88 protein-coding genes, 4 tRNA genes, 3 pseudogenes and 1 riboswitch are annotated in these 96,409 nt (G+C 40.0%); of the genes and pseudogenes, 57 read left to right on the forward strand and 38 right to left on the reverse strand.

The features are described from left to right. The first annotated feature begins 149 nt into the window (after positions 1–149). Positions 150–635, forward strand: a complete 486-nt coding sequence (locus tag IO68_RS27105) for a GNAT family N-acetyltransferase (protein WP_019385909.1) — start codon at positions 150–152, stop codon at positions 633–635. Positions 636–714: 79 nt separating this feature from the next. Here IO68_RS27105 and IO68_RS27110 read toward each other — a convergent pair whose 3' ends face one another. Then, positions 715–1,398, reverse strand: coding sequence for an IS1595-like element ISAcsp7 family transposase (locus IO68_RS27110; protein WP_019385908.1), 684 nt, complete (start codon positions 1,396–1,398; stop codon positions 715–717). Positions 1,399–1,469: 71 nt separating this feature from the next. Between IO68_RS27110 and IO68_RS27115 the strand changes: the two genes are divergently transcribed. From IO68_RS27115 to cysK, 3 genes are all read left to right on the forward strand, one after another. After that, positions 1,470–3,086 (forward strand): Na/Pi cotransporter family protein, encoded by a 1,617-nt coding sequence (locus IO68_RS27115; protein WP_019385907.1) that lies wholly within the window; start codon positions 1,470–1,472, stop codon positions 3,084–3,086. Positions 3,087–3,292: 206 nt separating this feature from the next. Further along, positions 3,293–3,550 (forward strand): hypothetical protein, encoded by a 258-nt coding sequence (locus IO68_RS27120; protein WP_023013605.1) that lies wholly within the window; start codon positions 3,293–3,295, stop codon positions 3,548–3,550. 109 nt (positions 3,551–3,659) lie between these two features. After that, positions 3,660–4,661, forward strand: a complete 1,002-nt coding sequence (gene cysK / locus IO68_RS27125; protein ID WP_023013606.1) for a cysteine synthase A — start codon at positions 3,660–3,662, stop codon at positions 4,659–4,661. Positions 4,662–4,712: 51 nt separating this feature from the next. Here the strand turns inward: cysK and IO68_RS27130 are convergent, their stop codons facing one another. The 5 genes and pseudogenes from IO68_RS27130 to IO68_RS27150 all read right to left on the reverse strand — a co-directional run bounded on the left by IO68_RS27130 (position 4,713) and on the right by IO68_RS27150 (position 7,757). Further along, positions 4,713–5,192, reverse strand: a complete 480-nt coding sequence (locus IO68_RS27130; RefSeq protein WP_240490427.1) for a lytic transglycosylase domain-containing protein — start codon at positions 5,190–5,192, stop codon at positions 4,713–4,715. Between the two features lie 383 nt (positions 5,193–5,575). Next, positions 5,576–6,139: a lytic transglycosylase domain-containing protein gene (locus IO68_RS27135; RefSeq protein WP_026094245.1), complete on the reverse strand. Its 564-nt coding sequence runs from the start codon at positions 6,137–6,139 to the stop codon at positions 5,576–5,578. A 336-nt stretch (positions 6,140–6,475) separates the two neighbouring features. Next, a pseudogene (locus IO68_RS27140) lies at positions 6,476–6,693 on the reverse strand (DUF2798 domain-containing protein). After that, positions 6,693–7,254, reverse strand: a pseudogene (locus IO68_RS33830) (flavodoxin family protein). The pseudogenes IO68_RS27140 and IO68_RS33830 overlap by 1 nt, the downstream one beginning before the upstream one ends. A gap of 11 nt (positions 7,255–7,265) precedes the next feature. Next, complete coding sequence (locus IO68_RS27150) at positions 7,266–7,757, reverse strand: DUF2938 domain-containing protein (protein ID WP_023013611.1); 492 nt, start codon at positions 7,755–7,757, stop codon at positions 7,266–7,268. Positions 7,758–7,837: 80 nt separating this feature from the next. Here IO68_RS27150 and IO68_RS27155 point away from each other — a divergent pair, with 80 nt between their 5' ends. The 5 genes from IO68_RS27155 (at position 7,838) to IO68_RS27175 (ending at position 14,331) form a co-directional block, all read left to right on the forward strand. Next, entirely contained in the window at positions 7,838–8,242 is a 405-nt protein-coding gene (locus IO68_RS27155; RefSeq protein WP_023013612.1) for a helix-turn-helix domain-containing protein, read from the forward strand. A 122-nt stretch (positions 8,243–8,364) separates the two neighbouring features. Then, the gene (locus tag IO68_RS27160; RefSeq protein ID WP_023013613.1) at positions 8,365–9,621 is read left to right on the forward strand and encodes an esterase-like activity of phytase family protein; all 1,257 of its coding nucleotides are present in this window, start codon (positions 8,365–8,367) and stop codon (positions 9,619–9,621) included. 79 nt (positions 9,622–9,700) lie between these two features. Further along, on the forward strand, positions 9,701–10,912 hold the full coding sequence (locus IO68_RS27165) for an MFS transporter (protein WP_023013614.1): 1,212 nt from the start codon (positions 9,701–9,703) through the stop codon (positions 10,910–10,912). A 180-nt stretch (positions 10,913–11,092) separates the two neighbouring features. Continuing rightward, on the forward strand, positions 11,093–13,480 hold the full coding sequence (locus IO68_RS27170; protein WP_023013616.1) for a YgiQ family radical SAM protein: 2,388 nt from the start codon (positions 11,093–11,095) through the stop codon (positions 13,478–13,480). A gap of 320 nt (positions 13,481–13,800) precedes the next feature. After that, positions 13,801–14,331 (forward strand): DUF2726 domain-containing protein, encoded by a 531-nt coding sequence (locus IO68_RS27175; protein WP_023013617.1) that lies wholly within the window; start codon positions 13,801–13,803, stop codon positions 14,329–14,331. On the opposite strand, the gene IO68_RS27180 is transcribed toward IO68_RS27175, so the two are convergent. From IO68_RS27180 to mdtD, 9 genes are all read right to left on the reverse strand, one after another. Then, positions 14,328–14,684, reverse strand: coding sequence for a RidA family protein (locus tag IO68_RS27180; RefSeq protein WP_004876275.1), 357 nt, complete (start codon positions 14,682–14,684; stop codon positions 14,328–14,330). The two genes, IO68_RS27175 and IO68_RS27180, sit on opposite strands and share 4 nt — an antisense overlap. Before the next feature lie 76 nt (positions 14,685–14,760). After that, the gene (locus IO68_RS27185; RefSeq protein WP_023013618.1) at positions 14,761–14,964 is read right to left on the reverse strand and encodes a hypothetical protein; all 204 of its coding nucleotides are present in this window, start codon (positions 14,962–14,964) and stop codon (positions 14,761–14,763) included. 58 nt (positions 14,965–15,022) lie between these two features. Further along, on the reverse strand, positions 15,023–16,411 hold the full coding sequence (gene creD, locus IO68_RS27190; RefSeq protein WP_023013619.1) for a cell envelope integrity protein CreD: 1,389 nt from the start codon (positions 16,409–16,411) through the stop codon (positions 15,023–15,025). A 75-nt stretch (positions 16,412–16,486) separates the two neighbouring features. Further along, a complete protein-coding gene (creC, locus tag IO68_RS27195) occupies positions 16,487–17,953 on the reverse strand; it encodes a two-component system sensor histidine kinase CreC (RefSeq protein WP_023013620.1) in 1,467 nt (488 codons plus the stop codon). Positions 17,954–17,956: 3 nt separating this feature from the next. Continuing rightward, positions 17,957–18,679 carry a two-component system response regulator CreB gene (gene creB / locus IO68_RS27200; RefSeq protein WP_161626786.1) on the reverse strand — a complete coding sequence of 241 codons (723 nt, stop codon included), beginning with the start codon at positions 18,677–18,679 and terminating at the stop codon, positions 17,957–17,959. A gap of 304 nt (positions 18,680–18,983) precedes the next feature. Next, complete coding sequence (gene dinB, locus IO68_RS27205) at positions 18,984–20,039, reverse strand: DNA polymerase IV (RefSeq protein ID WP_031234827.1); 1,056 nt, start codon at positions 20,037–20,039, stop codon at positions 18,984–18,986. Between the two features lies 1 nt (position 20,040). Beyond that, entirely contained in the window at positions 20,041–20,802 is a 762-nt protein-coding gene (locus IO68_RS27210; protein ID WP_007482631.1) for a GH25 family lysozyme, read from the reverse strand. A 10-nt stretch (positions 20,803–20,812) separates the two neighbouring features. Next, positions 20,813–21,781, reverse strand: coding sequence for a hypothetical protein (locus IO68_RS27215; protein WP_023013623.1), 969 nt, complete (start codon positions 21,779–21,781; stop codon positions 20,813–20,815). Positions 21,782–21,827: 46 nt separating this feature from the next. Beyond that, the gene (gene mdtD / locus IO68_RS27220) at positions 21,828–23,216 is read right to left on the reverse strand and encodes a multidrug transporter subunit MdtD (protein ID WP_023013624.1); all 1,389 of its coding nucleotides are present in this window, start codon (positions 23,214–23,216) and stop codon (positions 21,828–21,830) included. A 163-nt stretch (positions 23,217–23,379) separates the two neighbouring features. Between mdtD and IO68_RS27225 the strand changes: the two genes are divergently transcribed. Further along, a complete protein-coding gene (locus tag IO68_RS27225) occupies positions 23,380–25,161 on the forward strand; it encodes a choice-of-anchor I family protein (protein ID WP_023013625.1) in 1,782 nt (593 codons plus the stop codon). Positions 25,162–25,213: 52 nt separating this feature from the next. Here the strand turns inward: IO68_RS27225 and IO68_RS27230 are convergent, their stop codons facing one another. Next, entirely contained in the window at positions 25,214–25,834 is a 621-nt protein-coding gene (locus IO68_RS27230) for a TIGR00730 family Rossman fold protein (protein ID WP_031234828.1), read from the reverse strand. Between the two features lie 326 nt (positions 25,835–26,160). Between IO68_RS27230 and IO68_RS27235 the strand changes: the two genes are divergently transcribed. The 6 genes from IO68_RS27235 to IO68_RS27260 all read left to right on the forward strand — a co-directional run bounded on the left by IO68_RS27235 (position 26,161) and on the right by IO68_RS27260 (position 33,846). Next, positions 26,161–27,738 carry a TerC family protein gene (locus tag IO68_RS27235; RefSeq protein ID WP_007482636.1) on the forward strand — a complete coding sequence of 526 codons (1,578 nt, stop codon included), beginning with the start codon at positions 26,161–26,163 and terminating at the stop codon, positions 27,736–27,738. A gap of 141 nt (positions 27,739–27,879) precedes the next feature. Further along, positions 27,880–28,362 (forward strand): YchJ family protein, encoded by a 483-nt coding sequence (locus IO68_RS27240; RefSeq protein WP_023013627.1) that lies wholly within the window; start codon positions 27,880–27,882, stop codon positions 28,360–28,362. A 51-nt stretch (positions 28,363–28,413) separates the two neighbouring features. Then, a complete protein-coding gene (locus tag IO68_RS27245) occupies positions 28,414–29,058 on the forward strand; it encodes a trimeric intracellular cation channel family protein (protein ID WP_004876296.1) in 645 nt (214 codons plus the stop codon). A 7-nt stretch (positions 29,059–29,065) separates the two neighbouring features. Beyond that, positions 29,066–29,656 (forward strand): hypothetical protein, encoded by a 591-nt coding sequence (locus IO68_RS27250; RefSeq protein WP_023013628.1) that lies wholly within the window; start codon positions 29,066–29,068, stop codon positions 29,654–29,656. A gap of 134 nt (positions 29,657–29,790) precedes the next feature. After that, a complete protein-coding gene (gene parC, locus IO68_RS27255) occupies positions 29,791–32,010 on the forward strand; it encodes a DNA topoisomerase IV subunit A (RefSeq protein WP_004876299.1) in 2,220 nt (739 codons plus the stop codon). A 156-nt stretch (positions 32,011–32,166) separates the two neighbouring features. Beyond that, the gene (locus IO68_RS27260; protein ID WP_004876300.1) at positions 32,167–33,846 is read left to right on the forward strand and encodes an AMP-binding protein; all 1,680 of its coding nucleotides are present in this window, start codon (positions 32,167–32,169) and stop codon (positions 33,844–33,846) included. Positions 33,847–33,917: 71 nt separating this feature from the next. On the opposite strand, the gene IO68_RS27265 is transcribed toward IO68_RS27260, so the two are convergent. After that, positions 33,918–34,310 carry a hypothetical protein gene (locus IO68_RS27265; RefSeq protein WP_004876302.1) on the reverse strand — a complete coding sequence of 131 codons (393 nt, stop codon included), beginning with the start codon at positions 34,308–34,310 and terminating at the stop codon, positions 33,918–33,920. Between the two features lie 150 nt (positions 34,311–34,460). On the opposite strand from IO68_RS27265, the gene IO68_RS27270 reads away from it, so the two are divergent. Further along, the gene (locus IO68_RS27270; RefSeq protein WP_004876305.1) at positions 34,461–34,859 is read left to right on the forward strand and encodes an MAPEG family protein; all 399 of its coding nucleotides are present in this window, start codon (positions 34,461–34,463) and stop codon (positions 34,857–34,859) included. A 115-nt stretch (positions 34,860–34,974) separates the two neighbouring features. After that, the gene (ppa, locus tag IO68_RS27275) at positions 34,975–35,502 is read left to right on the forward strand and encodes an inorganic diphosphatase (RefSeq protein WP_004876306.1); all 528 of its coding nucleotides are present in this window, start codon (positions 34,975–34,977) and stop codon (positions 35,500–35,502) included. Positions 35,503–35,612: 110 nt separating this feature from the next. Here the strand turns inward: ppa and IO68_RS27280 are convergent, their stop codons facing one another. Continuing rightward, positions 35,613–36,941, reverse strand: a complete 1,329-nt coding sequence (locus IO68_RS27280) for an OprD family outer membrane porin (RefSeq protein WP_004876308.1) — start codon at positions 36,939–36,941, stop codon at positions 35,613–35,615. A gap of 742 nt (positions 36,942–37,683) precedes the next feature. On the opposite strand from IO68_RS27280, the gene IO68_RS27285 reads away from it, so the two are divergent. Both IO68_RS27285 and IO68_RS27290 read left to right on the forward strand, forming a co-directional pair. Beyond that, positions 37,684–38,454, forward strand: coding sequence for a TorF family putative porin (locus tag IO68_RS27285; protein ID WP_023013629.1), 771 nt, complete (start codon positions 37,684–37,686; stop codon positions 38,452–38,454). A gap of 393 nt (positions 38,455–38,847) precedes the next feature. Further along, positions 38,848–39,609 (forward strand): TorF family putative porin, encoded by a 762-nt coding sequence (locus IO68_RS27290; protein WP_023013631.1) that lies wholly within the window; start codon positions 38,848–38,850, stop codon positions 39,607–39,609. 40 nt (positions 39,610–39,649) lie between these two features. On the opposite strand, the gene IO68_RS27295 is transcribed toward IO68_RS27290, so the two are convergent. Beyond that, entirely contained in the window at positions 39,650–41,137 is a 1,488-nt protein-coding gene (locus tag IO68_RS27295) for a YifB family Mg chelatase-like AAA ATPase (protein WP_023013632.1), read from the reverse strand. A 69-nt stretch (positions 41,138–41,206) separates the two neighbouring features. Continuing rightward, positions 41,207–41,434, reverse strand: coding sequence for an accessory factor UbiK family protein (locus IO68_RS27300; RefSeq protein ID WP_023013633.1), 228 nt, complete (start codon positions 41,432–41,434; stop codon positions 41,207–41,209). Between the two features lie 275 nt (positions 41,435–41,709). Between IO68_RS27300 and glnK the strand changes: the two genes are divergently transcribed. The 7 genes from glnK (at position 41,710) to IO68_RS27335 (ending at position 48,572) form a co-directional block, all read left to right on the forward strand. Beyond that, positions 41,710–42,048, forward strand: coding sequence for a P-II family nitrogen regulator (gene glnK / locus IO68_RS27305; protein ID WP_000780326.1), 339 nt, complete (start codon positions 41,710–41,712; stop codon positions 42,046–42,048). A 68-nt stretch (positions 42,049–42,116) separates the two neighbouring features. Beyond that, positions 42,117–43,523 (forward strand): ammonium transporter, encoded by a 1,407-nt coding sequence (locus tag IO68_RS27310; RefSeq protein ID WP_004876320.1) that lies wholly within the window; start codon positions 42,117–42,119, stop codon positions 43,521–43,523. Between the two features lie 124 nt (positions 43,524–43,647). Next, positions 43,648–44,112 (forward strand): transcriptional regulator NrdR, encoded by a 465-nt coding sequence (gene nrdR, locus IO68_RS27315; protein ID WP_004876323.1) that lies wholly within the window; start codon positions 43,648–43,650, stop codon positions 44,110–44,112. Positions 44,113–44,124: 12 nt separating this feature from the next. Beyond that, positions 44,125–45,225 carry a bifunctional diaminohydroxyphosphoribosylaminopyrimidine deaminase/5-amino-6-(5-phosphoribosylamino)uracil reductase RibD gene (ribD, locus tag IO68_RS27320; protein WP_023013634.1) on the forward strand — a complete coding sequence of 367 codons (1,101 nt, stop codon included), beginning with the start codon at positions 44,125–44,127 and terminating at the stop codon, positions 45,223–45,225. Beyond that, positions 45,222–46,514, forward strand: a complete 1,293-nt coding sequence (locus tag IO68_RS27325) for a DNA adenine methylase (RefSeq protein ID WP_023013635.1) — start codon at positions 45,222–45,224, stop codon at positions 46,512–46,514. The genes ribD and IO68_RS27325 overlap by 4 nt, the downstream gene beginning before the upstream one ends. Positions 46,515–46,910: 396 nt before the next feature. Then, positions 46,911–47,753 (forward strand): MIP/aquaporin family protein, encoded by an 843-nt coding sequence (locus tag IO68_RS27330; RefSeq protein WP_023013636.1) that lies wholly within the window; start codon positions 46,911–46,913, stop codon positions 47,751–47,753. A gap of 159 nt (positions 47,754–47,912) precedes the next feature. Then, positions 47,913–48,572 (forward strand): riboflavin synthase, encoded by a 660-nt coding sequence (locus IO68_RS27335; protein ID WP_007479787.1) that lies wholly within the window; start codon positions 47,913–47,915, stop codon positions 48,570–48,572. A 40-nt stretch (positions 48,573–48,612) separates the two neighbouring features. On the opposite strand, the gene IO68_RS27340 is transcribed toward IO68_RS27335, so the two are convergent. From IO68_RS27340 to IO68_RS27350, 3 genes are read right to left on the reverse strand one after another with little or no spacing between them, the layout of a single operon-like run. After that, positions 48,613–49,239 carry a hypothetical protein gene (locus IO68_RS27340; protein ID WP_023013637.1) on the reverse strand — a complete coding sequence of 209 codons (627 nt, stop codon included), beginning with the start codon at positions 49,237–49,239 and terminating at the stop codon, positions 48,613–48,615. 35 nt (positions 49,240–49,274) lie between these two features. Then, a complete protein-coding gene (locus IO68_RS27345) occupies positions 49,275–49,691 on the reverse strand; it encodes a DNA polymerase III subunit chi (RefSeq protein ID WP_007479790.1) in 417 nt (138 codons plus the stop codon). A 6-nt stretch (positions 49,692–49,697) separates the two neighbouring features. Further along, positions 49,698–51,146: a leucyl aminopeptidase gene (locus IO68_RS27350; RefSeq protein ID WP_023013638.1), complete on the reverse strand. Its 1,449-nt coding sequence runs from the start codon at positions 51,144–51,146 to the stop codon at positions 49,698–49,700. A gap of 157 nt (positions 51,147–51,303) precedes the next feature. Here IO68_RS27350 and lptF point away from each other — a divergent pair, with 157 nt between their 5' ends. The 4 genes from lptF (at position 51,304) to IO68_RS27370 (ending at position 56,398) form a co-directional block, all read left to right on the forward strand. Next, entirely contained in the window at positions 51,304–52,404 is a 1,101-nt protein-coding gene (gene lptF / locus IO68_RS27355) for an LPS export ABC transporter permease LptF (RefSeq protein ID WP_007479792.1), read from the forward strand. Beyond that, the gene (gene lptG, locus IO68_RS27360) at positions 52,404–53,474 is read left to right on the forward strand and encodes an LPS export ABC transporter permease LptG (RefSeq protein WP_004876343.1); all 1,071 of its coding nucleotides are present in this window, start codon (positions 52,404–52,406) and stop codon (positions 53,472–53,474) included. The genes lptF and lptG overlap by 1 nt, the downstream gene beginning before the upstream one ends. A 117-nt stretch (positions 53,475–53,591) precedes the next feature. Next, positions 53,592–55,142, forward strand: a complete 1,551-nt coding sequence (gpmI, locus tag IO68_RS27365) for a 2,3-bisphosphoglycerate-independent phosphoglycerate mutase (protein ID WP_023013639.1) — start codon at positions 53,592–53,594, stop codon at positions 55,140–55,142. 80 nt (positions 55,143–55,222) lie between these two features. Continuing rightward, entirely contained in the window at positions 55,223–56,398 is a 1,176-nt protein-coding gene (locus IO68_RS27370) for a S41 family peptidase (RefSeq protein ID WP_023013640.1), read from the forward strand. A 35-nt stretch (positions 56,399–56,433) separates the two neighbouring features. Here the strand turns inward: IO68_RS27370 and IO68_RS27375 are convergent, their stop codons facing one another. From IO68_RS27375 to IO68_RS27385, 3 genes are read right to left on the reverse strand one after another with little or no spacing between them, the layout of a single operon-like run. Beyond that, positions 56,434–57,864, reverse strand: coding sequence for a sigma-54-dependent transcriptional regulator (locus IO68_RS27375; RefSeq protein WP_007480198.1), 1,431 nt, complete (start codon positions 57,862–57,864; stop codon positions 56,434–56,436). Between the two features lie 22 nt (positions 57,865–57,886). Next, positions 57,887–59,452 carry a sensor histidine kinase gene (locus IO68_RS27380; RefSeq protein WP_023013641.1) on the reverse strand — a complete coding sequence of 522 codons (1,566 nt, stop codon included), beginning with the start codon at positions 59,450–59,452 and terminating at the stop codon, positions 57,887–57,889. A 14-nt stretch (positions 59,453–59,466) separates the two neighbouring features. Further along, a complete protein-coding gene (locus tag IO68_RS27385; RefSeq protein ID WP_004876352.1) occupies positions 59,467–60,102 on the reverse strand; it encodes a response regulator in 636 nt (211 codons plus the stop codon). Between the two features lie 211 nt (positions 60,103–60,313). Here IO68_RS27385 and pbpG point away from each other — a divergent pair, with 211 nt between their 5' ends. Both pbpG and IO68_RS27395 read left to right on the forward strand, forming a co-directional pair. Beyond that, positions 60,314–61,378, forward strand: a complete 1,065-nt coding sequence (pbpG, locus tag IO68_RS27390) for a D-alanyl-D-alanine endopeptidase PBP7/8 (protein ID WP_136458766.1) — start codon at positions 60,314–60,316, stop codon at positions 61,376–61,378. Positions 61,379–61,626: 248 nt separating this feature from the next. Continuing rightward, positions 61,627–62,121, forward strand: a pseudogene (locus tag IO68_RS27395) (hypothetical protein); the annotation flags it as partial. 198 nt (positions 62,122–62,319) lie between these two features. On the opposite strand, the gene thrC reads toward IO68_RS27395, so the two are convergent. The 4 genes from thrC to xerD form a co-directional block, all read right to left on the reverse strand. Continuing rightward, positions 62,320–63,459: a threonine synthase gene (gene thrC, locus IO68_RS27400; RefSeq protein WP_004656353.1), complete on the reverse strand. Its 1,140-nt coding sequence runs from the start codon at positions 63,457–63,459 to the stop codon at positions 62,320–62,322. Positions 63,460–63,517: 58 nt separating this feature from the next. Further along, positions 63,518–64,819: a homoserine dehydrogenase gene (locus IO68_RS27405; RefSeq protein WP_004876356.1), complete on the reverse strand. Its 1,302-nt coding sequence runs from the start codon at positions 64,817–64,819 to the stop codon at positions 63,518–63,520. 128 nt (positions 64,820–64,947) lie between these two features. Then, entirely contained in the window at positions 64,948–65,763 is an 816-nt protein-coding gene (locus IO68_RS27410; protein ID WP_004876357.1) for a DsbC family protein, read from the reverse strand. A gap of 133 nt (positions 65,764–65,896) precedes the next feature. After that, on the reverse strand, positions 65,897–66,817 hold the full coding sequence (gene xerD / locus IO68_RS27415) for a site-specific tyrosine recombinase XerD (RefSeq protein WP_023013643.1): 921 nt from the start codon (positions 66,815–66,817) through the stop codon (positions 65,897–65,899). 145 nt (positions 66,818–66,962) lie between these two features. On the opposite strand from xerD, the gene IO68_RS27420 reads away from it, so the two are divergent. The 5 genes from IO68_RS27420 to ftsW all read left to right on the forward strand — a co-directional run bounded on the left by IO68_RS27420 (position 66,963) and on the right by ftsW (position 72,240). Then, entirely contained in the window at positions 66,963–67,223 is a 261-nt protein-coding gene (locus IO68_RS27420; protein ID WP_007480191.1) for a FeoA family protein, read from the forward strand. Then, positions 67,220–69,073, forward strand: a complete 1,854-nt coding sequence (gene feoB, locus IO68_RS27425) for a ferrous iron transporter B (protein ID WP_023013644.1) — start codon at positions 67,220–67,222, stop codon at positions 69,071–69,073. Before IO68_RS27420 ends, feoB begins: the two co-directional genes overlap by 4 nt. A 56-nt stretch (positions 69,074–69,129) precedes the next feature. Further along, complete coding sequence (locus IO68_RS27430; RefSeq protein WP_023013645.1) at positions 69,130–69,384, forward strand: DUF6587 family protein; 255 nt, start codon at positions 69,130–69,132, stop codon at positions 69,382–69,384. Positions 69,385–69,677: 293 nt separating this feature from the next. Further along, on the forward strand, positions 69,678–71,036 hold the full coding sequence (gene murD, locus IO68_RS27435; RefSeq protein ID WP_023013646.1) for a UDP-N-acetylmuramoyl-L-alanine--D-glutamate ligase: 1,359 nt from the start codon (positions 69,678–69,680) through the stop codon (positions 71,034–71,036). 10 nt (positions 71,037–71,046) lie between these two features. After that, on the forward strand, positions 71,047–72,240 hold the full coding sequence (gene ftsW / locus IO68_RS27440) for a putative lipid II flippase FtsW (RefSeq protein ID WP_004876364.1): 1,194 nt from the start codon (positions 71,047–71,049) through the stop codon (positions 72,238–72,240). 45 nt (positions 72,241–72,285) lie between these two features. On the opposite strand, the gene gluQRS is transcribed toward ftsW, so the two are convergent. The 6 genes from gluQRS to IO68_RS27470 form a co-directional block, all read right to left on the reverse strand. Then, entirely contained in the window at positions 72,286–73,149 is an 864-nt protein-coding gene (gluQRS, locus tag IO68_RS27445; RefSeq protein WP_023013647.1) for a tRNA glutamyl-Q(34) synthetase GluQRS, read from the reverse strand. Between the two features lie 123 nt (positions 73,150–73,272). Next, positions 73,273–73,806 carry an RNA polymerase-binding protein DksA gene (gene dksA / locus IO68_RS27450; protein WP_004876369.1) on the reverse strand — a complete coding sequence of 178 codons (534 nt, stop codon included), beginning with the start codon at positions 73,804–73,806 and terminating at the stop codon, positions 73,273–73,275. A 189-nt stretch (positions 73,807–73,995) separates the two neighbouring features. Further along, positions 73,996–74,811, reverse strand: a complete 816-nt coding sequence (gene cpdA, locus IO68_RS27455; protein ID WP_004876370.1) for a 3',5'-cyclic-AMP phosphodiesterase — start codon at positions 74,809–74,811, stop codon at positions 73,996–73,998. A gap of 21 nt (positions 74,812–74,832) precedes the next feature. Then, positions 74,833–75,444 (reverse strand): NUDIX domain-containing protein, encoded by a 612-nt coding sequence (locus IO68_RS27460; RefSeq protein WP_004876374.1) that lies wholly within the window; start codon positions 75,442–75,444, stop codon positions 74,833–74,835. 75 nt (positions 75,445–75,519) lie between these two features. Beyond that, on the reverse strand, positions 75,520–77,415 hold the full coding sequence (gene thiC, locus IO68_RS27465; RefSeq protein ID WP_023013648.1) for a phosphomethylpyrimidine synthase ThiC: 1,896 nt from the start codon (positions 77,413–77,415) through the stop codon (positions 75,520–75,522). A gap of 85 nt (positions 77,416–77,500) precedes the next feature. After that, a riboswitch (TPP riboswitch) is annotated at positions 77,501–77,634 on the reverse strand. Between the two features lie 45 nt (positions 77,635–77,679). Then, on the reverse strand, positions 77,680–78,639 hold the full coding sequence (locus IO68_RS27470; protein ID WP_227502891.1) for a hypothetical protein: 960 nt from the start codon (positions 78,637–78,639) through the stop codon (positions 77,680–77,682). Positions 78,640–78,936: 297 nt separating this feature from the next. On the opposite strand from IO68_RS27470, the gene phoU reads away from it, so the two are divergent. Continuing rightward, complete coding sequence (gene phoU / locus IO68_RS27475) at positions 78,937–79,659, forward strand: phosphate signaling complex protein PhoU (protein WP_004876380.1); 723 nt, start codon at positions 78,937–78,939, stop codon at positions 79,657–79,659. A 295-nt stretch (positions 79,660–79,954) separates the two neighbouring features. Here phoU and IO68_RS27480 read toward each other — a convergent pair whose 3' ends face one another. Next, positions 79,955–80,227, reverse strand: a complete 273-nt coding sequence (locus IO68_RS27480) for an oxidative damage protection protein (RefSeq protein WP_004876381.1) — start codon at positions 80,225–80,227, stop codon at positions 79,955–79,957. Positions 80,228–80,236: 9 nt separating this feature from the next. Further along, positions 80,237–81,670 (reverse strand): argininosuccinate lyase, encoded by a 1,434-nt coding sequence (gene argH / locus IO68_RS27485; RefSeq protein WP_007480183.1) that lies wholly within the window; start codon positions 81,668–81,670, stop codon positions 80,237–80,239. Between argH and IO68_RS27490 the strand changes: the two genes are divergently transcribed. The 18 genes from IO68_RS27490 (at position 81,661) to IO68_RS27575 (ending at position 96,194) form a co-directional block, all read left to right on the forward strand. After that, positions 81,661–82,803: a sensor histidine kinase gene (locus IO68_RS27490; protein WP_023013650.1), complete on the forward strand. Its 1,143-nt coding sequence runs from the start codon at positions 81,661–81,663 to the stop codon at positions 82,801–82,803. The two genes, argH and IO68_RS27490, sit on opposite strands and share 10 nt — an antisense overlap. Before the next feature lie 57 nt (positions 82,804–82,860). Further along, on the forward strand, positions 82,861–83,601 hold the full coding sequence (locus IO68_RS27495) for a LytR/AlgR family response regulator transcription factor (protein WP_007480181.1): 741 nt from the start codon (positions 82,861–82,863) through the stop codon (positions 83,599–83,601). A 110-nt stretch (positions 83,602–83,711) separates the two neighbouring features. Further along, positions 83,712–84,629 (forward strand): hydroxymethylbilane synthase, encoded by a 918-nt coding sequence (hemC, locus tag IO68_RS27500; RefSeq protein WP_023013651.1) that lies wholly within the window; start codon positions 83,712–83,714, stop codon positions 84,627–84,629. Further along, positions 84,629–85,405 (forward strand): uroporphyrinogen-III synthase, encoded by a 777-nt coding sequence (locus IO68_RS27505; RefSeq protein ID WP_023013652.1) that lies wholly within the window; start codon positions 84,629–84,631, stop codon positions 85,403–85,405. The genes hemC and IO68_RS27505 overlap by 1 nt, the downstream gene beginning before the upstream one ends. Next, on the forward strand, positions 85,402–86,232 hold the full coding sequence (locus IO68_RS27510; RefSeq protein ID WP_023013653.1) for a hypothetical protein: 831 nt from the start codon (positions 85,402–85,404) through the stop codon (positions 86,230–86,232). The genes IO68_RS27505 and IO68_RS27510 overlap by 4 nt, the downstream gene beginning before the upstream one ends. 6 nt (positions 86,233–86,238) lie before the next feature. Further along, positions 86,239–87,432 (forward strand): hypothetical protein, encoded by a 1,194-nt coding sequence (locus IO68_RS27515; protein ID WP_023013654.1) that lies wholly within the window; start codon positions 86,239–86,241, stop codon positions 87,430–87,432. 8 nt (positions 87,433–87,440) lie between these two features. Continuing rightward, positions 87,441–87,878 (forward strand): acyl-CoA thioesterase, encoded by a 438-nt coding sequence (locus tag IO68_RS27520; RefSeq protein WP_023013655.1) that lies wholly within the window; start codon positions 87,441–87,443, stop codon positions 87,876–87,878. Positions 87,879–88,266: 388 nt separating this feature from the next. Then, complete coding sequence (locus IO68_RS27525) at positions 88,267–88,593, forward strand: H-NS family nucleoid-associated regulatory protein (RefSeq protein ID WP_004876396.1); 327 nt, start codon at positions 88,267–88,269, stop codon at positions 88,591–88,593. Between the two features lie 178 nt (positions 88,594–88,771). After that, positions 88,772–89,515: a type II secretion system protein N gene (gene gspN, locus IO68_RS27530; RefSeq protein WP_007480176.1), complete on the forward strand. Its 744-nt coding sequence runs from the start codon at positions 88,772–88,774 to the stop codon at positions 89,513–89,515. Next, positions 89,515–90,363 carry a type II secretion system protein N gene (locus IO68_RS27535; RefSeq protein ID WP_007480175.1) on the forward strand — a complete coding sequence of 283 codons (849 nt, stop codon included), beginning with the start codon at positions 89,515–89,517 and terminating at the stop codon, positions 90,361–90,363. Before gspN ends, IO68_RS27535 begins: the two co-directional genes overlap by 1 nt. 41 nt (positions 90,364–90,404) lie before the next feature. Then, positions 90,405–92,669: a type II secretion system secretin GspD gene (gene gspD, locus IO68_RS27540; protein WP_023013656.1), complete on the forward strand. Its 2,265-nt coding sequence runs from the start codon at positions 90,405–90,407 to the stop codon at positions 92,667–92,669. A gap of 63 nt (positions 92,670–92,732) precedes the next feature. Beyond that, positions 92,733–93,350, forward strand: a complete 618-nt coding sequence (locus IO68_RS27545) for an FHA domain-containing protein (RefSeq protein WP_019385847.1) — start codon at positions 92,733–92,735, stop codon at positions 93,348–93,350. A gap of 65 nt (positions 93,351–93,415) precedes the next feature. Beyond that, positions 93,416–94,108, forward strand: coding sequence for a phosphoglycolate phosphatase (locus IO68_RS27550; RefSeq protein WP_023013657.1), 693 nt, complete (start codon positions 93,416–93,418; stop codon positions 94,106–94,108). A gap of 80 nt (positions 94,109–94,188) precedes the next feature. Beyond that, complete coding sequence (gene trpE, locus IO68_RS27555; RefSeq protein ID WP_023013658.1) at positions 94,189–95,682, forward strand: anthranilate synthase component I; 1,494 nt, start codon at positions 94,189–94,191, stop codon at positions 95,680–95,682. A gap of 99 nt (positions 95,683–95,781) precedes the next feature. Then, positions 95,782–95,857: transfer RNA gene (locus IO68_RS27560), tRNA-Thr, on the forward strand. 54 nt (positions 95,858–95,911) lie between these two features. Next, positions 95,912–95,995 (forward strand) — tRNA-Tyr (locus IO68_RS27565). A gap of 35 nt (positions 95,996–96,030) precedes the next feature. Further along, positions 96,031–96,106 (forward strand) — tRNA-Gly (locus tag IO68_RS27570). A 13-nt stretch (positions 96,107–96,119) separates the two neighbouring features. Further along, positions 96,120–96,194: transfer RNA gene (locus IO68_RS27575), tRNA-Thr, on the forward strand. Positions 96,195–96,409: the final 215 nt, after the last annotated feature.

Here is a 96,409-nt window from a genome sequence, read left to right on the forward strand (position 1 = left end):
AGTCATCGCCAGCTTTTAAATGAATACACCCTCAACCTAACGGTTGGGGGTGTTTCTTTATTGCATGATCGAAAGTAGTTGAATTAAATACAATATCGTTAGAAAAGTAGACTAAACTCGGTTAAAACATTATCAAAATTAACAATTCAATGAAAATTTCCTTGCTTATAGATTACCCAGAGGCAGTTGGAAAAATTGCGAAATGGCACTATCACGAGTGGGGTCATCTCTCTTTAGAGATGACCGAAGAGGTGATATACCAAAAGGTGTTGGAAAAAGCAGCTCATCGGGATGTTATTCCTTTAGCAATCGTAGTCCACCATGAAAAAGAGTTGATTGGTGTCTTAGAGCTTAAGCGACATGAGAATAAAAATTACCCAGAATATGAATATTGGATCGGAGGTTTATTTGTTGATCCTATATGGAGAGGACAAGGGGTCGCAGGTAGCATGATTGCAATGGCAAAAGAAAAAGCCAAGCAATTAGGTATCACTACGCTCTATTTACAATGCGAAAGTCACAATATCGATTTATATCAAAGGCATGGTTTTAAAATAATTCATCAAGCTTATTACCATAACATTGAAACGACTATTATGCAGTTTGACGTTTTATTGAATCATAAAACAACATAAATAAAATAGAAGTAGTTCTATGAAAACATGTAAGTTTGAATTTTAAATTCATAAATATTTTAGAAAGGGTCTTAGGAAGCTAAAGAGGATTATTTCGTAATAATTTGAGTAGTTCAAGGTACACATTCTCATGCCGGTGATTGAAACGATACTCGGTTTCTTTCAAATGCAAATAGAAAGTATGTTTGGCTACGCCATTGAATTTTGCTAATCGCCTTTTGGCATAGCTCCAGAAGGATTCAATGCCGTTAATATGTCGATCACCATTAGCAAATTCATTCACTCCATGATTGACTCGAAAGTGCTTATCATAACCAATATCGACTAAGCCATCGTAACCACGCCAACCATCAGAATGAATGATTGTTCCTAGATTGACATGCCCACGAATAATGGCTTGTAGTGTAGCTCTGGAGCAATCTGGGACAATTTCTGTATACACTTTACCGTTGCGTTTTAATAAGCCAAATACGATGGTTTTGCCATAGGCTCCTCGTCCTCGCTTACCTCTTACACGACGAGCACCAAAATAAGATTCATCAACTTCTACATCTACATCACCTTGCAAAGGTGAAATGAGTTCACAATGCTCAGCGATTCGATGGCGGATTTTAAGAAAAATAGAGTTAGTAGAACGGACTGAAATACCAATCAATTCTGCTGTGTTAGAAGCCGTTAAATCTAAGGCAAAACAACGAATAAGTTGTCTGAATTTAGCCTCTGTGATTTTAGAACGACAATAGTACCTATTTTTTATATTCATATTAGGAAGTTACCATACAATTGAGATATGTTTACTTCCTAAGACCCTTTAGAAAATATAAGGAAAACTTAGTGCTGAGTGTGATTGTTCAATTGATGGGCGGCATTGGATTATTTCTTTTAGGCATGTCTTTGATGACTGATAGCTTAAAAGCGATTGCAGGTGAAGCATTAAGGCAATGGTTGGTTCGATTTACCAACTCCCCAATAAAAGCTGTTCTATCAGGTATTGGCTTAACCGTAGTTGTACAATCTTCAACAGCAACAACTTTAGCAACAATTGGTTTTGTGAGTGCAGGCGTATTAAGTTTCAGTCATGCAATCGGTGTGATTATCGGAGCAAATATTGGGACAACGAGTACTGGCTGGATGGTGGCATTATTAGGTCTGAAATTTTCTATAGCCAGTTTTGCCTTACCATTGATGGGGGTGGGCGCTTTATTAAAACTATTAGGTAAAGAGAAAATCGCATTTATTGGCTTAACTTTAGCAGGCTTCGGTTTACTGTTTTTTGGCATTCAAATATTACAAGATGCCATGAGTGGTGTTGCTGAATTGATTGATTTGTCTCGTTGGGCTGAACCAACATTCATGATGAAATTGATTTTAGTTGCTATCGGTATTCTCATGACGATTTTGCTTCAATCATCAAGTGCAGCGATTACAACCACATTAGCAGCCTTATCGACTCAAACAATTAATTTAGAACAAACTTTAGCACTGGTGATTGGTCAAAATGTAGGAACGGTTGCCACAGCAATTTTAGCTGCGATTGGCGCGACTACAAGTGCTAAGCGTACAGCCGCAGTACATGTTATCTTTAATGTAGTAACAGCCGTTTTTGCATTTTTTCTATTGTCTCCCGCATTTATGTGGGCTTATCAGCATTTTCAATTGATTCACCAACTTGATTCTGTGTTATTAGTTGCTGCATTTCATACAGCATTTAGTTTATTAGGTGCATGTATTTTTATGCCACTTTTACCTAAGTTTGAACAACTTATTATTCGACTGCTTCCAGAACAAGAGCCAACGACAACACGTTATTTGGATGAGTCACTTTATAGTGTTCCTGCATTGGCGATTGCAGCAGCAGAGCGAGCATTGTTGAAGTCGATTGCTGAGATGTATAAGGTTTTGACTCGAAGCATTCGGGGAGAGATTATTGCTTCATTGGTTAATACAGATGAATATGATCGGACTCTTGCAAAAGTTGAACATTATTTAGAAGAAATGTCTGTTCCTCAATCAAGCAGCGACCAGCATCGATTTATTATCTTATTGAGGTTAGTAGTATATGTCCGAGTTCTCAAAAATGATCTAGCTGAGGTTGCAAATATTGAATCTATTCAGAAGCAAGATTCCATCTATGACTTAGCACAGCGTTTTGCCACGATTCTTGAGCAAAGTATTCCTTATTTATTGCAAGAACCTTTTGTAAATTTACCGAAAGGGCTAGTGAATGATCTCACCGCCATCGCTGAAGAAATGAAAGATAAACAGGAATTCGTGAGGCAGAAGCTTATAGAGGATTCTTCTCAAAAAAATGTATCTGCAACATATACACTAGAGCTTTTGGCTGCACAACGGTGGTTAGAGCATTTGGTGGTTCACTGTAGCCGTGTTGCAATCTTGTTGGGTGATACAGAGCAAGAGTTGGTGGATGAAGAGCTAAGTTTAGTGGAATAAATTTTAGTTTGAGATACGATTAATGATGATATTATGATTCTAAATATCTACTTTAAAATCATAATAATATGAGAAGAAAACTCTACTTGGATTATGTGCTCTATGCATTAATAAGCTGTTGCTTCGTGGTTGGGTATGCCTATATTCTTGGCGAATCATTTCAATGGTTGTACTTAGTAATATCTTTCATTTTTGGTATTCTTTTCATGACTTTTGTGATTGTAAGATTGCCAATTTTTAATCAGTATTATGCGCAAAGTGCTTATCCACACAATCTGATTATTCCGACAAAACCTATGAATAGAGCAAATCAGCGAGCAGCGCCTGTGATGTCAAGTTTATTAACAGGTGTCGTCTTAGGTGTGATCTTTTATACCTTTGGGGTTGAACAGTTTAAAGTTGAATGCTTTGTCGGAGCTATTGCTTCTGGTGTAATGAGTTTTTATTTTGAACCCAAAGTATAATTCGCCTAAACATCTAGTTTTTTCATAAAAGATAAAGTTTTCTACTTTTCTCCTCAGCTGACACGCCTATAATGATTGAGAATCATTCCAAATCTAATAAGGAAATAACATGTCTACCGATCAACAATTTCCAACACCTGCCAACTTAGGGATCGCAGTTTATTCAAATAATGCGGAAGCGATTGGTAATACACCTTTAGTTCGCATCAATCGTCTGATTAAAACTGGCGCAACTGTATTGGCAAAAGTTGAAAGCCGTAACCCTGCATTCTCAGTGAAATGCCGTATTGGTGCAGCGTTGATTGCGGATGCTGAAAAACGTGGCGTACTGAAAGCAGGGATGCATATTGTTGAGCCAACTAGTGGTAATACAGGGATTGCCTTGGCATTCGTTGCAGCAGCAAAAGGTTATCCAATTACCTTAACTATGCCTGCAAGTATGAGTCTAGAGCGTAGAAAAGTATTAAAAGCTCTAGGTGCAAATCTTGTACTGACTGAGCCTGCTAAAGGTATGAAAGGTGCAGTAGATGAAGCTGTTCGTTTAGCAACGGAAAATCCTGAGCTTTATTTCCTACCACAACAATTTGAAAACCCAGCCAATCCACAGATTCATGTCGATACCACAGGCCCAGAAATCTGGCAGGCAACCAATGGACAAGTTGATATTCTTGTCGCTGGTGTCGGTACTGGTGGTACGATTACAGGTATTTCACGCTATTTTGAGCAAGTTCAGAATAAGCCAATTTATTCTGTTGCCGTTGAACCTGCTGAGTCTCCAATCATTACCCAAACAAAAAATGGTGAAGGCATTACACCTGCACCTCATAAGATTCAAGGGATCGGAGCAAACTTCATTCCTAAGAACTTAGATTTAGATTTGGTCGATGAAGTTGTACCTGTAAACAGTGCTGATGCGATTGAATGGGCACGAAAATGTGCTACTCAAGAAGGTATCTTGGTCGGTATTTCTAGTGGTGCAGCTTTGGCCGCAGCCGCTCAGATTGCAGAACGTCCTGAAAATGCAGATAAAACCATTGTCGTGATCCTCCCAGATAGTGGCGAGCGTTATCTATCCTCAGTACTTTTTGAAGGTTTATTTGACGAAGCTTAATTGGTTAAGCTGCCAAAAAACCATGCTTTCAAGCATGGTTTTTTATTGAAGTTAGAGTGCTTTCTTTAATGTTTTTTCATGTCGTTTGACTGAGCGTGCGTATTTTTTTGCTTTGTGGCGTGTCCAAAAACTACGTTTATAACCTGTTGGTCCAACATTGTAATAAGCAACGGCTTTTGACCAACTTCCTGCGGATTTATAGTAGCTTGCCAATACATATGCACCACAATTAACATTGACTGTTTCATCGTACAGATTGCCTGGGCAAGATTGACGCCAATGGCTTGGAATAATTTGAGTTAAACCTACAGCACCCGTTGGTGAGCGTGCGGAACTGTTATAGTTTGACTCTTGGCGAATAAGCGCTGCGAGTAGCGTGGGCGATACGTCATAACGATCAGCACTTTGCACAATAATCGGTGAGATACGATTTGCAGTATTGGGTGATACAGAATAAGCAGTTTGTAACCCTGAAGATAGTTGAGTTGAGCGATGAGCAAATGATCCACTTAGACTGCTACATGCACTCATGCTGATGGCAATCACAACAAGACTGATTTTTAAAAACACTGAGCTTAGATTTTTAAAGCTAATATATTGATCAGACGTAGATAGAATTTGCAAAATATTGAACCGTCAAATGAAGCTCTATGGATGGTATTAATTCAATTTGAATGAGTCAAGGCTGTTATTTTATCATGTTGATAAACTTAAAATTCAGTTTGTAAAAAAGCCCCGACATCCTGTCGAGGCTTTTTCATATTTGGTTTCTTGCGGTTAACTCCTGTCAACGACCACGTCCTGTGCTTCTTGTTGTCCTGAATGAGACTTCCTATCTCTTTATGACTCTCATCATAGAACTATATACTTTAGTCGTATATTCGCCAATCACTGCAACCTGTGTACGTTTAAACTTACAGGGCTTCTTTTAAAGCTTGTTCATGGCGTTTTACTGAGCTGGCATATTTATGTGCCTGTTGCCGCATATAGAGGCTTCTTTTATAGCCTGTTGGTCCTACATTGTAGTAACCCAGTGCTTTGATCCAATCACCTGTAGATTCATAGTAACGAGAGAGAATATATGCACCGCAATTAATATTGATTTGCTCATCATAAAGATTACCCGGGCAGGTCTGTTGCCAAAACTTAGGGCGAACTTGAGTTAAACCAACCGCATCTGCGGATGATTTTGCGTTGCTAATATAGCTTGACTCTTGGCGGATGAGAGCTGCGAGTAAATGTGGTGAGATGTTATAGCGATCAGCAGTTTGTAAAATAATGGGTGCAACACGATTTGCAGTGGTGGGATGAACCGAATAAGCGTTTTGAATGCCCGTAGAAAACTGCTGAGAATGGTTGACTGTTGGTGCTTTAGTGGTGCTACAGGCAACGGTTAAATATGAGCTTAGGAAAAGGATACACAACTTAAGAAACGTATTTTGAAACCGAGAAAAAGAGAACTTGTTGTAAGTTATCATCGTTGAAAAAGTTTAACCATCATATAAAAAACAAGCGGATAGTATGGAGGTCAACTTATTGAGTCAATGGTAGCTGTTTAGCTAAATCGTTTGTTTTTATATATTCAGCTTGATCTAGTACACATAAAAAAAGCCCCGACATCCTGTCGAGGCTTTCTCGTATTTGTTTCTTGCCGTCAACTCCTGTCAACGACCACATCCTATGGATCTTGTTATTCTGAATGAGACATCCTATCTCTTTATGGTTTTATAGTAAGCGAAAAATATTTGGGAGCATATTCGTCAATTGCCACAGCTGGCTGTACGTTAAAACCTACAAAAGATCTTAAAAAGATTCTAAAGATCTTTAAGAATAAAATTCACGATTCTTTGAGCAATAGGTGCACAGATCAATACACTTGGAAAAGCAAACATCCAAGCAATAATCCATGCTGACATCCACATTGAAAAGAAATGCTCAATAAAACCAACTGCTTTAAGCGTGGTAATTCCTGAAATAAAAAAAACATCATACAAGACAAAATGAATGGAAATAAAAGCCTTGAAGCCTTCATCAGTTAACCCCTTGATATGCACTTAAGGTCAATGCAATGTTTTGCCCAAATAATTGAGCCGTTTTAATATCACCAACATCGAATGCATGAGCTGCACTGGCATGTTCGGCTTGAGCCATTAATCCAGACCATGAACCTAATCGATTGACTGCCTCAGTATAGGCAACGCCATGATGATGTTGACTGGCTCATATTGGATTGCCGATCCATATCATACCGTGTTGCATACAAAAGGTGAAAAGTGAAATAAGCGTTGACTGTTTATTTCCTGCAGGAAGAGATGAGACCGTAAATCCTGCCGATAATTTTCCTCTAAAGCTTTGTTTTTTCCATAAAGGGCCAGAGTTATTTGATAGGACTAGACACACCTCCAAGATAAGTAGGTCAACCCCAAATTAAAGCATCATATTGAATAAGTTGCTCAGGCTGATGTATTAATTGTTCGGTTGTAAATAAATCAATTTGAATATGATCGACCAGCGCAGCCCCGAGTTGAATTTGCTCGGCGATAAAGCGGGTATGACCTTGGTGACTACGATAAATAATTGCGATTGATTTCATGATTGAGGCCCTTAATTGAATAATTTTAAAAATTTGGCTGCGAGATATAAACCACATCCGAAGATACCGTGGTTGATGAGACTTTTAAGACGGTTGAGCCAAGGCTCTGGAGTATTTGCAGCAGCTATGCCAGCACCCATAGCAGGTTGCATAATCAAAAAGGGAGCTAGCACCGTGATCAGGCCGAAAGTGAAAGCGCTATAAAACTGTGGCTGAATGAGCCAAGTTTCCCCCACGAAAAGAATAAAAATAAAAGCAAACAAGACGCCGACACTGTAATGCGTACACCAACCCACTAGAGATTCATGTTGAATCTGAGAACTTTGGCTAATCGGGTGATGTCGAATTTTTCCTTTAAATATCCAACCGATCCAACGGCCCAATAAGGCGAAATTTAAAGTCGGAATATTCAGTTGCATTAGGATGAATAACCAAATATCCATGACAATCGTTGCACCAATACCTAAGACGAGTATCTGAAATAATTGCTCGAAAAAGTTCATGAATTCACCTCAATTCCATCTCTACAAATGTGATAAATTCATTGTGCAAGTTCAAGTAAACTTGAAGTCAAGAGGTATTTATGGATATTGGTGAAGTCGCAAAAAAAGCGAATGTTGCACCTTCAACTTTACGTTTTTACGAAGAGAAAGGATTAATCAAATCTATTGGGCGACAAGGTTTGCGTCGTCAATATGCCAAACAAGTTTTAGATCAGTTGGCATTGATTGCATTGGGGCGGGCAGCTGGTTTTTCTTTAGATGAGATTGCAACAATGTTTGGACAGGATGGTCAGCCAGAGCTAGATAGAGGTTTATTGAATGAAAAAGCCGAACAGCTCGAGAAGATGACACGACGACTACATTTCATTAGTGAAGGTTTAAGGCATGCAGCGGTTTGTCCAGCAGAGAATCACATGCAATGCCCAACGTTTCAAAATTTTTTAAAAGCCGCAATTGCAGGAGAATATCAGCCGACCAAGCTGTAGCAAAAGTATCCGAGTAAATAGGCATGTCATTGTATCGCCATAAAAATTTCATTTTATTGAAGTCAAAGTTTCATAAAAACTTGTTCTAATTTTCTTAATTTTTTTACCAAACGTATAAAATTATGAACAAGAAAACTGTATTGGCTTTGATCTGTGCGACAACTTTTGGATTAAGCGCCTGTAATGATGATAACCAAGATCAAAATACATCAATAGAAAAAGTCACTGAGCCAACTTTGGTTTCTTTTGCCAAACTTCCTGTTGAAACTTACGCAGCTGGCCCTGATTCTGGTCAAGCAGTTCAAGGTGCTAATGGCATTTATCCACCCTTTAAAGGACAGCCTGTACAAGGTTTTTCTGCTGCACTGAAAAACGATGATGGCAGCTATATGGCGATGTCTGATAATGGTTTTGGTACACAAGATAATTCAGCAGACTATTTGCTACGAATTTATAAGCTAAAAGCTGATTTTAAAACTAAGTCGAAAGGAACTGGACAAGTCGAAGTACACAGCTTTATTCAGTTACGTGACCCGAATAAGCGCATTCCATTTGATATTGTGAATGGCAATACCGCTGAGCGCTTATTGACAGGTGCAGATTTTGACCCTGAGTCTATGCAACGCACAGCAGATGGAACATATTGGATTGGTGACGAATTTGGACCATATTTACTTCATTTTTCCGCTGAAGGTGTCTTGCTCGATGCACCTATTCCATTGCCGAATCCATTGAACCCAGCGCAAGAATTACGGTCACCACAAAATCAATTCAACAAAGCCAATATCAATTATGTTGAACCATTGGTTCCGCAGAGTGGTGGTTTTGAAGGAATGGCAATTTCTCCAGATGGAAAATATTTATATCCATTGCTTGAGAAGCCATTGAAGTCGATTCGAGAAGGTGAGCGTTTATTATTAATTTCTCAGTTTGATGTGCAGAAAAAAGCTTATACAGGACAATACTATTGGTTCGCTTTAGATAGTAAAGCCACCAACATTGGTGATTTCCAGTTGTTCAATGACAAAGACGGCATCATCATTGAGCGTGATGCCAGCCAAAATAATTTAGGTGGCTATAAGAAATTAATTAAGATTAAGTTTAATGATGTAACTCAAACGGTAGCGCGTGAAGATTTGGTTGATTTAATGAAGATTGTCAATCCAAATGCTTTATATGGTGCTGCACGAGAAGGTGATATTGGTACAGACCGTATTTTTGCATTCCCATTTGAAACGATCGAAGATGTGATTATTGAAAATGCTACAACGTTGACTGTGCTGAATGATAATAATTTTCCGGGTTCAACGGGACGTAACGCCAAACTGGCGGATGATAATGAAATTATTCAAATCCGTTTGCCAAAAGCACTATTTTAAACTTTAGGTCAAAAATGGCCGAAATGATCATTTCTCATTTTGGTTGAAAGCGTATACTGATCAGGCATAAGGAGTCGTAATGTCTGAGTCAGTTATACGCGCAACTCATATCGAATATGGTTCGAAATCGTTTACAGCGATTTTATGGTCATTGTTCTTTGCTGGTTTTGCTTCATTTTCATCGTTGTACTGTGTGCAGCCAATGATGCCAATTTTTGCAAAGTTCTTTGATGTGACTCCGACACAAAGTAGTTTACCTCTTTCTTTTTCAACAATTGCGCTCGCAATCGGCTTGTTATTTACAGGCTTTATTTCTGATCGGTTTGGACGTAAACCGATCATGGTGTTTGCTTTATTTCTCGTCTCTGTGCTGTTACTGGTCAGTGCATCTTTTCCTGTTTGGGAAATCTTTCTCACGACTCGTATTTTTATTGGCTTGGCAGTCAGTGGCGTTGCCGCAGTCGCAATGACTTATATCGGTGAGGAAATAGCTCAGAACGATATTGGCTTTGCCATGGGATTATATATTTCGGGCACGGCGATAGGTGGTATGGGCGGACGTTTGATAGCTGGGGTCTTGGTTGACTTTATTTCTTGGCAGTCTGCAACGTATATCATCGGTTTTTTAAACTTTATTATTGCGTGTCTATTTTATTTATTATTGCCGAAATCACAGCATTTTAAACCGTATCCATTCCGTTTTTCGCGTTTTAAAGCGGCATTTGAACAGAACCTGAAAGATCCGAAATTGCGTATTTTATTTGCGCAAGGCTTTATCTTAATGGGTTGTTTGGTGACTGTATTTAACTATATCAGTTATCACCTGTTAGAAGCACCATTTCATTTGTCACAAACATGGATTGGTCTGATTTCGATTGCTTATTTAGCGGGTATTTATAGCTCTCCTAAAGCGGCGAAATGGGGCTTTCAGTATGGGCGCGATAAAGTGCTTCCTATTTTACTGTTGACTATGATGGTAGGTTTGCTGATTACCTTGATTCCCACACTTTGGGCGATCTTACTTGGCTTAACGATTTTTACTTTTTCTTTCTTTGCCGCACATTCAACCGCCAGTAGTTGGGTTTCAGTACAAGCCGTACAATATCGTGCAGTCGCATCTTCTTTATATCTGTTCTGTTATTACATTGGTTCAAGTTTACTTGGTAGTAGTGGCGGCTTGATTTGGGAAAATTTTGGTTGGGTTGGGATCAATTTCAGTGTCGGGATGGTATTGGTGCTTGGTTTGTTCCTTGCGATGCGTTTAAGAAAATTACATCGACATAGCGAATAAATTTTAAAACTGAGCAAAGTTTGTACAAATTAATTTCTATCTCATTGTTTTTGTACATTTTATAATCAAGAAAAATGAATGGAATTCATGTTAAAATGATCGGCTTTCATTTTAGGGGCTAAAATACCACCAGCCCCGATAGATGTCTCTCCTCCATCTGCTAGCCGAGATTCGCAAGCCATGTCTACTGCCTACACCATGCAGACCGCGCCAAAAGCGCTGTTTGATTACGACAAATATTGGGCGTCGTGTTTTGAACCTGCACCATTTTTGCCGATGTCACGAGAAGAAATGGATCTGCTCGGTTGGGATGCATGTGACTTCATTTTGGTGTGTGGTGATGCTTATATCGACCATCCATCATTTGTATCTGGTGTGATTGGACGTGTACTTGAAGCACAAGGTTTCCGAGTAGGAATCATTGCGCAACCCGATTGGACCAATGTTGAAAGTTTCCGAGTATTAGGTAAACCAACAATCGCATGGGGTGTGACTGCGGGGAATATGGATTCGATGATTAACCGTTATACGGCTGATCGTAAGATCCGTTCTGATGATGCGTATTCTCCAAACAATGAAGCGAATAAGCGACCAGACCGTGCGGCAACGGTTTACTGTCAGCGTTGTCGTGAAGCGTTTCCTGACGTTCCAGTGTTATTGGGTGGTATTGAAGGTAGCTTGCGTCGTATTGCGCATTATGATTACTGGTCAGACAAGGTTCGCCGTTCGATTTTAATGGACTCCAAAGCAGACCTGTTGATGTATGGTAATGGTGAGCGTGCCATTATCGACGTCATGCATCGTTTAGCCAAAGGTGAGAAAATCCACGAGATTACGGATGTTCGTGGTACAGCATTTATTATTAATAAACATAACAAAGCATCTAAAGCAAAATTCGTTGAAATTGCTAGTAATGACATCGATACCATTGGACGTGTTGATCCAATTATCAATCCCTATGTGATGACTGAAGATATTGATGGCTGTGAAGTTGAAAAAGAAAAAGGCAACTCACTGGCACAGTATCAAAATTTCCAAAAAGAAATCGTTGCTAATCCAATCGTTCGAGAAGGGGATAATTTAGACCCTGATACTCAGATCGTACAATTAAAACCTGCACCATCAAAAGCAATTAAACATAAGCTGCCGCCGCGTGAATTGGCAGTGATTCGTTTGCCTTCGTTTGAAGAAGTTGCTGATGATCAAGTACTTTATGCGCATGCGAACCGTATTTTGCATTTGGAAACCAATCCAGGGAATGCGCGTGCATTGGTGCAACGTCACGGTGAGCGTGATGTTTGGATTAATCCACCACCAATTCCGCTAACGACTGAGGAAATGGACTACGTATTTGATTTACCGTATGCACGTTTACCGCATCCGTCTTATGAGAATGCACGTTTTCCTGCCTTTGATATGATCAAATTCTCGGTCAATATTATGCGTGGTTGTTTTGGTGGTTGTACGTTCTGTTCGATCACTGAACATGAAGGTCGTATTATCCAAAACCGTTCGGAAGATTCGATTTTACGTGAAATTGAAAAAATCCGTGACACTGCACCTAACTTCACTGGGATTATCTCGGATTTAGGTGGGCCTACGGCAAACATGTATCGTTTGCACTGTAACGATCCTGAAATTGAGAAAAACTGTCGTAAACCATCCTGTGTCTATCCAGGTGTGTGTCAGAACTTACATACTGATCATGCACCATTGGTTCAACTGTATCGTAAAGCACGTGAAATCAAAGGCGTGAAGAAGATTCTGATTGGTTCTGGTCTACGTTATGACCTCGCGGTACTCAACCCTGAATATGTGAAAGAATTGGTTCAGCACCATGTCGGCGGTTATCTGAAAATTGCGCCTGAACATACCGAAAATGGCCCATTATCGAAGATGATGAAACCAGGGATTGGGACGTATGATCGCTTCAAGCAAATGTTTGAGCGTTTCAGTAAAGAAGCAGGTAAGGAACAATATTTAATTCCTTACTTTATTGCTGCACATCCGGGGACCACGGATTACGACATGATGAATTTGGCGATTTGGTTGAAGAAGAATGGCTTCCGTGCTGATCAGGTACAAACCTTCTATCCATCACCAATGGCAACCGCGACCACAATGTATTATTCAGGCAAAAATCCGTTGTCTAAAGTGGCGCGTTATACCGAGAATGTCGATATTGTGAAGGGTGAAAAACGTCGCCGTCTGCACAAAGCATTCTTACGTTACCATGATCCAAATAACTGGCCATTGTTACGTGAAGCTTTGAAAGAAATGGGACGTTCAGACCTCATTGGTAACTCAAAGCAGCATTTGATTCCAACGTATCAACCACAAGGTACGGCTGAAGGTGAATATAAGTCAGCGCGTAAGAAGAATTCGAGTGTTGCTGGGGATTCTGCAAAACGTAATGGTCAACAAAATCAGTCACGTTCGCAGTCAGGTCAAAAACGTCCACAAAAAGGACAGGTTTTAACTCAACATAATGGTTTGCCGCCTCGCGAAACAGGTGAGAAAAGACCATTTTCAGGAAAGCCTAAACAAAAAGCCAAAGCACAGCGCTAACTGAACAAAAGAAGGCATTCAATAGAATGCCTTCTTTTTAAGTAATATTGTGAGTTGTGTCACATCTGCTTTAATTTTTCATAACGCAATAGAAACATATACTGACAATATCAACTTGAATATTTACTGCTCGATGATTATAAATAAAGGGGCAGCAAACTTTTACGACTTTGGTCGGCTTGTAAAAAAGGATGAATAATTTTAAGTTTGTATTGCTAAAATGACTTTGCTATCGCTTGCTTTTGACTAAAAAAGTATTGATTAAAAAAATTGGCATCAAAGCCAAAATGATTATAAAAAATCTAAAGGATTGGTTAGAAATGTATTATTTCATAACAATAGTAGGATTGCTGCTAATTGCAGCACTTGTGCTTCGGCGTTTACATCAAAATCAACGTCAAGACAGCCCCTTAAAGAGACGTGGTATTCTCACCATTTCAGAACAGATCACCTTGATGCGTCTTCAGGCTGTGTTACCAAGACATACGATTTTAGCGCATGTGTCTTTTGATGCATTATTAACGACAAAATACGCTCATACGCGCCGTAAATATCAAGGTTTAGTTGCTGATTTCGTTGTATTAGATCAACAACATCAGGTTTTGGTTGTGATTGAGATTGTCGACGAGTCTTATGTGAACCGCCTTCATCAAAAACATTACCAAGATAGTTTGCTTGAGCTGGCTGGTTATCGAGTCTTGCGTTATAGCAGTATTCCAACCGAGCAAGAGTTACGTGATGATTTGGTATCTGATCCATTAGAACCAAATACCACAATTTCGACAGTATCAACAGGTATGGTACAAGCAGAACATATCATGAAATATAATATGTTCGCTGCAAAGTCTTAATCTGGCTTCACGGCTGTGACCGTCATTTCAACTAAAACATCAGGTGCATACAGTTTAGATTCTACGCAGGTACGTGCTGGGGGGTGTCCCTCAGCAATCCACGCATCCCATACTGCATTCATGGCTGCATAATCCTTCTCAATGTCTTTTAAAAAAATCAGCACGGATAAGATATGTGTTTTATCTGTTCCTGCTTCTGCAAGTAAACGATCAATATTGTCTAAGGTCTGCTGTGTCTGTGCAGCAGCATCTACACTGGTATCATCTGCAAGCTGACCTGCCAAATGAACTAAATTTCCTGAGATTGCGACTTCACAAAAACGAGAGGTGACATGTAGTCGTTGCACAGACATTTTATGTTCCTAATAAGAATAGATTTTGTTTGATTGTAATAGATGAGATAAACCTAGAGTGTAAATTTGTTTTAAGTCAAATCCTAAAAGCTTGTATTTCCATCAAGTGACGTTGATAGAAAAATAAAGCACAGCGTTGTTGTGGACAGACAATCAAGCTGCCCAAATTTAAAAATTGAATATTGGCATATCGTAGTTGATTTAAACAGGTCGCGATTGAGCTATGCAGAGGGCACAGTTGTTTCAGTTGACTAATCGTTGCATAAGCGCTGTGATACATATCATTATTCCTTTTCAATTTTGAAAAAATGGGCGAAATCGCTTCGCCCAATGATGATTTATGTGCTTTGTTGTTCAGATTGATACCAGTTGACATGACGTGTAATGAACATAACGCAGGCGATGAGAATAAAGGAGAGGATGGAGCCAAATAAGAAGGTCTTACCGCTAGATTGCAGTAATAGATACATCATGCTGTACAAAATGCTTAGCAGAACTCCAAATAAAAATGCGGCTTTAAATCCTTTAACGACGAAATACAAATACCATGTGATTAAGCCAATACAAGCGATTGCCGCGATCAGATATGCCCAAGCGAATGCATAGTATTCACTGATTGAAAGCAATAAAACAAAGAATACGCCTTGTGCCATCGCAACAAGTGCATATTGGATGGGATGGATTTTTAGTTGTTTTAAAACTTCGAATAAAAAGAAGCATCCAAAGGTAATAATGATGACCATAACACCATATTTAATGGCACGATCTGTTTGTGTATAGATGTTTACAGGGTCTAGAAATTGAGTAGAAATACCAGAAATATTGGCTCTGGATGCATTACTTTCATATTGATTGTCTGGATTTTCTCTAGAATTTAGCGCTTGATAGAAACATTGGCTATTTTCACATAGGGCGATACGATCCAAATTTCGCTTACCTAATGCGATATTTTTCCAGTCAGCCTGAAAGTGGTTTTTCTGATTGAGTTTTTTAAATGGCAAACTTTGTCCATCATATTTTACATCGCTCCAATTCCCTTGAGCTTGATAGGTCATTTCATAGCTGGTTGGAATAAAACTAAATTCACTGAGTCCTTCAAGTTCAAACTGTAGATTAAACTTAAAACCTTGTTGAAATTTTTGAATCAGTTCTGGATATTGTTGAGTGGTAATATGCATTAAATCAAAGCTATTTCTTCCTTGACTTTGTTCATAAAAATCAAATTTATAGGTCTTATTTTCAATGTTTAGAATAGGTTTAGCATTGAGTCCACGGGCATCCTGAATCGGGAAGATGATTTCGGCTTGGTCCCATAGATAATGACGTTGAGATTTATTATCGATTGCTTTAAAAGAACCTTTGCCTGACATTGAATTTTGATAGCTAATCGCTTTGTAAATTGTGCGCTTATATGTGTTATCGGATACTTTGAATTGCGCACGCCAGTCCGTAGATTCTGCACCTAGAACAATAAAAAGAGTTTGGTTGCAGCTATAGGTTTTCTTTTCCTCATCCGTGCATGTTGTTTGGACTTGATAGGGCAATTTTAAGTAAGGTGCGATGATTTGCTGTGGTCGAATTTGTTCGTTCGCAATATCATTGATTACTTGTTGTTGATAGCTTTGACGTTCAGAAACAAGATTGGAAATAAATAGAAGTCCAATATAAAAAATGAAAATCAAGAACAGAATTGCTCCGATTTTAAGATGAATAAAGTTACGGCGCATGGTGGATTCCATTGTCATAGTGATATGACAAGTATTCCAAGGTGATATGCGTTTTGAATGCGCTAGATTTGAAGCTTATATGAAGTTTATATGAAGTGTCAGTGTGACCAGTACGCCAGAGTGGTGATTCTCTAAGAAATCGAGAGTATTTGCAGAGATGTTTTGAATCGTAATTTTACCTTGATGTTGCTGAATAATGTGTTGAACAATACTTAAACCAATCCCTGTACTACGTTGCTGATTATGTGGTCGAGGCAGTGAAAAATATGTCTCAAAAATACGATTTATCGCGTATGAAGGGATAGACTCTCCCTCATTAAAAAATAAAATTTCGATCTGATGATTCGTATGATCTTGTTTGAGATGAACTGCTATTTTTCCGTCAGATGGGCAAAAGTCCCTTGCATTATCAAGTAGATTATTTAGCGCCTGTTTGAGCCAAAATGAATCGGCATAAATGGTGCAATGTTCAGGTAGTTCCAGTTGAATGTGGAGATTTTTGAGTTGTAAGGCACTATTTTGCTGTAAAAAGCATTGTCTTAATAATAGGCAGAGATCTAATGTTTGGAACTCAAGCGCATGATCATTTTTTTCTAAACGCGTTAATAAAAGCATTCGTTCGATCAAAGACTGTAAGCGCTGACTTTGCTGCATGATATGTTGTGCAAATTGCTGTTGATCTGCTGGAGGTAGATCATCTTGCAATAGCTCTGCACTGGCTTGAATGGCAGTCAGTGGGCTTTTTAGCTCGTGCGTTAATGTATTGACGTAATTTTCAACATAGGCTTTATCTTCTAGTTTTTCACGCATTTCACTGAGTGCTTGGGTCACTTGATTGAGTTCTTTGGCTGAATAAAAGAATGGGGCTTGATTCACAGGTGCAAGTGCTTGCGCATAATGACGGACTCGATCAATACTATGTTTAAGCCAATACGCCACTATACTGGCAAGTAAAAGACTGAGCGCTGCTATCCAAAGTGCTTGATAAATCAATTGCTGTTCTGCACGAGCAATATAGGGCTGTACTGACTGGTTGGGCTTACCAATACTGACCACACCGAGCAACTGTTGTTTATAAATGATCGGTGCGGCGATATGCATCACACTGCTATTGCGGTCATTAGGGTTAGTTGCTGTAGAGCGCGCGCCGTATTTTCCTCTTAAGGTTAAATAGACGTCATTCCATTGAGAATAATCCTGTCCAACAGCTTTTCCTTCTGAATCATAAATCACAATGCCATGCTGATCAGTAATATAAAGCTGTTGATTAATTTCTTCTTTTTTATGTTGCCAAATCGTCGCATCAAGTTGACGCGATAATGCAGCTTGAATCTTCTGATCAAACTCTAGGGTATTTACTTGTTGTTGATGTACATCTTCGGCAATGAGTTGCGCAATAATATTGGCATTTTCAGCCAGTGTATCTTCAACCACTTGTCGTACATTGGGTTTGACTTGTTGGGTGAGGGTATAGGCAATAAAGCTGAGACTCAGTACTACCACCAAACTAAAGAAAAACCAAATACGAATAAAGATGGACATGTTTTAATCCAACTTCATTAAACTATAACCAAAACCTCGATGGGTTCGTATTGGGTCATCGTCTGGCGTAATTTGTTTGAGCTTTTGCCTTAAACTTTTGATATGTGTATCGACAGTTCGTTCCAAACTATGCTCTGGGTGTTCCCAAATATGGTCCATCAATTGTTGGCGACTAAAGACCTGCTCAGGATGCTGAATTAGCAAAAATAACAAGCGGTATTCATATCGCGTAAGTTGCAACATTTGCCCATGATATTGGATTTGTAAGGCTTGTGGATTACATGACCATGTTGCCGATTGCAAAGTAACGTCAGTTTCAGGAATTTCAAGTGATGCGGTTACAGGCTGTGCTTGAATCTCCATTCTACGCCAAATCGCTTTGATTCTCGCCACGATTTCTCGCGCGCTAAATGGCTTGCTGCAATAATCATCAGCGCCAATTTCCAGCCCTACAACACGATCAATTTCATCGTCTCGAGCGGTTAAAAAAAGTAAAGGGGTATGATCTTTTCTGCGAAGTTGTTTACACACTTCAAAACCATTCATATCAGGTAAGCCGACATCAAGAATAATAAAATCAAAAGTTTGTAATGCACTCATTGCTAAAGCTTGAGTACCCGTATTTGCCCAATGAACAGTCCATCCTTCACGCTCAAGCGCATAACGGAGTGGTAGAATAATCGCAGCTTCGTCTTCAACACAAAGAATTTGTTTAGGGTTCATGATCTCGTTGTAATCAATCGTTTTCTGATTTTATTAAATTGAGTTTATCTGAACTTATTGAGCAATGCAGAAGATTCTAAGAATTTTTATCGCTAGTGGAAATATGTATGAAGGACACCAAAAGTGCCCTGTAATATTCGGATTTGATCGTCACGCCAACCACAGGAGCAGATGCTAAAAGCGAGGATTTCTTTAGCATGGGCAGGTAACAAGGATAAAGTTACTGCGCTGCCTAGAGTACTGAAAACTGGATAAAAAGCAAACATAAATTTAAGTGAGCGCTGTGCTTTTGTGTAAAAAATCAGCACTACCACAATGAAAGTTGGGATTCTTCCTGAGCTTGTTGAAGTTGATATACACCAACACCGACTAAGCGGAATTGAAAATCAGGATCTATATGCATTTCTTCGAGCAGTTGAATCACAACTTGTTGCAAATCATGTTGTGATTGCAAAGGACTTTTAAAGCTCTTGCTGTGTTGTAGTACCTGAAAATTCTTGAGTTTTAATTTGACGTTTACACCACGCGCTGTAAGTTGTTTTTTATTCAGGCTGCGCCAAACTTGTTCACTGAGCGGTTGCCAAGCATGTTGGCATTGAGCAAGGGTATAGTCATCATCGAAGGTGATTTCTTTTGATATCTGTTGGCGTTCACGCTCTGCTTTTACAGGGCGATGATCAATGCCTTGCGCATATAAATACAGTTGCTTTCCATATTTACCGAAATGATGAATCAGCACATTTTCTTCAATTAGTTGCAGATCACCAAGCGTATGAAGATTGAGCTGATTGAGTTTTTCTTGAGTAACCTTACCGACTCCAGGAATTTTATTCAGCGCTAAATCTTGGATAAATTTTAGGACTTGATGGGGCTTAATCACAAACAAACCATTGGGTTTATTCCAGTCCGATGCAATTTTTGCCAAAAACTTATTTGGAGCAACACCCGCAGAGGCGGTCAGCCCCGTAACGGCAAAAATATCAGCCCGAATTTGTGTCGCAACTTCCGTTGCACTCGGAATATCTTTTAAATTTTCCGTGACATCTAAATAAGCTTCATCTAAAGATAGTGGTTCAATGAGCGCTGTATATTGTTGGAAAATCTGATGAATTTGAGCTGAAACTTCACGATATTTTTCAAAATGTGGTTCGATCACCACAACTTGAGGGCAGAGCTTTTTTGCCTGTCCCATCGACATTGCTGAGCGTAAGCCAAATACACGGGCAGGATAGGACGCTGCTGCGATGACGGCACGAGGATGGTGAGAGGAAATGACCACAGGCAAGTCTTTAAGCTCAGGGCGATCTCTGAGTTCGACTGATGCATAAAAGGCATCCATATCGATATGAATGATTTTGCGCAGTTCATTTGCCATCTTGAATGCCTTGTTCTTTTAAAAACAGAAACCATTCTTTTGGTGATTCTGCATAGACATTTAAGTCCACTGCTTTAGGTACGCCTTGAATTTTACCTTGACTGGTATACTGCCAAAACATCCATTTTCGACCATCTTTCAGTTCAGGTTTTGATTCATAATCTCTCACCCATAAAGGTGTTTGATTAAAATTGCCCATCAATACGATGTGATAAAAGCTTTTAGAAATATAAAAAATGGGCTGTTTACCGTAATGCTTCTGAAGTTGGTCATGCATCACTTGGATTTCTTTAAGCAACTGCTCTTTGGTATAGGTATTAATACAATTACTGTCATATTCGAGATCGATGACAGGCGGTAATGCATCCGTTTTATTGGGCACAGTCGCTATAAAATTTTCTGCTTGAACTTGCCCATCGCGACATAAACGATAGAAGTGATAGGCACCGACATGTAAACCCTGTTCACGCGCTTTTAGCCAGTTTTCTTGAAATTTTCGATCTTTAAAGTCACCACCTTCAGTCGCCTTGAGGTAAACAAACTGATAATGCTGCGGTGAAATTTTTTTCCAATCAATATCACCTTGATGATGAGATACATCAAAACCACGAATTGAATAATCTTTTGCAGATGCTTTCTGTTGGTAGAACAAACCGAAATAGCTCACTAATCCAAGCATGAGTGCTAAACCTACACTGGTGAGCGTTGGATAATACTGGGAAAGTCGTTGTTTCGGTTTTGTCTTGGTCATGGTTGTTCAGTTATGCGATTTCGAGTTGAGTATCAGATTTACAATATTGATCATGCAGTAATTGTACGCGTTTCGCTTTGGGATGGCTGAGTTGGTGACCAAATTGTTCTATAAATCTACAGGATGCATAATTTTGAGCATGTTGTTGATAGTTTTGAACCCAATCTGCTCGTTGTGCAATTCGTTCTTGCTGAACGGGCCATATCCCTTGTCGCAAGCGTTCAACTCCGATACGCCAAGGTTTGGGACTAATGCGAGCACGAAAACAATTTTGATTTTTGCACATGAGGACATAACAACTGTCCGTTGAAATGGCTTGGAATAAGTTTTGTGCTTGTTCGCCCCGAGGATCAAAAGTTTGATGCATAACTAAAATGCGATAACCATTCGGCGTACGATAGACGCGTAAATGCCAATCAGGATGTTGTTGTGAGAAGTGACGGATTTTTTCTAAGGCACGTTGTGCTGGTGTGCCTGTAAATTTGGATTGAATATGGAATAACCATTTACTGATCAGGCCAGTTATAAATAATGCGATGACACATCCAAAGCCGAAGATCCACCAAGAACTCAAGTAAATCGCACACAGGCCGCTCAAGCTGAGCAATGTAAAAAATACAATTGTAGCAAGCTTCGAGCTAGGATGATGGATCAGATCAACATCAGCAAATAACACATCAGGTGTATTGAGGCATAACGCTCCGTAACTATTTCGGGTAATGATGACATCATCCTGTTGGGCAATAATTTCCTCTCGAATCGGTAAACCTTCAGCACCGTTATAAGCGACTTTATGATCGAGTCGGCGAATTTCTTTGTCTTTTTTAAGTTGTTCAGTGGCTTCTGCAACACGTTGTTCAGCATGTTGTTGAGCAGCTTCTAAGTTTTGATCCGACCAACCAAAGCGTTTAATCGTATATTGTCGGCCTTCAAATTTCATTTTAGTTTTCGCTTCAGCCCAATATCGCGGGATGATCATGTGGTTTTCCTTATTGTCATTGTGGGTGTTGGGTTGATCGTTCTTTTTAGTCTGTTGTGTCTTTGGGAATCTGCCAAAACACAAGTGCTGTAATGATGTTGATACAGCCAAGTGTGATCAATGTGGCATGAAATGCGGTGTCGATGGTCGCTGTTGTAAAATGTTGCTCAAATGTATTGATCAGTGTACCTGCTAACGCCACGCCCATACTCATGGATAACATCATGATCATTGATAAGAAACTATTGCCACTACTGGCGTCTTGTTGTGGCAAATCTTTTAAGGTAAATGTATTCATCCCAACAAATTGCAGTGAATTTAAAGTCCCAAAAATAAATAGATGTAGCACTTTCAGCCAAAGGGGAGTTGCCGCTGTCATCAACGAAAAACTGATGATACATAATCCGACTAGCACCGTATTGGTCAGTAAGAAACGACGATAGCCGACATGCTGAATTAAGGGGCGAACAATTGGCTTCGAGAATAAAGAACCCAAAACAGCAGGGATCATCATTAAACCCGTGATAAATGGTTCAAAACCAAAAGCAACTTGTAGCATCAATGGCAAAAGAAACGGAATCGCATTGCTACCTAAGCGTGCGAAGAAGTTGCCAAGCACGCCGATCGAATAGAGTTTGTAGCGGAATAAACGTCCATGGAATAGTGCATTTTGATGGCTATGTGCATGATAGGCATAGCTACAGGTTGCAATCACCCCAACGATTAACAGACTTAGACTGACCCAGTGTGAATACTGCGGTGAGGCAATGTTTTCGATCCCGAGAGATAGTCCAACCATGGCAACCATCAATAAAATAAAACCGCTCAAATCGAAATGTTTTACTGTAGGCTCTTTCTGATTCGGCATGACTTTCAGAGTCATGATCATCCCGAGAATACCCATCGGAATGTTAATCAGGAATATCCAATGCCATGTGCTGACCTCGACCAACCAACCGCCTAAGGAGGGGCCCATTAATGGCCCAAGCAAACCTGCTAAGCTCATTAAGCTCATCGCTGACAAGAATTGCGAACGGGGAATCAATTTGAGTAGCGCCAAACGTCCGACAGGCATCAATAATGCACCGCCAATGCCTTGAATCACACGGAAAAATAGCAGTTGTTCTAAGTTTTGAGATAAACCACAGCCCAGAGAAGCCAAGCTGAAAATGACCATTGCGCTGAGATAAATATTACGAATACCAAAGCGATCCGCCAACCAGCCACTTAACGGAATACAAGCTGCAACGGATAAGACATAGGCCACAATGACACCATGCATTTGCAAGGGATTTTCATTGAGTTGTACTGCCATCGCTGGAATAGCAGTATTAACGATCGTGGTATCCAAGGCTTGCATAAAAAAGCCAATCGACACCAAAAATACCAACAGTCGAAATTCAGGTTGTACAGCTTGATGCGTGGTCGTTGTCATAAGTTGTGACGAATGAAAAGTCAGCTTTAGTTTAAAGCAACTCGGCTTGAAATAAAGCCAAAAATTGTCAAAGAGTCGTCATTGAACTGACATGAAAGTGTCATCGAACTTGCACCTCACAACACTAGATTAGCCATATAAAAGAATTGTATGGAAATTGAGCATGAAATTTAAGATTTCAGTTTTATTGGCAGCAATGCTGTCTGTGGGGTTGGTTGCTTGTAATGATGATAATGACAACCACAACAATACGCCTGAAGTCGTTGAACCTACACCTGAGACGATTAAACTCAGTTTATTGGGTCGATATGAAACCAATATATTTGCTCAAAGCGCTGCGGAAATTCCTGCTTATGACGCAGCAACCAAACGTCTATTTGTCGTAAATGCCCAAAAAGGTTTGGTTGATGTATTAGATGTCTCAGCACCTGAAAAGCCTGTGCATATCGCAGAGCTTTCTGCACGCGCCTATTTGACAGATTCAGAAGTAAATAGTGTCGCAGTGAAAAATGGAATTGTTGCGATTGCAGTTCAAGCAGCCAATAAAACAAATGCAGGAATTGTTGCATTCTTCAATGCGAAGGATTTGAGTTTTATCAGCAAAGTTGCAGTCGGTGCATTGCCTGATATGGTGACTTTTAGCCCTGATGGCAATACGGTACTGGTCGCAAATGAAGCCGAACCGAATTATGATTATTCTATTGATCCTGAAGGTTCGGTCAGCATTATTGATGTGCGTAATATTCAACAACCGAAAGCGGGTGTTGCTGATTTTAAAGCATGGAATAACCAAAAAGCCGATTTGATTGCAAAAGGTGTGCGTATTTTTGGGCCAAATGCAACCGTTGCTCAAGACTTAGAGCCTGAATACATCACGGTCTCTGCTGACAGCAAAACTGCATGGGTGACTTTGCAGGAAAATAACGCAATCGCACGCATTGATCTTGCACAGCAAAAAGTAACGGACATTTACCCATTGGGTTACAAAGATCATGGTCAAGTGGGCAATGAGTTAGATGTCAGTGATAAAGATGGATTGATCAATATTAAAACGTGGGCAGGTCTGGTAGGTATGTACCAACCTGATTCGATTGCCAATTATCAAGCCAATGGGCAAACCTATTTAGTTACTGCAAATGAAGGCGATAGCCGTGAATGGTTGGCTGATGAAGATGCTTATTTTGCAGGAGACATGACCAAAGGTTATGTTGAAAATATTCGAATGAAACATTTGTTTAATAGCAAAGGTTTCAATGCAGACGGTGATTATCCTGCGCATTTACAGAAGTTTGTGAATGGTGTGAAAGGTGCAAAACTCAACCCAGTCACTTTTGCTTACTGCGGCGCAACAGCGACTGAAGCGGGTGATTGCCGTAAAGACCCAAATCTCGGGCGTTTGAATATCGCATGGAATATGGGTTATCAAACCAATGCTGATGGTTCGCCAAAGTTAGATGCCAACGGTTTATTAACCTATGACAAGCTTTATGCATATGGTGCACGTTCATTTAGCATTTGGAATACACAAGGTCAGCTCGTTTGGGATTCAGGCAGTGAGTTTGAGAAGAAAACAGCAGAATTGTTCCCAGCGTATTTTAACAGTGATCACGAAGAAGCTGCATTTGATGACCGTAGTGATAATAAAGGGCCTGAACCTGAAGGAATTGCGGTGGGTGCTATTGGCAAAAAGACCTTCGCATTTATTGGTTTAGAGCGTATGAGTGGCATTATGGTGTATGACATCAGCACGCCAAATCAGCCGAAGTTTATTGAATATTTCAGCACACGTAACTTTGCTGAGGCAGATACAGCGAAACAAGGTGATTTAGGGCCAGAAGGATTAATTTTTATTGCAGCTAAAGATGCACCAAACGGTAAGCCGCTTTTGGTGGTGGGCAATGAAGTGAGTGGTTCAACTGCAATTTACCAAATCAACGTGCAGTAGAGTAAACCCAAAAAAGCGGATCAAATGATCCGCTTTTTTTATCTATTTTTGCTTAAACTTCGATATGTGTTGGTGTGCTTAGATTTTTGATGACACTTGAAATTTGTTCAAGCGTATCGCAGATGATTACTTTCGCACGATGTTGTGGAGGTAAAAAACCTTCTTCGACAGCATGATCCAGCTGTGCGATCAGTGCGTCATAGAAACGATTCACGTTATAAATAATCATAGGTTTTTGGTGTTGGTTGAGCTGTCCCCATGTCGCGATTTCAAGAATCTCTTCGAAAGTTCCAAGACCACCAGGTAATGCAATAAATGCATTTGCACGTTCAGCCATAAGCGCTTTACGTTCATGCATGGTTTTTACAATATGCAGTTCAGTGAGTTTACTGTGGGCAATTTCATAATCCAACATAAATTCAGGAATTACACCAACCACTTCACCGCTATGTTCCAGTACGGTATCGGCGACTTGTCCCATTAAGCCGATACTTGCACCGCCATAAACGATACCAAAACCTTGATTGGCAATGTGTTGAGCGAGTTCGATGGCTTTATCACGATAAATAGGTTTATTGCCTGTACGTGAACCGCAATATAAAGCAATAAGAGGTTGAGTCGTTTTTGGGAGAGTAATGGTTTTATTTTCAGTCATTCTTAATACACTATTCATTTCGTTTATTTTCACCTTATCATTTTCATTGTGCTTGTCTAGGCTAAATCACTTTTATGACAGTTTTATGCACATTTTACATACAATGCCTATTTGTCATTGCGAGAAAGAATTTGCAAAAAACATCCACATAAAATAGATGAATTTCACTGGAATCTTGCCTATACTGAAAATCCTTTTATTAATTCATGTCCCTTTATGAGTAGTGGTTGTTGTTGCTCCGCTTTATTCTTATTTCCTAAAAAAAATGTTTTGGCGACGCCTGCCGATCTTTTAAACTTTCCACTTGATAAAAATATTGCTGATTTAGCCGAGGAGTCACATCAATGATTCTGGAATGGATGTCTGACCCCGCTGCATGGGTAGGTTTAGCAACTTTGGTGGTGCTCGAAATTGTATTGGGTATTGATAACCTTGTTTTTATTGCAATTTTAGCTGAAAAGCTGCCACCTGAACAACGTAATACTGCGCGTCGCGTTGGTTTGATTCTCGCTTTATTCATGCGCTTAGGACTACTTGCTGCTATCGCATGGGTGGTGACACTCACTGAACCATTGTTCCATATTTTTGATCATGCTTTTTCTGGTCGTGACTTGATCCTATTATTTGGTGGTGTGTTCTTATTATTTAAGGGCACAATGGAGTTACATGAACGAATCGAAGGACACCAAACACTAAAAGAAGAAAACCCCGTACATGCGACGTTCTGGATGGTTATTGTTCAGATTGTAGTTTTGGATGCTGTCTTTTCTTTAGATAGTGTCATTACTGCTGTGGGAATGGTTAAAGATAAAAGTGTAATGATGCTGGCAATGATTATTGCTGTTTGTATTATGCTTTGGGCATCAAAACCGCTGATGGACTTTGTCAATAAGCATCCAACAGTGGTGATTCTGTGTCTTGGCTTCTTAATGATGATTGGTTTCTCATTGGTGGTTGAAGGTTTTGGCTTCCATATTCCTAAAGGTTACTTATACGCAGCGATTGGTTTCTCTGTATTGGTCGAGATGGTTAATCAAACTATGCGCCGTAACCAAGAGAAACTCGTGACGACAACAGACTTACGTTATCGCACCGCGTCAGCCGTTTTGCGGATGCTCGGTGGTAAAGGCAGTGAAGGGCAGAACAACGAAGCTGAAGATGTTCTGGCAACACAAGCTTATGCCAAAGAAGTTTTTGACGAAGACAATGGTGTGTACCACAGTGTCATGGTGCAAGGTGTTTTAGGTCTATCTGAACGTCCAGTGAAGTCGGTGATGACGCCGCGTCCTGAGCTTGAGTGGTTAGATTTAGAGGCTGAACCTGACGAGTTAAAAGCACGTTTAATGGCAATGACCCATTCGCGTTTGATCGTGGCACGCGGTGAGTTAGACAATATTGAAGGTATTGTCCTGACGCATAAAGTACTGAATGAATACATCGAAACAGGCGCAATTGATTTTGCTAAGCATTTACGTGAACCGTTGATTGTTCATGAAAATGCGCAAGTGTTGATGGTGATGGAGCAATTACGTCAAGCACCATTACAAATGGCAATTGTGTTGAATGAATATGGTTCGATTGAAGGGATTGCAACGCCGATTGATGTATTAGAGGCGATTGCAGGTGAATTCCCTGATGAGGATGAACTGGAAGCTGCGGCTGAAAGCCTAGAAGATGGTTCAACTCTATTAGAAGGTTCAACCGATATTCGTCACGTTTCATTGTTATTGGGCAAAGACTTGGTTGATGAAAGTGAAGAATATTCAACTTTATCGGGTTATATCTTGTTCCATTTAGGTCGTTTACCTGAAAATGGTGAGACGGTTGAAGCGGATGGTTACTTATTTGAAGTGGTGACGATGGATGGGCATAAAATTGAAAAAGTGCGCATCATCGCTAAAGACAAGCCAGAGCGAGATTAAACAACGCCTCAACACTTTGTCTGAACAGCTATGCTGTACGTGAAAAAGTAATTTGTAATAGCGAATAGCCTTGGGTTTTCATAGACGAAACTTAAATAGTTTATGATTGATCCCAAGGCTATTTTTATTTGGGAAAGAACCATGACACTGCTAAAAAATTGTCCATGTGGGCGCGGCTTATATGCTGAATGTTGTCAGCCTTTGCATTTAGAGCAGCAGTATGCACAAAATGCAGAGCAGTTAATGCGTTCTCGTTATAGTGCCTTTGCTTTGCAACAAGTGGATTATATTTTGTCGACCACTGCGACTGGGCAGCAGGCTTATTTAGATCGTGCAGCGATTGCAGATTGGAGTAAATCAAATCAATGGTTGAAATTAGAAGTGTTGCAACATCAGCCAAAGCTCGATAAAACGCACGCCTTGGTCGAGTTCAAAGCGCATTACTGTGATCAAAATCAAGATGGTAAACAGCAGCATATTCATCATGAAATTTCACATTTTGTTTTGCATCAACAGCGCTGGTATTTTCTTGATCCAACCTTGGATATGCCAACCACGATGAAACAGCCTTGTGTTTGTGGTTCGGGGAAAAAATTTAAGCAATGTTGTGCACAATTCATCTAAGTTTGTCTTAAAATAGCGCACACTTTTACGCCTGATTTAGGATGTAGGCAGATGTTACTCACCGTTATTTATATTATTGCCATTACTGCAGAAGCGATGACAGGAGCGCTGTCAGCGGGCCGACGTAGTATGGATTGGTTTGGTGTGGTACTGATTGCCTGCGTGACGGCTCTAGGTGGTGGCTCAGTCCGAGATGTGTTGTTGGGGCATTATCCATTGACATGGGTGAAGCATCCTGAGTATTTGGTACTTACTTGTGCGGCTGCATTTGTAACGATCATTATTGCTAAATGGATGCGTCATTTACGTAATATCTTCCTCGTACTGGATGCTCTCGGTTTAATTGGCTTTACCATCATTGGTTGCCAGATTGCCTTATCGATGGGGCATGGTTTTGTGGTATCTGCGGTGGCAGGCGTATTAACAGGGGTGTCGGGTGGTATTCTGCGTGATATCTTGTGTAATGATGTACCGTTGGTGTTCCGCCGTGAACTTTATGCGAGTATTTCTTTCGTAGCGGTCATTTGCTATTGGGTGTGTTTAGAGCTTGGTCTGCCACATGATTTAACTGTAATTTTCACTTTAGTTTTTGGTTTTACCTTACGTTTGATCGCAATTTATTTTGGTTTGGAAATGCCGAAATTTATTTATCAAGAAGATGATGCGGAATCGGCATCTTCGACAGATGAGCATTGAGATTAAAATGGATAGAGAAAAAATTGAGCAAATAAGAAATGAGTTCTCTATTCCGCTTGCATATGCGATAAAGCTTTTAAAAGAAAATCAAAATGATGTATCTGCTGCGATCGTTGGTTACCATAAAGATAATATTCAAAAAATAATTCAGATGACTGACTGCCAAATTTCAGTAGCACAGGAGATTTATCTGCATTGTAATTTTGATGTTGAACAGTCAATTAGAAAGATTAAGTCACAAGTGATACTTCTTACAACACGTGAAAATCGAAAAAAAATAAAGAATGAAATAGGGTTTATTCTTTGGGCTGAATCTGAAGGTACTAAAACTAGTTCAAATGATATTTTTATTCCAGTACAGGATTTTGATTGCATCCTAAAAGTTTTCCAAGCTGTGTCAGCTTCTAATCTACAATCTTCTTTTGATATGTGTGGCGAAAACTATTTTGATCATGAAACGAGTCTCTGTATTTTAAATGAGATAAAGAAAATTCAAACGAATAACTCTCAAATAAATAATTTCTTGGGATTAGTAATCACTTGGTGGAATGAGCAGCTAAGTGATGCTGAATTTATTGTCGTTTATGGCAATTTATGAAAAATTAAGATAATTAACTTTTTCGTATGACACCATTTGACGTTTAAACAACAACAAGGGCTTGTCACAACGCTTTCATCCACATAGCATACAAAACATTGACGATAATAAATGATTTTGGATGACTCGCTGAAATGACCAGCCTTGCACATCATGCAACCGAAAACCGTTCCGTAGCTGAATTCACAGAACAAGCTTATTTGAACTATGCCATGTACGTGATTATGGATCGTGCATTGCCGCATATCAGTGATGGTTTAAAACCTGTACAGCGTCGTATTGTTTATGCGATGAGCGAGCTGGGCTTAAAATCGACAGGTAAGCCCAAAAAATCTGCACGTACCGTCGGTGATGTACTGGGTAAATATCATCCGCATGGTGATTCAGCTTGTTATGAAGCTATGGTGTTGATGGCACAACCATTTAGCTATCGTTATCCATTGGTTGAAGGGCAGGGTAACTGGGGTTCGCCTGATGATCCAAAATCATTTGCGGCAATGCGTTATACCGAAGCCAAACTTTCTGCTTATAGTGAATTATTGCTGAGTGAACTCGGGCAAGGTACAAGTGAGTGGCAAGATAACTTTGATGGTTCAATGAAAGAACCAATTACTTTACCTGCACGTATTCCAAATATTTTGTTGAATGGTACCACAGGTATTGCTGTCGGGATGGCAACTGATATTCCACCGCATAATCTACGTGAAGTGGTGAAAGGTACGATTGCGTTGATTCGTAATCCAGAAACCACAGATGAAAAGTTAGCAGAATATATTCCTGCTCCAGATTTACCAACGAAAGCTGAAATTATTACCCCACCTGATGAATTATTAAAAATTCAAACCACAGGTCGTGGTAGTTACCGTATGCGTGCGGTATACGCTGTCGATAAAAATGAAATAGTCATTACTGAACTGCCGTATCAAGTTTCAGGTTCTAAAGTGATTACCCAAATCGCAGACCAGATGATTGCCAAGAAATTGCCTTTGGTGAGTGATGTCCGTGATGAATCTGATCATAAGAATCCAACCCGTTTGGTGATCGTACTACGTTCTAATCGTGTCGATGCAGAAACGGTGATGAGTCATTTATTTGCTACGACAGATTTAGAGTCGAGCTATCGCGTCAATCTAAACATGATTGGTGCTGATGGGCGTCCGCAAGTTAAATCGATTCGTCGTATTTTGTTGGAATGGATTGAGATTCGTAAGCAAACAGTGACACGTCGTTTGCAATACCATTTAAATAAAATCGAAAAACGCTTACATATCTTGGCAGGTCTTTTAATTGCTTACCTCGATATTGATACTGTGATTCGAATCATTCGTGAAGAAGATCAACCGAAACCAGTATTGATGCAACATTTTGGTATTGACGATATTCAAGCCGAAGCGATTTTAGAACTCAAACTTCGTCATTTGGCGAAACTTGAAGAGATGGAAATTCGCCGTGAGCAGGAAGAGTTAGAAGCTAAAGCGGCGATTATTCGTGAGCAATTGGCAAATCCAGAATCATTAAAAAATCTGATCATCAATGAATTAAAAGAAGATGCGAAGAAATTTGGTGATGATCGTCGTTCTCCAATTGTTGCGCGTGCAGAGGCGGTACAAATTAAAGAGCAAGATTTATTGCCAGCAGAAACGGTCACAGTTGTGCTCTCAGAGGCAGGCTGGGTACGTGCTGCGAAAGGTGGTGAAGTCGATGCAGCGAATTTAAATTATCGTGCAGGTGACCAATATCTCAGTCATGCAGTGGGTAAAACCAACCAGCGAGTCTACTTCTTAGATGAGACGGGGCGTAGTTATGCGTTACCAATCAGCAGCTTGCCTTCTGCTCGAGGACTTGGTGAACCGCTTAGTTCTAAATTAGCGCCAGCCAGTGGTGTGTCATTTATCCAAGTGTTAACAGGTGATAACAGCCATGACATTCTTGCAGCGAGCACCAAAGGTTATGGTTTTAAAACGCAAATTGCACAGCTTGATACTAATGCAAAAGCGGGTAAGGCTTTCTTAACAGTAACGGACAAAGCAACAGCTTTACCATTGTTGCCAATTCATCAAGCAACGCATGTTGCAATCCTGAGTTCATCAGGTCGTTTGCTTATTGTTGATTTAGCAGAGTTACCTGTACTGAATAAGGGTAAAGGTAATAAGTTGATACAACTTGATGAAAAAGAGCAAATTTTATCCATGACAACCCTGAATTTAGATGAAATAATCCAAGTCGCTGCAGGACAACAGCATCTAAAACTGAAAGGGGATGATCTCCAAAAATATATAGGAAAAAGAGCAACAAAGGGGCAACTTTTACCACGGGGATATCAAAAAGCAAATAGACTCTTCATTCAGAGATAAGGCTAGTATTCTGTGTCACAAATACGTTATATATGAAATGTATTCATATTGTTTGAATAGATTGACAGGGCAATGCAAAAAGTTAAAAAAAATGTTTTGTCATGGAAAGTAACGTTGTTACATTTTTAAGGATTACCACTCGGAGATAATGGCATTATGGAAAAGATTTGGTTTGCTGAATACCAAAAGACAGGAATTCCAGAAACAGTTGCGCTGCCTGCTGAAAACACCTCACTTGTTGATATTTTTGAACGCAATTTCCAAAAATTTGGTTCACGTGATGCCTTTATCTTCATGGATAAAGTTTTAACGTACAATGAATTAGAAGTCGCTAGCCGTAAATTCGCGACATATTTACAAAGCCTTGGCTTGGCAAAAGGAACACGTGTTGCGGTGATGATGCCGAACGTTTTCCAGTATCCTGTGGTTGCTCTTGGTGTATTCCGTGCTGGTTTAGTACTTGTCAATGTAAACCCACTTTATACAGCGCGTGAGCTTGAACATCAGTTAAATGACTCTGGTGCTGAAGCATTAGTGATCATTGAAAACTTTGCTAGCGTTTACCAAAGCATTATTGGTAAAACACCTGTGAAGCATGTTGTGGTTGCTTCTGTTGGTGACATGCTCGGTACATTGAAAGGAACAATTGTAAACTTTGTTTTACGCAAAGTACGTAAGCAAATCCCTGCTTGGAATATTCCAGGTCATGTGAAATTCAACACGGCTTTAAACAAAGCTAACCCTAGCAACTATAAACGCCCAAGCTTGACGTTAAGTGATACGGCTGTATTGCAATATACAGGCGGTACAACAGGTGTTTCTAAAGGTGCTGAGTTAACTCACCGTAACCTTGTATCGAACCTATTGCAATGTGATGGTATTTTCTCAAGCAAATTTGGTACAGGCGATGGCGCTAAAGATGATCGTATCGTGTGTGCATTACCGCTCTATCACATCTTTGCATTCATGGTGTGCGCACTTTATGGTATGTACAAGGGCCAAGCAAATATCTTGATTCCTAACCCACGTGATTTACCTGCTGTAGTTGGTGAATTACGTAAATACCAACCATCATTCTTCCCAGCTGTAAACACTTTGTTTAATGCTTTAGTGAACAACGAAGAGTTTAAACAACTTGATCACAGCAAATTGAAGATGGCTATGGGCGGTGGTATGGCTGTGTTGCCATCAACTGCTGAAGCATGGAAAAAAGTTACAGGCACAATCATTATTGAAGGTTATGGTTTATCTGAAACTTCGCCAGTTGCGACTGCGAACCCACCTGCAACAACTGAATTCAGTGGCACGATTGGTATTCCATTGCCATTAACTGAAGTTGTATTGCTTGATGATGATGGTAATGAAGTGGCACAAGGTGAACAAGGTGAGATTTCAATCCGTGGCCCTCAAGTCATGAAAGGTTATTGGAACCGTCCTGATGAAACTGAAAAGGTAATGACCAAAGATGGTTTCTTCCGTACAGGTGACGTCGGTGTTATGGATACGCGTGGTTACTTCAAGATTGTAGATCGTAAGAAAGACATGATCTTAGTTTCTGGCTTCAACGTTTATCCAAGTGAAATTGAAGAAGTTATCGCGAAACATCCAAAAGTATTGGAAGTTGCTGCGATTGGCGTGCCAGATGAAAAATCAGGTGAAGTACCTAAATTATTCATCGTGAAGAAAGATCCATCTTTAACGACTGAAGAAATTCTTGCTTATGCGAAACAAAACTTAACAGGCTATAAATGCCCACGTTATGTTGAATTTATGGAAGAATTGCCAAAATCAAATGTTGGTAAAATCTTACGTAAAGATTTACGTAAACCAGCTTAATAAGCTTAGCCTCCTGCTCAAGCAGGGACGCTAAAAAAACGCCGCAATTGCGGCGTTTTTTTATTTTATTTTTATTTTGGGTTATTCGATTTCATAAGCCATCGGTCAATATAAGGACGACCAATCCCTACAATGCCGACAAAAACCAGCATAGTGGCCAATTGAAAGCGTAATCGAGTTGGATCAATGCCATTAAAACTAAAATAATTATCTACAACAGCATAGATGGCAATCACAGTTAACCAATGCCAAAGCGTCAAACGATAAATGCCAACTGCATAGAAAGCGATGGTGAGGATCACAAAAGTGCCGAGTGTCGATTGCCAATTCAGATTTGCACAAATCACACTCAGCAGAAAGGCGACAATAGGCAAAACGACTTTGAGTACACGATCAACCAAAAGCTGATGTTGGCGTTGTTGTGCAAGCACATCAAACATTTCTTTATGATCTTGCTGTTGCATAGAATGACCTTAAAACAGTATGAAAAGACACAACTTTTGCACAAACTTGCTGTGTAAAAGAAACGCTTGTTGAACAAGCGCAAATGAAAGTTCAATAAATTGTAAGTTATGATAGCATGATCAGAAGAACTTCAAATGATGGATGTCAGCATGCAAGGTATTAGCGGCATTATTTTGATTATTATCGTCGCATGTTTGTTGCCGTATGTTTTTACCTTGATTGCAAAATCAAAAGGTGGTTTCCAAGCGCAAGACAATCAAAATCCTCGAGATTTTTTGGCCAAAACGACAGGTTTAGCGGCAAGAGCGAATGCTGTACAGCAAAATAGCTTTGAAAGCTTACCGCTATTTATTGCTGCAATTTTAATGGCAGAATATATGGTCATACCAGAGTGGTTCATTCTGACTCTAGGTTGGGCATATATCGTATTTCGAGTGATCTACGGGATTTGTTATTTAGCAAATCTAGCGACTTTGCGTTCCATTATTTGGTTTTTTTCGCTGCTTTGTCCAATTTTCCTATTTGTGATTACCATCAAAATGATATGAGACATGCTAGGGATAAAAAACGCTAGCTCTCAGTTTATCTAGCATCATTTTTATTGTATTCACGTTATAATCTGTCCGATTTACATCTGACTTCACAATATATACGAGTGTTGATATGAGTTATAGCAATATTCCTGCGGGTAAAGACGCACCAAACGACATCTATGTCATCATTGAAATCCCTGCAAACGCAGCGCCGATTAAATACGAAATCGACAAAGATTCAGATGCATTATTTGTAGACCGTTTCATGGGTACAGCAATGTTCTACCCAGCAAACTATGGTTATGTACCAAATACATTGTCTGAAGATGGTGACCCATTAGACGTGCTTGTTGTAACTCCACATCCTGTTGCTGCTGGCTCTGTAATCCGTTGCCGCCCAGTGGGTAAATTAAAAATGGAAGATGATGGTGGTATCGATGCGAAATTAATCGCTGTTCCACACGAAAAATTATCTCCACTTTACAAAGATGTTCAAGAATATACTGATCTTCCACAATTATTGATCAGCCAAGTTGAACATTTCTTTGCTCATTACAAAGACTTAGAACCTGGTAAGTGGGTAAAAATCAGTGGTTGGGAAGGTGCTGATGTTGCTAAAGCAGAAGTACTTAAAGCAATCGAAGCTGCGAAGAAGTAATAAAACGATTTAATGAGGTTTTATAGATTATAAAATCTAATCTGGTCGATAAAAAAACCTCCATTCAATGAATGGAGGTTTTTTTATAACTCGATGAAATCGACTGCGAATTAGAATAATTTCACAGGAATATCGAGCCAGATACGCCATTCATTCGTATCGCCGATGTAACCAGATTGGTATTCATCGCTTGCACGGTAATAAGAGTGACGTAAACGTAAGCTTGCATCTTTAGCAAAACCAGATTGAACTGTGTACTTCACTTGGTTGAAGAATTCACGCTCAGTTGCATTGTCTGCTGTACGTACACGACCAATTACATCGCCACCAGCATTTTTAACTGCTGCGTTTGTGTCGATATCCCAGCCGTAGACAAATGCTGTTGTCCAGCTTAAGCCTGGTACGCCGAAGCTACCAAAATCAAGGCTGTATTGAAGCTGAGCTGATTTTTCATCGTTACCGATAAAGTCAGAAAGGTATGAGTTTGGCATGTAAATCGTTTGGTGACCGTCACCTACGCCTTTACCAAGACCATAGTCGTAACCAGCATTACCACTGTTTTGTTGGTATGCAACCATCACTGTATGTGGGCCAGTATTATATGTTGTAGAGATTGCCCAAATAGAGTTTTGGAATTTATCGTCTACAGAACCGATATACGAATATAAGCTATCATTTGCTTTACGATCCCAATCAGTATGGTAACCACTGAAATCATAAGTTAATGAGCTGTTGTTCGCTAAAGCTTGTTTATAGTTTACGTTTGCGTAATGACGCTCTAAACGATCTTTGATATCAGTACCATAATAAGAGGTATTAATCTGATCATTTACTTTGTATTTCGCACCCCAAACAACAGCGCTATCTAATTCGTTACCGTCAGATTTAATTTGGTCAGAATATTGATTCTTCGTAAATTTACCAGCAGTAAGTTCTAGACCATCGATTTCGCGGCTGTTCACAAGAACACCTTCGAAATATTCAGGAACTAAACGTGCAGTGTTACTTGCAAGTACAGGAAGATCTAAGATCTGAGTACCGTAAGTTGCAGTTGTGTTAGAAACGCGTGCTTTAACAAAACCACCACCACGAGCCCAATGGTCATAAGCTGAACCATCTGGGTGTTTAGGGATCATACCGTTACCAGCATTATTGTTTGAGCCTAACTTGAAAGAAGCATCGCCAATAATACCAGCACCAAAGCCGACAAAACCTTGAGTAAAACCTGATTCAAGTTTTACCATCGCCGTCTGAGCATATGAGCTAGTGTCTTCGACACCATTTTTCTTGTCACGACTTAAATAACCAGTACGGAATAAAATATTCCCTTTGGCATCTTCAACAAATCCTTTTGCTTCGCTTTGTTCGCTTGCATATGTTGAGGAGATCAATGCGGCATTAATCAAAACCGCCAATGTAAGTTTTTTTGCCTTTGGCATAGGTAGCCTCATAAATAAAAAAATAAATTTCGATCAAAACCGAAATTTTGACCAATTGTATAAGTTATACATAAAAAAGATAGATTTTTATTAAAAAATTTTAATTATTTTTAAATAAAATACATATATGATTTTATGATTTATTTCTTGTTTAAAAAGCAAGCTAATTAAAATTAAGATATTGAATATTATCTATATTTAACATTATGTTGAATGTAATTTATGCTGGTTGTTTTTTGATTTATTTCTACAAAAATACGTGATTTGTTCAAGTTTTTCTTCTTTATATTTAAGTATTTATTTTTTCTTTGATTGAAAATTATTCTGCTGATTTGCAAAAAATGACATCCCGATGAATGGCAAATTGTTGAGGATGAAAAATAAACAGTTTGTTCAGTTTTGTTTAAGTTTTTTAATATGCACTTTTTTTGATCACTTTGGTCTTAATCGCTAGAACAGTTGTATTTTAAATACTCTGAGTGAAGCTAAATTTTTATTTTGCATTGTTTTTGTGCAAAAAATGGTCTGTTTTTTTGTGGTGCGTCGAAATTGATCAAAAATAATCATGATATTGAGTTAAGGGAGCATTAAAAGCGCACTGCTTCTATAAGTTTGGCACTTTTATAGCACAAGACTTAGATTTGATCAGGGTTTTTAAAAGTTGGCACAGCATTTGCTAATTACAAACGTGATGCAATTTAAAACATAAATCAGTCGAATATCCATCATGGGGGAGATCAATATGATGAAATTTGCATGTAAAGCAATCGCGATGAGTATCATTGCTGTAACTTCATCTTTTGCTATGGCTGAAGAAACAACAACATTATCTCAGTACGGACTTAGCTTTTCAGGAAATGCTGCATTAACCACAGATTATCGCTATCGTGGTATGACTCAAACTCAAAGTGATCCAGCAGTACAAGGTGGTTTTGCATTATCTCATTCTTCTGGTTTATATGCTGGTGTATGGGGTTCAAATGTAAACTTTGGTTCAGCTGACCCGCACTTAGAATTAGATCCATATATTGGTTATACAACTGAATTGCCTTTTGCTGGCAAGCCAACTTTAGATGTTGGTTTATGGTACTACGGCTATCCAAGTGCGTCAGATTTCAACTGGCTTGAGCTATACGCTAAATTAGGTTTCAGTGATGTTATTGCTTCTGGCGATAGCTTATTAGCAAGTGTTAATTATACAAATGATTTCTTTGGTTTGGATGAAGATGCTTGGTATTTAAACGCAACGTATTCAGTACCTTTTGCTGACACAGGTTTTGGTGGTGTCGCAAGTATTGGTTATACAACAGCGGATAACTATGACTTCAGTGATAATGGCAGTAAAGATGACAACTACGTTGATTGGAAAGTTGGCGTAACTTATAGCTTCAAATCTATTCCTGATTTCTCAGCTGAACTTGCTGCTGTAGGTACAAATATTGATGCTGATATGCAACCTTACAAACGCGGTGTAGAAACGGGTGCAGTATTTACATTAAATAAAACATTCTAATTATTTAGAAAACTGAAAAGCCAGCTGAAATGCTGGCTTTTTTGTGCGGTGCATAATTAAAAAAATATTAGTTTCATTTTCTTTATAACTATCTTGGAATGTCTTGATTGCAGGCGTGAATATTTCATTTTCTGCCATAATATTTAAGGTCGTGACTTTATGCGCTAAAAAGAGCAGGTTCGCCCTAGTTTGGTTGCATGTATAAAAACCGCATCATGATAAAAGACTGGAGAATAGCTATTTAGTCTCTTTGTTTTATTCAAGTTTCTGTTAAATATAAGATATTATTTATTTTTAATCTTTTTTTAATGTTGGCACAGCAATTGCTAATTACATATTGATGCAATTTTAAACAGAAATCTGTTGAATATCTAAATCTAGGGGGAGATCAATATGATGAAATTTGCAGTCAAGGCATTAGCTTTAAGTGTTGCAACATTAACATCAACTTTAACAATGGCTGAAGAGAGTAAGCTACCATTTCCGGGAACAGTTTCTGGAAATATCAGTGTGATATCGAGCTATAACTTGCGTGGTATTACTAACTCTCCAGAAAATAGCGGTGCAGCTGTACAAGGTGGATTGGATTATAGCCACAAGGGTTTTTATGCAGGTTATTGGTTTTCAACACTAGATTATTCTTATGCTTGTCTAAATCCTGACTGTAAAGATGTCGATGCGAGAGATTCTTTTGAAAGTGATTTTTATGCTGGCTATAAGGGCAATATTACCGAAGATCTAGGCTATCAAGTGGGTGGGACGATTTATTATTACTATCCAGGATGGGAGTCTACAGGTTACGAAACCATTGTTGGTCTAAGTTATAAAGACTTTGGTGTGACGGCACAAACTTTATTAAACAACGTTACTTTTGGTAATAAAGGAGATACTTATTTCCTCGCGACGTATGCGCCTGCATTGCCTGCTGGTTTTACGGGTAAAGCACAACTGGGTGCCTATTATTATGGCGATGATGATGAGTTTACTGCAAAAACAGAGCATAGTTTTGCTTTCCGTCATGCGACATTAGGTCTATCTCATGCTTTAGGTGATACAGGTGCTAACTGGAGTCTCGATTATATTTTAGGAGGCTATGATCGTTCTGATATCAAACAAAAAAATAAAGTGGTTTTAGGATTAGCTTACGCTTTTTAATAATAACAATAATGAAAAGCGACCAATATGGTCGCTTTTTTTATGCCTGATGACCTCGGTAGGACAATGCTTCTGTTAAATGTGAGCTAGAAATCATTTCACTCTCAGATAAATCAGCAATGGTTCGTGCGACACGTAAAACCCGATGATAAGCACGAGCTGAGAGATTCAGACGTTGTTGAGCCATTGCCATGATTTTTGTTGAGCTGTCATCAAGTAGCGCATATTGCTCTAATAAGTTCGGTGATAACGCTTGATTTAAACACTGCTGTCTTTGCAGTTGTTGTTGATAGGCTTTAATCACACGTTGTCGCACTGTTTCAGAGTTTTCAGTTACTGCTCGATCTTGTAATTCAGTGGCTTGCAAAGGTGGAACATCAATATGTAAATCAATTCGATCCAGCAAAGGGCCAGAAATCCGATTTTGATAACGCTGAATACTTTCTGGTGAGCATTGACAGCGACTATCTTGGTTGAATGCGTAACCACAAGGGCAAGGGTTCATTGCAGCAATGAACTGGAAATTTGCAGGAAAAGTCATTTGTCTTGCTGCGCGTGAAATCACAATTTCTTTGGACTCTAAAGGCTGACGCAGCACTTCCAGCACTTTTCGATCAAACTCAGGTAACTCATCTAGAAATAAGACACCTAAATGTGCAAGGGTAATTTCACCCGGTTTTGGCTGTGAACCGCCACCCACCAATGCGATGGCTGATGCTGTGTGGTGCGGGGCGCGAAATGGACGTTGTCCAAAGGTATGTTGGGCATTTGCAACCGAATAGATACTTGCGACTTCTAAATTTTCATGGGCAGCTAAGGGTGGCAAAATTGAGGGTAATCTTGATGCGAGTAAGGTTTTCCCTGTACCTGGAGGCCCTTTAAATAATAGTGAATGTCCTCCCGCAGCTGCAATTTCAAGCGCTCGACGAGGACGCAATTGTCCTTTTACATCGGCAAGATCGAGTTGATAGCCAGCAGAAGTGGTTTCTGTTCTTTGTGGTGCGGCTTCTATCTTAGAGTTGCCCAAAAAATGTGCACAAACATTTTGCAGATGTTGTGCCGCATAAACCTCAAAGTTTGGTAACTGATTGGCTTCTTCTACATTTGATATTGGTAGTAATAGGCGATGTTGAGCTTGTTGGCATGCCATGGCAATTGTTACAGTACCTGACACTGGTCTTAAGTGCCCATCTAGTGCAAGTTCACCAATAAATTCAAATCCTTCAGTGCAGTTTTCAGGTAGTTGACCTGAGGCAACGAGGATGCCAAGTGCGATAGGTAAATCGAGTCGAGAGCCATCTTTGGGTAAGTCTGCAGGTGCTAAATTGATTGTTAAGCGCTTGGTTGGAAACTGAAAACCACTATTAATAATAGCTGAGCGGACTCGATCTTTACTTTCTCTGACTGCGGCTTCTGGAAGTCCGACAATTGTTAGAGATGGAAGCCCTGAGCTAATATGGACTTCAACCTCGATTTGAGGCGCATTCAGCCCCAATAATCCCCGCGTATAGATTTTTGCAAAAGACATTTTATTATTGTTCCATCATGGTGCTTTATTTTTAGTCACTTTAGGGTTTAATTTGCACTGTGTTGGTGCTTATTTTTTGTTCTGCACCATTTCTTCAAGTGACTTCATTTGTTGTTGTAATTCATTTAAGCGTTGATTGGCTGAATTAAGGGCAGTTCTTTGACGTTCTAGCTCTTGCTTTGATACGAGATCAAATTTTTCGATGCTTTCATTTAAAAGGGCACGTAGGTTTTTTTCTAAATCTTTTTTTGGTTGATCAACTTGCTGCAAAATTGCTTGTAAAAGAGTTTCAATCATAAAGAGCTCAATAGGTTATGTATATTTGCTGCTCAGTGTATCACTGCTTGTATTAATCCTCTAGCGCTGTTGAATCAAGCGCGATAGATAACTTAGAAATATCGCTAAACTTTGGCAAATGAAACTTATTTTCGATTGTATGTCTACATCTTAAAGCCTAAATAGGTTATAAAGAAAGCTTATGCCAAGTATTTAAAAATCCCCAACCTTTAAATATTGGCATGAAAATTGAACATAAAACCTTACTGGTGAAAATAAGCCGAAGGAAAACAAACATGAAGCTTGTAACTGCAATTGTAAAACCATTCAAATTAGATGATGTGCGTGAAGCACTCTCTGATATTGGTGTTCAAGGGATTACCGTAACTGAAGTCAAAGGTTTCGGACGTCAAAAAGGTCATACTGAACTGTATCGTGGTGCAGAGTATGTTGTTGATTTCTTACCGAAAGTAAAAATTGAAATTGCAATTAGCGATGAAATGGTTGATGCAGTCATTGAATCGATTACTCGTGTCGCAAGCACAGGCAAAATTGGTGATGGGAAAATCTTTGTCACGAATTTAGAGCAGGTTATCCGTATTCGTACTGGTGAAACTGGGCCAGATGCTGTCTAAATTGGCATAAAGTTTGCTGAGTTAGAAATTAAGAGAAATAGCTCACAAAATAAGGTTGGGGGACACGAATGAAAAAAATGCTTATGGCGCTCAGTCTATCTGGCGCACTCTTAGGTGGTTCAGCTGTTGTTTGGGCAGAAGATGCTGCATCAACTCCAGTCACTGAACAAACTGTAGCAGTTGCTGATACTGGCGCTGCAACTACAGAAGTCGTTGCAGTAGAAGCACCAGCTCCTGAAGAAGCTGCTCCAGCGGCTGAGGCGACAGTAGACACAGGCGACACAGCTTGGATTCTCGTTTCAACAGCACTCGTTCTGTTGATGACTATTCCTGGTTTGGCTCTCTTCTACGGTGGTATGGTTCGTAAGAAAAACGTTCTAAGCACTATGATGTTCAGCCTTTCTGCGGCAATTTTAGTTAGTTTAATTTGGGTAATCGTAGGTTATTCACTCGCATTCTCTGGTTCAGGCGCATATGTTGGCGACCTTGCCAAGGCAATGTTGAATGGGGTCGCATTTGATGCCTTGAGTGGAACGATTCCTGAAAGCTTATTTGTTATTTTCCAAATGACATTTGCGATCATCACTGTAGCGATTATCAGTGGTTCAATTGCAGATCGTATGAAGTATTCAGCGTTCATGGTTTTCATCGCAGTATGGGTGATATTGGTATACGCACCAATTACTCACTGGGTATGGGCAGCTGATGGTTGGTTATTCCAAGCAGGTGCATTAGATTTCGCTGGTGGTACAGTTGTACATATCAACGCGGGTGTTGCTGGTTTAGTTGCAGCATACATGTTGGGTAAACGTACTGGTTTAGGCCGTGAATCAATGGCGCCACACAATCTTACTCTTACTGTTATCGGTGCAAGCTTGATCTGGGTAGGTTGGTTCGGCTTTAACGGTGGTAGTGCGTTAGGTGCTGGTGCTCGTGCAAGTATGGCGATTTTAGTAACACAAGTTGCTGCTGCCGCTGCTGCATTCTCTTGGTTAATCGTAGAACGTGTAATTCGTGGTAAAGCATCTGTTTTAGGTGGTGCTTCTGGTGCGGTTGCTGGTTTGGTTGTGATTACACCTGCTGCTGGTTTTGTCGGTGTAGGCGGTGCTTTAATCATGGGCTTAATCGGTGGTGTAGTTTGCTTCTGGGGTATTACAGCATTGAAACGCTTCCTTAAAGCAGATGACGCTTTGGACGCATTCGGTTTACATGCTGTTGGTGGTATCGTTGGTGCGGTTCTTACAGGTGTGTTCTACAGCGATGAAATCATCAAAGCTGCTGAAGTTGCACTTGCTCCAACATTTGCTGGTCAATTATGGGTTCAAGTTGAAGGTGTATTGGCGACAATCGTATATAGCGGTGTTGTAACCTTCATTATCCTTAAAGTGATTGATTTAGTGATGGGTATCCGTGTAAGCGCTGATGATGAACGTATGGGTCTTGACCTTAGCCAACATGGCGAACGTATCGAATAATCGATTATAGATCATCTAAAAAAACAGCCCTCATGGGCTGTTTTTTTATGCATGGGGTGAGCTAGTTCAGCATTTGCATAAACTTTGCTACACTTAAGCAAAGTGAGTAAATAATCGCAAAATTATGCATTGTCCTTTTTGTAACGCTGCTGATAGTAAAGTCATTGACTCTCGTCTGGCTGCCGAAGGGTGCCAGATTCGTCGTCGCCGTGAATGTACAGTTTGTGGTGAACGTTTCACGACCTTTGAAAGTTATGAAATGGTAATGCCTCGTGTGATCAAATCCGATGGTAAAAACGAACCATTTGATGAGGCAAAGCTACGTCGATCATTGATGCACGCATTACAAAAACGTCCAGTTACACAAGAGCAGATTGAAACAGTACTCAGTGATATCCAGTCACAAATTCGACGTTTGGGTGAGCGAGATGTGAAATCCAGAACGATCGGTGAAATCGTCATGCAAGCTTTATTTGCACTGGATCACGTTGCTTATGTCCGATTTGCTTCTGTCTATCAAGATTTCCAAGATGTCGAAGCATTCCGTCATCAAATTGAACAAATGCAACAACGCGAAAACGAAGCTTAAGTTAGAGAACCCATGTCTGAGTTAAATCAAGATTCCTTGTCTCAAGATCAGTATTGGATGCAACGAGCAATACAACTCGCTCGACTTGGACAATATTCGACAAAACCTAATCCAAATGTTGGCTGTGTCATTGTTAAAGATGGTCAACTGATTGGTGAAGGTTTTCATCCTCAAGCAGGGCAACCACATGCTGAGGTGTTTGCATTACGCCAAGCAGGTGAGAATGCTAAAGATGCGACAGCCTATGTAACGTTAGAACCATGTGCGCATTATGGAAGAACACCGCCATGTGCTGAAGCTTTAGTCAAAGCACAAGTCAAAAAAGTTGTGGTTGCATGTGCTGATCCAAATCCTTTAGTGGCTGGTAAAGGTGTAAAAATCCTACAGGATGCTGGTATAGCGGTTGAAACGGGCATTTGTGAAGACATTGCAAAAACATTGAATTTTGGTTTTTTGAAGGCAATGGCGACGGGTCTGCCCTATGTGCGTTTGAAGATTGCTTCAAGCCTCGATGGTAGGACGGCAATGGCGTCAGGTGAATCAAAGTGGATTACGGGGACAGCTGCTCGTCAGGATGTTCAGCATTGGCGTGCGATCTCTGGTGCTGTGATTACAGGTATTCAAACGGTTCTCGCTGATGACTGTGAACTGAATGTGCGATCTTTAGAAAATATTGACCTTGAACGTGTCGTTCAGCCTAAGCGGATTATCTTAGATCGTCAGGGGCAACTACCGCTTTCTGCAAAAATTTTACAGAATCCTGCAACTGTTATGGTGATGACACCATTTCGCCAAGAACTAGATGAATTAGGCGTGATACAATTAACGCCGCAACCTTTAAATCAGTTATTACAAACCTTATCTCAACAATATCAAATTTATGATGTGTTGGTTGAGGCAGGTGCAACATTGTCGACAGCCTTTTTACAGCAAGGTTTAGTTGATGAAATGATAAGTTATGTTGCGCCGACTTTGCTTGGTCAAACAGCACGCGCCATGTTTAATGCTGAGTTTAGCCAAATGGCTGAGCAGCTTCGCTTTGAGTTAATCGATGTAACCCAACTTGGGCAAGATATTCGCCTAAGATTGCTCCCTATCCAAGAGATGATATGAATCCAGAACCATCGGTTTATCACAAACGTCGTCATGCGGCACGCACGACAGACGAGTATCTTTTTCATCAGTTAGTTCCTTATCTTGGTAATAAGCGTCGTCTGCTACATTTGATTCTTGAAGCACTTGAAATCACTGGAACACTGAATAGTAAGAAAAAGAACCCACCGATTTTTGCGGATTTCTTTGCAGGAAGTGGCGTGGTATCTCGTTTGGCCCGTCAAAATGGTTATCGTGTGATTGCCAATGATTGGGAGCCTTATAGCCATGCATTGAATCATGCCATTTTAGCTTCAGTGGATGCGCCAGCGTTTAAAGAATTAGGTGGTTATCAAAAAGCGATTGACTATTTAAATCGTTTACCTGAAGTTAAAGGTTGGGTCACACATAATTTATGTCCTAGAAATGACGATGTATATGATCCTGCGCGCGATCGCTTGTTCTTCAAACGTCGTAATGGCATGCGTATTGATGCGATTCGTCAGCAAATCGCAACGTGGCAAGCTCAAGGTGCAATTAACGATGTTGAAATGAGTGCGTTACTAGCACCATTACTTTATTCGGCAAGTTTTGTTAGTAATACCAGTGGCGTATTTAAAAGTTTTCACCAAGGCTGGGGCGGGCGTACACAAACTGCTTTAGAGCGCATCGAGTCTTTATTGTGGTTAACGCCAAGTCGTTTCTGTGAAATGGGCGATATGAAGCGTCCTGCCGCAGAAGTGTGGTGTGTAGATGCACAGCATTTAGCAAATCAAATGAGTAGTTTTGAGGTTGATGTTGCTTATCTTGATCCGCCGTATAATCAACATGCCTATAGTAGTAATTACCATGTATTGAATGCCTTAACGCTATGGGATCAGGTGGATTTACCTCCTCCAGATACCAAAGGCTTTAAGAGTGGTATTGATCGTGCGTGGCGTAAAGAACGTCCAAGCCCATATAATTCATCAAAGCATGCTAAAGATGCTTATGAGAAATTATTAAATACGATTAACGCACGCTATATATTGACCAGTTATTCGACTGATGGAAACATTGAGCCGAAGGATTTGCTGACAGCCAATTTGAAGCGTGGCAAAGTCACGTTATTGACCCAAGATGTCCCTCGTTATCGCGTGAGTAAGCAACGTCAATCTGAGCGTGCACGTGTATTGGAATTTATCGTGATTACGGATACGCATGCGAAGTCAGGCCCACCGTTAAGACAATTACTGGGGCAGCTTTATCACTTTGCTGAATTAGGCGGAGTTGATACGTCTGGTAATAGTACTCAGCTTGCACTTTGGTAGTTTGAAAAACACCACTTCGAGCAATCAAAGTGGTGTTTTCGTATCAACTATTTCTAGCAAATCGGTTAATTAGATTAACTAAATCGGTTTATGAGATAAATATCTGTTTTTATAATAAAAATCTCTCATTTTTCGCGTAAAATTCGTGTGGAAAATATTTTGGTATTTTCTTTTAATTCTCGCTTCTATTTTAAATTTTAATTTAAAAACAGTAGTTTGTAATAACCTTGATGTTTTGGTTTAAAGAGAATCATATCTTATTTTTTTATAGAGAATAATTTTACTAATCGTTCAAAAAATTACCAAATGATATTGACCATAATAGAGAATAAATATAATTTGCCGTCCTTAATTTAGGGTCTTGCCTATTTGCAGCGATGACCAAGAGAGGTTGTTATGAGTCGCTCGGAACCCACCTTATTGGGGCAATGTGTAGCAGAGTTTTTCGCTACCGCAGTTTTTCTATCATTTGGTATTGGTGTGGTTGCTGCACTTAAACTTGCAGGGGCAAGTTTGGGGTTGTGGGAAATTAGCTTAGTGTGGGGCCTTGCTGTTGCATTGGCTGTCTACCTCTCGGCAGGTGTTTCTGGTGCGCATCTGAACCCAGCTGTGACGATTGCATTGGCTTTATTTGCAGGTTTTGATAAACGCAAAGTACCTTTCTATATCATTTCCCAAGTGGCTGGCGCTGCTTTAGGTGCTCTTCTGGTTTATAGCTTATATAGCAGTCTATTTATCGATTATGAGCAAAGTCATAATATGGTTCGTGGCAGTGTTGAAAGTCTAGAGTTGGCAGGAATTTTTTCAACCTATCCTCATCATTTGCTTTCTATTGGGCAAGCGTTCATGGTTGAAATGTTTATTACCATGTTGCTGCTTTGGTTGATTATGGCGATTGGCGATGATGGTAATGGTTTGCCGTGTGGTCCGTTAGCTCCGCTGTTAGTGGGTCTGTTGGTGGCGGTTATTGGTGCATCATTTGGTCCATTGACAGGCTTTGCAATGAATCCTGCGCGTGACTTTGGCCCGAAAATAGTGGCTTATTTTTCAGGCTGGGGTCCTATTGCTTTTACGGGTGGACGGGATATTCCTTATTTTATCGTTCCGATTATTGCTCCGATTGTTGGTGCTTGCTTGGGTGTTTTGGGATATAAATTATTTTTTAGTCATTTCTTGGTTAACCATCAAGTCGAAACTAAATCAAATGCTGAAAAGCAAATTTCAGAAATGCAGTCTTGATAAGCTGGTTTTAATGAAATCTATAAGGGCGATCAAAGGATTGCCCTTTTTTTGTAGAGGGAGATTTGAGCGAAGAGTGGCTTGTTATCTCTAGTCCTTTGTTTTAAGGTATTTGATTCACGCTAGCACGTACTTGAATAAAGGTAGGTTATAAGTCTCATGTTTACAGGTATTATTGAAAGTTTAGGTAAGGTTGAGAGCCTGCAAAGTGTGGGCGGTGATGTACGCTTGCGTATTCAAACTGATTTAGACATGTCTGATGTGCATTTGGGTGATTCAATTGCAACCAATGGGATCTGCTTGACTGTAATTGAATGGGGTGCAAACTGGTATGCAGCAGATGTTTCTCGTGAAAGTTTGAATCGAACCACTTTAGGTCAGTGGAAAGTGGGCCAAGCTGTGAATGTGGAAAAGGCAATGTTGCCAACCACGCGTTTTGGCGGACATATTGTCAGTGGTCATGTTGATGGTTTGGGTGAAATTACTTTGGTTCGTGAAGATGCACGTTCATTATATTTTGAAGTGACAGCACCTGTTGAGTTAGCTAAATATTTAGCAGAAAAAGGCTCAGTGACTGTGGATGGTATTAGCCTGACGATTAATCATTTACGTGGCAATATTTTGAGTTTAAATCTGATTCCACATACAGCAGAACGTACCAATATCGGCACTTGGCAAGTGGGTACGAAAGTGAATTTAGAAGTTGATGTGCTAGCTCGTTATATTGAGCGCTTATTGTTAGGTGATAAAGCAGCAGAGCAGAAATCAGAATCCAATATCAGCATGGCTTTCTTAGCTGAAAATGGTTTTTTAAAATAATAGACCTGAATAAAAAGCCCAGTTCAAACTGGGCTTTTTATTACTTTTCATCTGAGAATTCATTGTTCTTTAGAATATATTCGATTTCATCTTGAGCTAGAGCATGCAACTTGGCGCGGAAAACAGTGACGGCCTGTTCAATGAGGCTTTCTGCTTCCAGTTCCAAGCGTACACGTACACTTTCTAACTCAGATAAAATCTGTTGATCGTCAATAACCAAACGTTGCGGTTGCGCAAAGTCGATACTCGGTTGCTCAGGGTTTGGTTGATAACGTTCAGTTTGTTGAGCAATTTCTTGATCAATATGATTGCGTAAAGCCACTAAGTTTTCAGTTTGTTGCTCAAATTGCTTTGCTTCATCGGCATGGAGCTGGGCAGCATACGCTGCTTCAGCGGCACGTTTCTCTTCTAAGGCTTTCTCAAGTGCAAGTTGCTTGCGAATGCGCGCTTGTTCAATTAATTCTGCTTTGAGATCAGCATAGGCTTGTTCAATACGCTGTTGCGAAATGTGTTGAGCCTTTTCCTCATCAAATTTCCACGTTTGAATTGATGTTTGTGGTTGCAGCAGGTCACAGATGCGCGCTAGATCTTCCTGATAGGTTTGACGAACAGCTTCAGGGGTATTGAGCCAACGTTTCTTAAAGTCCTGACCTACATTTAATGCCACACGATACTCCTCAAATGATCTGATCTCATACAGATTTATAATTTAAATGTCCGAGGCTCAATGCCTAAACGACGATACAATTTAAATTTTTCTCGCCCGATCTGCTTAGCAGTCTCATTATTTTCAATAATCTCGATAATGTGGCGAAAATCTTGAGTTTGTTCAAGTGCATGATTGTTAAAATTAAACACGATCCAATCTTTCGATGGTGGAAGTTCTGCGGAAATACAAACTGCACTGTTTGGCGTATCAATACCATGTGGGATAAAACTAAGTTGGTCGAAAGTCCAAAGTTTCTCGTCGAGTTCAGTTTGTAATTCTGAATCAATACAATGCCACCAGATTTGAGGATGCTGATTCAGAATTTTGCGACATAGGCGGCAAGCACTTTCGACTTGCCGTTCTGTACTATTTTCAAAGAGATAAAAACTAATCTGCGGGTTCACTAACATCAAACCTTAGTGATTAGTCTGAGCACGATTTGCTAAAAATTGCATGAGCAATGGAACTGGACGACCTGTTGCACCTTTGGCTGCACCTGATAACCATGCTGTACCTGCAACGTCTAAGTGTGCCCAACGGTATTCACGGGTGAAGCGTTCAAGGAAGCAAGCCGCTGTAATCGCGCCACCATGTGGTCCACCGATATTGGCAATATCAGCAAAAGGCGTATCGAGTAGTTCTTGGTATTCTTCCATTACTGGCATACGCCATACACGGTCAAGTGATTGTTCGCCAGCTTGGAGTAGATCTTGAGCGAGTTCATCATCAGGCGTAAATAAGCCGCTCACTACTTTGCCAAGTGCAACAACACATGCACCTGTGAGAGTTGCGATATCAATCACAAGGGCAGGGTTGAAGCGTTTGATATAGGTCAATGTATCACACAGTACTAAGCGGCCTTCAGCATCGGTATTTAGGATTTCAACCGTTTGACCGCTCATCGTTGTGACAATATCACCCGGACGTGTAGCATGGCCTGATGGCATATTTTCAGCAGCAGCAATTGCACCTACGACATGAATTGGAAGTTTTGCTTCACAAAGTGCTTGCATCGTACCGAGAACGGAAGCAGCGCCGCACATATCGAATTTCATCTCGTCCATGCCAGCACCAGGTTTAAGCGAAATACCACCTGTATCGAAAGTTACGCCTTTACCCACTAAGATAACAGGTGCTTGATCAGTATTGGCATTATATTCTAGTGTAACGATACGACCTGGACGATCTGAACCTTTGCTGACGGCAAGAAATGCGTACATGCCAAGGTCAGCCATTTGCTGCTCATCTAATACGGTGACTTTAAGTAAATCAGGGTATTGTTTTGCCAATGCGAGTGCTTGATCTGCAAGATATTCTGGGAAGCAAATATTGCCTGGACGGTTACCCAAATCACGCGCGTAGCTCTGGCCAGACTGTACTGCATGGATCAAGTTCAATTGCGCTTCATTTAAAGATGTTTGGCTTGCGATGAGATCAATCGTTTCTAAAACAAATTCGTTCTTTTTCGACTTAAATTCATCATAACCATAAGCAGCTTGAGTGAAGCTAAGTGCAAACAAATGATGTAAATCAGTTGGTAATGCAGATAAATCGACAGTAATTTGTTTAAATTTATTTTGTGATGATTTGATAATGGTTTGTGCGAGTTTTGCTAATTTAATCGCTTTTAACTCATTACTTTTACCCAATCCAAGGATTTGAGCATTTGGTTGTGTAGCAATTTTTGCAATCAGTGCTAAGTTTTCATTAAAACCTGCTTTGAATTGAGTTGCAGTAATAGATTCTTCTAGGTCTTTGATTTGGTATGAATTTAAATTTTGTTGTAGTTGTTCTGAATCAACCAAAATCCATAAAGATTCACTAGATGATTGTGCTGGAAGGCTAGTGTGCAGGGTAAATTTCATTGTTTATATAAAACCTAATGCATAAAAAACGGAGATCAGTCCATTAAACACTTTCAGATATGAGGTTGCAATCCGCAACAAGCGATAGGTTTTATATTTTTAACATTCGGGTAAACTAGCACTACCCCTCGATTGGTCTATTTTTGGAAGCATTACTTTGATTATTCGGCGTTACCTCGTCAAACAAGTGGTGTCCACCTCTCTGGTTGTGACTGCCTTACTCACGTTAATTATCATGGGTGGTCAGTTAATCAAGATATTTGGACGAGCTGCACAAGGTCGTTTGGATGCTGGCGTGCTGCTCAGTATTATTGCTTATCGTCTGCCAGAATTCTTAACTTTGATTCTGCCATTAGGTTTCTTTATTGGTCTAATGTTGGTATTTGGTCGTCTGTATGTCGATCATGAAATGGCAGTTTTGAATGGCAGTGGGGTCAGTCGAAATCAATTAGCAAGATTATTGCTGCCGATGACTTTGGTTTATTTGTTTGTTCAGTCATTTTTAATGTTTTGGGGTTCGTCATCAGGCATACGTGCTTATGAAAATTTGATGCAAACTCAAGCCGTTCGTGCGGGTTTTGATTTAGTTCGACCGAGAGAGTTTATTTCCTCTGGTCCTTATACAATTTATGCGGGTTCTCTTTCAGAAGATCGAAAGAACTTAAAAGACATTTTCTATTATCAAAAAGCAGATCGTGAAGATAAGCCAGATGTCATGATTCTGGCAAAAGAAGCGACGCGCGTTGAAATGGCAAACGACACGGCAAACGTAGTTGACTTGGTGCAAGGTCGCCGCTATGAGATCTACCCAAATCAGCCGAAATATACCCAAGCCGAATTTCAGTCTTATCGTTTACGTTTAGAAAATGATAAGGATGTTAAATTTGAAAGTGATGATGTTGAAGCATTATCAATGAGTAAGTTGTGGCAAAAACGTGATGACTCAGTTGTTAGAAGTGAATTAGGTTGGCGAATTTTCGGTCCTTTTGTCATTGTCGTTGCATTAATGTTAGCTGTTGCGTTGTCTGAAGTGAGTCCTCGACAAGGTCGTTATTATCGTCTTATTCCTTCAATTTTTATTTTTGCCAGCTTAATTGTATTGATGATCGCAATTAAGACTCGTATCAGTAAAGGTGAGTTGGATGTTTGGGCATATCCAGCGGCGTTGCTAATTTATGCGACTGCTGCGGCAATTTTTGCACGTAAACAAAAGTTAGCACCAAAAATTAAGAAAAGTATTCAGCGAGTGGGGTTGTGATGTTAGCACGTCGAATAGTTGCCAAACATGTCGTGAAAACCACGGTTTTAGCGATGCTCGGAACCACGCTGGTCTTGTCATTTTTACAGATTTTATTTACCTATTTAGGTGAATTGGGTTCACTCAAAGATAACTATAACGCATGGCAGGCTTTCCTCTATGTGTTGTGGGGTGCTCCAAGCTATTTATATGAGATTCTCCCTGTTGCTGCTTTGATTGGTTCAGTTTTAGGGTTGGGTGCTTTAGCATCTAACAGTGAATTGATTGTTATGCGCTCGATTGGTATTAGTCTGTGGCGTATCGTTGGCTGGGTTATGCGTTCAGCACTTTTATTGATTGTTTTATCTTTTGTCTTAAGTGAGTGGGTGATCCCTTATACCAATGAAAAAGCACAAAGCATCAAGAAACAACGTAGTGTTGCCACTTTAGGTGAGGTCAAGGGGTATTGGTCACGCGAAGGTCAGCGCTTTACCTATATTGATTATGCGAACTCGCAAGGGCAATTGCGTAATATTCAGTCCATTGATTTTGATGAAAATTACCGCTTACAGTCTTTTATCACTGCGGATAAAGGTCAATTTGTTAAAGATGGTCAGTGGAATTTAGAGCAATCACATCAGGTTGATTTACTGGCTCAAGGGAACGCTATTAAAACGGATCATGAGCAACAAGCTCTTGGTTTGGCTTTACAACCCAAATATGTACATATGGTGACTTTAGATCCAGATGATTTATCACCAAGTCAGCTGATTAGCTTCATGCAATATTTAAAAGAATATAGCCAAGTGCCGAAAACTTATGAGTTGGCTTTTTGGCAGAAAGTTTCATCTCCATTTGCCATGATTGCCTTGGTATTAATCGCCTGTTCGTTTATTTTCGGTCCTTTACGTCAACAATCGATGGGCTTCCGTTTGGTTATTGCCTTGTTCACGGGTCTTGGGTTTTTCTATCTACAAGATTTCTTGGGATATGCAAGTTTAGTGTATGCACCTTCGCCTGCGTGGTTTGTGTTATTGCCGATTCTGATGATGTTTGGGGTAGGCAGTTATTTGCTTTATCGAGCAAGATAAACTGATTTGACAATTCTATCCTCAGCATTGAGGAAAGCCATGAGTTAGGTCGTAGAGAATTCGCTTAAATTTCGGTAAAATATGCCGATCAAATGATAGACAAACAGAGAGTCCATTATGACGGATGCAAATGCTGGCAAAATTCCTCACGTTCTTGTAATTATGGATGGTGTGGGACATCGTGAAGCAGTTGAAGATAATGCGTATCTAGCAGCGAAAACACCAAACTTGACTGCGATGAAAGCAAAGCATCCAAATAGTTTAATCTCTGGTTCCGGCGAAGATGTTGGTTTACCTGATGGGCAAATGGGTAACTCCGAGGTTGGACACATGAACCTTGGTGCAGGCCGAGTGCTTTATCAGGACTTTACTCGTATTACTAAAGATATTCGTACAGGCGATTTCTTTGAGCATGAAGTGTTGGTGGATGCTGTAGAGAAAGCTAAAACAGCTAATGGCGTTGTTCATGTAATGGGCTTGCTTTCTGAAGGTGGCGTTCACTCACATGAAGATCATATTGTGGCAATGTGTGAGCTTGCATTAAAGCGTGGCGCAACGGTTTATTTACATGCTTTCTTAGATGGTCGTGATACACCACCTCGTAGTGCCAAGCCGTCATTAGAAAAACTAGATGCACTTTTTGCACAATATCCAAATCAAGGTCGTATCGTTTCGATGATTGGTCGTTACTTTGCAATGGATCGTGATAATCGTTGGGATCGCGTAGAACAAGCCTACCGTTTGATGACAGAGGGTGAAGCGACTCGTGTAGCCAACAGTGCTGTAGAAGGCTTAGAGCTTGCTTATGCAGCAGAAGAGAATGATGAGTTTGTCAAAGCAACCCGTATTGGCGAAACTGTAAAAGTACAAGATGGCGATAGTGTTGTTTTCATGAATTTCCGTGCTGACCGCGCACGCGAAATTACCCGAGCTTTTGTTGAAAAAGACTTTGCTGGCTTTGAGCGTAAAGTTGTACCGAATTTATCTAAATTTGTCATGTTGACACGTTATCAAGCGAGCATCGATGCGCCAGTTGCTTATATGCCTGAAGCTTTAAAGAACTCAATTGGTGAATATCTATCTAGTTTAGGTAAAACCCAATTGCGTATTGCTGAAACTGAGAAATATGCGCATGTGACGTTCTTCTTTAGTGGTGGCCGTGAAGATGAATATGCTGGTGAAAAGCGTATCTTAATTCCATCACCAAACGTTGCAACTTATGATCTACAACCAGAAATGAGTGCAATCGAAGTGACTGATGAACTGGTGAACGCGATTAATTCTGGTGAGTTTGATTTGCTCGTTGTGAACTATGCAAACGGTGATATGGTCGGGCATACAGGTGTCTTTGATGCCGCTGTAAAAGCGGTCGAAACGGTCGATACATGTTTAGGTCGTGTTTATGATGCAGTGATGGCAAACAAAGGTCATATGTTAATTACGGCTGATCATGGTAACGTAGAGCAAATGCAAGACTATGATAGTGGTCAGGTTCATACTCAACATACCACTGAGTTAGTACCCTTTATTTATGTCGGACCAACTCAGGCAACGATTGCAGAAGGTGGTGTATTGGCGGATGTTGCTCCAACACTTTTGAGTTTGATGCAAATTCCTGTACCAAGCGAAATGCAAGGTAAAAACTTAATTACATTACAATCAACCTAGTTCTTATTTGTAAGATAAGAAAGTCCCTCTTATCCAATGGGGGATTTAGGAAGATTTTATAAAATAAATAAGGTGAAAGAATGACTCAACACAACAACATTTACCGTGCACTATTTGCAAGTGTGTTGATGTGTTGGTCACATATCACTTTTGCTGCACCGATTACACATGCATCGGGATGGGACGATGAGGCTGCTCCACGTAGTGCTGAAGTCCCGATTGAATCAATTCAGCAATTTGTGCAGATTTATGGCATTGTTAAAGACAATTATGTTGATAAAAAATCTGATGAAGCGCTTTTCCAACAAGCCGTTCAAGGGCTAGTGGGTGGCTTAGATCGTTATTCTCGGTATTTATCTGCTGAGGAATACCGTCAGTTGATTCAATATACAGAGGGTGATCTCGCTTCTGTTGATTTCAATCTCAATTATGATAACCATACTCGTTCATGGCAGATTCAGGATCTTAAAAGTGGCTCTGATTCAAATAAGCTCGGTTTGAAAAATGGTCAAACCATCATCAAAATTGATAATCAAGAATTAAAAAATTTGAATCAAGACCAAGTACAAGGGCTGTTATATGGTTCGATTGGTAGCACCATTCAAATACAACCTGAAAATAGTAATAGCACGGTAATTTTAGTCCGAAATAAAAAGGTCGAAACGGATATCGAACCTGATTTGCTGCATAATCAAGTGTTGGTCTTAAAAATTCGCGTTTTTCAACAAGATACGGCAAATGAAATTAAACGGATTATTGACGAATACAATCCAAATAAGTTAAAGGCAGTTGTTCTGGATTTGCGAAATAACCCTGGCGGCTTGCTTTCAGCAGCAGTTGAATCCGCAGATTTGTTTTTGAATGACGGGCTTATTGTTACGACGAAGAGTCGCTCAGAAGGCGATCAGCAATTTCAGGCATTACCAGCAAATAAGTTTCAGAAAATTAAACTTGGCATTCTGATTAATCGTCGTTCCGCTTCAGCCGCAGAAGTTTTTACAGCAGCATTAAAAGAACATAAACGTGCTTGGGTTATCGGTGAGAATAGTTATGGTAAAGGCGTTGTTCAGAAGCTTTTCCCATTACCGAATGGTGCAGCTTTGCAAATGACTGTGTCTCACTACTACACACCCAATGGAAATATGATTGAAGGGCAAGGGATCCAGCCGAATCAAATCTATCCTTTATCTCCAGAGATAAAAGAGGATAACTATTTGGATCATGTCGCAGAGTTCACGCTGAAAAGCAAGTTATAAAAAAAGCCCCTAATCAAAGGGGCTTTTTTTAATGATTATTCGTCGTCTTCAGTATCTAAACCAAATTTTTTCAAGCGGTAACGTAATGATCTAAATGTCATTCCAAGTTTCTTCGCCGCTAAAGTTCGATTCCAATGCGTTAAATTCAATGCATTGAGTAAAACTTCTTTTTCAATATTTTCTAAATAGCGTTCCAACCCTTCTGGAGGAAGCTTTTTAGAACTCATGGTTGGGCTTGGACTCTGTTGTACATATTCAACTTCTTCTGGCGCGGAAAGTGATGCGGCAGGAGCAAGAATTGGACTACGTAGTGGTGCAGTTTGTAAATGAGCAAGATCAATCGTTTCATCATCACTTAAGGTAATGGCGCGTTCGATGATGTTACGTAATTCACGCACATTTCCTGGGAAATACTGTTGTAGTAAAAACTGTTCTGCTCTCGAAGAAATTGATTTTGCAGGGAGCTCCCACTCTTGGCTAATTTTTTGAATGAAGTGATTTGCCAATAACAAGATATCTTGGCCGCGTTCACGTAACGGAGGCAGAACAATATCCATGACATGGATACGGAAGAATAAGTCCTGTCTAAAACGCCCTTGCTGCACAAGTAATTCTAAGTCTTGATGGCTGGCACTAATCACGCGGAAATCAACATCAATCTCTTGATCAGATCCAACAGGGCGAATTTTTTTCTCCTGCACGGCACGTAAGAGTTTTACTTGCATACTTAATGGCAGTTCAGCAATTTCATCTAGAAATAAACTACCACCATGTGCTGATAAAATTAACCCTTGTTTATCTTGGGTTGCACCAGTAAAGCTACCTTTTTTATGCCCAAATAACTCACTTTCCATGAGCTCTGTTGGAATAGCACCACAGTTAATTGCGATAAAAGGACCTTCACTGCGGTTGCTTAAACGATGCACAAGGTTTGCAACGACTTCTTTCCCTGTTCCCGATTCACCTGTAATGAAAACAGGCGCTTGTGAACGGGCGATTTTCTTTAATGCAATACGCAATTGTTGAATAGGAGCAGAACGTCCAATCAAGAGCTTATTTTCTAAGGCTGTTTCAGCAGCTTCTTGCTCAGGTTGCGGTCGATTTAAAGCTTTTTGAATGAGCTGATCTAAATGGGTTTGATTGACCGGTTTACTGACAAAGTCAAAAGCACCTGCTTTCAGTGCTGCAATCGCCGTATCCATATTGCCATAAGCCGTAAGGACTGCAATCGGCGTATTCGGATAATTTTGTGTGACGTGTTTAACTAAATCGAGACCATTACCGTCTGGGAGGTTTAAATCAGTTAAACAAGCATCGTATTGAAACTCAGTAAAGAATTTTTTTGCTTGCTCTACGCGATATGCTAAATGAGTTTTGATCCCCATTCGAGATAGCGTCATTTGCATTAAAAGACATAAGTCTTCTTCATCGTCTACGAGTAGAACGAGTGGTTGTTTAGTTGCCATTTCCCCGAAAAACCTAATCTAATCAATGAATTTTTGAGCATTCAATCCTGAAACATGCTCCTTGTTGTTGCTCTACATAAGTGAGCTTTGCATGATTTGCCTCACAAAAAGTATGAGACAGATATAATCCTAAACCAGTTCCTTTAATTTCGGTACTAAAAAATGGCTTGAACAGTTGAGAAATATCTCGTTTTGCGACTCCTGTCCCAAAATCGACAACATCTATGCGAGTACGCCCATTATTTAAGTCGACATTAATCTGAATGAACTGTGCATTCTCAGCATTGTGTCTTAGAGCGTTCCGAATCAGGTTGATCATCACCTGACGAAGTTGTTTTTCGTCAAATAAGATATTTACTGGTTCAAGTAGATTTAATTGAATTTGATCTTTTGCATCAGCCAAATCTTCATTTAATAGGCTGGCAAGGAATTCTTCGAGATGAATAATTTGTGGTTCAGTAGGCTTATTGCGAGCCATACCCAAAGTATCTTGAATAATGCTGTCGATTCGTTTCGCTTGCTTGCGGATCATTTTAGAAAGCATTTCTTGTTGATGAGCATCACTGTCTTTAAATAAATCATTTGCTTGAACGATCGCAGCTAAAGGGTTTCGAATTTCGTGGGCAATACTGGCTGAAAGCTGACCTAACGCAGCAAGTTTTAATTGTTGTACTTGTTGATTGAGCTTCTGCGCATCTTTCAAAATCAATAAAAAAAGAGGCTGTTCTGGAACAACCAGATGCTTCACGCGAACATTGACGGTATATGGGCTTTGCTGTGATTCAAAGGTAAATTCTTCCCCATCTTCTAACTCACTGAATTTGATCAGCTCAAATAAATCAGGTTGCCATTTAATTAATGGCGTTTTTTCTTGAGAAACAGGGACATTAATGCCTAATAGCGTATTGGCAGCAGGGTTGGTCAACACAATATGATTGCTTTCGTCTAAGACCAAGTAACCATCTTCAATCTGTTCGAGAATATAACGATTGATATTTTGTAGTTGATGAATTTCAATGGATTGATGAAAGGTTAGGGTTTCTAAAATCTTAAAACGTTGAACTGCAATTCGCCCAATTGAATGAACGACAAAGAATAGAAAGGCAAGGAAAATGCTATTGCCTAAATGATTTAAGTTATTGTAATCAAAAAAGTTACCAAGGAAGCGTTGATAAACCACCATAATCACTGCGAATAGCGTGATAATTAGGGAAAGTTGGGCATTTAATAAAATAGCAGAGGAGAAAATAATAATGACATACAACAGACTAAGTTGGAGATTAGGACCACCTGAGGAGAACGTGATTAAGCTTAAGCAAATCACATCTACAAGGAAGATAAAAATTAGCTGTTTAGACGTTTGTATTGGCAGAACTTGGAGCAAAAAAAGCTGGAAAATATTCAGTGCGATATAGCAAACCAGCGTGTAAAAATATAAAAAAGGATAGTCATAGTTGGTGGCTAGTTGCTCAGCCGTGAGCATATAAATAAGCAAAAGACTGACTGAAATAATCAGTCTATAGCCGCTATACCAAATTCCCAGCCGATAGACTGTTTGTGATACAGAAGAAGCGATTTTTCCCAACATAGGCGATCACTTTATTAAGGTTTAATCAGTCCATATCGAATCGCAAGATGGGTCAATTTGACATCGCTATCAATTGCCAATTTTTCGAAAATACGATAACGATAGGTATTTACGGTTTTTACACTTACAAATAATTTATCAGCGATCTCTTGGGCACTAATACAGTTAACCACCATCATGGCCACTTGCATTTCACGCTCTGAAAGTGCATCAAAAGGCGATTGTTGAGTATCAGAGAGATATGAGCTAGCAAGTTGCTCTGCAATATCTGCACTAAAATATTTCCCACCCTGCATCACTTTATTAATTGCACGAACCATTTCTGCAATAGGCGCACCTTTAGTGATATAGCCTTTAGCACCTGCTTTTAGTAATAATGAGGGATAGGGTTCTTCTGCTAAGCCACTAACAGCAATGACCTTGGTTTCGGGTGCAGTTTGTAACAAGCGGCGCGTCGTTTCTACCCCCCCAATCCCAGGCATATTTACATCAAGCAGTACGACTTGTGGATGAAGTTGACGTACTAACGCAATTGCTTCTTCTCCAGACTCTGCTTGTCCGACAACATCAACATCTGGATGGTCTTCTAGCATACGGCAAATGCCTGTGCGTACGAGTTCATGATCATCAACAACAAGAACAGTGATCAAGAAGACCTCCTTTTTTTCCAAAAAACTGGTTTTTTGTTACATAAAGCAAAATTAGCTTGCAATGAAACGACAAAATTAGCAATCCTATTCTTCATCATTAGAGAATAGTTGTACACAATTGTGTCTATAAATGCTTTACCCGATTTGTTCAAATGTAAGGCATAATGATAGTAAGCGCAAATGTGCAGCGTCCTGAGTTGAGTATTGTGTCGTGAAAAATTCTAAAAAATCTGTCATGCATGTTCTAAGCATGTCTATCTTGTTGGCTTGGAGTTCAACAAGCTTTGCTGATTTAGTTGTTAACAACAATTCGGCAGCTTCGAGTGTGGGCGCTTCGTCTGCATCGATTAGTTGGTCAGCAAGTGATGCTAGCCAGTTAATGGATGATGATGAAACAGAAATTAGCCCTCAAGGTTCAACGTCGGTTACTACAACCTTACGTAATGGCGGTTCTGCGACAATTACCTCTTCTGCTACGCCGCAGAAAAGCGTACAGATTCGCGATACCTTTGGTTCGACTAGTCAGCCATCAGTTAATGCACGTTCTGCGTTGGTGATGGACGCGCAGACAGGTGAGGTGCTATTCAGCAAGAATAGTAATATGTCTGTGCCGATTGCTTCGATTACTAAGCTCATGACGGCTGTGGTTACTGCTGATGCACGTTTGAATATGTCTGAAGAGATCACACTTGATTCAATCGACTTTGCAGGTGCTGGTGGCAAAAACTCAAGCTCGACATTACGAGTGGGTGACACGATGAATCGTGCAGAGCTGTTATTGTTTGCTTTAATGAAGTCTGAAAATCCTGCTGCTGCTGCCTTGGCTCGCACATATCCAGGTGGTCGTTCTGCGTTCGTTGCAGCAATGAATGCGAAAGCAAAACAATTAGGCATGAATTCGACTCGTTATGCTGAGTCGACTGGTTTGGATCCACATAATGTATCTTCAGCACGTGATTTAGGTATTCTTGTAAGTACGGCTTCACAATATGGTTTAATTCGTCAGTTCTCTACGACACCAACTTATGATTTTAATTTGGGTTATCGTGTTCTTAAATCGAATAACACGAATGCCTTGGTTCGTAATGGTGGTTGGAATATTAACTTGTCAAAAACAGGTTTTATCAATGAAGCGGGACGTTGTGTAGTGATGCATACCACTGTGAATTCTCGTCCAGCTGTTGTCGTGCTACTTGGTGCATCGAGCTCTCAAGCACGTACCAACGATGCAACTAACTTACTGAACTGGGTTGCGACATTGCCAAAACGTATTTAATACGCTTAATTCGATTCAAAAACTCTTCGTTACGAAGAGTTTTTTTATGCTTAAATAAAACGACATAACTTGTCATATATCAATAAATTATATTCGTTTTAATAATTAAAATCGGTTAGTGTTAAGGCACAAGCAGAAGTGGTGACTTCTCATATGATGTTGTGAATCAAGAACGCTGATCTTTCAGTGCTTAAGTTTACATCAAAAAAAAATAAACAAGTCAGTGATCAATAAATTAGGGGAACAACATGAGCACCTATGTGATTCGTGAAAAATACTTTGGCTACAACGATGAAGTTTTTTATGTATCAGAACCGTATTAACAAAGTTTTTCAAGATAAAGAGCAAGCGGAAACGGCCTATAAGCAACTAGAAATCAATGGGGTGCGTGATTTTGCACTCTATGAGGTTGAATCATTGTTTGATGCAGATCAGCCCGAGCAATTAAAAAGTAATGTCAGAACTATTTTTGCAGATTATGATTATGAGGATATCCAGCTTAAGGGTTCACTTGAAGATTTATCGTAACAACCTGTATTATTACAAGCCTTAATAAAAAATAGTAAGGCATTAAAATATAATAATAAAAGCCAAACATTAACCATTCTTCAGGGTTGGGAGGAAGAGGGGTTATATGCTGTTAATCCTTTGCTCAAACAGCCTTTATTTGAAATAAAGAAATTAGTTTAGAAGAAATACAAACGATTGAAAACGAACTGGCCAAGCAGTATAGCTATCATGAAGATGACTGGGGAGAAGAAGAGGATGAGGACTTTGATGCTGAAGCTTTTGTTGAAGAATTGATTCAGGATTTGGCCGAAGAATTGGATTTAAGCGATGAACAGCGAGCTGAACTGTTTGATGAAATGAATAAAGAATCCTGAAGCTTAAAGATAAAAAAACCTGCCGTAGCAGGTTTTTTTTGATGTATCAAAGATAGCTTACATATTAGAAAGAATAGAATCTTTCACTTGATCCATCGTTGCATCAATAGACAACATTACGGCATCAGCACATTGCTTGATTGCAGTATCAGGATCTTTTAATCCATTACCTGTAACCGTACATACTATGACTGAACCTTCAGCAATTTTACCTGCTTTGATATCACGGATAGCACCACCGATAGAAGCAGCTGAAGCCGGCTCTACAAATACGCCTTCATACATAGACAGTAAACGTTGTGCTTCTAAAATTTCGCTATCTTGAAGTTCATCAAACCAACCTTTAGAGTCACGTACAACTGCTTTTGCATGGTTCCAGCTTTGTGGATTACCAATACGAATCGCTGTTGCAACAGTTTCTGGGTTTTCAACAGGTGCGCCACGTAAGAAAGGTGCGGCACCAGAAGCTTGATAACCAACCATTGTTGGTAAGCCTTCTGGTTTTGGACCAGTAAATTGATCCGTCGCTGCATCATAGATCACTTGTTCAAACTGATCCGCAGGCTGGTTTGCTACAGCTTCTGTATAACCCATCCAGTGTGCAGTAATGTTACCAGCATTACCGACAGGCAAGCAGTGGTAATCAGGTGCACGACCTAATGCTTCTACGATTTCATAAGCAATAGTTTTTTGACCTTGCAAACGGTAAGGGTTGATCGAGTTAACGATGGTTACAGGCGCTTGGTCTGCAACTTCTTTGACTAGACGCATGCCATCATCGAAGTTACCACGAATTTGCATTGTGATCGCACCATACATCATTGCTTGTGCCATTTTACCCATGGCAATTTTGCCTTCTGGGATCAACACGAATGCTTTAATACCTGCACGAGCAGCATAAGCTGCTGCCGCAGCTGAAGTATTACCTGTAGATGCACAGATAATCGCTTTAGAACCTTCCTCAACTGCTTTTGTCACAGCCATTGTCATACCACGGTCTTTAAATGAACCTGTTGGGTTTAGACCTTCGTATTTCACATAGATTTCAACATTTTTGCCAATAATACGTGGAATGTTTTCTAGTTTAATCAGTGGAGTATTACCTTCACCTAAAGAAATTGCACGTGTAGTTGCAGACACAGGTAAACGGTCACGATAACGATCTACAAGACCAGTATAACGATTGGCATTCGACATGATGGTGTTCCAATATGAGGTAGAGCGGGGTGAGGGAAGTCATTTTCCCTCAACCTGATTAACTATCGAGCGATTCTAAACGAATTCTTACGATTTCGCCACGAATTGCAGGTAATGCTTGAATTTGTGCTAATGCTTCATCCATTTTTGATTCCACAATTGGATCCGTTAAGATCACGATAGGAATCAAATCTTTGAGACGAGATTGTTGCATGATGGCATCAATGCTAATGCCTGCGCGACTGAGAATCGTCGTTACATCAGCTAATACACCTGTTTGATCTTCAGCATTTAAGCGGATGTAGTATCCAGTCGTCATTTCTTCACGACTGAGAATTGGCATATTGGTCAGTGCTTCAAAGGCAAGCTGAGGAATTGTACCAGCACCGTCTTCGGTATATGAAATATCACGCACAATATCAATAACATCAGCAACAACAGCGGATGCAGTTGGACCAGCACCAGCACCAGCACCGTAATACAATGTTGGGCCTACGGCATTGGCTTGAACAAGTACGGCATTCTTAACGCCGTTCACATTTGCAATGAGTTGTTCATCAGGAATTAAAGTAGGATGTACGCGAAGTTCGATACCTTTTTCAGCGCGACGTGCAATACCGAGATGCTTGATTCGGAAACCTAATTCTTCAGCATACTTCACATCTTGTGCTGTAATTTTGCTGATGCCTTCAGTGTAGACCTTGTCGAATTGAAGAGGAATACCGAAAGCACATGAAGCCAAAATCGTTAATTTGTGAGCAGCATCAATGCCTTCAACATCAAAGGTTGGATCAGCTTCTGCATAGCCAAGTTCTTGTGCTTCTTTAAGGACATCGTCAAATGCACGCCCTTTCTCACGCATTTCAGTCAGGATAAAGTTACCTGTGCCGTTGATGATGCCTGCAAGCCATTCGATATGGTTTGCTGCAAGACCTTCACGGATGACTTTAATAATAGGAATCCCGCCTGCAACCGCTGCTTCATAGGCGATTTGTACATCATTGTCTTCGGCTGCTTTGAAAAGTTCGTTACCGTGCTCAGCAAGCAAAGCCTTATTGGCAGTCACGACTTGTTTGCCGTGCTTAATCGCTTCCATGATGATTTCATAAGCTGGGTGAATGCCACCCATAACTTCAACCACTACATCAACATCAGGTTGACGGACGATGTCCATCATATCAGCGCTTTGTTTAATTCCATCGAGTTGTAGATCTGGACGTGGACGGCGAGTGCCTACGTGTGTAATTTGAATTTCTCGACCGGTACGGCGTTTAATTTCAGCAGCATTTTCTTGTAGTAATTTAAGGGCTCCACCACCTACAGTACCAAGACCGAGTATCGCCAGACGAACTGGTTTCACGTCACACTCCATTTTATTCAATCGTTTTAATGAAGCTTGATCATAGCTAAAAAAGTGCGCAGACACTAGGGCTAAGATGATCTTTAATCTGTCGCCCTAGTCGTTATTTTGAAAGAAGATGAGAGGGGTTATTTGTTTAAGCGTTGAACGATTTCATCAGGTGTCATATAACCACCTAAATATTCACCATCGACATTGTAAATTGCTGGCGTACCATTCACACCCATGTTTAAACCAAGCTGATATTGTTCACGTACAGGGTTTTTACATTCATTCGCTAACACTGGTAAGCCTTGAGCAGCTTGATCGAATGCAGCTTTGCGATCTTCACTACACCAAATTGCTTGCATGGTTGGCATGAATTGTTCACCACGTGGCCAAGCGATATAACGAACTTCAATCCCTTTTGCGGTAATTTCACCTAAGTGTTCATGGAGTTTATGGCAATAAGGGCAGCTTGAATCGGTAAATACATAAATGACATGTTTTGCTTTGCCATCCTTGGCAGGATAAACAATTAAATCTTCATTTTTCAGTGCAGCTAAGTGCTTTTTATTTTCAGTGGCTTGTAGTGCTTCACTGACATTATGTAGTTGTTTGTCACCTAAACGGATGACATCACCTTGGATAATATATTTGCCATCAGCAGTAGCGTAGACTGATCCCATACCTTCTAAGCTGATCCAAAATAGGTTTGGAACCTCAGTTTTTTTGATTGTAATAATTTTGGCGTTGATATTCGCTGTTTTAAAATTCTTTTCTAAAGTTGAAACTAAACGTTGTTGTGCATTGCGTTCGCTTAATGTTGATGCTTCACCTGTTGCGGGTGCTGTTGCTGTAAGAGCATCTTGTTTTTGTGCGGCATCTTCTTTAGAGCAGGCACTTAGGAGTAATGTCGATGCTAATGTGCAAGCAATTACAAGCTGAGATCGAGTAAACAACATAAAGAACCTTTTTGTACGTATTCATGTGTGTAAGGGGCTAAGCATAGCAAAAAAATGAAATGACTTCGTTAAATCTTGCATAGTGACTGTGAACGAAATCATGTTTTATCTTTTTCTAAGATAAAAGGTCATTTTAGCCACGTGGATGGTATTTGGTGTGTAATTCTTGCATACGATGTTGAGCAACATGGGTATAAATTTGTGTGGTAGATAAGTCGCTGTGACCAAGTAGCATTTGTACAACACGTAAATCAGCACCATGATTAAGTAAATGAGTTGCAAATGCATGACGCAAGGTATGTGGAGACAATTCTGCTTGGATATTTGCTTGTAAAGCATAACGCTTAATCGCATACCAAAAATTTTGTCGACTCATAATCCCGCCATGTTGAGTCAAAAACAGATAATCAGTACTACTTTTATAAAGTTGTGGTCGTGAGTCTGCTAAATATTTTTCAATCCAATCACAGGCATATTGACCTAAAGGAACAAGGCGCTCTTTGTTGCCTTTACCTGTAATACGAAGAAAACCTTGTTTTAAATTGATCAGTTCTAAACGTAGATTAAGTAATTCAGAGACACGTAGTCCACAAGCATATAAAACCTCTAGCATGGCACGATCTCGTAGCCCCAACACTGTATTAATATCTGGTGCGTTGATCAGTGCTTCTACATCTTGCTCAGATAAATCTTTAGGAAGCGCACGACCAATTTTAGGTGATCGATGAGTGGCAACGGGATTGTCATCCCGAATACCTTGTTCTCTTAGAAATTTATAAAATTGGCGTAGGGCAGATAAACAACGTGCAATAGAACGAGGGCTTTTTCCTGCTTTAGTGAGCGCAATCAGAACATCAGCAATATCTTCACTTGACCATTCTGGCAAGGTTTGACTTTTATGTAACTCACTACATTGAATCAGATCAGATAAATAGGCATTACGGGTATGTGGGCTCACTGTCTGAGCCACGAGATAATCGCGAAAACCTTGCAAAAAACTAAGATCATTGGGAATAGAAACCGCAGAAGGGATTCGAGGTTTTTTATTTAACATAAATGATGCCCTATATTCATGAGCACTGTAAAAGAAAAATGAATTGTTGTCGATGTGTGACAAAAGCAAATGCCATTGATATTGTTTTTGGTAATTATTCTCATTTGTATGTATACTAAGATAAAAGATTTTAGGGTTAGTAGCGGTGCGATTGTCAGCATTAAAAGTCAAGCAAACGGCGATGATTACTAAGGTAAATCGCTTGGTTGATGACTCTGAACAGCCAGATTTAGTGGCGATTCGTTTAGAAAGTTTAGGCTTTGTTCCTGGTACACAAGTACAAGTCATTACCAAAGGCGTTTTTGGTGGCGATCCGATCCTAATCCAAATTGGTTTTACACGCTTTGCATTACGTAAAACTGAAGCTGAAAAAATTGAAATTCAAGTTGAAGGAGCACCTGCATGAGTGATGCGTTACGTGTTGCCCTTGTGGGAAATCCAAACTGCGGTAAAACTTCTCTATTTAACCACCTTACTGGAACACGCCAAAAAGTTGCCAACTATGCGGGTGTTACCGTTGAGCGTAAAGTCGGTCATTTTCAGCTTCCTTCAGGCAAAGGCGTACGTGTTCTTGATTTACCAGGCACTTATAGTTTACTTGCGACGAGTCCTGACGAAGAGATCACGCGTGATGTCTGCCAAGGTAAAATTGCTGAGGAAGGACAACAAGACGCCTTTTTGTGTGTGGTTGATGCGACAAACTTAAAGTTGCACTTGGGTTTAGTGCTTGAAATGATTGAATTGGGTCGACCAATTCTTGTGGTGTTGAACATGATGGATGAAGCGCGTCGTCGTGGCATCCAGATCAATACGCAAAAACTGTCTGAACGCCTTGGTGTACCTGTTGTGGAAACAGTGGCTGTGCGTAATACAGGGATCGAAAACTTACTGCATGCCTTGGATCAAGAAAAATATACCGCTCCGCAAACAGAACTCAGTGGTTTAACGGGTGAACACCATCAGAAAATCGAAACGATTTTTAAAGATGTGGTGAACTTCGTTGATCAGGAAGATAAGCGTACAGATTTCTTAGATCGCATTTTCTTGCATCCTGTGCTGGGCTTGCTCAGCTTAGCTGTGATGATGTTTATCGTTTTCCAAGCGGTATTTGCTTGGGCTGCACCCTTCATGGATGGTATTGAAGGCTTCTTTGGTTGGTTAGGTGAAGCTTTAGGTGAACACATTACGCAACCATTGCTTCAAAGTCTTGTGGTTGACGGTATTATTGCGGGCGCAGGCGGTGTGGTGGTGTTCTTGCCACAGATTTTGATCTTATTCTTCTTCATTTTAGTGTTGGAAGAATCTGGTTATTTACCACGCGCAGCTTTCTTACTCGATAAGTTGATGTTTAAAGCAGGCTTAAGTGGTCGAGCATTTATCCCTTTGCTTTCAAGTTTTGCCTGTGCAGTGCCGGGAATTATGGCAACACGTAGTATTAGTGATCCGCGTGATCGTTTTACCACGATTATGGTTGCACCACTCATGACCTGTTCGGCACGCTTACCCGTTTATGCTTTATTAATTGCTGCATTTATCCCAAGTCAAACCGTGTGGGGAATCTTTAACCTGCAAGGTTTGGTGTTGTTCGGTTTGTATATGGTAGGCATCGTGAGCGCATTGTGTGTTTCATTTGTGATGAAATTTTTGCAGAAAGATAAATCACAGCATGCATTACTGCTTGAGCTGCCAAGTTATCGTATTCCAGATTTAAAGAGTGTGGGTATTGGTTTACTTGATCGCGGCAAGATCTTCTTGAAGCGTGTCGGTGGAATTATCTTTGCACTTTCAATCTTGCTTTGGTTCCTATGTACCTTTCCTCAAGCACCTGATGGTGCGACACAGCCAGCGATTGATTATAGTTTTGCAGGGATGTTAGGGCATGTGATGCAACCAATTTTTGCTCCGCTCGGTTTCAATTGGCAGATCTGTATTGCCTTGATTCCTGCAATGGCGGCGCGTGAAGTTGTGGTTGCTGCATTAGGAACGGTTTATGCCTTATCTGGTGCTGATGATGATGCCGTTGCTCAAGGCTTAGCGCATTTAATCAGTGCTGATGGCTCAGGTTGGTCTTTAGCTACAGGCTTATCGTTGCTGGTTTGGTTTGTTTATGCGCCACACTGCTTAGCAACACTGGCAACTGTTCGCCGTGAAACAGGTTCTTGGAAGCATGTCGCAGTGATGACTGCTTATTTGTTTGGTTTAGCTTATTTAATGTCTTTCTTTACCTACCAAATCGCATCACGCATTTGGGGGTAATGAAATCCCACTACACCTCCCTTTAAAAGAGGGAGGGAATCATTGGAGAGACGCTTATGTTTGAATACTTAATTGTTGCTGTATTGGTGCTGTGGAGTACTATCGTTGTCTTTAAAAAAGTGTTCCCTCAGACTGCGAACTCTGCATTTTTAGGACTATCGAATATCTGCCAGCAATTCGGCTGGAATAGTTTGGCAAAATGGCTTAAACCCAAAGTGGTAGTAGGCTGTGGTGGTAGTTGTGGATGTGCTGTCGATGAAAAAAATGACAGCAAAACTACTGAAGCTGTGCAAACAGTGAAATGGCGATAATAAACAAAATGATAAATACCCATATTTGATATGGGTATTTTTTTATGCTGAAAAAATAAAATAGATCTAAATAAAAGAAGTTTTAAAAAAGAAGATGGTTTTGAATTTAATTAAGCTAAAACTTCATTTATGAAGCTTCATAAACCATGAAGAAATCGAAGTGGCTAAGGATCGCTTCTGTTTTACTCACTGACACAAAAAAGACGGAATAAAACTAAAACTGAAAAAGCATTTAAAACAGTAAAGTGCTAACATTTTTGCCATTCTGTGATCTGTAATCAAATGGGGCAAAAATGTTAATACAACGTGGTGGATTAAAAGTTGTGGCTGGCTTGGGAATCTCTGGCGTATCAGCTGTAAACTTTCTACATGGACAGGGCTACCAAGTTGCAGTAACAGACTCTCGAGAGACTCCACCGGGTCATGATCAAATTCCTGCTGGCGTTCGAACGAGCTTTGGGAAATTAGATACAGAGCTTTTGCTACAAGCGGAAGAAATTATTTTAAGTCCAGGACTTGCGCCACAGCTTCCAGAAATTCAACAGGCAATTGAGGCGGGTATTCCTGTTGTAGGTGACATCCAACTTTTACGCCGTGCAACGGATGTGCCAATTATTGCGATTACTGGTTCCAATGCAAAAAGTACTGTAACGACTTTGGTTGGCTTAATGGCAGAAGATGCGGGTAAAAAAGTTGCTGTAGGTGGAAATCTTGGTCGTCCTGCGCTTGATCTTTTGCAAGATCAGCCTGAGCTGATTGTTTTGGAGCTTTCAAGTTTTCAGCTTGAAACGACTTCGCATTTAAATGCAGAAGTTGCAGTTGTGCTTAATATGAGTGAGGATCACTTGGATCGTCATGGTGACATGTTGGGTTATCACAAAGCTAAACATCGTATTTTCCAAGGTGTGAAAAAAGTGGTGTTTAACCGTGATGATAATCTCAGTCGTCCGCTGGTTCCAGATGTTACGCCAATGCAAAGTTTTGGTCTCAATGCGCCTGATCTAAATCAGTATGGTGTACTTCGTGATGCAGACGGTACAATGTGGTTGGCACGAGGCCGTGAACGTTTATTGAAAACTTCTGAAATGTATATTCAGGGCATGCATAATGTCGCGAATGCTTTAGCATGTTTGGCATTAGGCGAAGCAGTTGGTTTAGATATGCAATCGATGCTGAACACATTAAAAACCTTTAAAGGTTTGGAGCATCGCTGTGAGTTTGTGAAAACAGTCGATAACGTCCGATATTACAACGATTCTAAAGGTACCAATGTTGGTGCAACGCTCGCTGCGATTGATGGTTTGGGCGCTGCGATTGAAGTAAAAAAAGGTAAACTTGCATTGATTCTAGGTGGGCAGGGTAAAGGTCAAGACTTCCGTCCATTGCGTGATGCGATACAAAAATATGTCAAAAATGTCATTCTGATCGGTGAAGATGCCGCGATAATTGAGCAAGCCATCCAAGGTACAACAATCATTCAGCATGCTGATACGCTCAAAGCTGCTGTTGAGCTTGCTCAAACAGTTACGCAAGCTGAGGATGTTGTTTTACTCTCGCCAGCTTGTGCTAGCTTTGATATGTTCAAAAGCTATAATGATCGTGGACATCAATTCGTGGCATGTGTAAATGCCTTGAATGAAAATAAAAACTAGGAACTGAAGTATGGCTGATTTAGCCCAAAATACAGTGCAGAAGATTTCACGATTATTTAATCGGTTGCCTAAACTTCCTGCTGAAATGACACCACGCAATATTCTGATTTTTTGTGTGATTTCTTTACTTTGTTTTGGTTCTGTCATGGTGGCATCGGCATCTATGCCTTATGCAGAGTATATTCATGAGAATCCATTTTACTTCTTGATCCGTCATGGTATTTCAATTGTTGTTGCAGCTGTCGTTGCTTTTTTGACGTATCGTGTTTCTTTAAATATCTGGTTCAAAAATGCCTTCCCTTTATGGTTGGTTACCATGGTGCTGTTATTGGCAGTTTTGGTTGTAGGCACAGAGGTCAATGGTTCGCATCGTTGGATTAAAGTCGGTGGCTTTACTTTACAGCCGACAGAAATTGCCAAAATCGTTATGGCTATTTTCACGGCAGATTACGTTGTGCGCCGTGCGAAAGAGGTTAGAACGCATTGGAAAGGCTTACTTCGTCTAAGTGGTGTGATGGCACTTACGGTTGGTTTTATCGTGGCAGAGCCAGATCTAGGGGCAACCGTTGTTATTGTTTTAATGATGGTGGGTGTGTTCTTCTTGGCTGGCGCACCTGCAACCCAGTTCTTAATTATGCTTGGTGCAATTCTCGCAGGGATTAGTGCACTGATTATCTTTGAGCCTTTCCGTTTCCAGCGTCTTATTTCATTTACCAACCCTTGGGCTGACCCATTAGGTGTTGGATATCAGTTATCCAATGCATTGATGGCATTTGGTCGTGGTGAATGGTTTGGTACGGGGTTAGGTCATAGTGTGCAAAAACTTTCCTACCTTCCTGAAGCACATACCGACTTTATGTTGGCTGTTTTAGGTGAGGAGTTTGGATTCTTCGGCGTAACGACAGTGATGGTTTTGTCATTTACTATGTTGGCATGCTGTATTCGCATCGGACATCGTGCCTTACAACATAACTACCTGCGTGCAGGTTATTTGGCTTATGGAATCAGCATTATTTTCTTACTGCAAATTCTGGTGAATGCGGGCATGAATATGGGTTTAATGCCGACTAAGGGTTTAACGTTACCATTCATTAGTTATGGTGGTACATCTCTGATGATGTGTGCTGCGATGATTAGTCTGATTTTAAAAATTGATGCGTCAACGCAAGAGTTGAATCCAGTGAAAGAAGAATCAAACTTCTAATCGCATTAAATTCAAAAAGCCCTGAATTCAGGGCTTTTTTATTGCTTATTGATAGATGTCATTTAAATAAATGCCTTTGGGAATACGTTCTACATCCCATTGTTGAATAGCTTGTTGTAGCATTATTCGAGGTTGATCGAGCTCAACCATAGACTGACCTAAGGCAAGAATTGCTGCACTAAGTAATTCAGGTGCTTTATTGATGTCTAAGGCTTGAGCGAGATTCTGCTTTGATAATTTTTGGCCTTGACCATTCATTGCCAATGGGAGATGCATATAGCTTAACTTGGGATAGTCAAGTAATGACCCAAGCCAAATTTGTCGAACAGTATTGTCGAGTAAATCTGCGCCACGAACGACATGCGTGATCTTTTGTAGATAATCATCTACAACGACGGCAAGTTGATAACTGATAATGCCATCTCGTCGTTTTAAGACAAAATCACCGAGATCATATTTTAAATTTGAGCATTGTTGACCTTGTAAGCGATCATCAAAACAAATCTGTTGATCTGATACTTTTAGGCGAATGGCTTGTTGCTCAAAATCGAGATTCAAATCACGGCAAGTACCGACATAGATATGATTTGAGCCCAACATTTTCCGTGTGCATTGGCAAGCGTAAATGTCTTGTGATTGCTTGAGTTGTTCAAGCACTTGCTCATAAATATCTAAACGGTCTTTTTGAAAAATAATTTCGGCATCTGGTTCGAATTGAAATGCATCAATACAAGACAGAATATGCGTTTCACTATTTGGATAAATACGAGGGATATCTGTATCTTCGATACGAACCAACCATTTACCATGGTTGGCTTTAGCATCACAATAACTCGCAACGGCTGTTAGCAGCGAGCCAAAATGCAAAGGGCCAGTTGGCGAGGGTGCAAATCGTCCGATATAAGACATAAAGATTGAATGGTCGTGTTTTTTAATTCTCCCCCAGACCCCTCCTTTATAAAGGAGGAGAGTACTCAAACATTATAAATTTTCAGTACTCCTCCCTTTTTAAAGGGAGGCCGGGTGGGATTATTAACCGTTATTTTGCTTTTCTTTGATTTCAGCCAAAGTTTTGCAATCGATACATTGAGTTGCTGTTGGTCGAGCTTCTAAGCGACGCAAACCAATTTCGATACCACAGGTTTCGCAGAAACCATAATCACCGCTTTGAATTGTTTCAAGAGATTGTTCGATTTTACGAATAAGTTTGCGCTCACGATCACGTGTACGTAGCTCAATCGCAAACTCTTCTTCTTGAGTTGCTCGGTCATTGACATCAGGTAGTGCACTTGATTCATCTTGCATTGTATTCAATGTGCGATCAACTTCAGACATTAACTCAGCTTTCCATGCATTTAGGATTTGGCGGAAATGCTCAAGTTGTCCATCAGACATGTATTCTTCATTTTTTTTCGGCTGATAAGGTTCGATTCCAAACAAGCTAGCAGTTGTACCGCCTTCAGAAGCTTTTGGTTTGGTTTTGCGTACACGTTTTACAGTCGATTTTTGATCGTCGATCACTGCTGTCTGTTCGTCCAAGACTTGATTTTGGTTGTCATTCGCCATATAGGGCATTCCTCATCATACACGTACTATCTATACGCAAAAAATATGGTGATATGCAAGTGTTTTTATAGAAACCGAAGATGGTTTTTCCCATCAAGGGTCGACATCATATAGAGTTTTTGAGCAAGATGGTAGTCATTCCTGTCTAGATTTCGTGAGAAATCTAGGATGTGATTTGTAATCAAAAGTTTAGTCATAGCCTAAAACTTCAGAACTACTCATCCGCTGCGAATTTGATAGTCTATAGACTTGAGTTTCTATTTCACCATTGGATTTAAGTCGGATATAGCGATAACCAGGGTGTTCTTCGTCTAAAGCAAATTTGTCACTTTTTGGCTTAAACTGGATGCATGTCGAAGGTGTAGATAAGAATTCTACGCCTTGCCAAGTATTGATCGAATCCTGATGCACATGCCCACATACAATTGCTTTAACATTATTAAATGGCTCGATCGTCTCTAATAAATCAGAAGAATTTTTGAGTTTATGTTGATCAATCCAAGCTGATTGCATTGCAAACGGATGATGGTGACATGCAATAATCACATAACAATCTTTTAACTCAGTTAGTAATTGAGTGAGTTGCTGTAATTGAATGTCTGCAATTTTCCCATCGATACGTTCTGGTTGCGCGCTGTTTAATAAAATGATGCGCCAGTTACCTACTTCAACAACGGTCGGTTTGGTCGGTTCTGTTTCATGAAATGGAAAATAGGCTACATCGTCATGATTTCCCGGTGTATGAAAAAATGGAATTCCCAAGGTATTCATATGTTCGAGATAACGATGGTACGTCACGGGTGTTGGATTTTGTGCTAAATCACCAGTATGGACGATTAGGTCAATTTCAGAGTGCTGTTGGCGCATCAAGTCGATTACTGCACGGAAACTTTGCTCAGGTTGCATCCCGACAAATTCCAAATGCGGATACTCTAATAAGTGTGTATCGGTAATCTGTACCATCACAAAATCTTTTTGTGATAATGTTGAGACTTGAAAAGTCACAGTCTTACCCCCTTCAGATTTTTATCGTTGTTGTAAATGTTGAGCAAGCCACTGTAATGCCATGATCACAGGTGCATTTCTCAAACGCCCGTTTTTTAATAAGAGTGTTAACTCAGAATAATCAAATAAATGAAGTTGAATATTTTCGCCTTCATCTGGCATACCAAAGATTCCACCTGTTAAAGGTAGATCTACTTCTGCCACATAGAGATGAAAGAATTCTGAACATGCGCCAGCAGAAGGGTAGAAGCTAAATAAATGTTGTAATTCTTTTATTTCACAACCTGATTCTTCTAAACTTTCACGGCGAATACATGTTTCAGGAGATTCATCTCCATCAAGTACACCAGCAATCACTTCAAGTTGCCATGCTGATTCAACGTCATTCAACGCACCAATACGAAATTGTTCTATCAATGCAAAGCGCTGTTGTTGATCATCATATAATAAAACGCCAGCGGCTTCTGGACGATGTACGAGTTCACGTTGAATCAAAGGTGAATAATCCGAGCGATTAAATAATCGATGTCGAATATTTACTTTCTCAACTTGAATGAATCCTCGAAATAAAAACTCTCGAGATTCTATCGTAACGTCGGATGCTGAATAGCTGGCGTGGTCAAGAATGGTCATCTTCAATCAGGATGAGATTGTACATATCTCATCCTAACCGAGAATGATTCGCGGGAAAATCTTTTTTTAGTCGATTTACACTTTGTGGTACAGTTTTTGACCATGTTCCTGATAAGCGGTTTTCATGGCATTGAGACCTGCTTCAACATCTGTTTCTGCATCATTTGACTGCTTGGCATTGTGTTGATTTTGAGCATAATCTCGCACATTTTGTGTGATTTTCATCGAGCAGAATTTAGGTCCGCACATTGAACAGAAATGCGCTGATTTATGTGCTTCTTTCGGAAGTGTTTCATCATGCATACTGCGTGCTGTATCAGGGTCTAAGCTCAGATTGAACTGATCATCCCAGCGGAACTCGAAACGTGCTTTAGATAAAGCATTGTCACGAACTTGAGCACCCGGATGACCTTTGGCTAAGTCGGCTGCATGAGCTGCAATTTTATAAGTAATGATGCCATCTTTAACATCTTTCTTATTTGGCAAACCTAAGTGCTCTTTCGGCGTGACATAGCAAAGCATCGCTGTACCATACCAACCAATCATCGCAGCACCAATCGCAGAGGTAATATGGTCATAACCCGGAGCGATATCTGTAGTGAGTGGTCCAAGCGTATAGAACGGCGCTTCTTTACAGACTTCAAGTTGTAGATCCATATTTTCTTTGATCATATGCATTGGCACATGTCCCGGACCTTCGATCATCACTTGTACATCATGTTCCCATGCACGATGTGTCAATTCACCCAGCGTTTTAAGTTCACTAAATTGTGCTTCATCATTGGCATCTTGAACACAACCTGGGCGTAACCCATCCCCTAAGCTGAATGACACATCATAAGCTTTCATGATTTCACAAATTTCGTCGAAATGCGTGTAGAGGAAGTTTTCTTCATGATGCGCTAAGCACCATTGTGCCATGATTGAACCACCACGAGACACGATGCCAGTAAGGCGATTCGCGGTCATTGGTACATAATGAAGTAACACACCCGCATGGATTGTAAAATAGTCTACGCCTTGCTCGGCTTGCTCAATCAAGGTGTCTTTAAAGATTTCCCATGTGAGATCTTCAGCAACGCCGTCGACTTTTTCCAAAGCTTGATAAATCGGAACCGTACCAATTGGAACTGGCGAATTTCGGATAATCCATTCACGTGTTTCGTGAATATTCTTGCCAGTCGATAAGTCCATAATGGTGTCAGCGCCCCAACGGGTTGCCCACGTCATTTTAGAAACTTCTTCATCAATCGAAGAGCCAAGTGCTGAGTTACCAATATTGGCATTAATTTTAACCAAGAAATTGCGACCAATAATCATTGGTTCACATTCTGGATGGTTAATATTGGCAGGAATAATGGCACGACCCGCAGCAATTTCTTGACGGACAAATTCAGGCGTAATCTCTTTTAGATTCTGTGCACCAAAGTTTTGACCTTCATGTTGACGCATATCAACACCTTCAGATTGACGCTGATTTTCACGAATCGCAATATATTCCATTTCAGGCGTGATGATACCTTGTTTGGCATAGTGCATTTGCGTGACATTCTTTCCAGCTTTGGCGCGGCGAGGATTTTGAATATGTGCAAAGCGAATGTCTGCGGTACGAATATCTTTTAAACGCGCTTGACCAAACTCAGAGCTTAACCCTGTCAGTACATCGGTATCTTGACGTTCTTCGATCCACGTTTGGCGGACAGAAGGTAAGCCTTTATTAAGGTCGATTTCGATGCTTGGGTCAGTATAGACACCAGAGGTGTCATAGACCATCACAGGTGGATTATGTTCACCGCCTAAGCCTGTTGGTGTTTCAGTCAAACTAATTTCACGAAACGGAACTTGGATGTCAGGGCGAGAACCTTCAACATACACTTTGCGCGAAGCAGGTAATATACGGGTTAAATCTTTAGCGTCTTGCTCATGTTGAGCAGAAATATCAGCAGGGGAAAGATTCGTTAATTGGTTCATGGCATGATCCTTATGTATGGCATTAACGAATCAAGCACGACCAAAAACAATGGCGGATTTATCTCTATGATAAATAAAGGCTAAGTTTTTTGTTGGGCTTGATTCCTACGCAGGTGTTAACCTGATCAGGTTCAACGGTACTCATCTTTAAATCCAGAGGTGTGACCTCAGTATTAAGACAATCTCAGCAGTTTGTTAACTGCGCTCCGTCAAGCAATGTCCAAAGCTTAGCAGATTTAAAAAAAAATGCTTGTTTAATTCTCGTCAAATTTGAATGCAAATCGCATCAACGTGACAGTCTTTTTGACGCTCCTTTTCCCAAGGTGAGGAAAGCTGCAATAACGATTTTAATTGCTCATATGGATTCGGTGTTTCATGACTCTCACTTGTTGCTGAAGTCTCATGAATGTCTGAGTCACTGACAATTTGAAACTTCTCAGATCGCTGCTCTATTGGTGTCGCGATAAAATCCAAGAATTTTTGTGCAGTAGAAGCAAGGTTGGTGTCTGTGCGTTTTGCTAAGGCTTTAATTGAGGCTAAGGCATCTGGATCAATCCATTTATTTGGAGCAAACTCATCCGAAACAGGGCTATTGTCTACTCCTAGAAAGATCAGGTAACGATACTCGTCTAGTAAACTTTGAGCATCTGTTTTGAATTTAGCGTTTGGATATTGTTTTAAGTAGTTTTCCCAAAACAATGCTCGATTCACTAATTCATTCCAAGAAATAGTTAATGCAGCATCGTTGTAGAGAATATCTTGGTTATCCTTTGCCATTTGTTTGACAAACCGCTGTTGGTCTATAGGTAAAGCGGGAGCGAAAATATCAAGGATATATTGAGGCTGTCTTCGATATTCAAAAACACCTTCACCAATATATTGAAACTCAATATAGGCTTGACCTTGATGTTTGAGTAAATATTGATCTCTCTTTGCTAATTTTTTAAATAGCTCCTGACTGCCCACTTGGATTGTTGATGTGCGATGGTCTGGATGATTATTTTCGTTATCTAAAATGCTATATGAGTACTCTGAAAGCGCATCCAAACTTTTCGCATCTGCATCCGAATCCAAGAAACGTTTGTACATTTTTGTTGAATCATCTAACCATTTTAATTGTTGTGTATTGTCAGCTTGAGTCATACATTTCTTTAATTGAGTATTAACCTGAGTGAGTGACTCAACGGTACTGCTACGGCCAATCTTTTCAATATTTTGGCTCAAACTTTGACATTCATGATTTGTTGATTTGCTTTTAACTGAAGGTTGTTTTTGTTGCTGCTCGTTTTCAATAGCATTTTGGGGTGTTTTCTGACATCCTGTGATGAAGACGGTGCATAACAAACATATGTTGAAAATACGCATCATAAAGTTCTTTATCTATTTCTATATTGTTGTGTTGACGTGATTATAATGACAAGTTTATAAACATGAAATCTAGCGATTGATTGTCATAAAACTTTCATCATTATTATGTTTTAATCACCAATCATTTTTCCATGTGTCTAGTGGAGGCATACTGTGAGTCCAAGTAATCCTGTGTTAAGTCACCATATTTCTTCACAATTTAATGAAGACTTACAAGCTGTGCACACTAAATTTATGACAATGGGGGGATTGGTTGAACAGCAGGTTGCCAATGCAATTCATTCTTTGCTCGATACAGATGCAAATTTAGCAATCGACGTTCAATTTAAAGATAATACGGTCAATCAATATGAACGTGATATTGATGAGGGTTTGACTTTAATTTTGGCACGTCGTCATCCAGCTGCAATCGATTTGCGTATGGTGATTGCGATGAGCAAAGCCAATACCGATTTAGAGCGTATCGGCGATGAAGCTGCAAAAATTGCACGTATTGCACAAAACCTTTGTGAGGAAGGTGAGTCTCCTCGTGGTTATATGGAAACGCGTCATATTGGCAACCAAGTCCGTGTCATGATCCATGATGCACTAGATGCTTTTGCTCGTTTAGATGTGGATCAAGCGCTCAAAGTTGTTATGGCAGATGCTGATATTGACCGTGAATATCAATCTGCAACACGTACCTTGATGACTTATATGATTGAAGATCCTCGCCATATTTCGCGTGTGATGAATGTGATGTGGGTGTTGCGTGCGCTTGAGCGTGTTGGTGATCATGCTCGTAATATTTCTGAACAAGTCATTTATATGGCGAAAGGGATGGATGTTCGTCATACCAGCATTGAAGAGATTGAGCAGAAAGTAAATCAAAAATAATTGGAAAATGAAAATAATATCGAGCCGTAGATTATTCTGCGGCTTTTTTTATCGGTAAATTTAAAATAAAAAAATCCCAGACTTCGGGGGAAAAGTCTGGGAGAGAAATATCATGCATTACGTGAGATATCGGTGTATCTCTTTGTCTTTCTGAATACAAATATAGATCGAGTTGATTTAAGTGTCATGTAGACAAGTGTGTATACTCTGTAATGCTTTATTACTAGTGTAAATATCACGTAAAAAGAGAGCTGAAAAACAGCTCTCTTTTTACCAGTAAAATTAGACTAAGTGCTTATTTTTGCTCAGTCCAACCTTCTGCTTTCTCAACGCTTTCATCATTGTTGAAGAATTTCTCACGTTGCTCTTCAAGGAATTTTTTTGCATCAGGTTCAAACACATTTAAGCGTTTTTCATTGATGAGCGTGGTTTGGTGTTTTAGCCATTCCTGCCAAGCCTGTTTCGATACAGTCTCAAAAAGCTCTTGACCCTTTGCTCCTGGAAAAGGTGCAAAGTCTAAGCCCTCTAATTCTTTTTGATACTTACGGCAAAATACTTGTCTAGTCATCATAAATCCTTAAGCGTATAGCTGTTCTAGGCGAGTGTGTGCACGAGCGATTGCAGCTTCAACTTGTTTAGGTGCGGTGCCACCAATGTGATCACGCGCATTCACAGAAGCTTCTAAGGTGAGTGCTTTATCGAACACATCTGCTGTAATGAGATCAGAGAACTGTTGAAGTTGTTCAAGTGTTAATTCAGATAAATCTTTCTCTTCGGCAACACCGAGCGCAACAGCCTTACCTACGATTTCATGTGCATCACGGAAAGCAACACCTTTCTTCACAAGATAGTCAGCAAGGTCTGTTGCTGTGGAGAAACCACGTAATGCAGCTTCACGCATAATTTCAATATTTGGTACTAATGCTGGCACCATGTCAGCAAACGCCATCAATGAACCACGGACAGTATCAATCGCATCGAATAGTGGCTCTTTGTCTTCTTGGTTATCTTTGTTATACGCCAAAGGCTGACCTTTCATGAGTGTCAGTAAGCTAATTAAATCACCAAAAACACGACCAGATTTACCACGTACTAACTCAGGAACATCTGGATTTTTCTTCTGTGGCATGATTGATGAGCCAGTACAGAAACGATCAGGAATGTTGATGAATTTGAACTGTGCTGAAGTCCATAAAATGAGCTCTTCAGACATACGTGATAAATGCATCATGATTAACGACGCTGCTGCATTAAATTCAATTGCAAAGTCGCGGTCAGAAACTGCATCTAATGAGTTTTCTGAAACAGCTTCAAAGCCTAAAAGTTCTGCAGTATAGGCGCGATCAATCGGGTAGGTTGTGCCTGCCAAAGCTGCTGAGCCGAGAGGCATACGATTGACACGTTTGCGACAGTCTTGTAAGCGCTCAGTATCACGTACCAGCATTTCAAACCAAGCTAATAAGTGATGACCAAAAGTTACAGGCTGAGCTGTTTGTAAATGCGTAAAACCAGGCATGATGGTATTGGTATTTTGGCTTGCTAAGCTGAGAAGGCCTTTTTGTAAACGTAGCAGCAAACCTAAAATGTCATCAATTTCATCACGTAGATATAAGCGAATATCTGTTGCAACTTGGTCATTGCGACTGCGACCTGTATGAAGTTTCTTACCTGTAATGCCAATACGTTGAGTCAGACGCGACTCAATGTTCATGTGCACGTCTTCTAGGTCAATGCGCCATTCAAAGTTACCCGCTTCAATTTCTGCTTTAATCGTCGTTAAACCTTGAATGATGTCATCACGTTCAGCTTCAGTAAGTACACCGACTTTAGCGAGCATCGTTGCATGTGCAATTGAACCAGCAATATCTTGTTTATAAAAACGTTGGTCAAATTGCACAGATGCTGTAAATTCTGCAACAAAAGCATCTGTTGCTTCAGAGAAGCGACCGCCCCACATACCAGAGGTTTGATTAGGGCTTGCTGAAGATGAGGATTGAGAAGATGTGGTCATGGCGGCTCAGTAAAATAAAAAAGAGTATAGCAAATCCAAACGCAGTTGCCGAAACTCGACGTAAGAAGTTATCGCAATCTCGTCAGATGAATTCATCAGGGTCTTATTTTTTTACGAAAATTGGCCAATGGCAACACTTATTAGAATTAATTGTTGCAAGTAACGTTTTAGCGATGGTTTTAGCGCTTGCAGAAGCACGCTCGTGGGAAGCATTAGAATGGCTTCGATTTTTACAATTCATGTTTTTTATTAACTGGGTGATTTTATCTTTTTCTGCGCTTGTGGATTATTTCCAAGAATTTTTTGCCAAATTTAGCCAGAAAGTTGCATTAACACTTGGTTTTCTTTTACTTCAGATGATTGTGTTATTTACTACTTGTGCGGTGAATATTATTCAATTTTGGGCGACACGTTCGAGTCAGTTCTCTGAAGAAATTCTGTTTCATGGTGCGAGCTTGCATTTGGGCTATGGAGTCTTGCTAGGTGCATTCTGTTTGCGCTATTTATATATGCGGGAACAATGGCTTAACCAGCAGTACAGTGAGCTGAATGCGCGTATTCAGGCAATGCAGGCTAGAATCCATCCACATTTTTTATTTAATAGTTTAAATAGTGTGGTGAGTTTGATCGCGATTGATCCTGATAAAGCCGAAAACATGCTAATCAATTTATCGCGGTTATTTAGAGCGAGTTTTCAAGAATTGAAATTGGTGAGTTTGGATGAGGAAATTGACCTCTGTCAGCAGTATTTAAGTATAGAAAAAATGCGTTTGGGTGAGCGTTTAAATGTAGAATGGAACATACAAGCGACACCAATTGAATTAAAACGGGTGACGATTCCATTATTAACGTTGCAACCTTTGCTAGAGAATAGTATTTTTCATGGGGTGGAATCGGTTTTGCAGCCATCTACAATCAGCGTATTGGTTGAAATATTGCAAAATCAAGTCAGTATAGTCATTACTAACCCTTATTCTCACGATAAAATAAAATCGAGAAAAGGGAATGGTATTGCGATAGAAAATGTGGAACAACGCTTGAAAGCTTATTATGGGCGGTCGGTGAAGTTTCAGGTCTATGGGGGAGCGTCCTTATATACGACTGTGGTGAGTTACCACTATCGAGTAAAATAATAAGTCGAGTTAACCATAAAAAATATGGATGAAGTTAACGGTGACAAGGAGGAGAGGATGAAAGTTCTGATTGCTGATGATGAACCTCTCGCAGTAGAGCGTTTGTCACGTTTAGTGACCCAAATGGGGCATGAAGTGATTGCGACGGCGCATCATGGGCAGGATGTGTTAAATCATATTGAAAACGACTCGCCCGATGTCGTTTTATTAGATATTCAAATGCCAGGGATGAATGGTTTGGAATGTGCTGAACAACTCAGCCGTTTAAATCCGCGTCCAGCAATTATTTTTTGCACGGCATATGATCAACATGCATTGGAAGCATTTAAATTTCAAGCACAAGGATATTTGCTTAAACCTGTTGCACAACAAGACTTACAGCAGGTTTTTAATAATTTAACTCAATTAACACAAGCACAAATGACTGGTTTACAACAACAAGACGATATGTACGATACCAAAGCCCAACGCCATCAAATTGCTGCGAAAACTTATCGCGGGGTCGAACTCATTCCACTGGAAAATGTTTATTATTTTCTTGCTGATCAAAAATACGTTACGGTTCGCCATAAAAATGGCAGCGTATTAATTGATGAGACGTTAAAAGACTTAGAGCTTGAATTTTCGGATCGTTTTATTCGGATTCATCGTAATGCACTCGTTTCTTTAGATTATTTGGAAGGACTGGAGTTGGTTGCTGCGGGACAATATCAAGTACGGTTGCGGGAACTTGATGAGCGCTTGTCGGTGAGTCGTCGCCACTTACCAAGTCTACGAGAGTGTATGCATCAGTTGTAATCAGGCAGTTTTCTGTAGGATAGCGCACACTTTGTGATTTTTTGCTTGCAATTTTAGATGAGCAAGTTAAGTTTGGAACAATTGCTTTGATCAATACTTAACTTAGATTTATGAAAACCCTAAAAATTGCAACTCGACAAAGCCCACTTGCTCTTTGGCAGGCCGAGCATATTCGTTCTCGTTTAAATGCGCTTTATCCAGATTTAACGGTTGAATTGGTTAAGTTTGTGACGCAGGGTGACAAGATTCTTGATACGCCCTTGGCTAAAATTGGCGGCAAGGGCTTATTTGTAAAAGAGCTAGAGGCTGCTTTACTCGATGGGCGTGCTGACTTGGCTGTACATTCGATGAAAGACGTGCCGATGCACTTGCCTGAGGGTTTGAGTTTAGCGGTGATCTGCGAGCGTGAAGATCCTTTAGATGCTTTTGTATCAAACCAATATCAGCATTTTGATGAGTTACCGCAAGGTGCCAAAGTTGGGACTTCAAGTTTGCGCCGTAAATGTCAGATTTTACAGCAACGTCCTGATTTGGAAATTATTGATCTGCGTGGGAATGTTGGCACACGTTTATCGAAACTAGATGATGGTCTGTATGATGCGATTATTTTAGCAAGTGCAGGTTTAAAGCGTCTAGGATTAGAAGATCGTATTCGTCACTGTTTAACACCAGTAGTAAGTTTACCTGCGGTGGGACAAGGTGCATTGGGTCTAGAATGCCGTACAAATGATGATGAATTATTAAAGCTTATCCAACCTTTACAACACGAAGAAACCTCGATTTGTGTGCGTGCTGAACGCGCATTCAATGCCTATTTAGAAGGCGGATGCCAAGTCCCAATCGCGGGTTATGCGACTTTGCAGAACAATCATTTGCAAATCGAAGGGCGTGTGGGCAGTGTTGATGGTAAAACGCTACTGAAAGAACAGTTGGATGGCACAGCGGAAAATGCTGAACAATTGGGTGTGCAGCTCGCACAACGATTATTAGAGCAAGGCGCCGGTGAACTGCTCAAAGCGCTTTATTAATGTTATTTATCAATACTCGCCCACAAGATAGAGCCTCTACATTAACAGAGGCTCTTGTTGATGCGGGGTATCAGGTTGAAACATTACCATTGCTTGAACTGACAGCTGTGCCATTTTCTATCGAGTTGCAGCAGCTCTATCAGCAGCTTGAACAAACTCAAGTGATTGTTGTGGTGAGTCCTACAGCCGTTGAGGTTGGAATGCGATATCTGCAACAAGCAAACATTGATTTGGTGCAGTTAACACATATTCGGTGGATTGCCGTGGGGCAAGCAACCGCACAGGCATTGGCAAAATTTAAAATAGAAAGCCTCGTTCCTAAGGTAGAAAGTTCTGAAGGCATGCTGGATTTACCAATTTTAAAGCAACAAGATCAGCTCAAACAGATTGCTTTTTGGCGTGGTTTAGGTGGGCGGCAATTCATGATGCAGCAATTACAGCAACAAGGGGTTTCTGTTCTCAATTTTGTGCTTTATCGCCGTCAGTGTCCTGAATTAAGTGTCCTAAAAATTCCTACAATTTTAAAAAATATTGAGTTTCATCAGCAGGTTGCTGTGTTGATTAGTAGTGAAGCCAGTTGGAACAATTGGCAACAATTAACCTCACAAAATCAAGTAGAAGCAGAGTGGATCTATTTGACACTTGGTGAGCGACTGACACAGTTATTAACACATTCACAAGCATTGTTAAATCAAGCAAGTAACATTATTCAGCTTGAAAAGTTATCTGCATCAGAGATTATTCACCGTATCCGTTGCTGGCAAGGAAAGGTATGAGAAAAATTGTTTATTTGATTCTATTGCTAAGTTTATTGTGGTTAGCAAAACTTAGTTATGATGTCGCGCAATATTCTCAAACAACACCTGAATTACAACAGCAACTTGCCCAAACTGAGCAACGTTATTCCTTACTCAATGATCAATTTGTAGCTTTACAGCGCCAAGTGCAGAGTGGACGCGCTGCAGAACCTGTTGAAAATAGTATTCCACCTCCGATGATGATGGTGGGTGTTGCACCTGTTATTTTAATTAAGCAACATTTAGAGTTGGTTCAGTTTGCTATTGATCAACAACAGTTTATTTATGCGTTAGAGCACCTCAACCAACTACAACAACAAATCGTTCAATACAATGTGGCTCCTGCTTTACAACAAAGTTTAATGAAAGCGATAGAGCAAGATCGTCTTGCCATTCAGCAGTATGTTTTAGCTCAAACTCAGCAACAGCAGCAGCTAGATAACTTATTGCAGCAACTGGATCAGCGTTTACAAGCCGAGATTGATAATCCAACCGTACAAAAGGTAAAAAGTGAAAATCGGGCTTGGTGGAAATGGTTTAGTTTTGAAAAAGTGCAACGTGCCGCACCAGATTTAATTAACCGTTCAATTATCTTAAAAGAAGCTCAGCTACGTTTATTGCTAGCATCTCAAGCTTTACATCACAATCAGATGTCTGAATATCGAAAATCAATTTTAGAGGTGATGCAGATATTGGCAAATCTGCCTGATCGAGATAGCCAGCAAATGAAAATGAAATTGGAAAAAATTTCAAATTTACCTACTGTACCTGCACCAAAACTTACAACACTTGGTTTGCTTGGATAATTAACGATGAAACATTTATTGCTGATCTATTTATTTGCAACATTGTTGATATTTGCAGCTTTTGCGGTACTGAGTTTTGGTTACGGAAATGGTTATGTTTATATCTATTGGCGAGATTGGCAATTTCAAAGTAGTGCTTTGGGGCTGATTGCACTCTTTATCGTGATTAGTTTGTTGGTGCAATTGGGATGGTTGTTTGGTAAACGTTACTTTGTAAGAGAGCAGCGCAAAAAAGAGACTGTTTTAAATTTCAAAGAACTTCACCCCTATGAGCAATTGGGTATTGTCTGGCTGTTAGATGCGGCTAAAGATCAACAAGTCTTTATTGAGCGCGTTTTTGCTCAGTCAGGCTTGCTGAGTAATATTATTGATGCACAGTTCGATTATAGAAATGGAGATTTTGATACTGCCTTACAAAGTCTCGATAAATCAGCATCGATGGCATTTGAATTGGCTGAATTGTTACGAATAGATATTTTTTTAGAACGGCTAGAAACTGAAAAAGCGCTGACGCATCTCGAATTTTTATCTCAGCACCAACTTTCGCCTTGGTTGACCGAGATTGAAAATGCATATCAACAGCGGATGACTGCATTATGGGGGAAATTAGCCTTACAAAAACCTTGGATATTTTTGCAGACAACACAGCATGGTTTATTAGATGCAGAGCATCGTGACTTGTGGTTGCAGCAACTCTTAATTCAGTTTGAACAGGCTTCAGTGGATGACTTAGCACTGCTACAACAGCGTTATTTGGCATTGCAATCAGAGATTCAGCTTCGTCCATACAGCAGTAAAGTATTATGGCTAAAACTGTTGGCACGTATGCCAGAAATGGGGCTTCAGCATGCTGATCTGGCTTTACATTTATTGCAAGAGCATTTTGACCCAGAAGTATTTTATCTTTGGTTTCAACAGCAGTTATTAAAGCAAATTCCAGATTATCCCTATGTTGAGCAGCGTATTCTTCAGCTTGAACAAAAATATACCAGTGTCCCGATGCTAACATTTGCGAAATGGCATGTTTATATGGCAACTGAGCGTAAATCTGAGGCAGAACAGCTATTGGCTTTATATCCAGATAATATTCTAATGAGTTATCTACGGATTAAATCAACTCTGGATGACAACCCTGATTTAATCAGACAGTTGAATTTAATCTTTGAAAATGATGTTAATTTTCTTAATTTTAAGATATGAGTGTAAATATGAAAGAGTTGTCTGTCTATCCTATTGTTCATGAGCAAACCATTGCTTGGGGTGATATGGATGCTTTTGGACATGTAAATAATGTACAGTATTATCGTTATATTGAGAGTGCCCGAATTGCTTATTTAATGGCTTTAAATATATTCGATCAAGATATATTGACGGTTGTTGCATCTAGTCAGTGTAAATACTTAAGTCCTGTATTTTATCCAGATGTGCTGCATATTGGTGCGAGAATTGAGGAATTAAGGAATAGTGCTTTTCGTATGCATTATGTCTTATGGAGCAAAGCACAAAACCAAGTAGTTGCTACAGGAGAAGCTGTACTTGTCTGTGTGACGAAGCATGATTCAAAGAAAGTCAATATTCCTGATTCAATCCGAAATAAGATTATTCAACTCGAATCTAATGCTGGGCATAATCTAGTATCTCATTAATAATTATAAAGACTATTATGTCTATTTTGGTGTTTTTATAGCGAAGATTTATACAGTTGTTATTGATGGTCAATAGAAATTATAGTAACTGTATAAATTATCCAATAGGTAAAATATTTCATAAAAATTAAGATTCAATTAATATTTATAATAACCAAGTGTTAAATTTTTTTATTATAGTTCTTAAGTTTGATTAAATATTTTGACTTAAATTTAGGGTTTTTCTTAGCTTTATTGTAAATATAGGCTGATTTATTGAGGTCTTGTGATTAAGTCGACTATTTTAATATTGATTATTTAATTGTATATAAATTAATATTGAATTGAATTTTTAATTCATTTTTTATTTTTGAGTGATATATCCCCTTTTTGAGTTGGAGTGGTTCTAATGAAACCAGATATTAGTGATTTGTCTGTTGAAGATCTAAAGCGTTTACAAGCAGAAGCAGAAGCTTTAATTGCGAGTAAAAAAGATCAGGCAATCGAAGATGCTTATAATCAAATTATCGCGATTGCTGAAAAAGTTGGCTTTAGCGTAGAAGAGTTATTGGAAGTAGGCGAGCAAAAGCGTAAAAAAACAACACGTAAAGCTGTAGAGCCACGTTATCGCAATAAAAATAATACTGAAGAAACTTGGACTGGTCGTGGTAAGCAACCACGCTGGTTAGTTGCAGAATTAGAAAAAGGTGCAAAACTTGAAGATTTCTTAATCTAATCAAGTTTGAAAGTCATCGTTTTGTCATACGATGATTTTATCCTTCATTAAAAGCCAGGCTTAAAAAGCTTGGTTTTTTTATATGAGAGAATTGGCGATGTTGAAAAAGTATGCATAATGTCATTTATAGAGCGAGTGTCTCAACACGGATGATATTTTGCATGTTGGTAAGGGTTGAATGAAAAAAAAGACCAAGCAATGGAGATGGTGGATTTTCGCCATTTTTGCATTTTTAATTTTTATTATTTTACAGATTCCAGCGACATGGTTAATTGCGAAATTTTCAAAAAATAATCAAATATTACATAATGTCAGCGGTAACATTTGGCAAGGGCAGGCAGATTGGCAACGTGGTCAATTGCGTGGTTCTGTTCATTGGAAAACACGCCCTTTAGATTTGCTGTTATTGCGCCTCGGTGCTCATCTTGATATTCATAGTGGCAATACTCAATTCAATGGGGTTTTTGGCTATGGTCTAGGCCAAAAAATCATGATTAAGGATTTACAAGGTGAAATTTCACCGGAAACCTTAAAATACTTCGCTAACTGGCAATGGCCAGAAAATGCGATTCAGTTAAAAGATGTGCAGTTGAATTATCAAAAAGAAAAAGGATTCAGTGCAACTGAAGGGCAGCTAAATTGGGGCGGTGGTGCATTGACTTATACATTCGGTCAGCGCCAAGATCGTATGAATATGCCTTCTTTAGTTGCTGAAATGAAAGATGAAAACGGACAATTACAAATAGATGTTCGTGATCAACGTAGCCAAAAAATGGCAAATCTCAGTTTAGATGCTGGCTTAATGTTGGACGTACAACTTACCCAGCGAATGCTTCTTAATATTCCATCCTATCAAGGTAAAGCGGGTTTAGACACTTATGTGGTCAGCTCACGCCAACCGTTATTGCAGGGTGGTTTCTAATGAAAGTTATCACTCAAAAAATGCAACAAATACGCTTGCAGAAATTAGATAAGTTAAGTGGTTTGGTTCTCGCATTATTAATTTTATGGTTATGTTGGAAACTCGCATCATTATTTTGGTGGGTGATCGCACCACCACAACCGATGCAGTTTGATCGAGTGCAATTAGGTTCGCAGCAAGCTCAAGTCCCAAATATTAGTTCTTTTGCTTTATTTAACGAACCTGCAACAACCTCCGCGGATGATAATGCCAATTTGGAGTTACAAGGTGTGTTACTTGGTTATCCAAGTTATTTGTCTTCGGCGGTAATTAAGTTAAATGATATTGCAGAGCGTTATCGTGTAGGCGAAACAGTTGGTTCGACGTCTTATCAGTTGGCTGAGGTCTACTGGGATCATGTGATCTTGAGACAAGGTAATGGCGCAACGCGTGAAGTGAAATTTAAAGGCTTAGATAAAGGATTGTATCAACCAATCGCGCCAGTATTAGGTGGTACGAATAATGCAGCACCACCTTCTTCTGCACCTCAGCAAGCTACGCAAAATACACCGCAATCTGCTTTAGGTCAGGCCATCCAACAAATGCAGGAAAACCGTGAACAATACTTAAAAAATATGGGTGTGAGCGGTGGTGGTGCAGATGGCTATGAAATATCAGATCGTACACCAATCAGTTTAAAAAACACTTTGGGTTTACGTTCAGGTGATCGTATTCTATCGATCAACGGTCAAACAGTAGGGCAAGGACTCAGTGATGTACAATTACTAGAGCAAGTGCGTCGTGAAGGACATGCCAAAATAGAAATAAAACGTGGTGATCAAGTGATGACCATACAACAAAGTTTTTAGTGATGGAACGTCACCACATAAGTTAGGAATAAGTGCAGGTTATGGCTTTATTGAATCATCAACGTCCACTTTGGGCATTACTTGCTGCAGCGCCTTTAGTTGCGACAATCAGTACCAATGTGCAAGCACAGACATGGAAGATTAATCTACGTGATGCGGATTTGACGGCATTTATTAATGAAGTGGCTGACATTACGGGTAAAAACTTTGCGGTTGATCCACGCGTACGCGGAAATGTCACGGTTATTTCAAACAAGCCTTTAAATAAAGATGAAGTTTATGATCTTTTTTTAGGGGTGTTAAATGTCAATGGTGTGGTGGCACTCCCTTCTGGAAATACGGTTAAGCTTGTTCCTGACAGCAATGCAAAAAATTCGGGGATTCCATACGATGCGCGCAGTCGAGCGGGTGGTGATCAAATTGTTACGCGTGTCATTTGGTTAGAGAATACCAATCCGAATGATTTGATCCCTGCGTTACGTCCATTGATGCCACAATTTGCACATTTGGCTGCTGTGGCTGGAACTAATGCATTAATTGTTTCAGATCGTGCAACCAATATCTATCAGCTTGAAAGTATTGTGCGTAATCTAGACGGCACTGGTCAAAATGATATTGAAGCGATTACTTTGCAATCGAGTCAGGCTGAGGAAATTATTGGCTTGTTGGAAACAATGAGTGCAACAGGTGCTTCAAAAGATTTTATTGGTTCTCGTGTACGTGTGATCGCGGATAACCGTACCAACCGTATTTTGATTAAAGGTGACCCAAACTCACGTAAACGTTTACGTCACATGATTGAAATGTTGGATGTTCCTTCAGCTGATCGTTTAGGTGGACTCAAGGTCTTCCGTTTAAAATATGCGAGTGCGAAAAATTTAGCTGAAATTTTACAAGGCCTAGTAACAGGACAGTCAGTTTCATCGTCATCATCAAATAGTGGCAATTCCTCTTCTAGTAACTCAATTAACAATCTGATTTCGAATAATCAAAACTCTAGTTCTTCAACAGGTTCATCATCTTCTATTTCAACACCGTCGATTAATCTAAATGGTGGTTCAAACAACAATCAAAATGGTGGTGTCACAAGCTTTAATGGTGGTGGAGTAAGTATTATTGCGGATAGCACTCAAAATGCTTTGGTAGTTAAGGCCGATCCTCAGTTAATGCGAGAAATAGAAGCGGCTATTCAACAGTTGGATATTCGTCGTCAACAAGTTTTGATTGAGGCTGCAATTATTGAAGTGGCTGGTGATGATGCGGATCAATTAGGGGTTCAATGGGCATTAGGTGATATTAGTAGTGGTGTAGGCCTTATTAATTTTACCAATGTCGGGTCAAGTTTATCTAAGTTAGCTGCGGGTTATCTAACTGGTGGTGCAGCCGGTTTAGGTTCAGCTGTTGGTGCAGGGTCATCCATTGCGTTAGGTGATTATAAAGAAGGCGCAGATGGTTCGCGTAAATTGTACGGTGCGCTCATCCAAGCGTTAAAAAGCAATACCAAGTCTAATCTGCTTTCTACACCATCGATTGTAACGATGGATAATGAAGAAGCGTACATTGTTGTTGGTCAAAACGTTCCTTTTGTTACAGGCTCTGTGACTACGAATAGTACTGGTGTTAACCCTTATACGACTGTTGAGCGTAAAGATGTGGGGGTAACGTTAAAAGTTGTTCCTCATATTGGTGAAGGTGGATCGGTTCGTTTAGAGGTAGAGCAAGAGGTTTCTGCGGTTCAAGAAAGTCGTGGACAAGCAACTGATTTGGTCACCAGTAAGCGAGCAATTAAAACAGCAGTTCTAGCAGATCATGGGCAGACCGTTGTGCTTGGTGGTTTGATTTCTGATAATACGGTCCAATCTCGACAAGGTGTCCCAGTTCTTAGTGATATTCCTTACTTAGGTCGATTGTTTAGAGCGGATAGCAAGACGAATGAGAAGCGCAATTTACTTGTTTTTATCCATCCTACCATCGTAGGCGATGCGGATGATGTTCGACGTATTTCTCAACAACGTTATAATCAACTTTATAGCTTGCAGTTGGCAATGGATAAAAATGGTAACTTTGCAAAATTACCAGAAAATGTGAATGATATTTATCGCCAACAACCTGCGGCAGCGAATAGTTCTCCTTATCAGAAAGTTCCAACAGCAACTCAGCAAAATCAATCTGGCGCTGTTTCAACGCCTGTAGCGGAAGATAGACCTGTTGTACAGCAAAAATCAGTTGCACTTCCTGTAAAGGAAACTGAACGCAGTAAAAATACGGTGACAACAACAACGATTCGCCCAGCATCTTCACAGTAGATGCACAGAAGACCTTATGCGACAATGTTACAATTGCAAGAAATTATATAAGGATATGCATCTATGACTTGGAAATTACAAGCCATTACAGGTGAATTTACGGGGCAAGAAATTAGTGTTGAACGTGATATGTTGGTTGGGCGCCATCAAGATGCTGATTTGCTGCTGCAATCGGCAGATATATCACGTCGACATGCTGCATTGTTGCTGAAAGATCAGCAGCTTTGGGTGCAAGATCTGAATTCTTCTAATGGAACATTTATCAATGATCTAAAAATTGAGCAAGAGACAGAATTGAATGATGGTGATATTGTTCAATTTGCAAGCTTTATGTTTTCTGTTCTTGCCCCAGTAAGTGTTGCAGATTTGCCTGAAATTGAAGCTGAGCCTGTATCATCTTCGGCACACGATCAAGGAATGCCTAGTATTGCAGAACGCGCTGCAGAAACTTCTATTGCTCGAGATGGTATGCCACAACAAGTAACAATACCAAAACCAGCGCCAATTCCAGAGGGTGTGGATGTCAAAGTCACTGCGCCTGAGCAACAACCAGTTGTGATTGAAGAGCCAGTTTCTCGTGTTGAACAAGAAAAAGAACAGCAAAAAAATGCTTCTGTAGGCTTAATTTCAATTATTGTGTTGGTGATTTTAGCTGTGATTGCATGGTTGTTCTTTAAATAATCGATCTAAGCTTTTACAATCAAAGGCATGCTATTTGAGCGTGCCTTTTGTTTTTGAGTGAAAATATGTCTGTTGCACAGTTACAACATCGCGATCTAATTTTATTTGATTTGGATGGAACTCTAGTTGATTCAGCTGCTGATTTATATCGATCAATGAATCTCAGCTTGGAACAACTAGGATGGCCTTTGGTGACTGAATTACAAGTTCGAGAGTGGGTTGGTAAAGGCGCAGCAAAATTATGCGAAACAGTGCTTGAGCATTTGTTTGGTCAAGTTGATGCACAAAAGCAGAAAAAATTACTCGATACTTTCTTGGATGTTTATGCACGTGAGCTATGTGTAAATACCACAATTTATGATGGTGTCTTAGCTTTCTTGGAGTACTGTCAAAGCCATAATATTTTAATGGCATGTGTGACTAACAAGCCTGAGCACTTGGCTGAGGGAATCTTAGAAAGCTTAAAGCTCTCTTCTTTTTTTGAAATGGTGGTTGGTGGTGATACTTTGCCAGAGCGCAAACCACATCCGTTGCCTTTATTACATTGTATGCAGCAGCAAAATGTTGATAAGGCAGGCACATTAATGGTGGGTGATTCCAGTAATGACGTGGAAGCGGCTAGACGTGCAGGTATTGATTGTATTGTGGTTAGCTATGGCTATAATCATGGTGAAAACATCTATGATTGTCAGCCACAACAAGTTGTTGATAGTTTATTTGAATTGGTTGAAGAAGATCAAATAAGGAGAAAGGCATGAGCTTGGTTATGGTTTTTCGATGGCGAAATTAAAGCAAGATCGAACGAAAACGCAAAGAAACTTAACCATAGAGAATATTCATGACTTCACAAACACAATTCGAACAGCTGAAATCGGCTGGCTTCAATACGATTCCTGTTTATCGCCAGCGTTTGGCGGATACAGAAACACCGCTTTCAGTATTTGCTCGTTTTAAAGAACAGAAACAAGCCTATTTATTTGAATCTGTAGAGGGTGGTGAAAACTGGGCGCGTTACTCCATGATTGGTTTGGGTGAATCGACCGTTTTTTCATGTAATGCTGGAATTTTAACGATTCAGCAGGCAGATGGCTCGGTAACAGAAGAGCACTGTGCTGACCCGTTTCAGTATATCCGTGAATTTCAAAGCCAGTTTAAAGTACCGACTCAAAAGGAAATTCCAGATTTACCGAGTTTTACTGGTGGTTTGGTAGGGTATTTGGGCTATGACGCTGTTCGTTATATTGAGCCAAAACTCAAAAATGTTCCAACTGCGGATCCTGTGACACTACCTGATTTATGGTTAATGTTGTCTCAAACAGTTATCGTATTTGATAATTTAAAAGATACCTTGTTTTTAATTCATCATGCGGATGCTAAACAGCCAAACGCGTATGATCAAGCTCAGACTAAATTAGATCAACTTGAGCAATTGCTTGCAACCCCAGTGAGTTTACAAGCTAAGCCACATACCAAGCCGAACTTTGAGTCAATCACGGGGCGCGAGAAGTTTCTTCAGACTGTTGAAAAGGTAAAAGAATACATTCGTGCTGGTGATGTTATGCAAGTTGTGCCAGGTCAACGAATGGTTTCAGACTTTGATGGAGAGGCCTTGCAGGTTTATCGTGCTTTGCGTCATTTAAATCCATCACCTTATTTATTCCTTGTACAAGGGCAGACCATTACTGATCAAAAGCCTTTTCATATTGTAGGTTCATCGCCTGAGATTTTATCTCGTTTAGAGAATGGTATTGCAACAGTTCGTCCATTGGCTGGAACACGACCTCGTGGTAAAACCAAAGAAGAAGATATTGCTTTAGAGCAAGATTTACTGGCAGACGAAAAAGAAATTGCTGAGCATCTCATGTTGATTGATCTTGGCCGTAATGATGTTGGGCGTGTTTCAAAGATTGGTAAGGTTCAAGTAACGGACCGAATGGTCATAGAGCGTTATTCGCATGTAATGCATATTGTGTCAAATGTGCAAGGTGAAGTTCGAGATGATGTTGATGCTTTAGATGTATTTAAAGCAACGTTCCCAGCAGGAACACTTTCAGGCGCGCCAAAAATTCGTGCCATGGAAATTATTGACGAAGTTGAGCCTGTAAAACGCGGTGTTTTTGGTGGTGCAGTTGGATATCTGGGCTGGCATGGTGAAATGGATATGTCGATTGCGATTCGAACCTGCGTTATTCGTGAAAATAAAGTCTATGTGCAAGCTGGTGCGGGACTGGTTGCTGACTCAAATCCTGAATCAGAGTGGAATGAGACCCAAATAAAAGCTCGTGCAGTGATCAAAGCGGTTGAATTATCGTCAAACGGGTTGATTTTATGAGTTTTTAAGGTTTTTTTTGAAAAAACCACTTGCATCGATTCAGAGTTTTGCTAAACTGCACACCGTTCCGATACGAAACGTACGAAACGCTAAGAAAGAGCCGGCATAGCTCAGTTGGTAGAGCAACTGACTTGTAATCAGTAGGTCCACAGTTCGAATCCGTGTGCCGGCACCATCTTAAAGTGTAGTGTATGAGTAGTAAAGGAAAGCGCTGAAATGAGTGCGACGTGGTGGGATTCCCGAGCGGCCAAAGGGGGCAGACTGTAACTCTGTTGCGAAAGCTTCGAAGGTTCGAATCCTTCTCCCACCACCATTAACTTCGAATGAAGTGGTTAATACCAATGTCGTGCGGGAGTAACTCAGTTGGTAGAGTGGCAGCCTTCCAAGCTGCATGTCGCGAGTTCGATCCTCGTCTCCCGCTCCATCGAAGGATAATCGCTCTTATAGCTCAGTGGTAGAGCACTCCCTTGGTAAGGGAGAGGTCTCGAGTTCAAATCTCGATAAGAGCTCCAGATATACAGCTTAGTAGAGTTTTCTACAAAATTTTAAAGAAGCAGGCTTTTATAGTCTGCTTTTCAAGTATTAGGTGTCTAGTTTTTTAGGCAAATGTCGATAAAGAAGGTTTTTCAGGGTTGTTTTTCTCTAAACTGGTGTCGACGTAAACGAGGAAAATCAAATGGCTAAGGCTAAGTTTGAACGTAATAAACCACACGTAAACGTGGGTACA

It is taken from the genome of Acinetobacter sp. COS3, from assembly GCF_000475335.1.
Lineage (GTDB): Bacteria > Pseudomonadota > Gammaproteobacteria > Pseudomonadales > Moraxellaceae > Acinetobacter > Acinetobacter venetianus.

Bases quoted from the DNA above. Each gene is read 5' to 3' on its own strand.
- gspD (WP_023013656.1), top strand. From the start codon at position 90,405: ATGGCTTTATTGAATCATCAACGTCCACTTTGGGCATTACTTGCTGCA.
- IO68_RS27250 (WP_023013628.1), top strand. From the start codon at position 29,066: ATGGATAGAGAAAAAATTGAGCAAATAAGAAATGAGTTCTCTATTCCG.
- creC (WP_023013620.1), bottom strand. From the start codon at position 17,953: ATGTCCATCTTTATTCGTATTTGGTTTTTCTTTAGTTTGGTGGTAGTA.
- IO68_RS27345 (WP_007479790.1), bottom strand. From the start codon at position 49,691: ATGTTAGTGAACCCGCAGATTAGTTTTTATCTCTTTGAAAATAGTACA.
- IO68_RS27510 (WP_023013653.1), top strand. From the start codon at position 85,402: ATGAGAAAAATTGTTTATTTGATTCTATTGCTAAGTTTATTGTGGTTA.
- dksA (WP_004876369.1), bottom strand. From the start codon at position 73,806: ATGGCGAATGACAACCAAAATCAAGTCTTGGACGAACAGACAGCAGTG.
- parC (WP_004876299.1), top strand. From the start codon at position 29,791: ATGACCAGCCTTGCACATCATGCAACCGAAAACCGTTCCGTAGCTGAA.
- IO68_RS27505 (WP_023013652.1), top strand. From the start codon at position 84,629: ATGTTATTTATCAATACTCGCCCACAAGATAGAGCCTCTACATTAACA.
- IO68_RS27410 (WP_004876357.1), bottom strand. From the start codon at position 65,763: ATGTTGTTTACTCGATCTCAGCTTGTAATTGCTTGCACATTAGCATCG.
- IO68_RS27330 (WP_023013636.1), top strand. From the start codon at position 46,911: ATGAGTCGCTCGGAACCCACCTTATTGGGGCAATGTGTAGCAGAGTTT.
- IO68_RS27160 (WP_023013613.1), top strand. From the start codon at position 8,365: ATGAACAAGAAAACTGTATTGGCTTTGATCTGTGCGACAACTTTTGGA.
- gspN (WP_007480176.1), top strand. From the start codon at position 88,772: ATGAAAAAAAAGACCAAGCAATGGAGATGGTGGATTTTCGCCATTTTT.
- IO68_RS27460 (WP_004876374.1), bottom strand. From the start codon at position 75,444: ATGACCATTCTTGACCACGCCAGCTATTCAGCATCCGACGTTACGATA.
- ribD (WP_023013634.1), top strand. From the start codon at position 44,125: ATGTCTGAGTTAAATCAAGATTCCTTGTCTCAAGATCAGTATTGGATG.
- IO68_RS27150 (WP_023013611.1), bottom strand. From the start codon at position 7,757: ATGAACTTTTTCGAGCAATTATTTCAGATACTCGTCTTAGGTATTGGT.
- IO68_RS27210 (WP_007482631.1), bottom strand. From the start codon at position 20,802: ATGACCAAGACAAAACCGAAACAACGACTTTCCCAGTATTATCCAACG.
- murD (WP_023013646.1), top strand. From the start codon at position 69,678: ATGTTAATACAACGTGGTGGATTAAAAGTTGTGGCTGGCTTGGGAATC.
- IO68_RS27155 (WP_023013612.1), top strand. From the start codon at position 7,838: ATGGATATTGGTGAAGTCGCAAAAAAAGCGAATGTTGCACCTTCAACT.
- IO68_RS27350 (WP_023013638.1), bottom strand. From the start codon at position 51,146: ATGAAATTTACCCTGCACACTAGCCTTCCAGCACAATCATCTAGTGAA.
- argH (WP_007480183.1), bottom strand. From the start codon at position 81,670: ATGACCACATCTTCTCAATCCTCATCTTCAGCAAGCCCTAATCAAACC.
- IO68_RS27295 (WP_023013632.1), bottom strand. From the start codon at position 41,137: ATGTCTTTTGCAAAAATCTATACGCGGGGATTATTGGGGCTGAATGCG.
- IO68_RS27520 (WP_023013655.1), top strand. From the start codon at position 87,441: ATGAAAGAGTTGTCTGTCTATCCTATTGTTCATGAGCAAACCATTGCT.
- gluQRS (WP_023013647.1), bottom strand. From the start codon at position 73,149: ATGTCTTATATCGGACGATTTGCACCCTCGCCAACTGGCCCTTTGCAT.
- IO68_RS27165 (WP_023013614.1), top strand. From the start codon at position 9,701: ATGTCTGAGTCAGTTATACGCGCAACTCATATCGAATATGGTTCGAAA.
- IO68_RS27120 (WP_023013605.1), top strand. From the start codon at position 3,293: ATGACTTTTGTGATTGTAAGATTGCCAATTTTTAATCAGTATTATGCG.
- IO68_RS27545 (WP_019385847.1), top strand. From the start codon at position 92,733: ATGACTTGGAAATTACAAGCCATTACAGGTGAATTTACGGGGCAAGAA.
- IO68_RS27270 (WP_004876305.1), top strand. From the start codon at position 34,461: ATGCAAGGTATTAGCGGCATTATTTTGATTATTATCGTCGCATGTTTG.
- IO68_RS27325 (WP_023013635.1), top strand. From the start codon at position 45,222: ATGAATCCAGAACCATCGGTTTATCACAAACGTCGTCATGCGGCACGC.
- nrdR (WP_004876323.1), top strand. From the start codon at position 43,648: ATGCATTGTCCTTTTTGTAACGCTGCTGATAGTAAAGTCATTGACTCT.
- ppa (WP_004876306.1), top strand. From the start codon at position 34,975: ATGAGTTATAGCAATATTCCTGCGGGTAAAGACGCACCAAACGACATC.
- IO68_RS27380 (WP_023013641.1), bottom strand. From the start codon at position 59,452: ATGTTGGGAAAAATCGCTTCTTCTGTATCACAAACAGTCTATCGGCTG.
- hemC (WP_023013651.1), top strand. From the start codon at position 83,712: ATGAAAACCCTAAAAATTGCAACTCGACAAAGCCCACTTGCTCTTTGG.
- IO68_RS27225 (WP_023013625.1), top strand. From the start codon at position 23,380: ATGAAATTTAAGATTTCAGTTTTATTGGCAGCAATGCTGTCTGTGGGG.
- IO68_RS27335 (WP_007479787.1), top strand. From the start codon at position 47,913: ATGTTTACAGGTATTATTGAAAGTTTAGGTAAGGTTGAGAGCCTGCAA.
- IO68_RS27240 (WP_023013627.1), top strand. From the start codon at position 27,880: ATGACACTGCTAAAAAATTGTCCATGTGGGCGCGGCTTATATGCTGAA.
- IO68_RS27285 (WP_023013629.1), top strand. From the start codon at position 37,684: ATGATGAAATTTGCATGTAAAGCAATCGCGATGAGTATCATTGCTGTA.
- IO68_RS27110 (WP_019385908.1), bottom strand. From the start codon at position 1,398: ATGAATATAAAAAATAGGTACTATTGTCGTTCTAAAATCACAGAGGCT.
- IO68_RS27490 (WP_023013650.1), top strand. From the start codon at position 81,661: ATGTGGTCATGGCGGCTCAGTAAAATAAAAAAGAGTATAGCAAATCCA.
- IO68_RS27135 (WP_026094245.1), bottom strand. From the start codon at position 6,139: ATGATAACTTACAACAAGTTCTCTTTTTCTCGGTTTCAAAATACGTTT.
- trpE (WP_023013658.1), top strand. From the start codon at position 94,189: ATGACTTCACAAACACAATTCGAACAGCTGAAATCGGCTGGCTTCAAT.
- IO68_RS27375 (WP_007480198.1), bottom strand. From the start codon at position 57,864: ATGGCAACTAAACAACCACTCGTTCTACTCGTAGACGATGAAGAAGAC.
- ftsW (WP_004876364.1), top strand. From the start codon at position 71,047: ATGGCTGATTTAGCCCAAAATACAGTGCAGAAGATTTCACGATTATTT.
- IO68_RS27300 (WP_023013633.1), bottom strand. From the start codon at position 41,434: ATGATTGAAACTCTTTTACAAGCAATTTTGCAGCAAGTTGATCAACCA.
- IO68_RS27245 (WP_004876296.1), top strand. From the start codon at position 28,414: ATGTTACTCACCGTTATTTATATTATTGCCATTACTGCAGAAGCGATG.
- IO68_RS27525 (WP_004876396.1), top strand. From the start codon at position 88,267: ATGAAACCAGATATTAGTGATTTGTCTGTTGAAGATCTAAAGCGTTTA.
- IO68_RS27480 (WP_004876381.1), bottom strand. From the start codon at position 80,227: ATGACTAGACAAGTATTTTGCCGTAAGTATCAAAAAGAATTAGAGGGC.
- thrC (WP_004656353.1), bottom strand. From the start codon at position 63,459: ATGTCGAATGCCAATCGTTATACTGGTCTTGTAGATCGTTATCGTGAC.
- creD (WP_023013619.1), bottom strand. From the start codon at position 16,411: ATGCGCCGTAACTTTATTCATCTTAAAATCGGAGCAATTCTGTTCTTG.
- IO68_RS27130 (WP_240490427.1), bottom strand. From the start codon at position 5,192: ATGAGTGCATGTAGCAGTCTAAGTGGATCATTTGCTCATCGCTCAACT.
- IO68_RS27550 (WP_023013657.1), top strand. From the start codon at position 93,416: ATGTCTGTTGCACAGTTACAACATCGCGATCTAATTTTATTTGATTTG.
- IO68_RS27535 (WP_007480175.1), top strand. From the start codon at position 89,515: ATGAAAGTTATCACTCAAAAAATGCAACAAATACGCTTGCAGAAATTA.
- IO68_RS27370 (WP_023013640.1), top strand. From the start codon at position 55,223: ATGACTCAACACAACAACATTTACCGTGCACTATTTGCAAGTGTGTTG.
- IO68_RS27515 (WP_023013654.1), top strand. From the start codon at position 86,239: ATGAAACATTTATTGCTGATCTATTTATTTGCAACATTGTTGATATTT.
- IO68_RS27280 (WP_004876308.1), bottom strand. From the start codon at position 36,941: ATGCCAAAGGCAAAAAAACTTACATTGGCGGTTTTGATTAATGCCGCA.
- IO68_RS27235 (WP_007482636.1), top strand. From the start codon at position 26,161: ATGATTCTGGAATGGATGTCTGACCCCGCTGCATGGGTAGGTTTAGCA.
- feoB (WP_023013644.1), top strand. From the start codon at position 67,220: ATGAGTGATGCGTTACGTGTTGCCCTTGTGGGAAATCCAAACTGCGGT.
- IO68_RS27215 (WP_023013623.1), bottom strand. From the start codon at position 21,781: ATGATCATCCCGCGATATTGGGCTGAAGCGAAAACTAAAATGAAATTT.
- xerD (WP_023013643.1), bottom strand. From the start codon at position 66,817: ATGTTAAATAAAAAACCTCGAATCCCTTCTGCGGTTTCTATTCCCAAT.
- IO68_RS27180 (WP_004876275.1), bottom strand. From the start codon at position 14,684: ATGTCTGTGCAACGACTACATGTCACCTCTCGTTTTTGTGAAGTCGCA.
- IO68_RS27230 (WP_031234828.1), bottom strand. From the start codon at position 25,834: ATGAATAGTGTATTAAGAATGACTGAAAATAAAACCATTACTCTCCCA.
- glnK (WP_000780326.1), top strand. From the start codon at position 41,710: ATGAAGCTTGTAACTGCAATTGTAAAACCATTCAAATTAGATGATGTG.
- IO68_RS27105 (WP_019385909.1), top strand. From the start codon at position 150: ATGAAAATTTCCTTGCTTATAGATTACCCAGAGGCAGTTGGAAAAATT.
- IO68_RS27495 (WP_007480181.1), top strand. From the start codon at position 82,861: ATGAAAGTTCTGATTGCTGATGATGAACCTCTCGCAGTAGAGCGTTTG.
- IO68_RS27170 (WP_023013616.1), top strand. From the start codon at position 11,093: ATGTCTACTGCCTACACCATGCAGACCGCGCCAAAAGCGCTGTTTGAT.
- IO68_RS27290 (WP_023013631.1), top strand. From the start codon at position 38,848: ATGATGAAATTTGCAGTCAAGGCATTAGCTTTAAGTGTTGCAACATTA.
- IO68_RS27430 (WP_023013645.1), top strand. From the start codon at position 69,130: ATGTTTGAATACTTAATTGTTGCTGTATTGGTGCTGTGGAGTACTATC.
- IO68_RS27260 (WP_004876300.1), top strand. From the start codon at position 32,167: ATGGAAAAGATTTGGTTTGCTGAATACCAAAAGACAGGAATTCCAGAA.
- IO68_RS27310 (WP_004876320.1), top strand. From the start codon at position 42,117: ATGAAAAAAATGCTTATGGCGCTCAGTCTATCTGGCGCACTCTTAGGT.
- IO68_RS27265 (WP_004876302.1), bottom strand. From the start codon at position 34,310: ATGCAACAGCAAGATCATAAAGAAATGTTTGATGTGCTTGCACAACAA.
- mdtD (WP_023013624.1), bottom strand. From the start codon at position 23,216: ATGACAACGACCACGCATCAAGCTGTACAACCTGAATTTCGACTGTTG.
- cysK (WP_023013606.1), top strand. From the start codon at position 3,660: ATGTCTACCGATCAACAATTTCCAACACCTGCCAACTTAGGGATCGCA.
- lptG (WP_004876343.1), top strand. From the start codon at position 52,404: ATGTTAGCACGTCGAATAGTTGCCAAACATGTCGTGAAAACCACGGTT.
- IO68_RS27175 (WP_023013617.1), top strand. From the start codon at position 13,801: ATGTATTATTTCATAACAATAGTAGGATTGCTGCTAATTGCAGCACTT.
- thiC (WP_023013648.1), bottom strand. From the start codon at position 77,415: ATGAACCAATTAACGAATCTTTCCCCTGCTGATATTTCTGCTCAACAT.
- IO68_RS27185 (WP_023013618.1), bottom strand. From the start codon at position 14,964: ATGTATCACAGCGCTTATGCAACGATTAGTCAACTGAAACAACTGTGC.
- gpmI (WP_023013639.1), top strand. From the start codon at position 53,592: ATGACGGATGCAAATGCTGGCAAAATTCCTCACGTTCTTGTAATTATG.